Here is a 114,548-nt window from a genome sequence, read left to right as displayed (position 1 = left end):
GGCTCGCAGGCGGCGATCTTCCTGGAGCAGCCCGGCGCCAACACGCGCGTGCGCAGCTGGTGCCCGACGCCCGGCGAGCAATACGGTTTCCTGGTGACGCACAACGAGTCGATCTCGATCGCCGATTTCTTCACCGTGCGCGGCAAGAAGGGCAAGGTGAACTACCGCCCGACCTGTCACTATGCCTACCATCCCTGCAATGACGCCGTGCTGTCGCTGCACGAGATGTTCGGCGCCGCCGGCAAGGCGCAGCCCGTCCACCATGTGCTCGACGAGAACGAGCTGGTCGACGGCGTCGACGAGCTCGGCGTGCTGCTCTACGGCCACGACAAGAATGCCTACTGGTACGGTTCGCAGCTGTCGCTGGCCGAGGCGCGCAAGCTGGCGCCTTACCAGAACGCCACCGGCCTGCAGGTCACCTCGGCGGTGCTCGCCGGCATGGTCTGGGCGCTGGAAAATCCGGCGGCCGGCATCGTCGAGTCCGACGAGATGGATTACCGGCGCTGCCTGGAAGTGCAGTTTCCCTATCTCGGGCCGGTCAGGGGCTATTACACAGACTGGACGCCGCTCGATAACCGCCCGGGCCTTTTCCCGGAGGATCTCGACAAGGACGACCCGTGGCAGTTCCGCAACATCCTGGTGCGATAGCAGCCAGGCCTACCGCCGTCTCCACCTTGCAATCGCCCGGAAATCGGGCGATTGAAGACGGGCGGCCTAGAGCGACACGCGTCCATTCGGATGCACCAAGTCCGCTCTAGCACATTGAATGGACGCGTCGTGCCATCCGAAATCGAAGTCGATTTTCGGGCCGATGCGAGAGGAGAGGGTTTTCAAATGACCATTGCGCGCAAATTGCTTTCGGCAAGCGCCGCGGCAAGCCTTCTGGCCGCTGCCGCCTGCACCACCACCGGCCCTTCCGAGCCGATCGCAGCGGCGCCGAAGGGCGTCGAGGGCAACTGGATCGACGCCAAGGGCACCGGCCTGTCGACCTTCGCGGCAGGCAGCTTCACGACCGTCGCCACCGACACCGGCCAGAAGCTGTCCGAAGGCAGCTACACCATGACCGGCCCGACCTCGGTCGAGATCCACGGCACGTCGCTGATCCGCCAGACGCCGGTCAGCTTCAACTGCCTGATGGTCTCCACCAGCCAGCTCAACTGCACCAGCGCCAGCGGTCAGAACTTCGTGCTGACGCGCCGGGCATAAGCCGTTAGGCATCGACCCTTTTCAGGGACGGCGGCGCAAGCCGCCGTCCTTTTTTGTGCCGGCAAACTTCCTCCCGATTTCCGCTTGCATCGACCAAAACGCGATGTGAACATGACCCGAAGCTGGCTGTTATGTTCCAGTCAAGCGAGGGCGTTAAGCACATCAGGTCAGCTTATCCGGGAGACGAAGATGAAGAAAATTGCCGCCATTCTAGCCCTGTCTGCCTCGACGCTTGGCCTGTCGGCCGGAACCTCTTTTGCCGACTACACGCTGAACATCCTGCATTTCAACGATTGGCATAGCCGCATCGAAGGCAATAACAAATACGAGTCGACATGTTCCGCCGAGGAGGAAACCAAGGGCGAATGCATCGGCGGCGCGGGCCGGCTGGTCACGGCGATCGCGCAGGAGCGCAAGAAGCTGGAAGGCCAGAACGTGTTGCTGCTCAACGCGGGCGACAGCTTCCAGGGATCGCTGTTCTACATCACCTACAAGGGCGCCGCCGAGGAGGAGTTTCTCAATCAGATGAAACCCGACGCGGTGACGCTCGGCAACCACGAATTCGACGACGGTGAGAGCGCGCTGGTGCCTTTTGTCGATAAGGCGAAGTTCCCGGTCGTCAGCGCCAACGTCATGCCCAACGACAAATCCGGCGCCGCGGGCAAGATCAAGCCGTCGATCGTGGTCGAAGTCGGCGGGCAGAAAATAGGCATCGTCGGCGCCGTCACCAACGACACGCCGGAACTCGCCTCGCCCGGTCCCAACATCGCCATCGCGGACGACGTCAAGTCGATCACCGCCGAGGTCGAGAAGCTGAAGGGAGAAGGCATCAACAAGATCATCGCCGTAACGCACATCGGCTACAACCGCGAGCGCGATGTCATTGCGAAAATCCCGAGTATCGACGTGGTGGTCGGCGGGCACAGCCACACGCTCCTGTCCAACACCGACCCCAAGGCGGCAGGCCCCTACCCGACGATGGTCGACAACCCCGACGGCTACAAGGTGCCGGTCGTGCAGGCGGCGTCCTATTCGAAATATCTCGGCGAGTTCAAGGTCGTGTTCGACGACAACGGCGTCGTCAAGGAAGCGAACGGCGACCCGATCTTTCTCGACAAGTCGATTACACCGGATCCCGCCGTGCTCGCCCGCATCAAGGAACTCGGCGCGCCGATCGAGGCGCTGAAGAACAAGGAGGTCGCCGAGACCACCAAGCCGATCGACGGCAGCCGCGAGAATTGCCGGGCGCGGGAATGCGAGATGGGCAACCTCGTCTCCGACGCCGTCCTCGACCGGGTGAAAGGCCAGGGCGTCGAGATCGTCATCTCGAACGGCGGCGGCCTGCGCGCCTCGATCGACCAGGGCACCGTGACCATGGGCGAGGTGCTGACGGTCCTGCCGTTCCAGAACACGCTGGCGACGTTCAAGATCTCCGGCAAGGATCTGGTCGCCGGGCTGGAAAGCGGGCTCAGCCAGATCGAGGACGGCGCGGGACGCTTCCCGCAGGTCGCCGGGCTGAAATATTCCTTCGACAAGTCGGTGGCGCCCAATGCCGGCCGCGTCAAATCCGTCGAGGTGATGGAGAACGGCGCCTGGGCGCCGATCAATCCCGACAAGCAGTATCTTGTCGCCACCAACAATTACGTGCGCCAGGGCGGCGACGGCTACAAGGTCTTCGCCGAGAAGGCCACCGACGCTTACGACTACGGCCCTGGCCTGGAGCAGGTGGTGGCCGACTATCTCGGCGCGCACCGGCCTTATACGCCGAAGCTCGACGGCCGCATCACCGAGGTCGGCGCGACGGTAGCCGCGGCTGAACCGGCAAAGCCCGCCGAGGCAGCTCCGGCCACGACGGCACAGGCCACCGAGCCTGCCAAACCGGCCGAGACTGCGCCCGCGATGCCGGCTTTGCCGTCCAATTCCGGCGACATCGCCGGCACACCGCCGACCGTTCCGGCTGAAACCGCGCCTGCGGCGCCCGCCGCCGAACCGGCGAAGCCTGCCGAGCCGGCACCGGCCGGGGCCAAGCCGGCTGAGACTGGCCCAGAGACCAGTCATGTCATCGCCGCCGGTGACACTTATTGGGACCTGGCCAAGAAGAACTATGGCGACGGCGCCAAATGGAAGCTGATCTCCGAGGCCAACAAGGACTACAGGCCGCGCCGGCTGCCGCTCGGCGCGACGCTCACCATTCCACCGGCCGCGAAGTAATCTCTCGCCGGAAAATTCAGGGGCACCCGTCCGGCAACCGGGCGGGTGTTCCGTTTTCATGCGGGAGCGGGATAAGGTGCGGCCAGACGCTACATTGAAAAGCAGCAGGGCGTCGCTAGTTTCACGGCGCCCGTCCGGAGACCGTTGATGACGCTTGCCAACCCTGCCGATGCGAAAGCCGCCGAGACCGCCGGTCCGGCGCTGGCAGGCGCCGCACCGATAAAGGCCGGCAAGATCGGCATCATGCTGATCAATCTCGGCACGCCCGACGGCACCGATTTCAAGCCGATGTGGCGCTATCTCAGGGAATTCCTTTCCGATCCGCGGGTCATCGAGCTCAACAAGGCGATCTGGTATCCGATCCTTTACGGGCTGGTTCTCACGACGCGGCCCAAAAAGTCCGGCGCCAACTACGCCAGGATCTGGAACCGGGAGAGGAACGAGTCGCCGCTGCGCACCTTCACCCGCTCTCAGGCCGGGAAGCTGGCCGGTGCCCTCGCTGACTTGCCGAATGTCGTGGTCGACTGGGCGATGCGCTACGGCAATCCCTCGACGGAGAGCGTCGCCCTCCGACTGGTCGAACAGGGTTGCGAGCGCATCCTTTCCTTCCCAATCTACCCGCAATATTCGGCGACGACGACGGCGACCGCCAACGACCAGCTATTCCGCGCGCTGATGAGGATCAGGCATGCGCCGGCGATCCGCAGCGTGCCGCCCTATTACGACGAGCCGGTCTATATCGAGGCGCTCGCCCGTTCGATCGAGCGAAATCTGGCGACGCTCGATTTCGTGCCGGAGGTGGTGATCGCCTCCTATCACGGCATTCCGAAGCCTTATTCCGACAAGGGCGATCCTTATGAGGCACATTGCCTCGAGACGACGCGGCTGCTGCGGGCAAGGCTCGGCTGGGATGACAAAAAGCTCATCATCACCTTCCAGTCGCGCTTCGGCGCGCAGGAATGGCTGCAGCCCTATACCGACGTCACCGTCGAGAAGCTGGCGAAGGAGGGCGTGAAGTCGATCGCCATCGTCAATCCGGGTTTCTCCGTCGACTGCATCGAAACGCTGGACGAGATCGGCCGTGAAGCGGCCGAGACGTTCCATCACGCCGGCGGCAGGAACTTCGCCCATATTCCTTGCCTCAACGACAGCGCCGAGGGCATGGCGGTGATCGAGGCGCTGGTGCGGCGCGAGTTGTCCGGCTGGGTGTGACGGGCTTCATCGACAGACCCTGAAACCGGTGCGCAAAAGCGTCCGCTAACCAATATTAGCGATCACATGATTGTAACGCTGCGGAAACACACTTAAGTGATTCCGTGAGGTCGCCGCCTTTGAGGGAGAAACGAAATGGGCTTCAGCGGTTTCGATATTGCCATCATTGTTCTTGTCTTTCTCGTCGTCATCCTTCTTTTCAAAGGCATCAAGACGGTGCCGCAAGGTTACAATTACACGGTGGAGCGCTTCGGGCGGTACACCAAGACGCTGACGCCTGGCCTCAACATCATCAACCCGATCTTCGAGCGTATCGGCGCCAAGATGAATATGATGGAGCAGGTGCTGGATGTTCCGAGCCAGGAAATCATCACCCGCGACAACGCCATCGTCGGCGTCGACGGGATCGCCTTCTTCCAGATTCTCAATGCGGCGCAGGCCGCTTACCAGGTCTCCGGTCTGCAGAACGCCATCCTCAACCTCACCATGACCAACATCCGCACCGTCATGGGCTCGATGGATCTCGACGAACTGCTCTCCAACCGCGACGCCATCAACGAGCGCCTGCTGCGTGTCGTCGACGAGGCGGCGCATCCCTGGGGCATCAAGATCACCCGCGTCGAGATCAAGGATATCAACCCGCCGGCCAATCTGGTGGAATCGATGGGCCGCCAGATGATGGCCGAACGCGACAAGCGCGCTCAGATCCTCGCCGCCGAAGGCCTGAAGCAGTCGCAGATTCTCGAGGCCGAGGGCCGCCGGGAGGCCGCCTTCCGCGACGCCGAGGCGCGCGAGCGCTCGGCGGAAGCCGAGGCCAAGGCGACGCAGGTGGTGTCGGAAGCCATCGCCAAGGGCGACGTGCAGGCGATCAACTATTTCGTCGCGCAGAAATACACCGAGGCGCTGGCCAAGATCGGCTCGTCCAGCAACAACAAGATCGTGCTGATGCCGTTCGAAGCCTCGTCGCTGATCGGTTCGCTGGGCGGTATCGGCGAGATCGCCCGCGAAGTCTTCAAGGGCGACGGCCCTTCCGGCACGCCGCGGCAGGGCTCGCGGCCGCCGGTGGTGCGGCGGAGCGACAACTGATCTATGCCGTCTGGGTGGGAGAAACGTCAATGATCGACCGCATCGTTTCGGAACTCGGGCCATGGAACTGGATGGTTCTCGGCTTCGTGCTTCTGGTGATGGAAATCGTGGCGCCCGGCGTGTTCATGCTGTGGATCGGCATCGCGGCCCTTATCATCGGCGCGATCTCGCTGCTCATCGGCTATGCCGCCATCTTGCCTTGGCAGGCCGAGTTGAATGGCGCCATCTGGACCTGGCAGGTCCAGGTTATCGCCTTCCTTGTCCTGTCCGTGATCTCGGCCTTCGTCGGCAAGAGGCTGACGGCCGCGCGTGCCGGCGAGATCGACCAGCCGCTGCTCAACCGCCGCGGCGCGCAGATGGTCGGCCGCACGGCGACGCTCTCCGAGCCGATCCAGAACGGCCGCGGCCGCATCAGGTTGGGGGATACGCTGTGGCGTGTCTCCGGCCCGGATCTTCCTGCGGGCGCGCAAGTGCGTGTCACGGGTGCCGCCGATACCGATCTGGAGCTGACAGTCGAAGCCGTCTGACCAAGCCAACTTCCAGGATGCGTCGAGATTTCAGGCCAGGCCCAACAGGCCGGCCTCACCGGACATCAACGCATCCTATGCCGCGCCAATGCGAAGCAGATCGTGCAGATGGACAAGGCCAACCGGGCGGCCGCCCTCGACCACCATCAGGCTGGTGATGGCGGACGTGTTGATCGTCTGCAACGCCGTCGCCACCAGCGTGTCGGGAGCCGCCGTCTTCGGCTTCTTCGTCATCACCTGATCGACACTCATTGACAGAAGATCATTGGCGATGTGGCGGCGGATGTCGCCGTCGGTGATGATGCCGATCAGCGCGCCGTCGCCGCCGGTGATCGCAACACAGCCGAAGCCCTTGCGCGACAGTTCGACGATCGCTTCGCGCATCCCGGTGCCCGACGGCACCAGCGGCAGCCGCTCGCCGACATGCATGATCTCGCGCAACTGCGTCAGGTTGGCGCCAAGCTGGCCGCCGGGATGGAAGGTGCGGAAGTGATCCGGCGTGAAGCCGCGCGCCTCGAGCAGCGCGATCGCCAGCGCATCACCCATGACCAGTTGCAGCAGCGCCGATGTCGTCGGCGCCAGCCCGTGCGGGCAGGCCTCCGGCACCGCCGGCAGGAGAAGCACCACGTCGGCGGCGCGCGCCAGCGCAGAAGTCTCGCCCGAGGTGATGGCGATGAGCGGGATCGAGAAGCGCCTGGAATAGGCGACGATGCCCATCAGCTCCTTGCTTTCGCCCGACCAGGACATGGCGATGATGGCGTCGTCCCTGGCGATCATGCCGAGATCGCCGTGATTGGCCTCGGCCGGGTGGACGAAGAAGGCGGGCGTGCCGGTCGAAGCGAGCGTCGCCGCGATCTTGGAGCCGATATGGCCGCTTTTGCCGACGCCGGTGACGATCACGCGGCCCTCGATCCGCGAGATGACCTCCACCGCGGCTGCGAATGGTTCGGACAAACCGTTATCGAGAGCGGTGGCAAGTGTCGCCACGCCGGCCTGTTCCGTCGCCACCGTTCTCAGCGCCGATTCGATCGCAGCCTGCCTGTCCGGCTGCTTTCTTTCTTCCGGCTGGTTACTTTCTTGGGACCCCGCATGCATGGCAGATGCCATTAGCGCCATGTCGCCCGCCTGTCCAACGGAATTGCCGTTTCACGCTTCCCGGGGGTTGCGAAAACGGCCCGCCTCAACCGTCCGTTAACCATCCGCCTTTACGGTTCGGTAAGTATGGCGCGACTGCGCCGCGCAAGCAGTGGTGACGATGTCCGGGGCCCAGCCTGAAACGAAAAGCGGTCGAAAGGGCATAGCCGTCAGCACACTGCTGGTGGCGGCGAGCGTTCTTGCCTTGCTGCGCCCGGCGCCGGTCCTCGCGCAGGAAACCGAGCTGCGCGGCGAGGTCTCCGAATCGGCAATTCTGACCGACCAGCAGCGCAAGGCCAGGCAATTGCGCGCGCAAGGATCGCAGGATCAGGCAGCTCCGGCGGCTGACAACCAGACACAAGCAAACCCCTACCAGCCGGAGAGCCCGGGGGCCGTTCCGGACGACGACCAGACAGCGGGCGCGACCGCGAGCATCTTCGACCAGCCGCAAGCAACCGACGACCCGTTCGCCGACGATCAGACCACGGCCCAGCCGCGCCGGCCTTCGACCGCCAGGCAGCGCGCAGCCGATGCCGACACAAAAAACGGTGCCAAGGCGACCGACAAGAAAAAGGCCAAGAAGAAGCCCGGGGAGACCACCGGCAGCACGGCCAAGACCGCCGCCGTCGGCGACAAGGCCGATACGGCGGCCATCGATGAAGAAAGCGCCAACCGCCGCGCCGTCACGATTGACAGCGTCGATCGGCAAAAGCTCGATCCCGGGGCCGAGCGCACCGGGTCGATCGAGGGCCAGAAGGTCAAGCCAGAGGACGATCCCTTCGCCGCGCCCGGCATCAAGGTCGGCACCTTTGTCTTCCGGCCAACGCTCGAGCAGGGCTTCACCGCGACGTCGAACGCCGATGCCAGCAGCGGCGGCAGCTCGGCGGTGCTGTCCGAAACGGCGCTGCGTTTTTCCGCCACCTCGGACTGGCGCGAAAATTCGGCCGTCATCGACGGCTACGGCATCTTCCGCAACACGCTTTCGGGCCAGAAGATCAACGATGCGCGGGGCCGCATCGAGGGCCAGCTCAATGTCGACCTCGATCATGATCTGCGCGCCATCGCCAAGCTCGGCTACGAGGCCGTGCCGGAATCGGCGTCCTCGCCGGATGCGATCGCCGGCGTCACCTCGCAACCGTTGCGGCAGACGGTGGACGGCAGCCTCGGCGTCGAGAAAGATGTCGGCAAGATGCGCTACACGCTGACCGGCGCGGTCACGCACGACTTCTACGGCGACGCCAAGCTCTCGGACGGCACCGTCTTGTCGCAGAAGGATCGCGACTCCACGCTCTACTCCGCGACCTTGCGCGCCGGCTACCAGGTCTCGCCGGCCATCACGCCCTTCGCCGAGGTGGAAGCCGGCCGGCGGGTCTACGATCTGCGCCTCGACAGCAACGGCTACGAGCGCTCCTCGACGCGGCTCGGTGCGCGCGCCGGCCTCGAGCTCGACATGGACGACAAGCTCTCCGGCGAATTCTCTGTCGGCTGGCTGCGCGAAGCGATCGATGACGACCGCCTGCCGGCCAATGCTGGGCCATACGTCAACGCCGATCTTAAATGGTCGCCCGAGCGCGGCACCATCATCGGGCTCACCGGAAGGACCACCATCGAGAGCACGACCGCGGCCGGCGAGAGCGGCGATGTCCTTTACTCGGGCCGGCTCACCGGCGAGCGGCAGATCCGCGCCAGCCTGACGGCGAATTCGGCGCTTGGCCTCGATTGGCGCGACTATACCGGCTCCGACGGCCACGATCTGATCTTGAGCGCCGAGGCCGGGCTGACCTGGTGGCTGAACCGCTATGCCGGCCTCACCACGCGGGTGAGGACGGAGAAGCTCACCAGCAACCTGACGGGACGCGACTACGTCGCCAACAGCGTCTATCTCGGCCTGAAGGTGCAACGGTAGCCGATGGCCGAGGTTTGGAACCTCGGCCAGGTCGGAATTGCCAGAATGATCGGCAGATCTAGGACGCCGCTCCGCGCCGCTCTGCCGGCCGCACTTCATCCAGCAGGGTGCGGATGACGCCGGCCATGCTCTCGTTCATGTCGTTGCGCCAGAGCGCGAAGGCGACATTGGCCTCGACGAAGCCTTCGGGCGAGCCGCAGTCGAAGGTGCGCCCCTTGTAGTGATAGCCGTAGAAGGGCTGCCGCTTTTCCAGCTTCAGCATCGCATCCGTCAGTTGGATCTCGTTGCCTGCGCCGCGCTCCTGGCTTTCGAGGAGGCCGAAAATCTCCGGCTGCAGGATGTAGCGCCCGTTGATGAAGAGATTGGAGGGCGCTGTGCCCGGCTTCGGCTTCTCCACCATCCCGGTGATGCGGAAGCCATTGTGGGTATCCTCGCCGCGGCCGACGATGCCGTATTTATGCGCCTCGGCCGGGTCGCATTCCTGCACGGCGATGATGTTGTTGCCGGTCTCGGCGTAAAGCTCGACCATGCCTTTCATGCAGCTTTTCTCCGACTGCATGATCATGTCGGGCAAAAGCAGCGCGAAAGGCTCGTCGCCCACCAGTTCTCGCGCGCACCAGACGGCATGGCCGAGCCCCATAGGCACCTGCTGGCGCGTGAAGCTGGTCTGCCCCGGCGCCGGCTGCAGCCGCTGCAGGCGGGCGAGCTGATCGTCCTTGCCGCGTTGAGCGAGCGTGTCGTAGAGCTCGAACTGAACGTCGAAATGGTCCTCGATGACCGCCTTGTTGCGCCCGGTCACGAAGATGAAATGCTCGATGCCCGCATCGCGCGCCTCGTCGACGACATATTGAATGACCGGCCGGTCGACGACGGTCAGCATCTCCTTCGGAATGGCCTTGGTGGCCGGAAGAAACCGTGTGCCCAGGCCGGCGACCGGAAAAACTGCCTTGCGAACTGGCTTCATGCTGCCTCACCCATGTTTTGGGTCAATTATCCGCTCGGCGATCCGCTCCGCAATCCCCCCGGACATTTTCACGCCGGAATCATTTTCACGCCGAAATGTTGAACTACGGAACGGCCGAGTTGAGCGTGCAGGGCTAAAAGCCGCGACCCCTCTTTTCGTTCCCGGCGGCACCTATGGTAAACTAAATACTAACCCAGTTCGGCGTTGAATGATCCTTCCTGTTTGACGAAGGAGGAAAAGATGTCCGTTCGCAACACCGCAAGGCGCCTGACGGCAATGGTGACGGCCGCCGGCCTGACCCTCGCCTTGCTGATGCCTGCCGGACCTGCTTTCGCCGATGCCGGGTTCCGCCAGTGGGTGACCGGCTTCCGTGCCACCGCCGTGCAAGGCGGCGTTTCCGGCGCTGTCTACGATCAGGCCATGAGGGGCATCGAGCCCGATCCGGTCGTGCTGGAAAAGGCCCGCACCCAGCCGGAATTCACCGCTCCCGCCTGGGATTATTTCGACAACCGCGTGCATGACCAGTCGGTAGCCAACGGTCAGGCAATGGCGCGCAAATGGAAGCCGTGGCTGGATCGCATCGAGGCGCGGTTCGGAGTCGACCGCAACATCCTTCTCGCCATTTGGTCGATGGAATCGAACTATGGCGAGACGCTCAAGCGCGATGACATCATGCGCAATGTCATCCGTTCGCTGGCAACGCTCGCCTATGGCGACCCGCAGCGGTCGAAATATGCCCGCACCCAGCTGATCGCCGCGTTGAAGATCCTGCAGACCGGCGACATCGACGAAAGCCACCTGATGGGTTCCTGGGCCGGCGCGATGGGCCAGACGCAGTTCATCCCGACCAGCTACCAGCGCTACGCGGTCGACATGGACGGCAACGGCCGGCGCGACATCTGGAACTCGATCCCCGACGCGCTGGCGACCTCAGCCAACCTCTTGAGGAAGAACGGCTGGCAGGCCGGCAAGACCTGGGGTTACGAAGTGACCCTGCCGGCCGGCAAGCTGCCCGCCGGATCGAAGACGCTGGCGCAATGGCAGGCGCTCGGCGTCGTCAGGGCCAATGGCAAGCCGTTCAGGAACCTGACCGACAAAGCGACGCTGAAAGTGCCCGACGGCAGGGGCGGCCCTGCCTTCCTGATGATCCGCAACTTCTCGGTGATCAAAGCCTACAACAACGCCGACAAATACGCTTTGGCCGTCGGCCTGCTCGCTGACGAGATCGCCGGCGGCACCGGGCTTGTGCAGGACTGGCAGCGGCCTTTCACCAAGCTCAGCTTCGAAGAGCGGCAGGAATTGCAGAAGCGGCTTTCCGAGCACGGCTATTATGACGGCAAGTTCGACGGCAAGATCGGCGATGGGTCGAAGGCCGCCATTATGGCCTACCAGGCAAAGGTCGGCTTGACCCAGGATGGCTATCCCAGCCTGGAAGTGCTGAAATGGCTCCGCAAGCAGTAGAGCCGTCCATGGCGTGAATCCTTTCAAATACGGAAAGGATGCTGTAGCGCTTTGGCTTGCGCATGACTTCCCGCGTTCGCAAGGTCATGCGCCAAGGGATGGAGATTTGATTGGTTACGGTTGCGCGCATCTGGCTGATCGTTCGCCGCCTGCCGATCCTCATTCTGGCCGTCGCAGTGCTTGCCGTCGCCGCCTCCGGCGCCTTCCATGCGCCTGCCTTCGCGCAAGAGGAGGAAAGCCGCGGCTGGTCGTTGCGCGACCTCCTGTTTCCGCGCCGCAGCGAGCGCATCGAGCCGCCGGCCGACATCCAGCAGGCAAGGCCGAAACCAAGGAAGAAACCCAAGCCGCGCCCGCCGGCCGAACCGGAAACGCCGATCGTCGAGAAGACGCCGGATGCCCGCGTCGTGCTGGTGGTCGGCGACTTCCTGGCAGGCGGGCTGGCCGAGGGCCTGGACGCCGCCTTTGCCGACAATCCGGCCGTCAGGATCGTTTCACGCAGTAACGGTTCATCCGGCTTCGTGCGTGAGGATTTCTATAACTGGCCGGTCGAGATCAAGTCGCTGATCGAGACGGAGAAGCCTTCCGTCGTGGTGGTCATGCTTGGCTCCAACGATCGCCAGCAGATGCGTGTCGGCGACGTGCGCGAGCAGCCGCGCTCCGAGAACTGGACCAAGGAATACGAACGCCGCACCGAAGCGCTGGGCAAGGCCATACAGGAGGCCAAGGTGCCTTTCCTGTGGGTCGGCATGCCGGCGTTCCGCGTGGCGAAGATGACCTCGGACATGCTGGCCTTCAACGACATCTATCATTCGGCTGCCCAGGATCATGGCGGCGAGTTCGTCGATGTCTGGGACGGTTTCGTCGACGAGAACGGCGCCTTCGTCACCTCCGGTCCCGACATCAACGGCCAGGCGGTGCGGCTGCGCTCCGACGACGGCATCAACGTGACCAAGGCCGGCAAGCGCAAGCTGGCCTTCTATACGGAAAAGCCGCTGGCCAAGATCCTTGGACTGGCGGCGCCCGGCAGCGTCACGACGGTCTCGGCGCCAGCGGGCGCGCCGGTCGAGGCGTCGAAGCCTGCAGCGGCACCTGTCATAGTCGACCGCACTGCGCCGATGCTGCTCAGCGATCCCGCGCTCGACGGTGGCACGGAACTGCTGGGCGCCGCGCCGCCCGCCAAGGCCGATCCCAACTTGCCCGGCGAGAAGCTGACCGTCGAGGGCAAGGCGCCGGTTGCCTCGCCCGGCCGCGCCGACGATTTTTCCTGGCCGTCGAAACCGGCAGCCGCAGCCGCCGCTTCTGACACGACGACGGCGATTAATCCTTAACGCGGCAGCACCGTAGATCCCATCAGCGCCTCGTCGATCGAGCGCGCCGCCTGGCGGCCCTCGCGGATCGCCCACACCACCAGCGACTGGCCGCGGCGCACGTCGCCCGCCGCGTAGAGCCTGTCGACGCTGGTCCTGTAGTCGCGGTCGTTGGCCTCGACGTTCTTCGAGCGGCGGCTGTCTGTGACGACCTTTATCTCGCCGTCGAGTTCCTTCATCACGCTGTCGCCCGCCGGGCCGGCAAAGCCGATGGCGATGAAGGCGAGATCGGCGCGGATGACGAATTCGGTGCCGGCGATCGGCTTGCGCTTCTCGTCGACCTCGCAGCAGCGGACGCCGGTCAACTGACCGTCCTCGCCGATGAATTCGAGCGTCGCCACCTGGAACTCGCGTTCCGCGCCTTCCGCCTGCGAGGAAGACGTGCGCATCTTCGTCGCCCAATAGGGCCAGACGGCGAGCTTGTCTTCCTTCTCCGGCGGCTGCGGACGGATGTCGAGCTGCGTCACGCGCACCGCGCCTTGCCGGAAGGCCGTGCCAATACAGTCGGACGCGGTGTCGCCGCCGCCGACAACCACGACATGCTGGCCGCTGGCGATGATCGGGTGCGAGGGCCAGGCCACCGACTGGATCGGCTCGCCGCCGACACGCCGGTTCTGCTGCACGAGATAGGGCATGGCGTCATAGACGCCGCTGAGATCATCGCCCGGAATGTTGGCCGGGCGCGGCGTTTCAGAGCCGCCGCAATAGAGCACGGCATCGTGCTCGGCGAGCAGTTCCGAAACCTTCTTGTCGACGCCGACATTGACGCCGCAATGGAAGCTCACGCCCTCGCCCTGCATCTGCTCGATGCGCCGGTCGATATAGTGCTTCTCGATCTTGAAGTCGGGAATGCCGTAGCGCATCAGCCCGCCTGGCCGGCTCTCGCGCTCATAGACATGGACGTCATGACCGGCGCGGCCGAGCTGCTGGGCGGCGGCCATGCCGGCCGGCCCTGAGCCGATGATGGCGACCCGCTTGCCGGTCTTCTTCTCCGGCGGATAGGGCCGGATGTGGCCGGTCTCATAGGCCTTGTCGGCGATCGCCTGTTCGACCGTCTTGATGGCGACCGGAATGTCCTCGAGGTTCAGCGTGCAGGCTTCCTCGCACGGCGCCGGGCAGATGCGGCCGGTGAACTCCGGGAAATTGTTCGTCGAGTGCAGGTTGCGGATCGCGCCGTCCCAGTCGCCATTGTAGACGAGGTCGTTCCAGTCCGGGATCTGGTTGTGGATCGGGCAGCCGGTCGGCCCGTGGCAGTACGGGATGCCGCAATCCATGCAGCGCGCGGCCTGTTTCTCGACCTCCTTGTCCGACATCGGCAGCGTGAATTCGCGGAAATGCCGGATGCGGTCGGAAGCTGGCTGGTACTTGTGCACCTGCCGGTCGATCTCAAGAAACCCTGTCACCTTGCCCATAGTCCAGTCCCTGCTGTCCGAAGGCACGCTCGAAAGCCTAGCTTGTCGGCGCACCCGTTAACCTCATAAGGCCGCCATGGCAACCTTGGTTCCGAGGTCAGGATTGTTGGTGAGGATGCCGGCCGGGAAATCCCTTCCCGGCCATGCCCGAAGCCTATTCCGCTGCCACGCTCATGCGCATGCGTTCCATCTCGATCAGCGCGCGGCGATACTCGACCGGCATGATTTTCCGGAATTTCGGCCGGAAGTTCTGCCAGTTGTCGAGGATCTCGCGGCCGCGCGCCGAGCCCGTGTAATGGACGTGGTTCGAGATCAGCTGATAGAGCCGCTCCTCATCGTGGCTGGTCATGTCGCCCGAGACGTCGACGCGTCCCTTGTGGTCGAGGTCGCCGCCGTGATGGAGCAGCTTCTCCATCAGGTCGTCCTCTTCCGGAACGGGCTCCAGCTCGACCATCGCCATGTTGCAGCGTTCGGCGAAATCGCCCTTCTCGTCGAGCACATAGGCGACGCCGCCCGACATGCCGGCGGCGAAGTTGCGCCCCGTCTTGCCGATGACGACGACGATGCCGCCGGTCATGTACTCACAGCCATGGTCGCCGACGCCTTCGACGACTGCCGCCACGCCGGAATTGCGCACCGCGAAGCGCTCGCCGGCGACACCGGCGAAATAGGCCTCGCCCTCGGTCGCGCCATAGAGCACCGTGTTGCCGACGATGATCGATTCAGCGGCTATGATCTTGGCCTCTTCCGGCGGCCGGATGACGATGCGGCCGCCAGACAGGCCCTTGCCGACATAATCGTTGCCGGCGCCGACCAGATCGAAGGAGACGCCGCGCGCCAGGAACGCGCCGAACGACTGGCCGGCCGTCCCGGTGAGCTTGACGGTGATCGTGTCCTCGCGCAGCCCCTTGTGCTTGAAGCGCCTGGCGACTTCGCCAGACAGCATCGCGCCGGCCGAGCGGTCGACATTGCGGATCGGCAGCTCGATGGTGACGGCCTGCTTGGCTTCCAGCGCCGGCTTCGCCAGCTCGATCAGCTTGCGGTCGAGCACGTCGTCGATCGGATGCTTCTGCCGCTCGGTCCAGTGCAGTGCCTCGTGCGGCGCGTCGGGCTTGAAGAACATCTTCGAGAAGTCGAGCCCGCGCGCCTTCCAGTGCTGGATGACGTCGCGCTTCTCCAGAAGGTCGGTGTCGCCGATGATCTGGTCGAGATGGGTAAAACCCATTTCGGCGAGCAGCGCGCGCACCTCCTCCGCCACGTAGAAGAAGAAGTTGATGACGTGCTCGGGCGTGCCCTTGAAGCGCTTGCGCAGCACCGGGTCCTGCGTCGCCACGCCGACCGGGCAGGTGTTCAAGTGGCACTTGCGCATCATGATGCAGCCGGCCGCGATCAGCGGCGCGGTCGAGAAGCCGAACTCGTCGGCGCCGAGCAGCGCGCCGATGATGACGTCGCGGCCGGTACGCAGGCCGCCATCGACCTGCAGCGCGACGCGTGAGCGCAGGCCGTTGAGCACCAGCGTCTGGTGCGTTTCGGCAAGCCCCATCTCCCACGGGCTGCCGGCATGCTTGAGCGAGGTCAGCGGCGAGGCGCCGGTGCCGCCGTCATAGCCGGAGATGGTGATGTGGTCGGCGCGCGCCTTGGCGACGCCCGCCGCGACCGTGCCGACGCCGACCTCTGACACCAGCTTGACCGACACGTCGGCCGCCGGGTTGACGTTCTTCAGATCGTAGATCAGTTGCGCCAGATCCTCGATCGAATAGATGTCGTGATGCGGCGGCGGCGAGATCAGGCCGACGCCTGGCGTCGAATGCCTGACCTTGGCGATGGTCGCGTCGACCTTGTGTCCGGGCAGTTGGCCGCCCTCGCCGGGCTTGGCGCCCTGCGCCACCTTGATCTGCATGACGTCGGAATTGACCAGATACTCCGCCGTCACGCCGAACCGTCCGGACGCGACCTGCTTGATTGCCGAGCGTTCCGGGTTCTTGCCGCCGCCCGGCAGCGGCAGATAGCGGTCGGCCTCTTCGCCGCCCTCGCCGGTGTTCGACTTGCCGCCGATGGTGTTCATTGCGCGCGCCAGCGTGGTGTGCGCCTCCCTGGAGATCGAGCCGAACGACATCGCCCCGGTCGAGAAGCGCTTGACGATCTCGGCCGCCGGCATGACCTCGTCGATCGCGACCTTCCTGCGGCCGGTCTCTTCCGCCAGCTTGATCTTGAACAGGCCGCGGATGGTCTGCGCCCGCGCGCTCGCGCTGTCGATCTGCGTGGAATACTCCTTGAACGTATCCCAGGAGCCCTGGCGCACGGCATGCTGCAAGGTGGCAACCGCGTCCGGCGACCACATATGCGCCTCGCCGCGCATGCGGAACATATATTCGCCGCCGACCTCCAGGCTGTTGCGCAGCACCGGGTCGTTGCCGAAGGCGTCGGTGTGGCGGCTGAGCGTCTCGGTCGCGATCTCCTCCAGCCCGACGCCTTCGATCAGCGTCGCGGTGCCGGTGAAGTACTTTTCGACGAAATCCGACCTGAGCCCGATGGCGTCGAAGATCTGCGCGCCGCAATAGGACTGATAGGTCGAGATGCCCATCTTGGACATCACCTTGAGGATGCCCTTGCCGATCGACTTGATGTAGCGCGAGACGACCTCGTATGCGTCGACCTCTTCCGGCAGTTCGCCGCGCTGGTGCATGTCGAGCAGCGTGTCGAAGGCGAGATAGGGGTTGATCGCCTCCGCGCCGTACCCGGCGAGGCAGCAGAAATGATGCACCTCGCGCGGCTCGCCGGATTCCACGACCAGCCCGACCGCGGTGCGCAGCCCCTTGCGGATCAGGTGGTGGTGCACCGCCGCGGTGGCCAGAAGCACCGGAATGGCGATGCGGTCCGGCCCGACCTGACGGTCGGACAGGATGATGATGTTGTAGCCGCCGGCAACCGCCGCCTCGGCCCGCTCGCAGAGCCGGTCGATGGCGCCCTGCATGCCCGCCGCGCCCTCGTTCGAGCCATAGGTGATGTCGATCGTCTTGGTGTCGAAGCGGTCCTCGGTATGGCCGATCGAGCGTATCTTCTCCAGATCGCCATTGGTCAGGATCGGCTGGCGCACCTCGAGCCGCTTGCGGCGCGACGTGCCGACCAGGTCGAAGATGTTCGGCCGCGGACCGATGAAGGACACCAGGCTCATCACCAATTCCTCGCGAATCGGGTCGATCGGCGGATTGGTGACCTGGGCGAAGTTCTGCTTGAAGTAGGTGTAGAGCAGCTTCGACTTGTCCGACATCGCCGAGATCGGCGTGTCGGTGCCCATCGAGCCGACCGCTTCCTGACCGGTGGTGGCCATCGGCGCCATCAACAGCTTGGTGTCTTCCTGCGTATAGCCGAAGCTTTGCTGGCGATCGAGCAGACTGACGTCCTTGCGCAGCGCGCGCGGCTCGACCGGCTTCAGGTCTTCGAGGATGAGCTGCGTGTTTGCGAGCCACGTCTTGTAGGGATGCTTGCTCGCGATCTCCGACTTGATTTCCTCGTCGGAGATGATGCGGCCCTTGGCGAGATCGATCAAAAGCATGCGGCCGGGCTGCAGCCGCCACTTCTGCACGATCTTCTCTTCCGGCACCGGCAGCACGCCGGCTTCCGAGGCCATGATGACGCGGTCATCGTCGGTGACGATGTAGCGCGCCGGGCGCAGGCCGTTGCGGTCGAGCGTGGCGCCGATCTGGCGTCCGTCGGTGAAGACCACCGCCGCCGGCCCGTCCCACGGCTCCATCAGCGCGGCATGGTACTCGTAGAACGCCTTGCGGTCCTGATCCATGAGCTTGTTGCCGGCCCAGGCTTCCGGGATCAGCATCATCATGGCGTGGCTCAAGCTGTAACCGCCCTGGAACAGGAATTCGAGCGCGTTGTCGAAGCACGCCGTGTCCGACTGGCCGTCATAGGAGATCGGCCAGAGCTTCGAGATGTTGTTGCCGAACAGCTCGGAGTCGACCGAGGCCTGGCGCGCCGCCATCCAGTTGTTGTTGCCGCGCACCGTGTTGATCTCGCCGTTATGCGCGACCATGCGGTAGGGATGCGCCAACTTCCATGACGGGAAGGTGTTGGTCGAAAAGCGCTGGTGGACGAGGATCAGCGCGGTCTGGAAGCGCGGATCGGTGAGGTCCTTGTAGTAGGCGCCGACCTGGTAGGCGAGGAACATGCCCTTGTAGACGATGGTGCGCGCCGACAGCGACACGCAATAGGCGCCGATGTCCTTGTTGTCGTTCTCGGCGTAGATGCGGCCGGAGATCACCTTGCGCAGCAGATAGAGCCTGGCCTCGTATTCCTCGTCATCCGGAATATCGGCCGTACGGCCGATGAAAACCTGCCGATGGAACGGCTCGGACGCCACGATGTCCGGCGCCTTCGACAGCGACGAATTGTCGACCGGCACGTCGCGGAAGCCGATGAGCGGCAAGCCCTCGGAATGGGCCGATTCGGCGATGATGTCCTCGATATGGGCGCGAAGCTCAGCATTCTGCGGCATGAACCAGTGGCCGACGCCGTACTGGCCGGCCGGCGGCAGTTCGATGCCCTGTGCAGCCATCTCCTCGCGGTAGAACTGGTCCGGAATCTGCACCAGCACGCCGGCGCCGTCGCCGACCAGCGGATCGGCGCCGACGGCGCCGCGGTGGGTGAGATTCTCAAGCATCGCCAGGCCGTCCTCGACGACCTGATGCGACTTCACGCCCTTCATGTTGACGATGAAGCCCACGCCGCAAGCGTCGTGCTCGTTGCGCGGATCGTAGAGACCCTGCGCGGTCAAGCCGTTGGTGGCGCGAGTCGGATTTTTGACGGCTGCCGCTTTCGTCTGCGCGGCCTGGCCGTTGATCGCAGATGGCGTCAGTTCCGTCATCGTCCTGTCCTCCGTTCCGCACCCCTGTCGCTGGTTTGCCTCGGGGCGCTGGTTTGCCTTGGGAAGCACAACGCTTCCCTTGATCTTTGCTGCACGTCTCGCGAAATTCTTGCCGAACCATGCGGCTATACGCCCCGGTTCGCATCCCGGTATCGTACAGGCCAGAGCGGAGCCGTCTACCCGCCGCTCGCAACAATGGCCGGAATGGCATGAATGATACGCCAGTCCAGCCTGTTTTGTGCGACAAAATAAGACAGCACTACTGTCCTAAATTTTTTATGGCAGAAATCGGGACCCTGCACAAGACCGATTCACAAAAAACTTGGGCGTGCCGCGACACAAAATTTCGCGACAAGGTCAAGAACCGCAACCTTTGATCGCAGTCATATGGGACGCCGGCTGGCTTCACCGCTTTGCCAAGGACTGGCCCTTGCGCTTCCGGCGCCAAAGCAGTCAAGTCGCGCCCGTTTTGCCAATCACCATACGGACCTCTCGATGTTCTTTGCATCCGACAACTGGGCGGGCGTCCATCCCGACATTTCGGCCAACCTTTCACGGCACGCTGCCGGCATTGCGACAGCCTATGGCGACGGCGATCTCGATCGCGCGGTCTACCGCCGCTTCAGCGATATCTTCGAACGGGACGTTCAGGTGTTCTTCGTAGCGACCGGCACGGCAGCCAACGCGCTTTCGATGGCGGCGTTGAACCGTATCAGCGGCATCGCGCTTTGCCACTCCGAAGCGCATATGAATGTCGATGAATTCGGCGCGATGGGTTTCTACACCGGCGGCGCGCGCATGGCGCCGGTTCCGGGGCCGTTGGGGCGCATGAACCCCCAGGCTCTGGACAAGGCCATAAAACGCTATTCGCAGGATCTCGCTCCCGCCGGCCAGCCGATGTCTGTGACGATCACCCAGGCGACCGAAGTGGGCACGGTCTACACCGTCGACGACGTCAAGGCGATCGCCGAGGTCAGCCGCCACCATAAACTGCCGCTGCACATGGACGGAGCGCGCTTCGCCAACGCGATTGCCGCGACCGACGTCACGCCGGCGCAGATGACCTGGAAGAGCGGCGTCGACCTCATCTCCTTCGGCGGCACCAAGAACGGCTGCTGGATGGCCGATGCGGTGGTGATCTTCAACCCGGAAGTCGGCCGCGATCTGCGCCTTCTTCGCCAGCGCGCCGGGCAGACCTTTTCCAAGGCGCGCTTCATCTCGGCTCAGTTCGAAGCCTATTTCACCGACGATTTGTGGCTGAGGATGGCGCGCCATGCCAATGCGATGGCCGCTCACTTGGCAGAAACGATCGAGGATGCGCCAACAGGCAGGCTCGCCTGGCTGCCGCAAGCCAACGAAGTGTTCGCGATCCTCGACCGCGCGGTTGCCGAGAAGCTGCAGGCCGCCGGCGCCAAGTTCTATGAATGGGGCGTGCCGCAGGGGTTTGACGGCCATCTCGGCGACAACGAAGCGATCTATCGCTTCGTCGCGAGCTTCGCGACCACGGCGGAAGAGATCGACCGGCTGGGTCACTTGCTGGTTGAATAGCCGACAAAAAAGCGGCGCCCTTCGGCGCCGCTTCCGTCTCGGGAGGGAGACGTATCTTACGGATGGAGCGCGCGCCTTACGCGGCGGCCTTGGCCTCGATCTGCTTGGCCTTGTCCGAAGACGAGGAGATCGCGATCTTGCGCGGCTTGAGCTCCTCGGGGATGTTGCGCTTGAGGTCGACGAAGAGCAGGCCGTTCTTCAGCGTGGCGCCCTCGACCTCGACGTGGTCGGCGAGCTGGAAGCGGCGCTCGAAGGCCCGCGAGGCAATGCCGCGATAGAGCAGCTCGGAACCCTCGCCATTGCCCTCTTCCTTGCGCTCGCCCTTGACGGTCAGCACGTTGCGGTGCGCCTCGATCGAAATCTCGTCTTCCGAGAAGCCGGCAACCGCCATCGAGATGCGGTAAGCGTTCTCGCCGGTGCGCTCGATGTTATAGGGCGGATAGGTCTGCGCGCTCTCGGGCTGGCCGAGCGAGTCGAGCATGGTGAACAGCCGGTCGAAGCCGACGGTCGAACGATAAAGCGGGGAAAAATCAACGTGACGCATGATGTGTTCTCCTGTTGAGCAACATGGTTTGCGTATGGCCCGGTGCGAAACCCTCGAAAGGCGGTCCGGGTGAGCCAGCGACCCCGACATTGGCGGCCGCAACCTCAATTTGGGAACCGCAAAAGGCCATTTCAAGAACTTCGCGCGATCAAGTTTCCGTTCGATTTTTCCGCCCGATGAACGCCAGATGAACCGCAGCTTCGGCATCCGTTCAGCCACGCGACGCTAAGCTTTGGCCAAGATGACGGACAAGCGGCCCCTCCCCGAGAGCGCGCCGCGACGAGGCCGAACCGGGTGCAACGTCCCTTCCTCCCGGATCGACAGAGGCCGGAAGTGCGCCGCAGGCACTTCCGGCCTTCCCGTTTCGGTTCACGGCAGGTAGCGCAGATCCCCGCAACGCCTTTGCTTTTGGCCCATGGCCGTCTATCACCATGGCAACGCCTGGCCCGTTCGGGCAAAGAACAATCAACGTAGCGCCGAATGACGGACCTTTTCCACCAGACCGAGGGCAATCCGCAGCCCGAAAATGCCGGCGGCGGCTTTTTCACCACCCGCGACGGCAAGAAGATCCGCTATGGCGTCTTCGGCGCGGTCGCCCGCCCGCTGCAGGGCACGGTGGTGCTGCTTACCGGCCGCAACGAGTGCATCGAAAAATATTTCGAGACCATCCGCAACCTCGCCGACCGCGGCTTCGGCGTCGCCGTCCTTGACTGGCGCGGCCAGGGCGATTCCAGCCGCCTGCTGCGCGACCGGCAGCGTGGCTATGTCCGCAGCTTCCGCGACTACACAAGCGATCTCGAGCAATTTTTCGAGGAAATCGTGCTGCCGGATTGCCGCGGTCCCTACTACATCCTGGCCCACTCGACCGGGGCGGTGATTGCACTGCTTGCTTCGCCCTCAATGGTCAACCGGGTACGGCGCATGGTGCTGATCGCACCCTTCCTGGCTGTACCCGACTCGCCGGTTTCGATCTCCACGGTCCGACGCGTCTGCGCTGTGTTTTGCGCGCTGGGCCTCGGCAGGCTTTATGCCGCCTGGGGACCGCGCCCGAAATTGCCGACGCCCTTCGAAACCAACAAGGTGACCTCGGACCCCGAGCGCTATCGGCGCAACACCGACATCTACAAGGCTTGGCCCCAGCTCGCGCTCGGCGGGCCGACCATCCGCTGGCTGAAGGCCGCCGCCGAGGCCTCCGAGGCGGTCAGCGATCCGGATTTCATGGCCAGGATCCAGGTGCCGATGCTGATCGTCGCCGCCGGCGCCGACCAGGTCGTCTCGACCAAGGCTGTGGAAGCCTATGCCAGGCGGTTGCGCGTCGGGTCGCTGTTGATGATCGACGGCGCGCATCACGAGATCCTGCAGGAAAAGGATCTTTTCCGCGAGCAGTTGCTTGCGGCCTTCGACGCTTTCGTTCCGGGAACCGGCGACGCTGTTTGACCGCTTTGCCGGCACGCTGGTAATGAGCGCCGGCCCCCGACTGGCGCGAACGTCACGATCCGGCTGGCCCGGCTCCCCCCACCATGTCCGGGCGCAGTTCGACCCCTTATTCCCGTTCAGGCGTCGAACGCTAATTGCTGCCCTAAGAGCTCACAGGGCCAGTCAGAGATCGGGAGAAACGGCCATGAACGCATCGAACACGCTGTCGCGTCAGGGGCATCACCTGCTGCAGATCGGTGTCGCCCTGCTGCTGTTTTCGTCATTCGAAGGCTTCGCAATACCGTATCTCGCCGCACCGCGGCTCGGACTGTCCGCGCACACGCTAAGCGGCCTGCAGGGCGTTCTCCTTTTGGCGCTGGGGCTGGCATGGCCAAGGCTCAATCTCGGCGCGGCGATGTCGCGGGTTGCGTTCTGGCTGCTGATCTATTCGGCCTTGGCGATCCTGGCGGCCTACATAATCGCCAGCGCCTGGGGAGCCGGCAACGAGACAATGCCGTTGGCGGCCGGAACTTTCCACGGGAGCGCCCTTCAGGAAGCCGTGATCAAGATCGTGGCGTATTCGTCCGCGCCGACCGGCCTGATCTCTTTCGCTCTCATCCTGTGGGGCCTGCGTCTCACAGGCGCCCAGGCCGCCGACGGCTGAGAGCAGCTCAGCCGCGCAGCGCCGCCATCGCTGCCGCGTGCAGTTCGGGCGTCGCTGCCGCCAGTATGTCGCCGCCCTTCTCCGCCGGTCCGCCCTCGAAGGTGGTGACGACGCCGCCTGCCTTCTCGATGATCGGAATCAACGCCACGATGTCATAAGGCTTCAGGCCTGGATCGGCGACGATGTCGACGTTTCCCGCGGCCACCATGGCAAAGGCATAGCAGTCGGTGCCGTAGCGGGCCAGTTGCACCTGCTTCTCGAACCGATCGTAGCGATTGCGCGCCTCGCCCTTGTAGAGTGCCGGCGTGGTGGTGAACAGCGTCGCCTTGGCGAGCTCCGTCGTCTTGCGGGTCGCAAGCTTGCGCGGGCCGCCCGGACCTTCGTAATGCGAGCCGGACGCGTTGGCATAGAACAGCTCACCGGTGAAGGGTTGCGACATGAGGCCCGCGACGGCGTTGCCGTCGACGGTCAGCCCGACCAGCGTTCCCCACACCGGCAGCCCGGAGATGAAGGCGCGTGTGCCGTCGATCGGGTCGATGACCCAGACATGCCGGCTCGACATATTCTCGCTGCCATGCTCCTCGCCGAGAATGCCGTGATCGGGGTATTCCGCCGATATCAGCGCCCTGATCGCCCGCTCGGCCTCGCGGTCGGCCTCCGTCACCGGGTCGAAGCTTTCCGCCTGCTTGTTGGCCACCGCGCCCTGGCTGCGGAAGCGCGGCAGGGTCTCGGCGGCGGCCGCACGTGCGATGCGCCGCATGAAATCGATGCTGATATCCAACTCACTCTCCCCATGACGGCAGCTGTCGGCAGCCGCTGTTTTCTGCTCGGACCAGAGACGCAAAGCCGGTCAGGCGTCGCGCATTTGTTGCCCGAATGTCACACCTTGGCCGTCGAAATGGAATTTGCACATCATATTGAATTAAAAAAGCCCGAAGTCGATTGACATTTGTGCATCGCACAATAGTTTTGTTCTCGGACAGCTTATCCTGTCCATGCCCTCCTTGGGCGTTTCCTCCCTAGACTTCGACCGTGTCGTGAAAGCGATGCGGTCTTTTTTTGAGCCGCGAACCGCAAACGCGGCTGTCATTCCGCGGCAAGCGGCAGATCGACGAAATGATGGTCGGGCATCGCCACCAGTTCGGCCGAAAAGCGCGTCAGGTCGTCGGCTAAAGCGTCGAAGCCGGCCGATTTCTGGAACGTCCGCTCGTTCATGTAAAGCCCGCGATTGACCTCGATCTGCAGCGCATGCAGATGACGTGCCGGCCGCCCGTAATGCTCGGTGATGAAACCGCCGGCATAGGGCTTGTTGTGCGCGACCGCGTAGCCCATGCCGGTGAGCAGGCCGATCGCCCTTTCGGTGAGGGACGCGGCTGCCGAAATGCCGAAACGGTCGCCGATGATGAAGTCGGGCCGCACGCCATTGTCGCCGACGCGGATGCTGGCCGGCATCGAATGGCAGTCGATGAGCACGGCATAGGCGAACCTCGCATGGGTTCTGGTCAGCAGCCGCTTCAGCGTCTCGTGATACGGCTTGTAGACGGCCTCTATGCGTCCGACGGCCTCGGCCAGCGGCAGGCGCCCGGGATAGATGTCCAGCCCCTCCCCCACCAGCTTCGGCACCGTGCCCAGCCCGCCCGCCACGCGAGCCGAGCGGATATTGCAGAAGGACGGCACCGGCTCCGCGAACATGCGCGGATCGAGCTCCCACGGCTCGCGGTTGACGTCGAGATAGGCGCGCGGGAAATTCGCCGCCAGCATCGGCGCGCCGAGCGCGACGGCGCCGCCGAAAAGCTCGTCGACATAGCAATCCTCCGACCGCCGGATGGCGTTGCGGTCAAGCCGCGCCATGGCGAGGAAGCGCTCCGGATAGTAGCGGCCGCTATGCGGCGAATTGAACAGGAAAGGGACGCGTTGCTCGGCGCCCGATCGGATTTCGAAGGGTGGTACGACCGAAAAATCCTCGGCTGCCGTCTTCAATTTGAACGAACCAGGATGAAGCACTGCGTCATGATTCAAAACTGCCATCTTGCGCCCGGCATGTCCAGCATTTCAGCCCCACGAAACGGCCGGCTGAAACAGCGCGGACAGGGCCAACGTTCACTTGATGTTTACCGTCTCCTCCTCATATACAGGATGGTTAACGGGCTTGCGCGGCGGCAGGCTTGGGGCGGGTGATTCGGACGGGACAAAATGGCACGCATTCTACTGGCGGAAGACGACGACGATATGCGCCGGTTCCTCGTCAAGGCACTGGAAAGAGCCGGTTACCAAGTAAGCGATTTCGACAATGGCGCCAGCGCCTATGAGCGGCTGCGCGAGGAGCCTTTCTCGCTGCTGCTAACCGATATCGTCATGCCCGAGATGGACGGCATCGAGCTCGCCCGCCGCGCCACCGAGATCGATCCGGACCTCAAGGTCATGTTCATCACCGGCTTTGCCGCGGTCGCGCTCAATCCGGATTCCAAGGCGCCCAAGGACGCCAAGGTGCTATCGAAACCTTTCCATCTGCGCGACCTCGTCAACGAGGTCGAAAAGATGCTGCAGGCAGCCTGAGAGGGTTTTCCGGCGGGCTTCCGCCGGTGCGGCAAAGCGAAGCTTTCTTTTCTTGTTCCCGCTATTGACGCGCCGGACCAAAAATGGTGTATGCGCGGCTTCGGATGGGCGTGTAGCTCAGCGGGAGAGCACTGCATTGACATTGCAGGGGTCACAAGTTCAATCCTTGTCACGCCCACCATCCTTTCAAATCTAAGTCTCTAAGGGACCAGAGCAGTTAGGCTGTAGGGCTTTGCCGCTGCGTTCTCCTCGGTGAACTTGGTTGCTTACGCAGCGCTTGGTCGCACTTGTTCTCGGATGGGTTCAAGGAGGAAAGAATCTTTTGTCCGCAGGGCTGTTCGGCGGAGCCGGCAGGTGCGTCTGGCTCAGACACCCGCGACCGCGCAAAGGCCCTTCATTCTGGCGATGGCGAGTCCGGGGTCGGCCAGCAATCCGGCCCGATCGGCGAGGCGAAAGACGTCGGCGTAGTGGCATATGCCGCGCGCCGACTGCATGCCGCCGACCATGGCGAAATGGTCCTGGTGCCCGTTCAGCCAGGCCATGAAAACGATGCCCGCTTTGTAATATTCTGTCGGCGCCTCGAAGATCTTGCGCGCCAGCGGCACGGTCGGCGCCATCAGCGCGTCATAGCCGGCCCGATCGCCCCCGCCGAGCTTCACCAGCGCGGCGTTGGCAACCGGCGCGATGGCGTCGAAGATGCCGAGCAGCGCATGCGAGTGCCTCTTGCCGTCGCCGGCGATCAATTCCGGGTAGTTGAAATCGTCGCCCGTGAACATCACCACGCCCTCGGGCAGCCGGTCGCGCAGCGACACCTCCTTGCCGGCATCGAGCAGCGATATCTTTATGCCTTCGACCTTGCCGGCATGCCGATCGATGATGGCAACGACCGTATCGAGCGCGGCGTCGAATTCATTGCTTCCCCAATACCCTTTCAATGCCGGATCGAACATGTCGCCCAGCCAATGCAGGATGACCTTGCCGGAGGCCTGTGAGAGGATGCGGTCGTAGACGCGCGCATAGTCGTCCGGCCCCTTGGCCACCGCCGCCAGCGCGCGGCTCGCCATCATGATCGCCTTGCCGTCCTCGCCCTCGATGAAGGCGAACTGCTCCTCATAGGCATGGATCACGTCGTCCAGCGTCCTTGCTGCCGCGGGCGCCAGGTGGTCGGTGCCGGCGCCGGAAGCGAGATCGGCGCCCTTCACCGTGCGCGCCTCGGCGATCGAGCGGCGGATCAGCTCCCTGGCGCTCGGCCAGTCGAAACCCATGCCGCGCTGTGAGGTGTCCATCGCCTCTGCGATGCGGAAGCCGAGCCGCCACAGATGATGGCGGAAGGCCATCGTCCTGTCCCAGTCGACCGCCGGCCGCGACCAGGGATCGGTCATGGCGAAAGGGTCGGCGACGACATGGGCCGCGGCATAGGCGATGCGCGGGAATTCCGCGCCGGGGATCGGCTCCGCCGGTTGGCCGACCAGCCGGTAGCTGGCTCGATCGCCATTCTCCGCAGGCAGGATGATGTCCATGGAAGTCTCCCTTTGCGGCAGCCTATAAATGGAACGTTCCAATAAATCAAGAACCTTTGTGACTCCTGTTCGACGCCGAGGCTGTGCTGCGTCGCAACAGAAAAAAGCTCGCATTTGCAGCGATTTCCGCCAGCATCGATCAATTTTTGGAATTCCAGACGATTCCCGATTGACTCTTCGTTTGACCTGATGTTTAGAACGTTCCAATAAATTAATGCCGAATGCGGAGGAAAGAGCGGAGATGGCCAGCCGGGCCAAGGCGACGATCCTGGACATCGCCCGCGAGGCCGGCGTGTCCAAATCGACGGTATCGCTCGTGCTGCAAGGCAGCGGGCTGATCCGGCCTGAGACCGCGGTCAAGGTGCGCAAGGCGATCGAGGATGTCGGCTATGTATACAACCGCGGCGCCGCCAATCTGCGCAAGGCTCACTCCAACGTCATCGGCATGGTGATCAACGACCTCACCAATCCCTTCTTCGCCGAACTGGCGGTCGGCATGGAGCGCGTCTTCCAGGCGGCCGGCATCGTGCCTTTCATCGCCAACACCGCCGAAAACCCCGTGCGTCAGGAAGAAGTGCTGAAGTCGCTGATGGAGCAGGGTGTCGCCGGCCTGATCGTCTCGCCGGCGCGCGGCACCACTCCCGGCGCCTTCCGCCGCATCGAGACCGCCGGCGTGCCGATCGTCTTCACCATGCGCCGGCTGCCCGAGAGCCGCATTCCGGTGATCGCGCCGGACAACCATCGCGGCGCCTTCATCGCCACAGAGCATTTGATCCTCAAGGGCCACCGCCGCCTGGCCTTCTTCGGCGGTTCGTCCGACCTCGTGGTTTATCAGCAGAGGCTGGGCGGCTTCTTGGAGGCTTGTGAAGCGCTGGGCATTCCCGTCGCCAACAGAACGATCGTCGAGGGCGAGACCAGCCGCAAGGGCGGCATGGCCTGCCTGGAGACCGCGCTTGCGGCGCCCGAGCCGCCGTCGGCCGCTCTTTGCTTCAACGACGCCGTCGCTTTCGGCGTCATGCTGGCGCTGCGCAAGCGCGGGCTGGAGGCCGGCACGGACTTCGCCGTGGTCGGTTTCGACGACGTGGCCGAGGCCGAGCACTACATGCCGGCGCTGACCAGCGTCGCCGTCGATACCGCCGGCCTCGGCGAGCGCGCCGCCCATGTTATGCTGAAAATGATCCAGTCGCGCACAACGCGCGCCGAGGACCATATCGGCGCAGTCAGCCTCGTCGTCAGGGAAAGCTGCGGCCCGAGCCGCAACGCGCGCGGCGCTGGAATGGGAGACGCGGCATGAGCGTGAGATGGGGTCTGATCGGTGCGAGCACGATCGCCAGACAGTTCATGATCAACGCCATCCGCGCGCAGGCCGACGGCGAGGTTGCCGCCGTGATGAGCTCCAGCCCCGAGCGCGCCGAAGCCTATGCCAGGGAAAACGGCATCCCGGCCGCCGTTTCGACGCTCGATGCGCTGCTCAGCACGGACATCGACGCCGTCTACATCTCGACCACCAACGAACTGCATCTCGAACAGGGGCTTGCGGCCATCAAGGCCGGCAAGCACGTGCTCTGCGAAAAGCCGCTGGCGCTGACCAGCGCCGATGCGCGCAAGCTGGTCGCGGCCGCCAGGAAGGCCGGCATCGTGTTCGGCACCAATCATCATCTGCGCAATGCCGGCGGGCACCGGGCGATGCGCGAGGCGATCGCCGCCGGCCGCATCGGCAAGCCAGTCGCCGCGCGCGTCTTCCATTCCGTCTACCTGCCGGAAAACCTGCAGGGCTGGCGCATAACCAAGCCCGAGGCCGGTGGCGGCGTGGTGCTCGACATCACCGTCCACGATGCCGACACGCTGCGCTTCGTGCTCGGCGACGACCCGGTCGAGATCTCGGCATTCACGCAGTCGGCCGGCATGGCCGGCGGCGGACTGGAGGACGGCGCCATGTGCATCTGGCGCTTCAAATCCGGCGTCATCGCGCAATCGCATGAGGGCTTCACGACCAAATTCGCCGGCACTGGTTTCGAGGTGCATGGATCGGAAGGCTCGCTGATCGCCACCAATATCATGACGCAGAAGCCGGTGGGCTCCGTGCTGCTGCGCACCGCGAGCGGTGAGGAAGAGCTGAATTTCGACCGCGAGGACCTCTACACCCGCTCGCTGCGCCAGTTCCATGCCGCGATCCGCGGCGAAGGCCAGCCGTCCGCCACCGGCGAGGATGGCATCTGGTCGCTGGCATCAGCCGAAGCGGCGTTGCAATCCGCCAAGACCGGCAGGGCCGTCGTGATCGATCCGCAACTCGGGAGCCTCGCGTGAGCAAGCTCGTCTCGGCGGCCTATGCCGCCAGCCTGATCAAGGATGGCGCGGTCGTCTCCGTGTCGTCGTCGAGCGGCCTCGGCTGCCCGGACGCCGTGCTCGCCGCGATCGGCGAGCGCTTCGACGCGGAAGGCCATCCGAAGGCGATCACCACGCTGCACCCGATCGCCGCCGGCGACATGTACGGCATCAAGGGTATCGACCATCTCGCCAAGCCGGGCCTTTTGAAGCGCACGCTCTGCGGCTCCTACCCGTCCGGCCCCTCCTCGGCTGAGCCGCCGCGGATCTGGCAGATGATCGGCGACAATTCCGTCGCCGCCTACAACGTGCCCTCCGGCATCCTGTTCGACATGCATCGCGAGGCGGCCGCCAAGCGGCCTGGCGTGCTGACCAAGGTCGGTCTCGACACTTTTGCCGATCCGCGCCATCAGGGCTGCGCCATGAATGCGGCGGCCAGCGAGCCGATCGTTTCGGTCGAGCAGTTCGACGGCGAGGAATGGCTCTATTTCCGCGCCATCGTCCCCGACATCTCGATCATCCGCGCCACCTCCTCCGACGAGCGCGGCAACCTCACCTACGAGCATGAAGGCGCCTATCTCGGCGGGCTGGAGCAGGCGTTAGCTGCCCGCAACAATGGCGGCATCGTCATCGCCCAGGTCAAGCGCGTCGTCGAGAACGGCACGCTGAAGCCGCATGACGTCCGTGTGCCCGGCGTGCTGGTCGACCATATCGTCGTCGCGCCCGATCAGTTGCAGACGACGCAGACGCCTTACGACCCGGCGATCTCGGGCGAGATCTTCCGGCCGCTGTCGACCTTTCGCACGCCCGAGATGAACGTCCAGAAGGTGATCGCGCGCCGCGTCGCCATGGAGTTGCGCGACGGCATGGCCGTCAACATTGGCTTCGGCATCTCCGCCAACGTGCCGCGCATCCTCTTGGAGGAAGGCCAGCATGGCAAGGTCACCTGGGTGATCGAGCAGGGCGCGGTCGGCGGCGTGCCGCTGCTCGACTTCAAGTTCGGCTGCGCCTCGAACGCCGAGGCGATCATGCCCTCGCCGCACCAATTCATCTATTTTCAGGCCGGCGGCTTCGACGCTTCGCTCTTGTCCTTCCTGCAGATCGACCGCCATGGCTCCGTCAACGTCTCGAAGCTTTCGGCAAGGCCGCACGTGACGGCCGGCGCCGGCGGCTTCGTCGACATAACCGCGCGAGCGAAGAAGATCGTCTTCTCCGGCTTCTTCAACGCCGGCGCCAAGCTTTCGCTGGCCGATGGCGCCATCCGCATCGACCAGGAAGGCAAGGTCAAGAAGATCGTCGAGGAGGTCGAGCACATCTCCTTCTCGGGAAAACGCGCGGTCGCTCAGGGGCAGGACATCACCTATGTCACCGAGCGCTGCGTGATGAAGCTGACGCCGGATGGGCTGATGGTGACGGAACTCGCGCCCGGTATCGATCTCGAACGCGACGTGCTGGCGCAGGCCGACATCCCGCTCGCTATCGCCAACGACCTCAAGGTGACGCCTGCCTCGCTCTACCAGGACCGGCCGATCGGCCTGTCGCTCAATGGCGGCGCTTCGCTCGGAGGCGCGCATGGCTGAGCGCCTCGTCACCTTCGAGCAGGACGGCGCCATCGGCGTCGTCATGCTGCGGCGGCCGGAAAAGTTCAACGCGCTCGACATTCCCATGTTGCGGGCACTCGAAACCGCACTCGACGAGGCGGAACTGGCCGGGGGCGTCCGCGTCGTGCTCATCCGCGGCGAAGGCAAAGGCTTCTGCGCCGGCGGCGACGTCGAGGCCTGGGCACAGTTGAGCGCCGCCGACTTCCAGGTGCAATGGGTCCGCTATGGCCATCGCGTCTTCGACCGGCTGGCGCGTCTCCGCCAGCCGACCGTCGCCGTACTGTCCGGCCATGCGCTCGGCGGTGGGCTCGAACTGGCCGCCGCCTGCGATTTCCGCGTCGCCGAAACCCAGATCAAGCTCGGCTTCCCCGAAACCTCGATCGGCGTCGTGCCCGGCTGGTCCGGCACGCAGCGCGCCGTGCGCCGCTTCGGCGCGCAGACGGTGCGGCGCATGGCTGTAGGGGGCGAAGTTCTGCTGGCGGGCGAGGCGCTCGCGCTCGGCGTTGTCGACCGCGTCGTCGAAACCGGCAAGGCCTTCGAGGAAGCCAGGGCCTGGGCTGAAAAGATCGCCGAACGCGGTCCGCTGGCGACCGAAGCCGCCAAGCTGATGATCGGCATTGCCGAGGGCGAGGAGAATGCCGCGGCGGCCGAAGCGCTGGCCAGCGGCTTCATTGCGCTCACCGGCGACCTCAAGGCCGGCGTCGGCGCCTTCAAGGCCAAGCAGAAGCCGGCCTTTTCGAGATCCTAGAGAAAATACGATGAACGCACCGCTCAAGATTTCCATGCCGGCCGAAGCGTCCCAAGCGCCGAAAAACTACAAGCTTTTGATCGACGGCAAGCACGTCGACGCCCGCGATGGCCGCGCCATCGAGCGCAACAGCCCCGGCCACGGCTTCGCCGTGTCGCGCTACACTCAGGCCGGCGCCGCGGAAGTGGAAGCCGCAGTGCAGGCAGCGCACAGGGCCTTCGAGAACGGCCCATGGCCGCGCATGAAGGCCTCCGAGCGCGCCGCCGTGCTGCTCAAGGCGGCCGACCTGATCGAGACCCGGCTGGAAGAGATCGCCCGGCTCGACGCGCTGGAATCCGGCAAGCCGATCGCCCAGGCGCGCGGCGAGATCGGCGGCGCCGTCGACATCTGGCGCTATGCCGCCTCGCTTGCCCGCACGCTCCACGGCGAGAGCTACGCCAATCTCGGGGACACCATGCTGGGCGTGGTGCTGCGCGAGCCGATCGGCGTCGTTTCGATCATCACGCCGTGGAATTTCCCGTTCCTGATCGTCAGCCAGAAACTGCCCTTCGCGCTCGCTGCCGGCTGCACGGCAGTGGTGAAGCCGAGCGAAATGACGTCGGCCTCGACCTTCGTGCTCGGCGACATCCTGCTCGAGGCCGGCCTGCCGGCCGGCGTCGTCAACATCCTCGCCGGCTTCGGCGCCGATGTCGGCGCGCCGATGGTCAGCCATCCGCTGGTCGAGATGGTGTCCTTCACCGGCTCGACTCGCGTCGGCAAGATGACCATGGCCGCCGCCTCGAATTCCTTGAAGAAGGTTTCGATGGAGCTTGGCGGCAAGAACGGCCAGATCGTCTTCCCCGATGCCGACCTCGAAGCGGCGGCGGACGCGGCGGTGTTCGGCGGCTTCTTCAACGCCGGCGAATGCTGCAATGCCGGCAGCCGGCTGATCGTGCATGAAGCGATCGCCGACGACTTCCTCGGCGCGGTGAAGGCGCTGGCGGAAAAGGTCAGAGTTGGCGACCCGCTCGACGACCGCACCAAGGTCGGCGCCATGATCTCTGCCGACCACATGACAAAAGTAGCCGGCTATGTGACGGCGGCGAAAACCGATGGCGGCAGCGTCTACAGCGGCGGCGGACAGCTCGCCTCCAATGCCGGCCAGTATCTCGACCCGACCATCGTCCGCAACGTCACCGAGGATATGGCCATCGCCCGCGAGGAAGTGTTCGGGCCGGTGCTGTCCGTGCTCACTTTTGAAACGATTGAAAAGGCATTGCACATCGCCAACAACACGCCCTATGGTTTGTCTGCGGGTGTGTGGAGCGCCAGCATCGACACATGCATGTCGGTGGCGCGCGGAGTGCGTTCGGGGACGGTTTGGGTGAACACGTTCATGGAAGGTTATCCCGAACTGCCCTTCGGCGGCTACAAGCAGTCCGGTCTCGGACGCGAACTCGGCAAACGCGCCGTTGAGGACTATACCGAGGAAAAGACCATTCAGTTTCATCGCGGCCAGCGCACCGGGTGGTGGGTCGGCTGAGTTGGGAGACCCCGGCGGCCATCCGCCGGTCATATGAATGCAACAAGGGAGGAAGTGTAATGTTGCGCAAACTGCTTATCGGAACGGCTCTCGCGACGAGCTTTGCGTTCTCGGCGCATGCCGCGGACGTCAAGGAAGTGCAGATGCTGCATTGGTGGACGTCGGGCGGTGAAGCGGCCGCTCTGAACGTGCTGAAGCAGGATCTGGCCAAGGAAGGCTATGCCTGGAAGGACGTACCGGTAGCCGGCGGCGGCGGCGACGCCGCCATGACCGCGTTGAAGGCGATGGTTGCGGCAGGCAACTATCCGACCGCCTCGCAGATGCTGGGTTACACCGTGCTCGACTACGCCGCCGCCGGCGTGATGGGCGACTTGACCGAGACCGCCAAGAAGGAAGGCTGGGACAAGTCGGTTCCGGCCGCCCTGCAGAAGTTCTCCGTCTATGACGGCAAGTGGGTCGCGGCTCCGGTCAACGTCCACTCCGTCAACTGGCTGTGGATCAACAAGGCGGTGATGGACAAGATCGGCGGCACCGAGCCGAAGACCTTCGACGACTTCATCGCGCTGCTCGACAAGGCGAAGGCGGCCGGCGTCATCCCGCTCGCGCTCGGCGGCCAGAACTGGCAGGAAGCCACCATGTTCGACTCCGTTGTGATGTCGACCGGCGGACCGGAGTTCTACAAGAAAGCGATGAACGACCTCGATGACGAGTCGCTCAAGTCTGACACGATGAAGAAGTCGTTCGACAACCTCGCCAAGCTCATCAAATATGTCGACCCGAACTTCTCGGGCCGCGACTGGAACCTTGCCACCGCCATGGTCATCAAGGGTGATGCGCTGGTTCAGGTCATGGGCGACTGGGCCAAGGGCGAGTTCCATGCCGCCAACAAGACCCCGGGCACCGATTTCCTGTGCTACCGCTTCCCGGGCACTGACGGCACCGTGATCTACAACTCCGATATGTTTGGCATGTTCAATGTCCCGGACGACCGTAAGGCCGCCCAGGTGGCTTTGGCCACCGCCACTCTGTCGAAGAGCTTCCAGTCGGCCTTCAACGTCGTGAAGGGTTCGGTCCCGGCCCGCACCGACGTGCCTGACACCGACTTCGACGCTTGCGGCAAGAAGGGCATCGCCGACCTGAAGAAAGCCAACGACGGCGGCACGCTGTTCGGCTCGCTGGCCCAGGGCTATGGCGCGCCTCCGGCGGTTGCCAACGCCTACAAGGACGTCATCTCGAAGTTCGTCCACGGTCAGATCAAGACCTCGGACGAGGCCGTGACCGAGCTGGTCAAGGCAATCGACGACGCCAAGTAAGCCGTTTTGCCGTAAACTCGAGTCTCCCCCGCGTTGGCGGGGGAGGTCTCCTGTCGAGACGATATCCGGGACTGTTGCCTGGCGTGCCCGCGCGCCAAGCCGATTCCCGCTAACCGGTACTGGATGAGCCGATGAGCACAGTTGCCGAAACCACCATATCGCTGACGCCGGAGCATAACGGCCGTCCGAGCACCACGGTGCGCTCGCGGTTGCAGGATCTGCTGCCGAAGATCGTTCTGGCGCCGAGCTTCGCGGCGACGATCGTCTTCGTCTATGGCTTCATCCTGTGGACGATCTATCTGTCGTTCACCAACTCCAAGACCTTCCCGTCCTATGACATCACAGGCGCCCGCGCCTATCAGCGGCTGTGGCGCTGGACCTTCGAGAGCGACCCGCCGTCGAGCTGGTACACCTCGATCACCAACATGGGCATTTTCGGCTTCCTCTACATCCTGATCTGCCTGGCGCTCGGCCTGTTCCTGGCCATCCTGCTCGACCAGAAGATCCGTGGCGAAGGCATGTTGAGGCCGATCTACCTCTACCCGATGGCGCTCTCGTTCATCGTCACCGGCGTTGCCTGGAAGTGGTTCCTCGACCCCGGCCTCGGCCTCGAGCAGACGCTGCATCAATGGGGCTGGACGAGCTTCCATTTCGACTGGATCAAGAACAAGGATTTCGTCATCTACACGGTGGTCATCGCCGGCGTCTGGCAGGCTTCCGGCTTCATCATGGCGATGTTCCTGGCCGGCCTGCGCGGCATCGACGGCGAGATCATGAAGGCGGCGCAGATCGACGGCGCCTCCACCTTCCAGCTCTACCGCCGCATCGTCATTCCGCTGCTCAGGCCCGTGTTTCTCTCGGCCTTCATCGTGCTCGCCCATCTCGCCATCAAGTCGTATGACCTGGTCGTGGCGCTGACCAGCGGTGGTCCCGGCGGCTCGGCCTGGCTGCCGTCCAACTTCATGTATGAGTTCACCTTCAAGCGCAACGAGATGGCGGTCGGCTCGGCGAGCGCGGTGATCATGCTGATGACGCTGACCGCGATCATCGTGCCTTACCTCTATTCCGAGCTCAGGGAGAAGCCGCGATGAGCACTGTTGCCTCACCTGCCCGCCAGGCCTCGAGCGGCGTCAGCGCCAGGACGATCAACCGCATCGTCATTTACGGACTGCTGGCGCTGTTTGCTCTGTTCTATCTGATGCCGCTCTTCGTCATGCTGGTCACCTCGTTCAAGACCATGGACGAGATCCAGAACGGCAACATGCTGGCGCTGCCACAATCGCCCACCATCGAGCCATGGTTCAAGGCCTGGGGCGAGGCCTGCGTCGGTCTGACTTGTGCGGGGATCAAGGGCTATTTCTGGAACTCCATCAAGATGGTGGTGCCGGCGGTGCTGATCTCGACGTTGCTCGGCGCGCTCAACGGCTATGTCCTGACCAAATGGCGTTTCCGCGGCCATACGCTGGTCTTCGCGATGATGCTGTTCGCCTGCTTCATCCCGTTCCAGTCGGTGCTCTTGCCGATGGCGACAATCCTCGGCAGCATCGGCCGCTTCGGCGCCAGCCTGCGGAACGCGACCGGCTTCAACTTCGGCCTCGGCAATTCGACGGTCAACCTCGTTTTCGTCCACGTGGTCTACGGCCTGGGCTTCACCACGCTGTTCTTCCGCAACTACTACGAGGCCTTCCCGACCGAACTGATCAAGGCGGCGCAGGTCGACGGCGCGTCCTTCTTCCAGATTTTCCGCCGCATCATGCTCCCGAACTCGATGCCGATCTTCGTCGTCACCGTCATCTACCAGTTCACCAACATCTGGAACGACTTCCTGTTCGCTTCTGCCTATGCCGGCACCGGCGACGTGATGCCGATGACGGTGGCGCTGAACAATGTCGTCAACACCTCGACCGGCGTCGTTGAATACAACGTCAACATGGCGGCTGCGATGATCGCCGCGCTCCCCACCCTTCTCGTCTACGTCGTCGCCGGCCGCTATTTCGTGCGCGGGCTGATGGCTGGCGCGGTCAAGGGCTGACCCTATTTTCTGAAGGAACGACCATGGCTTTTCTGGAAATTGATGGGCTGAAGAAGCGCTTCGGGAATGTCGAGATCCTGAAGGGCATCAATGTCGAGCTCGAAAAGGGCGGCTTCCTCGTGCTGGTCGGTCCGTCCGGCTGCGGCAAGTCCACGCTGCTCAATACCATCGCCGGGCTGGAGAACATCACCGAGGGTGAGATCCGCGTCGAAGGCCGGGCGATCAACGATCTGCATCCCTCGAAGCGCGACATCGCCATGGTCTTCCAGAGCTACGCGCTCTATCCGAACATGACGGTCGCCGGAAACATCGCCTTCGGCATGGAGATGCGCGGCGTGCCGGCGGCGGAGCGGCAGGCTGCCATCGACAAGGTGGCGAAGATCCTGCAGATCGGTCACCTGCTCAACCGCAAGCCCAGCCAGCTTTCCGGTGGCCAGCGCCAGCGCGTCGCCATGGGCCGCGCGCTGGTGCGCGATCCGAAACTCTTCCTGTTCGACGAGCCGCTCTCCAACCTCGACGCTAAACTGCGCGTCGACATGCGCGTCGAAATCAAACGCCTGCATCAGAGCACAGGCACGACGATCGTCTATGTCACGCACGACCAGATCGAGGCGATGACGCTGGCGACCAAGATCGCCGTGATGCGCGACGGCGAGGTGCAGCAGTTCGGCACGCCGGCCGAAGTCTACAACAACCCCACCAACGTGTTCGTCGCCGACTTCATGGGCTCGCCGGCGATGAACCTGATCCCCGCCAAGATCGGCGCCAATGGCAGCGGGCTCGCCGTTGTGCTCGACCGCGAGGCGCGCCAGCCGATCACGCTGTCGCTGCCCGGAGCGCCGGCCGGCCTTGCAGCGTTCAAGGATAAGCCGGTCATCTTCGGCGTCCGCCCGGAAGCGCTGACCGATCCCGAAGGCGCCGAGCGCAACGGATCCGAGATCGCCACCGCCGACTGCCACATCGAGGTGGTCGAGCCGGCGGGATCGGATACGTTCGCCGTCACCAATCTCGGCGGCAAGGGGGTGGTGGCGCGGCTGCGCGCCGATGCCAGGATCCAGCCCGGCACCAGCACGCCGCTGGCCTTCAACCTCAGCAAGGCGGTGTTCTTCGATCCGGCGACCGAGAAGCGCATCCTCTGATGCATGTCGCCGAAAAGTGGCTCCGGTTTTGGGGCAACGACATGCATCGAAACAAAGACCCTTAGGCTATGGCAAATCCGGATATCGTCATCATCGGCTCCGGCATCGGCGGCGCCACGATCGCCTCCGGCTTGGCCGGCAGCGGCGCCTCGATCCTGATTTTGGAGCGAGGCGACCATCTCCCTGCGACGCCGCATGCGCGCTCGACGCGATCCATCTTCGTCGAGGAGCATTACCGGCCGAAGGAGATGTGGCGCGAGGCCGGCGGCCCGGCCTTCAACCCCGGCAACTATTATTACGTCGGTGGGAATTCGAAATTCTTCGGCGCGGTGCTGATCCGCTATCGCGAGGAGGATTTCTCCGCCATGGAGCATTTCGGCGGCGTCTCTCCCGCCTGGCCGTTTTCCTATGATGAGTTCGAACCCTGGTACTCGAAGGCCGAGCAGCTTTTTCGCGTGCGCGGCTCGCTCGGCGAGGACCCGACCGAGCCGTTCCACTCGATCCCCTACGCTTTCGAGCCGGTGCCAGACGAGCCTTCGATCGCGCGCGCCCGCGCCGAACTGAAGAGCCTTGGCCTGCATCCGGCATCGCTGCCGCTCGGCGTCGATATCGAAGCCTGGCTGAAGGAGGGCAAGACGGGCTGGGATGCTTTCCCGAACACCGGCCAGGGCAAGATCGATGCCCAGACCGGACCGCTGGCAGCAGCGCTCAGTGATGCGAACATCAAGCTCGAAACCGGCGCCCATGTCGACTGGCTCGAAGCCTCACCGGACGGCAAATCGATCGCCGCCATCCAGTACACGCAGGGCGGTGCGCAGAAGAAACTCTCGCCGAAGCTCGTCATCCTCTCGGCAGGGGCGGTTAATTCCGCCGTCATCCTGCTGCGCTCGCCTTCCGCCAGCAACGGTAAGGCAGGCGGCAAGGGCCTCGCCAACAGCTCCGATCAGGTCGGCCGCAATTTCATGAACCACAATTCGAGCGCGATGCTCGCGATCGATCCGCGCTGCCGCAACGATGCCGTCTACCAGAAGACGCTGATGCTCAACGACTATTATCTGTCGGACGGCAAGGGCGGCAAGCCGCTGGGCAATGTCCAGTTGCTCGGCAAGATCGACGGCAACATGCTGAAGGCCAATGTGAAGCTGGCGCCGAAATTCGCGCTCGATTTCATGGCCGGCCATGCCGTCGACTGGTACCTGATGTGCGAGGACCTGCCCGATCCCGAAAGCCGCATCATGGTCGACGGCAAGGAGATCGTCATGCAGTGGCGGCGTTCCAACATGCAGTCGCTCGAGGGCCTGACCAAGGTGATGCGCGAGAATTTCCGCGCCTGCGGCTATCCGATCGTGCTGTCGCGGCCCTTCGACAAGCGCACGCCCTCGCATCAGTGCGGCACCGTGCGCATGGGCAACGATCCGGCGGCAGCACCGCTCGATCCGTTCTGTCGCGCCTACGACCACCGCAATCTGTTCGTCGTCGACGCCGGCTTCCTGCCGACTTCGGCCGCGGTCAACCCGGCGCTGTCGATCGCCGCCCAGGCGCTGCGCGTCGCCGACCACATCCGCAGGAGCGAGCTTTGATCCGTCGGCGCCGCCCCTCACCCTTACCCTCTCCCCGTGAAGAACGGGGAGAGGGAGGCGCCGGCGTTGCGGCCATTCCCCTTCTCCCCGTCACTATACGGGGAGAAGGTGCCAGCAGGCGGATGAGGGGCGGCGCCGACATTGGAAAGGATATGTTCAAATGACCCGCCCGGCGGCTATCGTCACCGGCGGCGCGCGCGGCATCGGGCTTGCCTGCGCCGAGGCGCTGGCCGATGCCGGCTTCGAGATCCTCGTCGCCGACCTTGCCGAGAAGCCGGCTGACGGACTTGCCAAGAACATTGCAGCACGCGGCGCGAAGTTCGCCTACGTCCGTTGCGACATCGCCGACCTCGCCGGCCATGCCGCTCTCGTCGGGGCCGCGATGGACGCCTTCGGGCGCATCGATTGCCTGGTCAACAATGCCGGCGTCGGCGCCGTCGTGCGCGGCGACCTTCTGGACCTGAAGCCGGAGAACTTCGACCGTGCGCTTGCCATCAACTTGCGCGGCACGGTTTTCCTCAGCCAGGCCGTTGCCAAAGCGATGCTTGCGGCGCCAGCCAGCTCGGCGAGATCGATCATCACCATCACCTCGGTCAGCGCCACGATGGCCTCGCCGGAGCGCGCCGATTACTGCATCTCCAAAGCCGGCCTTTCGATGTGGGTGAAGAACCTGGCGCTGCGGCTCGCGGCGGAAAACATCGGCGTGTTCGAGGTGCGGCCCGGCATCATCCGCACCGACATGACGTCAGGCGTATCCGCCAAATACGACGCGCTCATCGATGGCGGTCTGGTGCCGGCAAAGCGCTGGGGCGAGGCCGCCGATATCGGCGCGGTGGTGGCCGCTTTGGCCTCCGGCAAGTTCGGCTTTTCGACCGGATCGGTAATCGATGTCGACGGCGCGCTTTCCGTGCCTCGTCTGTGAATGAGTGGAACCATGGCTGACTACATCATCGTTGGCGCCGGTCCGGCCGGCTGCGTCCTGGCCAACCGGCTGAGCGAGGATCCAGGGAATTCCGTCCTTTTGCTGGAAGCCGGCGGCAAGGACTGGCATCCGCTGATCCACATGCCGGCGGGCTTCGCCAAGATGACCAAGGGCATCGCTTCCTGGGGCTGGTCGACCGTGCCGCAGAAGAACATGAAGGACCGCGTCTTCTGGTACACGCAGGCCAAGGTCGTCGGCGGCGGCTCGTCGATCAACGCCCAGATCTACACGCGCGGCAATGCCCGCGACTATGACGCCTGGGAGAAGGAAGAAGGCCTCGCCGGCTGGGGCTATCGCGACGTGCTGCCCTATTTCAAGCGCGCCGAAAACAACCAGCGCTTCGCCAACGACTATCATGGCGACCAAGGGCCGCTCGGCGTCTCCAACCCGATCTCGCCGCTCCCGATTTGCGAGGCCTATTTCCGCGCCGGGCAGGAGATGGGCATCCCCTTCAATCCGGATTTCAATGGCGCGAGCCAGGAAGGCATCGGCTACTACCAGCTCACCCAGAAGGATGCGCGCCGCTCGTCTGCATCCGTCGCCTACCTGAAGCCGATCCGTACGCGGAAAAATTTGACGGTCAGGACCGACGTGCTCGTCACCCGCGTCGTCGTCGAGAAGGGCCGCGCCGTCGGCGTCGAGATCGTCGACAAGCCGGGCGGGCAGAAGACCATCCTGCGCGCCGCGCGCGAGGTGATCATCTCCTCGGGATCCATCGGCTCGCCGAAGCTCCTGATGCAATCGGGCATCGGCCCGGCCGACCATCTGAAATCGGTCGGCGTGACACCTGTCCACGACCTTCCCGGCGTCGGCTCCAACATGCAGGACCATCTCGACCTGTTCGTGATCGCCGAATGCACCGGCGACCACACCTATGACAATTACGCCAAGCTGCACCGCACGCTATGGGCCGGCCTGCAATATCTCCTGCTCAAGAAGGGGCCTGTCGCCTCCAGCCTGTTCGAGACCGGCGGCTTCTGGTACGCCGACCCGACGTCCGCCTCGCCCGATATCCAGTTCCATCTCGGCCTCGGCTCCGGCATCGAGGCCGGTGTCGAGAAGCTGAACAACCCGGGCGTGACGCTCAACTCCGCCTTCCTGCGCCCGCGCTCGCGCGGCACGGTGCGGCTGAAAAGCGCCGACCCTGCCGACCATCCGCTGATCGATCCGAACTATTGGTCCGATCCCTACGATCGCGACATGTCGATCAAGGGCCTGCGGCTGGCGCGAGAGATCATGCGGCAGAAGGCGCTCCAGCCCTATGTGCTGCGCGAGGTGCTGCCCGGCCCTGCCCTGCAAAGCGACGCCGACCTCTTCGACTATGCCTGCCGCACCTCCAAGACCGACCACCATCCGGTCGGCACCTGCCGCATGGGCCATGACGAGATGAGCGTAGTGACGCCTGACCTCAGGCTGCGCGGCATCGAAGGCCTGCGCGTCTGCGATGCCTCCGTGATGCCGCGCGTCCCCTCCTCCAACACCAACGCGCCGACGATCATGGTCGGCGAAAAGGGCGCCGATCTGATCCTCGGCCGCGAGCCGCTGCCGCCGGCCGTGTTCAAGGGCAACAAGGCGGCTTGAGGGAAGAACGATGATCCGGCACTGCGTCTTCGTCCGCTTCCGCGACGATGTCTCCTCCTCCGAGCGCGCGGCGATCCACGCCGATCTGGAGGCGCTGCGCTCATTGATCGACGGCATGGGCAAGGTCCATTTCAGCGCCAATGTCAGCCCCGAGCCTTTTGCGCGCGGCTTCACCCATGGCTTCACCGTCGACTTCCGCGATGCCGCTGCCCGCGACGCCTATCTGGTGCACGAAGCGCATCAGCGCGCCGGCGCCCGGCTGGTTGCCGCGCTCGAGGGCGGCACCGACGGGCTGATGGTGTTCGATTTGGAAATTCCCGGCTGAAGGGGGACGGCACGTTGCGGATTCATCCCAACCGCAGCGCGACGACGCCCGCGACGATGCCGAGCGCGGCGGCCCCGCGCCAAGGCGTCATCTTCTCGCCCAGTGCGAAGACCGAGATCAGCATGGCAAACAGGATCGATGTCTCGCGCAATGACGCGACCGAGGCGATCGGCGCTTTGGTCATCGCCCACATGACGATCCAGTAAGCGGCGCCGCTGAGCACGCCGGTGAAGAGGCCGGCCTTCCAGTCGCGCGCCAGCACGGGAAGCGATTGCGGCCCGCGAAAGGCGACGCACAGCACCAGCGCCCACGCCGCATCGCAGACGAACAGCCAGGCGGCATAGTTCGTCGCGGTCGCCGCCAACCGCGCGCCGCTGCCGTCGGAAAGCGTATAGCTGGCGATGAAGATCGAGGTGCCGAGCGCGAAGCTGACCGCGCGAAGGTTGAACCGCTCCAGATGTACGCCGCCGCGAAACGACATCACCAGCGTGCCCGCCGACAACAGGAGAATGCCGAGTATGGCGAGTGGCGCAGGCACCTCCCCTACCACGATGATGCCGCCAAGCGCGGCAAGCAGAGGCGCGGTGCCGCGCGCCAGCGGATAGGTCTGGGCGAAATCGCCGGCCTTGTAGGCGCCGATCAGGAATGTCCGGTAGCCCATGTGGAAGAAGACCGAGGCGAGAATGAAAGGCCAGACCTCGGCCTTCGGCACCTCGACGAAGGGCAGTGCCACGAGAGCGGCGGCACCCATGCCGAGCGTCATCAGCGTGATCGACAGGAAGCGGTCGAGATGCACCTTGACCAGCGCGTTCCAGATCGCATGCATGGCAGCCGCCGAGAGCACCGCGAGGAAGACGAACAGCGTCACGTCCGTCTCACCCGCCCGCAAAGCCCGAGGCGATGCCCGGCGTTTCCAGATCGATATCGACCCTGAGCGGAAAATGGTCGGAAGCCACCTCGCCGATGTCGGCGCTGACCGAACGCACGCGCCCAGCCAACATACCGCCGACGAAGCAATGATCGAGGCGACGCTTCGCCAGGCTGCCGTCGATGATCTTTTCGTGCGTGTGGAAGTCCGGCACGCGCTCGCTGGCGACGGCGGCCGCATCGACGAAACCGTCGATATAGGCGGCGCCGCGATGGTAGGGCGTGCTGCCGACGATGCGCCGGTATTCGGCGCTGCCCGGCTCCATATTGAAATCGCCGAGCCAGATCGCCGCCAGCGGGCTTTCCGGCTCCGGCTGGCCGTCACTCCAGTTGCGCTGCGGCTCGTCGTCGGCGCCGCTCCACGGGCCTCCGTCGGCTGGCGCGCGACAGTGCTCGGCAAGCAGGTAGTCGATCTGTTCCAGCCGCTCCTCAACCGCGATATGGGCAAGATGCAGCGAGAATATCCGCACCGGTCCCGCCGGCGTGCGGATCATGCATTCGAGCGCGGCGTTGCGGGTATTGAGCGGCCTGAGCGCGCGGCGCAGCGGCAGCGCGTGCAGCCGCGACCAGACGATCGGCAGCTTCGACAGCACCATCGTGCCGAACTGCCGCCGGCGGTTCACGATACGGCCGTCGCGTTTTTCGCTGGCATCCATGTCGAAGGCCGGACCGTAAACCCAGTGATAGTCCGGCAGCAGCCTGGACAGGATTTCCGGCTGGTCGTCGCCATTGCTGCGCTGCCAGTGCCGCTCGACTTCTTGCAGGGCGATGATGCCGGCGCCGTCGACGATGCGCGCGGCGCGCGCCAGATCGTAGCGGCCGTCGCTGCCGAACCCGTACTGGATGTTGTAGCTGATCAGCTTCATTGATTAACCGGCTGACTATATGGCGATGGCAGTAGCGCCTTGGGCACAGCGTTGCAATGGACCGCGGCGCCACGCGGAATAGTCCAGCTAGTGACCGCCGGGCCGAGCCTAGGTCGTAAGCGGTTGAAACCGGCCGGCCGGCGACGCCGCCAGTTCCGACCAGTCGATTTCTTCCTCGAGGCGGTGATAGGCCTCGTCGCCGATCGTTCCGTTGCGGCGCAGTTCCTCCAGCGTGTCGCGTTGCCGTTTGATGGCATAAAGGCGCAGCCGGTCGTATTCGGTCGCAGCCTGCGCATCCTCAGGATTCTCGGCGACCAGGCGCTGGGCTTCGTATTGCTCGCGCACGACGGCCGCCGCGGCGGATGTCTTGCGGCTCAGCACATCGAGCGCGGCCTGCATGATGGCGACGCGCGCCTGCGCCACTTCACGGTCTATCGTCGTATCCCGCTCGAAATTCAGCCGGCGCAGCAGAGGCTTCAAGCTCATCCCTTGCAGCACCAGCGTGCCGAGAACGACCGCAAAGGCGGCGAGCACGATCGGGTCGCGACCAGGAAAGCCTGCCGGCAAGGCGAAGGCCGCCACCAGCGTCACCAGCCCGCGCATGCCGCACCAGCCGACGAGCACGGCGCCGCGGAACGTCGGCGCATCCCGCCTTTTGTCTTCGCTGTCGAAGCGGGCGAACCATCGCATGACCGCGACGTAACCCAGCACCCAGACGAGGCGTGCCGCGACGACGACGGCCAGCACCGTTGCGGCGAACAGAAATGCATCGCCTTGCCCTTCGCCGGAGAGCCGGCCGACGATCGACCGTGCCTGCAGGCCCATCAGCACGAAAGCCAGCACGTTGAGCACGAACACCGCCGACTCCCAGACCGAATAGGTGCTGACGCGGCGCCTCGCCGACATGTGGCGCGGTGCGGTGCGCGCGATGGTGATGGCGTAGACGACGATGGTGATGATGGCCGAAAGACCGATCTTGTCGGCGATGATCCAGACGGCGAAGGTGCCGGCGAACTGCACCACCGTGCTGCTCGCCGCATCCTCTATCCGCGTGAGCGCGATGAGCGAGATGCGGCCGAACAGATAGCCTGCGGCGACACTGCCGACCGTCGACAGCAGGATGACCGGGACTGCGTCTTTCAGCATGACAGCGCCGATCGTCGCCGAAACCGATATCCGGTAGATCAACAGCGCGGTGGCGTCGTTGAGCAGGCTCTCGCCTTGCAGGATGGCGGTGATGCGGTGCGGCACCTTGAACTGCCCGAGCACGGCGCTCGCCGCCACCGCGTCCGGCGGGGCGACGATGGCGCCGAGCGCGATTGCCGCCGCGATCGGCAGGCCGGCCATCTTCCAGCCGACGACGGCGACCGCCACGGTGGTGAAGACGACTGCGCCGAGCGCCAGGAGCGCCAGCGACAGGCGGTAGCGCTTCAGGTCGCGCAGCGAGGTGTCGTAGGCGGCATCGAGAAGCACCGGCGCAATGAACAGCGCCAGCGCAAGTTCCGGATCGATCTCAATGGTCGGTGCGCCGGGCAGGAAGGCAAGCCCCGCCCCTGCCAAAGCCAGCAGGGACGGATAGGGAACCTCCATCCACCGCGAAACCGCCGTCAGCGCGACGGCGATGAGAAGCAGGATAAGGGTGAGCTCGAACAGCGCCATGGCTCATCGTAACGGCGAAGCGCGAAAGTTGGCAGTACCCTCGAGTCAAGATGCTGTTGATTGTCCAGCGCGTCGATATCGCCTGGCCACTATGGACATCGCACCGGCTTGAAGAGCTTCAGTCCAGTTGGCTCAGGCTGTATAGCCTAGTGCAGCACCAGCATGTCGCCCGACGAGAAGGAGATATCCGCCTTCTCGCCGACGACGGGCGGCGGCGTCGCGGAGTTGTTGAAGGTGTCGAGCGACACCGTGTTGCCGCCGATGCCGACGCGCACGCGGATGACCGAGCCGAGGAAATGCACTTCGGCGATCTCGCCCGAAAGGCTGGTGTCGTGGCCCGGCTGGCGTCCGAGTGAAATCGCTTCCGGCCGCAACGCCAGCGACAGCGTGTCGCCGGACTTCGAGCCGTTGAGCTTGCCCTTCAGCGAGACTTCCTGCGCGTTGACCTGCACTTTGCCCGAGGCGGCGTCGGTGACCTTGCCTTCCAGCACGTTGAGCGTGCCGACGAAATTGGCGACGAACTTCGTCGCCGGCCGATTGTAGATCTCGAATGGCGTGCCGACCTGTTCGGCCTTGCCGCCATACATGACGGCGATGCGGTCGGAGATCGACAGCGCCTCTTCCTGGTCGTGCGTGACGAAGATGGTGGTGATGCCGAGCTTCTTCTGGATCGAACGGATTTCCTCGCGCAGCGACACGCGCACCTTGGCGTCGAGCGCCGACAGCGGCTCGTCGAGCAGCAAAAGCTTCGGCTTCGGCGCGATCGCGCGAGCCAGCGCGATACGCTGCTGCTGGCCGCCGGAGAGCTGGTAGGGATAGCGATCGGCCATCTGCGGAAGCTTGATGATGTCGAGCATCTCCGCAACGCGGGCGTCGATCGCCGCCTTCGGCATGCCGGCCACTTTCAGCCCGAAGCCGATGTTCTGCGCCACGGTCAGGTTGGGGAACAGCGCGTAGGCCTGAAACACCATGCCGACATTGCGCTGGTTCGGCTTCAGCCTGGTGATGTCCTTGCCGCCAGCCACGATCTTGCCGGCGCTCGGCTCCTCGAAGCCTGCCACCATGCGCAGCACCGTCGTCTTGCCGCATCCGGACGGCCCGAGGAAGGAGACGAATTCACCCGGCTCGACGTCGAGGTTGAAATCCTCGACCACCGTTGTGGCGCCGAAGGACTTTCGCACATGCTGGATGGAGAGGAACGGCTCGGCCATGGCTTTGACTTTCAGTTCGGTCGATTTGCCGATTTCGGCGCGAAGCGAGACAGGATCTGGATCAGCGACATGCAGCCCCAGGTAATGGCGAAGGCGATAATGGCAAGCGCCGCGGGCTCGTAGGCGCGGTTGGCGCCGATGTTCTGCAGGTACGGTCCGAAGGCCGGACGGTTGAGCAGGCTGGCCATGGTGAACTCGCCGATGACGATGGCGAAGGTCAAGAATGCGCCAGACAATACCGCGATCAGCACATTTGGGAGGATTACCCGACTGATGATCGTGCCCCAACCGGCACCGAGGATCTGCGCAGCCTCTGTCAGCGTTCTGACGTCTATGGTGCGCAACCCGGTGTCGACGGCGCGGTACATGTAGGGCAGCGCCAGGGTCGCATAGCCGATGACCAGCAGGGCATTGGTGGCCGCGTCGTTCCCCAGGAACGGCAGCCACGAGTTCGAGCCGTACATCCTGATATAGCCGAAGACGATGACGATGGCCGGGATGACCAGAGGCAGCAGCGTGATGAACTCGACGATCGGCCTGAGTTGCGGCAGCCTGAGCCGGATCCAGTAAGCGGCTGGCACCACCACCAGCACGCCGAGAATAATGGTGAAGATGGCGGCCACCACCGAATACATGAAGGTCGCCTGGAAGCGCGCATCGCCCAGCACGATCTGGTAGGCGTCGAACGAATAGGCGCCGCGACGCATGCGCATGGAGAATTCCACCGTCGCTATCAGCGGGATGAAGAAATAGGCCGCGCCAAGAATGAAAACGACCCAGGCCCAGAAGCGTCCGGTCTTCATTTCAGCCACCTCTCCGACCGTGTCCGGAACCAGATGTAGAAGACATTGGCGAGGCCGGTGATGACGATCATGCCGAAGGCGATCGCATAGCCGAGATGCGCATTGTGCAGCACGTCGCCACGGATCTGCGCATAGAGCAGGATCGGCACGATGTTGAGCGACGAACCGGTCAGCGCATAAGCCGTAGCTATGGCGCCGAAGGCATTGGCGAAGAGCAGGATGACGGTGCCGAGGAAGCTCGGCCAGATCACCGGGATGACCACTATGCGCCAGTACTGGGCCGTGGTCGCGCCGAGCGTCGCGGCGGCCTCCCCCCATTCCCTCTTCAGCCCGTCGATCGCCGGCACGATGATCACCACCATCAGCGGAATCTGGAAATAGACATAGGTCAGCGTCAGGCCCCAGAAGGACAGGATGTTGAAGCCGTGCGCATAGATGTTGAGACCTAAAAGCGTGTTCAGCAGCACAGTCGCAAGGCCGAGCCGGCCAAGGGTGGCGAGGAAGGCGAAGGCCAGCGGAATACCGGCGAAATTGGAAGCGACGCCGGAAAACGTGAGCGTCGCCGAACGTATCCAGTCCGGCAGGCCGCCGCGCACGATGGCGATGGCTATTGCCAAGCCGGCAAAAGCTCCGATCAGCGCCGAAGCCAGGCTGACCTTGATAGAGATCCAGTAGGCGGCAACGATGTTTGGCTCCGACAGGGCGACGAGATTTTCCAGCGTGAACTCACCCGCCTCGTTCTGGAAAGCGCCCAGCATCAGGTAGAGCGTGGGCAGGATCAGGAACATGACGGCGAAGATGAAGAAGGGCGCGACGCCGATCCATTGCGTCGGCAGCCGCAACGCGCGCGCCTCGCTGGGTGGCGCGGTCTTCCCTGCAATGGCTTGGTTTGAAAGCGAGAGATCGGTCATGCGCCGGCTACCGTCTTCGAGAGGCTCCGGGCGGCCTCGAAGCCGCCCGGACATTTCTGCAACTTACTTGACGTTGGCGCCGACAACGGCGTCCCAGTTCTTGGTGATCGCTTCCTTCGCCTTGCCCTGCTCGTCGAGCGTCGGGAACACCGCCGCGGCGTAGGAATCGGCCGGCGGCATCTTCGCCATCACGTCGGCCGGCAGCTTGCCGTTCTTGGAGAGGTCGTTGAAGCGGATCGGGTGGCAATAGCCCTTCAGCCAACCAATCTGGCCTTCGTCGGAATAGAGATATTCCAGCCAGAGCTTGGCAGCATTCGGATGCGGCGCATAGGCGCTGATCGCTTGCACATAGACGCCAGCGACGACACCGGTCTTCGGCACGACGACGTCGACCGGCGGATTGCCCTTAAGCGTGTCGCGGCCGGAGAGCGCGTTGTAGTCCCAGGTGACCAGGATCGGAGTTTGGCCCTGGGCCAGCGTCGCGGCCTTGCCGATGACAGGCACGAAATTGCCGGCGGCATTGAGCTTCTTGAAGAAGTCGAGGCCGGCGGTGCCCGCGGCTTCGCCAGCGGCCGCACCCGTCGACAGGCCTGCGGCATAGACGCCCTGGATCGCTTGGTTCGAGGCACGTGGATCACCGGCAAGCGCCACGGTGTTGGCGTAGTCGGACTTCAGCAGGTCAGCCCAATCGGCCGGCGCTTCCTTGACCAGATCCTTGTTCACTTCGAAGGCAAGCACACCATAGTAGTCGCCGGTCCAGTAGCCTTCGGCATCCTTGGCGCTATCCGGAATGGAATCCCAGGTCGACACCTTGTAGGGCTGGATCAGGCCGTCCTTCTTGGCGGACGGGCCGAACGACAGGCCGACGTCGATCACGTCGGGCGCCTGCGGGCCCTTGTTGTCCTTGTTTGCCTTGATCGCCTCGACCTCGTCGCCCGAGCCGGCGTCAGGGTTGAGCTCGTTGATCTTGATATCCGGATACTTCGCTTTGAAGCTATCGATTACTGCGCCATAGCCGCACCAGTCATGCGGCAGCGCGATGACCGTGAGTTCGCCCTCCGCCTTCGCCGCCTTGGCGAGATCGTCCAGCGAATCCGCCGACGAAATCACCGTCGACGCAAACAGCGCCGCGGCCGAAAGGGAAAGCACCTTCCCCGTGAATTTGAACATGTGTTCTCTCCATTGAACTGACGCCATTGGACGCCTGCGTTGCGGTATCGTTTTCCTGTGACAGCCAGATGAAAGCTTTGTGAAACCGGCGCCCCGCAGTGTGAAAAAGTAAACTCTTTTTAACCGCTTGTAGCAATCGTCTCGCGATTCTTTTTCCGGCTAACTATTTTCGGCTTTTACCCTTCGCCCCTTGCCCTTCCTTTCCCTTGTTTTCGACTTCAATTTTCAGCCGGAATCTCTTCTTCAGACAGCACCGGCGATGGCGTTTTCGAGCAGCGTCAGCGCCGCCTTCTTGGTGAGCTTGACCGGATTGCCACTTGCGGTCGGATCGACCACCGCCATGTCGGCGATGAGCGCCTTGCGCTTCTTGTCCATGTCGAGGCCCTTGATCAGGCCGGGCAGCGCATGCGGCACCTTGAGCTCCTTGCGCAGCTTGATGACCGCCTTGGCGAAACCGTCGAAGCCGCCCTTGATGCCGCAATAGGCGGCGAGCCGGGCAATGCGATCCTCGATCGCCTCGCGGTTGAAGGCGAGCACATAAGGCATGAACACCGCATTGGTCATGCCGTGATGGGTGTCGTAGAGCGCGCCGATCGGATGCGACAGCGAGTGAATGGCCCCCAATCCCTTCTGGAAGGCGGCGGCCCCCATGGCGGCGGCGCTCATCATATGGGCGCGGGCCACCAGATCCTTGCCGTTGGCGAAGGCCTTGGGCAGGTTCTCGAACACCAGGCGGATGCCTTCCACGGCGATGCCGTCGGCCATCGGATGATAGCCCGGCGCGCAATAGGCTTCGAGGCAGTGGGCAAGCGCGTCCATGCCGGTGCCGGCAGTGATGAAGGGCGGCATGCCGACCGACAGCTCCGGATCGGCAATGACGATCGCCGGCAGAAGTTTTGGGTGGAAGATGACCTTCTTGGTATGGCTCGCCTCATTGGTGATGACCCCGGCGCGGCCTACCTCGGACCCGGTGCCTGCCGTCGTCGGCACCGCGATGATCGGCGCGATCGCATCCGAGTTGGCGCGCGTCCACCAGTCGCCGATGTCCTCGAAATCCCACACTGGGCGCGTCTGCCCCGCCTGGAAGGCGATCAGTTTGCCGAGATCGAGCGCCGAGCCGCCGCCGAAGGCGATGACGCCGTCATGCTTGCCCTTCTTGAACACCGCGATGCCGGCGGTGAGGTTGGACTCGACCGGGTTCGGCTTCACCTCGGAAAACACGCCATAGGGGATCTTGGCATCGTCGAGGATCTTCAGCGTAGAGGCGACAACCGGCAGCTTTGCGAGGGCCGGATCAGTGACGAAGAGTGGCCGCTTGATACCAGCCGCGGCCAGCACGTCCGGCAGTTCCTTGATGCGTCCGGCGCCGAAACGGACGGTGGTGGGGTAGTTCCATTTGGAGATGAGCTTGGACATCGCTTGTCTTTCGAAAAATCAGATGGCTTCACGCAGGTGGTAGGATTTCGGCCGAGTCAAATTGTCGTAGCCGATGGCCGAGAGCGCCGCGCCCTTGCCGGTGTCCTTGACGCCCGTCCAGACCAGCGCCGGGTCGAGATAGTCGCAGCGGTTCATGAACACGGTGCCGGTCTCGACGCGGTCGCCAATCGCCACCGCGCGCTCGGTATCGCGCGTCCAGATCGAGGCCGTCAGCCCGTAGGGACTGTCGTTCATCAGCGCGATCGCTTCCTCGTCGTCGCGCACCTTCATGATGCCGACGATCGGCCCAAAGCTTTCCTCGCGCATGACGCTCATCTGGTGGTCGACCGCCGTCAGCACTTCCGGCGCCAGATAGGGCGAGCCCGGCCTGTCGTTCTCGACCTTCATGTTGATATGCGCCCTGGCGCCCTTGCGCAGCGCCTCGGCCTTCTGCTCGCGGATCAGGTCGGCGAAACGCGCCTGCGCCATCGGCCCCATGGTCGTCGCCTGCTCCAGCGGATTGCCGACGACATAGTTCCTGGTCTCGGCGACAAAACCTTCGACGAATTCGTCATAGACCTTCTCATGCACATAGACGCGCTCGATGCCGCAGCAGCACTGGCCGGAATTGTAGAAGGCACCGTCGACCAGGTTGGCGACCGCATGATCCATCTTGGCGTCGGGCAGCACGTAGGCGGGGTCCTTGCCGCCGAGTTCGAGGCCAAGCGTCATGAAGGTTCCGGCCGCCGCCTTCTCGATGGCGCGGCCGCCGGCGACCGAGCCGGTGAAATTGATATGGTCGATCTTACCGGACCCCAGCAGCCCCTCGGTCTGGACGTGGTTCATGACCAGGTTCTGGAACAGTCCCTTTGGCAGACCCGCCTTGTCGAAGGCCTGCTGAAAACGCTCGCCGACCAGCAGCGTCTGCGCCGCATGCTTCAAGATAACCGCGCTGCCGGCCATCAGCGCCGGCACGATGGTGTTGACGGCAGTGAGGTAGGGATAATTCCACGGCGCGATCACTAGCACCACGCCGAGCGGCACCTTCTTCACATAGCGGCGAAAACCATCCTTGGGATTCGAGGCCATCACAGGTTTGAGTGCCTGCTCGGCGATCTCGACCATGTAGCTGGCGCGTTCCTTGACGCCGCCGAACTCGCCGCCGTAGCGCACCGGCCGCCCCATCTGCCAGGCGATCTCGGGCACGATCTCATCGGTCATGCCGACGAGGGCCTCCAGCATCGCCAGCATGTACTTGCCGCGCTCGACGATAGGCGTCTCGGCCCATTTCTCCTGCGCCGCCTTGGCGCGTTCGACGGCGGCATTGATCGCCTGGTCCGTCGCGACCGGCCGCTCGGCATAGATCGAGCCATCGATGGGGGATTTGAGTTTGACCGTTTCGGTCATTTCTTCCTCGCAGTTTTACAAAAATCGAAATCATGTGGCTTGGCGTTGCCCCTCATCCGCCTACCGGCACCTTCTCCCCGTGTGGTGACGGGGGAAGCTCCTGCGCCGACGACCCCTCTCCCCGTTCTTCAGGGGGGAGGGTAAGGGTGAGGGGCAGCGCCGACGCTATCCCCGCTCTCTAGTACCGCTCGAACCCGCGATGCAGCTCCCAATCCGTGATGCGGCGGTCGTATTCGAACTGCTCCCAGCGGGCGGTGTGCACATAGTGCTCGACCACATCCTCGCCGAAGGCCTGCTTCAGCATCGTGGAGTGCACCAGCGTCTCGGTGGCATCGCGCAGCGTCTTCGGGATTTCCGGCAGTTGCGACGCCTGATAGGCATCGCCGACGAACGGCTTCTGCAGCTCAAGCTTCTCGTCGATGCCGGCGAGGCCCGACGCGATCAGCGCAGCGAAGGCGAGATAGGGGTTGAGGTCGGCGCCGCCGATGCGGCACTCCATGCGGATGCCCTTGGTCCCCTCGCCGCAGAGCCGGAAGCCGGCGGTGCGGTTGTCCTCGCTCCACATGATCTTGGTCGGCGCGAAGGTGCCGGCCTGGAAGCGCTTGTAGGAGTTGATATAGGGCGCCAGGAACCAGGTGAACTCCTTGGCATATTTGAGCTGGCCGGCCGCCCATTGCTGGCCGAGGGCGGACAGCGTCCACTCTGCATTCTTGTCGAAGAACAACGGTGTCTTGCCGTCGGCGCTCCACAGCGAATTGTGGATGTGGCTGGAATTGCCGGCGAGCCCGTAATTGTATTTGGCCATGAAGGAGATGGCCTTGCCTTCGGAGTGGGCTATCTCCTTGGCGCCGTTCTTCAGGATGACATGGCGGTCGGCCATCTCGAGCGCCTCGGCATAGCGCACATTGATCTCTTCCTGGCCGGGACCCCACTCGCCCTTGGAATTCTCGATCGGGATGCCGGCGGCCTCCATCTCGTTGCGAAGCCGGCGCATCACGCCTTCTTCCTTGGTGGTGACGCCGATCTGGTAGTCGCCGATATAGGGCGAAGCGCTGTCTAAGCCCTGCCAGTGCTTCTTGCGGGCCGAATCGTAGGTCTCGCTGAACAGGTAGAATTCGAGTTCGGAGGCGAAGTAGCCGATATAGCCGCGCTCCTGCAGACGTTTGACCTGCTTCTTCAGGATGGCGCGCGGCGAGTGCGCAAGGTCCTCATGGTCGTGATGGTCGAGCACATCGCAGATGACCAGCGCCGTCTTTTCCAGCCAAGGGATACGCCGCAGCGTCGAAAGGTCGGGCTTCATGACGAAGTCGCCATAGCCCTTCGACCAGCTCGCTGCCTTGTATCCGGGCACCGGCTCCATATCGATGTCGCAGGCCAGCAGATAGTTGCAGCCATGCGTCTCGCCATGCGCGGAATCGACGAAATATTGGGCCAGGAAGCGCTTTCCCGCGAGCCGGCCCTGCATGTCGACGATGCAGGCAAGCACCGTGTCGATCTCGCCGTTCGAGACCGCTTGCTTCAACTGATCGAACGAGAAATTCCCGGCCATTCCTTTGGCACTCCAATGCTTGTCGATTGAAAGGGACAAACCATGGCCGGCGCAATGCCGGCCATGGCCATGATGACTTATGTCAGTTGCCGGTTTCGCCGACCGCCTGCTCCGCCACCTTGATCGCCGCCTGACGCTTGGCGATCTCGTCGCCGATCGGCGGGCCCTGGAAGCGGCGGTTCTCGAAGCCGAACCAAAGCACGGCGGTCAGCAGGAGGAAGCCGATGGTGATGTAGAGCACCTTGTCGTTCGGCGGCTGGATGGCGATGTAGAAGATGATCGCCATGCCGATGATCGACAGAATACAGAACAGCTTGAACACCCCGCCGCCGAGATTCCACGGGCCCGGGTTCGGCCATTTCGAGGTTCCGAAAGCCATCATGCCGAGCACGATCGGGATGATGAAGGAGAGGAACAGGAAGACCAGCGTCGAGTTGACGACGATCGTGTAGATGTTGGTGCCGCCGATCGAGATGAACTGGGCGAGGAAGACATAGATGATCTCGAGAGCAGCAGCCGTCCAGATCGCGTGAACGGGCGTGCGCCAGGTCGGGCTGACCTTGGCAAGCGAGGTCGATCCGACGGGCATGCCGCCATCGCGCGAGAAGGCGAAAAGCATCCGCGACGCCGAGGTCACGGTGGCAAGGCCGCAGAGGAACTGCGAGATCAGGATGGCAAGGTAGAGCAGCTCCTTGAGCCAAACCGGCAGGATAGCATCCATGGTCGAGAAGAAGACGCTCCAGCCCTGCTTGGCGCCGGCCGCCAGGTCGGGGATCGCCAGCGTGATCGCGCAGACCATCGCCCAACCGATAAGCGACGACCAGAGCACCGACGAAATGATTGCTCTCGGAACGGAATGCGCGGCCTTCAGCGTTTCTTCCGAAGTATGCGCCGACGCGTCATATCCGGTGATCGTGTAGACCGGCAGCAGCAGGCTGAGCAGGAACAGGTAGGATATGGAATCCGACTGCGGGAAGACCCCGCCGCCAGCGTCGCCCGAATAGTTGGTGAATGTCCAAAGCCTGGTGACGTCGATTGCCGGGGCAAACACCAGGCAAGCGACGATCAGCACTGCCGTCGCGCCGAGGATCAGGAAGCCGGATGCATCGGTCAGCATGGCGGTAAGCTTGATGCCGAAATGATTGCAGAGCGCCTGGATCACTGTGATGGCGGCAACAAAGCCGACGATCTCGCCCGCGGTGCCGGTCATGCCGAACCAACTCCCGAACGTTCCGACGAAGAAGAAGGCGGTGCCGATGTTGATGGCGCCCAGCACGGTGATCAGGCCGAGCAGGTTGAGCCAGGCGGTGAGCCAGCCGGTGAACCGGTTGCCGAGGATCGACGCCCAGTGATAAAGGCCGCCCGCCGTCGGGAACGCCGATGCGATCTGCGCCATGGCGAGGGCAAAGAATCCGGATACGGCGCAGCCGACGATCCAGCCGACGCCGGCGCCGGCACCGCCGATCGAGGATGTCGCCTGGGCGAAGGAATTGATACCGCCCGATAGGATGCAGATGATCGAGAAGGAGATCGCGAAGTTCGAGAAGCGGCTCATGCTTCGCGACAATTCCTGGGCATAGCCCATTCCATGGAGAACCTTTAGGTCCTCGTGCTTGTCGTGTTCCGTATAGTCTTGCGCTGACATTTTAGTCCCCTGTTGGTTCTTAGCTGGCCGACTGTACTGACTTTCCCATTGCGCGTTGTCGGGAGCCCCTGGCCTCCTCGGGCTCCAGATTCGAAAATATGCCTGTGAGCAGATCCGCCCATTTCCGCTGCCCGGTTTCGCCGGAGATTTCGTCGTTGCGGATTTCGATCATCGCGCAGGCAAGACCGCGCGGGCGCGCATGCCGTTCCAGCGTGAAATAGACGCGGTCGGCCGGCGAATAGGGTTCGTTGACGCCGACGGTGACGCCGGCAAGCCGCCGCAGCGCCGATATCAGCGGCGCCGCCAGTCGGCGGTCATCGTCATGGATGATGCCGATATGCCAGGGCCGGCTCCTGCCCTTGTAGATCGGCGTGAAGGAGTGGACCGACACCAGCCGCGTTTCCTGGCCGTGTGCCAGCCGCCGGTCGATAATCTCAGCGATCGCGTCGTGGAACGGACGCCACGCCAGGTCGACGCGCGCCGTGCGCTGTTTGTCGGAAAGACCGGTGTTGCCTGGGATGGCTGTCGTTTCGCTGAGCGGTGGCACAAGGTCCGGCGCGTCGAGCGGCCGGTTGCAGTCGATGACAAGGCGCGAGACGCGGGTCTCGATCAGCGTGGCGTCGAGCTGGTCGGCCATGCGCCTGGCGACGGGAAGCGCGCCCGGATCCCACGCGATGTGGCGCGAAAGGTCCTCGACAGGCAGGCCGAGCGTTCCGAATTCGGCGGGCAGGTAGTTCGAGGCGTGGTCGCAGGTGAAGACGAAGGGGCTCGAGCCGCCGGGGTTGGTCACCCTTACGGTCTCCGACGGTGCAAGGCTGGTGAGCCGTGCTTTCTCCATACTGCCGTCCCCTGGAGAGCGCTGTATCGTATGTTACGTATTTTGCCTCATTGCGCCTCTGTGAATGATTTCATACACTTTGTCCGGCTTTGTCAAACGCGGAATTCCGAAAACGGCGTCAGCCGGGCCAAAGGGGTGGGGAAAACGATGATCTCCAGCATTGCCGAACTGATCTCGGACCGCATCGGCACCATGCCCGCGGGCGAGCGCCGAGCCGCGCAGACGCTGATTGCCAACTATCCGCTGACCGGACTGAAGACGGTCGCCGAGTTCTCGGCCGCGGCCGGCGTCTCCTCGCCGACTATCCTGCGTTTCGTCGCGAGATTGGGTTTCCAGAACTATCCCGAGTTCCAGTCGGCGCTGCAGGATGAACTGGCGGCGCAGTTGCAGTCCCCGGCATCGCGCACGCTCGACCCGGCATCGCCCGCCGGCGGCGCCGTTTCGCCGATGCTGGAGGCGACGCTCGACAACCTGCGTGAGACGTTCCGGCATCTGTCCGACAGGCAACTGGCCGACATCGCCAAGACACTCGCCGAGCGGCGCGGCAAGACCTTCCTGATCGGCGGCCGCTTCACCGACCCGCTGGCGCGCTACATGGCCGCGCACCTCACCATCATCCAGCCCGACGTCTACCACCTCGCCGGCCAGGAGAGCATCTGGCGCGACCGGCTGATCGACATGGGCAAGCGCGACGTGCTGGTGATCTTTGACATCAGGCGCTACCAGGAGAGCCTGATCCGCTTTGCCGAAAAGGCACACCAGCGCGGCGTGCAGATCGTGCTCTTCACCGACCAATGGCTCTCGCCGATCGCCCGCTTCGCCCGCCATGTGATCGCCGGGCGCACCGCCGTGCCTTCGGCATGGGATTCGTCCGCCGCGCTCTTCGTAGTCGCCGAAACGTTGATCGGCGCGATCACCAGGCAGCTCGAAACTGCCGGCGCCAAGCGCATCCGCGACCTGGAAAGCCTGCGCTGAGGCGTCGCCAATCTGACTGGTTGCTACGGCTTGATGAACACCTTGCCGTTCGGCTTGGCCAATTCCGCCGGCAGGCGCGCCATGGCTTCGTCCAACGGCACCACCGCTGTCACATCCGTCGACCAGCGTCCGTCGGAAAAGCGCTTCTGCGCCTCCAGCACGGCCGGGCCTAGCCGGTCGCGGAACTGCCGCATCCATTCGGCCAGCCAGAAGCCTTCGATATGCTTGTGCTGGAAGATCAACTGGCCGGGCTCGCGGATGATCGTCGGCTCGGCATCGAGCCTTCCATAGACGATCCAGCGCGAACGCTTCGGCATGGCGTTGAAGATGGCCGAGGCCAATGGTCCGGTCACCGCGTCGAGGAAGATGCGCGGCTGCTCGGCCTTCACCACCTCGCGCAGCGCCGTCTCGAAATCCGCCGCCTTCTCATTGAGCACATGGGCGGCACCAAGTTCCTTGAGCAAAGGAATCTGCTCGTCGCGGCGCACGGTGACGATCGGCCGAAAACCCTCCTCCTTCGCGAGCCCGATGATCAGCTTGCAGAGCTGGCTGGCGCCGGCGGTCATGATGAAGGCCTTGTCACCCTCCTGCTTGACGATGTCGAACATGGCAAGCGCGGTCAGCGGATTGACGATCATCGCCGCAGCATCCTCGTCGCGCACCGTGTCGAGCAGCGGAATGCAGGATGCCGCCTCGGCAACCGCATAGTCTGCCCACGAACCCCAGTTCGACACGCCGGTGGCGAAGGCGACGCGCTTTCCCTCCAGGCTTTTTGCATAGGGGTCACTGCCAGTAGCGACGACGATTCCGACGCCTTCGAAACCCGCCGGTCGGCCCTTTACCCGCGGTTGGCCGTATTGCCCTTTGATGAAGGCGATATCGGAGGGGTTTATCGAGGCGAGGTTAACCTTGATCAGCGCCTGCGTCGGGCCAGGCGCGGGCACGGCGATATTGCCGGGCCGCAGATAAGGCTCCGTCGCCTCCAGCGCGCCGGCTGAAGGTGTCCTGGTGTAGCCGTCGCCGACGAGCAGCAAGGCCTTCATTTCCGACGGAAGCGCCATGATAGTCAGACCTTTTCCTGCGTATATTTCTTGAGTTCCGTGCGAGCCACCTGCCGCCTGTGGACGGCGTCCGGTCCGTCGGCCAGGCGCAGGGTCCGAAGATGCGTCCACGAGCGAGCGAGCGGCGTATCCTGGCTGATGCCCTGCGCGCCGAACATCTGCACCGCCTCGTCGGTGACTTTTAGCGCGACGCGGGGTGCTACCACCTTGATCTGGCTGATCCAGGGCGCCGCGGCGCGCGCGTCGCCCTGGTCGATCATCCAGGCCGCCTTGAGGCAGAGCAGCCTGGCCATCTCGATCTCCATGCGGCATTCGGCAATGATGTCGAAATTGGCGCCGAGCTTGGCCAGCGACTGGCCAAAGGCCTCGCGCCGCACCGAGCGTTGACAGAGCATCTCCAACGCCATCTCGGCCTGGCCGATGGCGCGCATGCAGTGATGGATGCGGCCTGGCCCCAACCGCCCCTGCGCGATCTCGAACCCGCTGCCCTCGCCGAGGATCAGGTTCGCCGCCGGCACCCGCACATCCTCGAACCTCAGATGCATATGGCCGTGCGGCGCGTCGTCCTCGCCATAGACCTGCATGGCCCGGAGCTTGGTCACGCCTTTGCTGCCCGCTGGCACCAGGATCATCGAATGCCGGCGATGCTGCGGCTCTTCGTCCGAACCCGTCCTGACCATCACGATGTAGATGGCGCAGCGCGGATCGCCGGCGCCGGACGCCCACCATTTCTCGCCGTTGAGCACATAGTCGTCGCCGCGCCGCTCGCAGCGCATCGAAATGTTGGTGGCGTCCGATGAGGCGACATCCGGCTCGGTCATCAGGTAGGCGGAGCGGATCCTGCCGTCGAGCAGCGGCTCCAGCCATTGTCGCTTATGCTCTTCCGAGCCGTAGCGTTCCAGCACCTCCATGTTGCCGGTGTCGGGGGCCGAGCAGTTGAAGGTCTCGGCGCCGAGATGCGCCTTGCCCATCTCCTCCGCCAGATAGGCGTATTCGACAGTCGACAGGCCGTAGCCGCGCTTGGAATCGGTGAGCCAGAAATTCCATAGGCCCCGCTCCCGCGCCGTCTTCTTCAAGCCTTCAAGGATCTCGGTCTGTCTGGCCGTGTAGGTCCAGCGGTCGCCGTTCCTGCCGACTTCGGCGAGAAACGCCTCGCTGAGCGGCGCAATCTCGTCGCGCACCATCGCGGCGACGCGCTGATGGATCGGCTTCAGCCGCTCGCTCATGCCGAGATTCATGTCCGCCATCGGTTCCGGCCCTTTCGCTTCTTTACCCGTGGCAAGGATGACCGTACTTCGGCTAGCCTTGTCAACGCGAGTCCTTCGGTTCCGGCCGAGACGCACGTGGGAGGAATGCGATGAGCTATCTCGACAAGCTGTTCTCGGTCGCCGGCAAGACAGCGCTGGTGACCGGTGCCGCGACGGGCATCGGCCGCATGGTCGCGACCGGACTGGTGCGGGCCGGCGCCACCGTGATGATCGCCTCGCGCAAGGGCGAGGACTGTGTGAAGGTCGCCAACGAATTGAATGCGCTTGGCGGCTCCGGCCGGGCCGAGGGTTTTGCCGGCGACGTTTCCAGCGAAGCGGGCATCGCCGCGTTGGTCGCCGAGGTGAAAGTGCGCACGGACCGTCTGCACATCCTGGTCAACAATGCCGGCATTTCCTGGGGCGCGCCGCTGGAGGAGTTTCCCTATCACGCCTGGGCCAAGGTGTTCGGCGTCAACGTCACCGCCGTCTTCCACCTGACGCGGGAGCTTTTGCCGCTGCTCGACGCCGCCGCAAGCGACGAGGACCCGGCCCGCGTGATCAATCTGGGCTCGGTGATGGGCACTCAGCCGCTTGCCGACGACGCCTATTCCTACACCGCCTCAAAGGCCGCGGTGCATCACCTGACACGCACGCTGGCGCTCGAGTTCGCCGCCCGCCGCATCACCGTCAATGCCTTTGCGCCCGGCCCCTTCCAGAGCCGCATGACGGCTTTTGCCACCGCCACCGAGGAACAGGCGAAACATGTCGGTAACCATGTTCCGCTCGGCCGCATCGGTGTGGCGGATGACATTGCCGGCGCAACGCTCTATTTGTGCAGCCGTGCCGGCAGCTATGTCACCGGCGCCATCCTGCCGATCGACGGCGGCCAGTCGGTGCAGCACGGGATGACGTTGTTCAAGGAATGAAGGCGCCCGGTTCAGGCAATCGCGATCCGGGCGGGGTGCGGAGGACATCAGCGTGGAACCGATCAGTCTCGATACGCTTCTGGCCAGCGTCGGCAAGGAAGTCGGCGTGTCGCCCTGGCGCACGGTGACGCAGCGCATGATCGACCAGTTCGCCGACGCCACCGACGATCATCAGTTCATTCATTGCGATCCGGAGCGCGCCGCGCGCGAGACGCCGTTCGGCGGCACCATCGCACACGGTTTCCTTTCGCTGTCGCTTCTGTCGGCGATGACCTTCGAGACCATGCCGCCGATCGAGAACACCAAAATGGGCGTCAACCACGGCTTCGACACGCTGCGCTTCCTGACGCCAGTGAAGACCGGCTCGCGCATCCGCACCCGCTTCGTGCTGGCCGATGTCAAGGTCAGGCCCTCGGGCTGGGTGCAGACGGCGCATGACGTGACCATCGAGATCGAGGGGTCGAAGAAGCCGGCGCTCACCGCGCGCTGGCTGACGCTGACGCTGATCGAACGCCAGCCAGAGACCGCATGAGCGGCGACGCCAACGCGCTGGATAAATCGGCGCTTGCGCTCGACAAGTTGGCGCTCGCGCTCGACAAGTCGGCGCTCGCGCTCGACAGGGCGGCGCTTGCGCCTTACCTTGAAGCGCATGTCCCCGGTTTTGCCGGACTTTCCGCGATCGAGAAATTCAAGTCCGGACAGTCGAACCCGACCTATCTCCTGACAGCCGCAAGCGGCCGGTACGTGCTGCGCGCCAAGCCGCCGGGTCAGCTTTTGAAATCGGCGCACCAGGTCGACCGCGAGTTCCGGGTGATGCGAGCGCTTGCCGGCACTGCCGTGCCGGTGCCGCGCATGCTGCATCTCTCCAGGGAAGAATCGCCGATCGGCCGCATGTTCTATGTCATGGAGTTCCTCGACGGGCGCATCTTCTGGGATCCGTCCTTGCCGGAGGCACCCGGCAATGACGAGCGCGCCGCGATCTACGACGCCATGAATGCGACGCTCGCCGCCCTGCACGACGTCGATGTCGAGGCCGTAGGACTTGGCGATTTCGGCAAGCCCGGCAGCTATTTCGAACGCCAGTTCGCCCGCTGGACCAGCCAGTACCGCGCCTCGGAAACCGAAACAATTGCCGACATGGACCGGCTGATCGCCTGGCTCGAGACGCACATGCCGGCCGATGACGGCCGGGTCTCGCTGGTGCATGGCGACTACCGGCTGGACAACATGATCTTCGCCAAGGATGAGCCGAAGGTCATCGCCGTGCTCGACTGGGAACTGTCGACGCTCGGCCATCCCTTTGCCGACCTCGCCTATCAATGCATGCAATGGCGGCTGCCGCACGCGTCCGGCTTTCGTGGCCTTGGCGGCGTCGACCGCGCCACGCTCGGCCTGCCCTCCGAGGAAGCCTATGTCGCCGCCTATTGCCGCCGGCGCGACATCGAGGGCATCGGCAAATGGACCTTCTTCCTTGCCTTCTCCTTCTTCCGGCTGGCGGCGATCTGCCAGGGTGTCTACCGCCGCGCGCTGGACGGCAACGCCTCCAACCCGGAAAAGGCAAAGACCTACGGCGAAGCGGTGAAGCTGCTCGCCGCGCTGGCGGTGGACCTGATCGACAAGAAGACTTGAAAACGCGGAGAGCTGAGCGATGGGCCGTTTCGATGGAGCGACCGTGCTGATAACCGGTGCGACCGGCGGCCTCGGCAGCGGCGCCGCCAAAGCCTTCGCCGCTGAAGGCGCGCGGCTTGTCCTTTCCGACCTCGACGAAACGGCGCTCGGCGATTTCGCGGCGACGCTCGGCGCCGAAACCGCGTTCCTTGCCGGCAACATTGCCGACGAGAGGCTCTCGGAGGATCTTGTGAAGCTGGCCGTCGAAAAGTTCGGCCGGCTGGACATTGCCGTCAACAATGCCGGGATCGTGCACGCCTTCGTGCGCCTGCCGCAGGTGACCTCGGAGGAAGCGCGCCGGGTGCTGGAGGTCGATCTGCTCGGCGTCTTCTACGCCATGAAGCATCAGATCCCGCAAATGGAGCGCCAGTTCAGGGAGAGCGGCAAGGGCGGCGCCATCGTCAACGTCGCCTCGGTCGCCGGTCTCTCCGGCGCGCCGAAGCTGTCCGTCTATGCCGCCGCCAAGCATGGCGTCGTCGGGCTGACGCGCTCCGCAGCGGTCGAATATGCCAGCAAGGGGATCCGCATCAACGCGGTCTGCCCGGCTCACACCAGGACGGCGATGGTCGACGGCTTCGTGCGCTCCACCGGCGCGCCGGAAGCCGAAGCCATCGCCGAACTCACACGCGGCGTGCCGATGAAACGGGTCGGCGAAGTCGACGAGATCGTAACCGGCATCCTTTATCTCGCCGATCCCGCCAACTCCTTCATGACCGGCCACGCTCTCGCACTCGATGGCGGCATCGGGGCCATCTGAGCAATTCCAGGAAAAGTGTTTTACGGTTTTCCGTCCGGAATTGCGTCTGACAAAGCGCAATTCCAGGAAAAGTGTTTTGCGGTTTTCCGTCCGGAACTGCGGTAGATAGAAAGCGGACGTTGGGGAACCGTCCACTCCCTTGCCCGTTGCCGTACAGCGTATATAATTTCGTAAGGCAACCAATCACAAAAGGCAGACGGACATTGGCGCTGAGCGTTCAGAAACGCCGCGAAAAACAAAAAGCCGAACTTCGCTCCGAACTGGTCGACGCGGCCCACAAGCTCGTCCAGGAAGAGGGCTATGAAGGGCTTACCATCCGCAAGCTGGCCAAGCGTGTCGGATACGCGCCGATGTCGGTCTATTCCTATTTCGCCGATAAGCAGGACATCCTGTTCGCGTTGGCTGAGGACGCATTCGAGACGCTCGCACGGCGCATCGAGGAGCATCCCTCCGACGATCCGATCGAGGCGCTGCGGGCGGTGATGACAGAGTATGCCGCCTTCGGGCTCGGCAATCCCAATGAATACCGAACCGTTTTTATGACCGAGAAGACCCGGCTGCCGGAAGGCCGCAGCTACGAGGACATGGAAGAGGGCAACCCGGCGATGCAGGTGCTGATAAGCAGGGTCGAGGCCTGCGTGGCCGCCGGCAAGCTCAAGGGCGACCCGCGCGCCATCGCGACCATGCTGTGGACCGTCGGCCACGGCACCATCTCGCTGCTGATCACCTTCCCCTTCTACCCCTTTGGCGACCCCCAGGCCTATGTGAAGCGCATGTGCGACTTCATGCTGGCCTCCTTGTCGGCGCAGGACATTCCTCCGCTCACCGAAACGCCCGTCAACTGCTGACCGGCATCGCGGTCTAGCTCACGTCGATCGCTTGATTCACGGGGGCGAATTCCTACGTTCAAGAAAAGTTGTCGTACACGTACAAACTCCCCCTTGAATTCAGCTTCCGTTAACCGTATATGTACGGCGTATCGTACATGTACGAAAAGATTACCGGAGACGGAAGATGAAAAAGACGATTCTCGCGCTTGCGACTGTGCTGGCTTTCTCGGGCGCCGCTTTTGCCGGCGCGGACCAGCCGGCCAAGCACGGCCCGGCGGCCTGCGCTCAGACTAAGGCCAATGTGACGCTCGACTGCACGGCGACCGGCTCGGTTGAAAAGCCGGACGCCAGCAACACCCAGGCAACCAAGGGCCCGCGACTCGGTATCGACGTGGATCCGTGGTTCGTGCCCGGCCTCTGAACACCGCAAGCGGAAACGAAAACGGGCGGCACTTGGCCGCCCGTTTTCGTTTATACCGGCGCTCTCGAAGCGAACGTTTTATCTCTTGCGCTGTTTCTGTCGCGACACTGTCTTGGCTTTGGCCGGCTTCGCAGGCGCACCCGTAATCGAAGTGCTGGTGATCGAAACCGGATCGCTGGCCGGGAATGTGTCCTCGAGGCCTTCCTCAAGTTCCTCATCCTCGATGTCGTGATGCTGCTCCCGCTCCAGTGAACGGACCGCCGCGGTCTTCTTGGGCGACTTCGGCGCTGATTTGGATAGCATCGGCCTTCTCCCTCGCTAGTCGCAAACAACGGGGACGGATCGGCGATGGTTCCTGCGACGCCGCCTCTGGTTAACGGCGGTCAGGAAAATCAGTTCGCCGCGTCGCTTGCCGCTTCCGACAGCAAAGTAAAGACATAGTCCGAGAAGGAACGCCAGCATTCCACCCGGAAGGCATCGGCCGCCATGCGCGACAGCACGATCTCGGACTTGCCGAGAATGGTGCGCGACGCCGCACCCACCGGGAACGCCTCGAGCGACAGGTCCTGCGGGCAGCCGGAATTGACCGTCACCGCGGCCGCCGGCCCGGCGACCGAGATGGCGACATTGCGATGCGAGATGCCGACCGCCGAATGCAGCGCCGGCGCCTTGGCGCAGTCGGCCAGCGGATCGTTTCCGGCCTCATCGATGATCAGCCACTCGTCAGGCCCAAGCCACAAGGCAGTGCGCCCGCTTTTTGCCGCCGAAGTCTTCGGCTTGGTCGGCAAGGTCACGCCGAGCGCCTTGGAAAGGGCGGCGAGCGAAGCCTCCGGCGCGCGCAGAGAGATGCGTTCGGCCGGCGGCAGGATCTCGACCTTGACACCTGGCGCCGACGTCACGCGGCCAGCAAGCGCTGGACGCCGCTCGACGGAAGGTGAAGCAGCGGCTTTTGTCTTGACGGCAGCCTTAGCCATTGAGGCGTCCTCCCTTCTCGTCGACGAACACCGTGCCGGTGACCTCCACCTCGATCGTGCCGTTCGGCATCGGCACGTAGAGCGTCTGACCCATGCGGTCGCGGCCGCCGGCGACCAGCGCCAGCGCGATCGAGTGCCCGCAATTCTCCGACCAGTAGCTGGAGGTGACGTGACCGATCATCTTCATCGGGATCGCCTGTTTCGGATCCGCGACGATTTGCGCGCCTTCCTCCAGCACCACCTTCGGATCCTTGGTCTTCAGGCCGACCAACTGCTTGCGGCCCTTGGCGACCAGGTCGGACCGCATCATGCCGCGGATGCCGACGAAGTCAGTCTTCTTCTTGCCGACCGCCCAGTCGAGCCCGGCATCGTTCGGCGTCACCGTGCCGTCCGTGTCCTGGCCGACGATGATGTAGCCCTTCTCGGCGCGCAGCACGTGCATCGTTTCGGTGCCGTAGGCGGTCGCGCCATGCTTCCGGCCTTCGGCCCACAGCGCTTCCCAGACCGCCTCGCCATAGTCGGCCGGCACGTTGACCTCGAAGCCGCGCTCGCCGGTGAAGGACATGCGGAACAGCCTCGTCGGCACGCCGCAGATCTTGCCCTCGCGCACCGACATATGCGGCATCGCTTCGTCGGACATGTCGATGCCCTCGACCAGCGGCGCGATGATCTCACGCGACTTCGGACCCTGCACCGCGATGACCGCCCACTGCTCGGTGATCGAGGTCAGCCAGACGTTCAGATGCGGGAACTCGGTCTGGAGGTAATCCTCCATGTGGTGCATGACGCGCGGCGCGCCGCCGGTGGTCGTCGTCACATGGAAGCGGTCAGGCGCCAGCCTGCCGACGACGCCGTCGTCATAGATGAAGCCGTCCTCGCGCAACATGATGCCGTAGCGGCAGCGGCCGGGCTCCAGCTTCTCCCACGGGTTGGTGTAGAGCAGCTCCATGAACTTCGCCGCGTCCGGCCCGACCACCTCGATCTTGCCGAGCGTCGAGGCGTCGAACAGGCCGGCCGTCTTGCGCACCGTCACGCATTCGCGGTTGACGGCGGCATGCATGTCCTCGCCGGCCTTGGGGAAATACCAGGCGCGCTTCCACTGGCCGACATCCTCGAACACAGCGCCTTGGGCCGCCGCCCAGCCATGGGTCGCCGTCCTGCGGGTGGGATCGAAGAGCGCTCCACGCGCGTGTCCGACGATCGAGCCGAAGGTCACCGGCGTGTAGGGCGGGCGGAAGGTGGTGAGACCGACTTGCGGGATCGGCTTGCCCAGTGTCTCGGCGGCGATCGCCAGGCCGTGCATGTTCGAGGTCTTGCCCTGGTCGGTCGCCATGCCGTTGGTGGTGAAGCGCTTGACGTGCTCGATCGAATGCATGCCTTCATGCACCGCCTGGCGGATGTCCTTGGCGGTGACGTCGTTCTGGAAATCGATGAAAGCCTTGACGGTGGTGCCCGGTCCGGCGCCGGGGGCAGCGCCCAGCATGCCGCGCGACCAGCTTTCGCTGGCATCGACCTTCGGCTTGGCGCCCTTGCCCGTCTTGACGCTGGAATCCTTGCCGCCGGCCTCCTTCGCCGCCTTGACGCCCGCCGCATAGGCCTCGTCGATGGCCGCATCCAGCCCGTCGGTGCCGTTGCAGGCGCCGACCGACACGCAGTCCTGCGCGTAGGTTCCCGGCACGAAACGCCGCGTCTCCTCGTTGAAGGCGACCTTGCCGCGCGACTGCGAGAAGAGATGCACCGACGGCGTCCAGCCGGCCGACATCAGGATCGCATCGACAGGGATGGTGCGCTCGCCGCCGCCATTCTTCGGCTGCACGGTCATCGATGAGACGCGCAGCTTGCCGCCGGCGCGGATAACGGCGCGGCCGAAATTGATCTCGATGCCGAGGCCCCTCGCCTCGTCGATCATCGGTCCGGTGGGATTGTCGCGCAGGTCGACGATAGCGGCGATATTGACACCCGCCTTCTTCAAGTCGATCGCAGCCGCGTAGGCCGAGTCGTTCGCGGTATAGACGCCGACATTCCTGCCGACCGCGACACCATAGTGATTGAGATAGATGCGCGCGGCCGACGCCAGCATGATGCCCGGACGGTCGTTGTTGGCGAACACCATGTGGCGCTCGATGGCGCCGGTCGCCAGCACGACTCGGCTGGCGCGGACCTGCCACAGGCGCTCGCGCGCCAGCTCCCGGCCGGGGCTCTTGAGATGGTCGCTGACCCGCTCGACAAGGCCGACGAAGTTCTGCGCGTAATACCCAAAAGCAGTCGTGCGCGAAAGCACGCGGACATTGTCCATGGCCTTGAGCTTCGCGATCGCGGCTTGCGCCCAGGCATAGCCATTCTCGCCGTCGATTTTGGCGCCGCTCTCGAAGCGCAGGCTGCCGCCGAATTCGGCCTGCTCGTCGGCGAAGATCACCCGCGCGCCGGTTTCGGCAGCGGCAAGCGCGGCCGCAATGCCGGCGGCGCCGCCGCCCAGCACCAGAACGTCGCAATGCGCGTAGCGCGCCGCGTAGTGGTCAGGGTCCGGGCGGTCCGGAGAAACGCCAAGGCCCGCGGCCGAGCGGATCTGCGGCTCGTAAAGGCTCTTCCAGGCCGACTTCGGCCACATGAAGGTCTTGTAGTAGAAGCCGGCCGAGAACATCGGCGAGGCAAGGTCGTTGACCGCGCTGACGTCGAAGGCAAGCGAGGGCCAGCGGTTCTGCGAATTGGCGGTGAGCCCGTCATAGAGCTCCTGCACGGTCGCCCGCACATTCGGCGTCTTGCGTGTGTCGTCGCGCACGATCTGCACCAGCGCATTGGGCTCTTCCGCGCCGGCGGAAAGGAAGCCGCGCGGACGATGGTACTTGAACGAACGGCCGACCAGATGCACGCCGTTGGCGAGCAGCGCCGAGGCGAGCGTGTCGCCCTCGATGCCGACATAGGACTTGCCGTCGAAGCTGAAAGACGCGGTCTTCGCCTGGCTGAGGTGCCCGGCGCCGGGAATGCGGAACGCGGCGTTCATTTCGAGGCTCCAGGCAGCTTCGCGGGCTTCGGCTCGCCGGCCTTGTAGGTCATGACGAACTTGTCGGTGACGGTGTCGCGCACGGCGTTGAAGAAGCGCGCGCAGCCATGGATATGCCGCCAGCGCTCATAGATGACGCCTTTCGGGTTCGAGCGGATGAAGAAAAATTTCTCGAAATCGTCGTCGCTCTCGCCGGCAATGTTGGTCGAGCGCACGACATGCGCCTCGCCGGCATTGCGGAACTCGAGTTCCGGGCGCTCTTCCTCGCAATAGGGGCAGCGGATGAGAAGCATTTTCGGTCGATCCTACAATTCGCCATGGCCGACGCGAGCGCCGGCCGGTTGATCGCAAAGCCTCAGCAGAAATGTCGGCATCAGTGCGCCACCGCCGCCGCTGCCGCCTCGTCGATGAGACGGCCGGTGCGGAACCGCTCGAGCGTGAAGGGGGCGTTGATCGGGTGCGGGTCGTCCCTGGCGATGGTGTGGGCAAAGACATTGCCCGAACCAGGTGTCGCCTTGAAGCCGCCCGTGCCCCAGCCGCAATTGACATAGAGTCCCTTGACCGGCGTCTTCGCCAGGATCGGCGACCGATCGGGCGTCACGTCGACGATGCCGCCCCAGGAGCGCAGCATCTTCATGCGCGTGAAGATCGGGAACATCTCGCAAATGGCGTCGAGCGTGTGCTGCAGGATGCGCAGGCCGCCGGTCTGCGAATAGGAGATATACTGGTCGGTGCCGGCGCCGATCACCAGCTCGCCCTTGTCCGACTGCGAGATATAGGCGTGCACCGTGTTCGACATCACCACGCAGGGCACCACCGGCTTGACCGGCTCCGAGACCAGCGCCTGCAGCGGATAGCTCTCCAACGGCATGCGCACGCCGGCCATGTCCATGATCACCGATGAATGACCGGCTGCGACGACGCCGACCTTCTTGGCGCCTATGAAGCCGCGCGTCGTCTCGACGCCGGTGACCGCGCCATTGGCCGCACGCTTGATGCCGGTGACCTCGCAGTTCTGGATGATGTGCACGCCGCGCGCCGAGGCGCCGCGCGCATAGCCCCAGGCGACCGCATCGTGGCGCGCCGTGCCGCCGCGCCGCTGCAGTGCGGCGCCCATCACCGGATAGCGCGCCTCTTTGGCGATGTTGAGCGGCGGACAGAATTCCTTCGCCTGCTCCGGCGTCAGCCATTCATTGTCGATGCCGTTGAGCCGGTTGGCATGGATGTGGCGCTTGAACACCTGGACGTCATGAACGTTGTGGGCGAGCATCATGACGCCGCGCGCCGAATACATGACGTTGTAGTTGAGCTCTTGGCTCAATCCGTCCCACAGCTTCAGCGCATGGTCGTAGATGCCGGCGCTCTCGTCATAGAGGTAGTTGGAGCGGATGATGGTGGTGTTGCGGCCGGTGTTGCCGCCGCCGAGCCAGCCTTTTTCCAGCACCGCGACGTTGGTGATGCCGTGCTCGCTCGCCAGATAGTAGGCAGTCGCCAGGCCGTGGCCGCCGGCGCCGACGATGATGACATCGTATTCCTTCTTCGGCTCGGGCGAGGTCCATTGCTCTTCCCAACCCTTGTGGCCGCGCATGGCCTCGCGGGCAATGGCGAATACCGAATATTTCTTCACGTTGCAGGCCTCGCGCCAATATCTTTCGCGGATTTGCGGCCGGGCATCCCCGCCTCGGCGTGCGAGGAGTATCACTATCGAAACCGCGCTGCCATCCTTGCGCTGTTTGCGACGGCGCTTGCCGTTTTGCGCCGTGGTCAAAGCGAGAGGTTCGATCTGGCTTCCATGGCTGTCTTCAGCGACACTCCTGTTGCACGACGTTTGAGGATGATGATGGGTAACGCCTGGTGGAATCTGACCTTGCGCTTTCTGCTGGAACTAGCGGCGCTGCTTGGGCTCGGCATGGCCGGCTGGAGCCTGTCCGAAGGGTGGTGGCGCTGGCTCCTCGCCTTGGCCTTGCCGCTTATTGCAGCAGCGCTGTGGGGAACCTTCGCGGTTCCTGACGACCCAAGCCGGTCCGGCCGCGCGCCGGTTCCTGTGCCGGGCGCGGTGCGGCTGATGTTGGAACTTGTCATGCTGTTCGGCGGCGCCGCGGGATTCTATCTAACCGGCCACACGGCCGCCGGCATCATCATGGCTCTGCTGATCGCCCTCAGCTACGCCTTCTCACTGGACCGGCTGGGTTGGCTGTTGCGGCAGTAGGGCAATAGCGGCCTTTGCCGGTTTCGGGTGGCTCCGGCCTGTGCCATTTGCGACCAAGCATCCAACCGCCGGCAAGCTCGGCACAAAAGGAAGGATGCAGAGACATGTTCACCCTGACAAACAAAGTTGCCATCGTCACCGGCGCCAGCTCCGGCATCGGCCGCGCCACAGCCAGGCTGTTCGCCGAGCAGGGCGCCAGCCTGGTCGTCGCGGCGCGCCGCAAGGCCGAGCTCGACGCGCTCGTTGGCGAAATCGAGGAGGCTGGCGGCACAGCGATCGCACTTGCCGGCGACGTCCGGGACGAAGCCTACGCGAAGGCCCTGGTCGAACTCGCCGCAGAGAGGTTCGGCGGCCTCGACATCGCCTTCAACAACGTCGGAGCGGTCGGTCAGATGGGGTCGATTTCCGACCTTTCGCTGGAGGGATGGCGCGAGACGCTCGACACCAATCTCACCAGCGCGTTTCTTGGCGCGAAATACCAGGTGCCGGCGATGATCGAACGGGGTGGCGGTTCGCTGATCTTCACCTCCACCTTTGTCGGCCACACCGTCGGCATGCCCGGCATGACCGGCTATGCAGCGAGCAAGGCTGGCCTGATCGGATTGACGCAGGTGCTTGCCGCCGAATACGGCCCGAAAGCCATTCGCGTCAACGCGCTGCTGCCGGGCGGCACCGATACACCCGCGGCGACGTTCAAGACGCCGGAATCGCGGACATTCGTCGAAAACCTGCATGCCTTGAAGCGTGTGGCCCAGCCGGAAGAGATCGCCCGTTCGGCGCTCTATCTTGCCTCCGACGCCTCGAGCTTCACCACCGGCACCGCGCTGTTTGCCGATGGCGGCGTGTCGATCAACCGGACGTGATCGGTTGGGCAAGACAACAAACATGCTCATCCGCTGAAATCTGGTACCACGGCCTTGCATTCCGGTCTGATTTGACGATTTGGTTTCCCGTCGAAAATCGGACCGGATCGATGCTGCTGATCAGAACCTATGTCGCCCAGAGCGCCATCGAAGGCGTCGGTGTTTTCGCCGCCGAGCCGATCAGGAAAGGCGCCTCGATCTGGCGGCTCGACCCGGATTTCGACCGGCTGATCCCAATGGAGAAATACGAGGCGGCGCCGCCGCATCTCAAGGAACTGCTCGACCGCTACGCCTATCCGAGCCCGGACAAGCCGGGTTTCATGGTTTATGAGGTCGACAATGGCCGCTTCATGAACCATGCCGAACGGCCGAACACCGATTTCTCGCAATATGGCGGCGCCACCGCCATCCGCGACATCGCCGTCGGCGAGGAAATCACCTGCGATTATGGCGAGTTCTTCGAGGATTTCGCCCGACTTCACCTGGCAATGGCCTGAGCACTGTGCCTGCAAGGCGCAGCCGCTCCGGCTTTTGATCGCGGTCCTGCAATCAACGGTGGACAGCGCGGCCTGATTCTGCTATCAGCCGCCACAATTCGCGGTGCAACCCACTGCGGAGGCATAGTGGCTATGGCTGCTTGCCTGTTGATTTCAAACCCGAAGACAGGATTGCACGTGCAGGTACTCGTCCGCGACAACAACGTTGATCAGGCGCTTCGCGCGCTGAAGAAGAAGATGCAGCGCGAAGGTATTTTCCGCGAAATGAAGATGCGCGGTCACTACGAGAAGCCGTCCGAGAAGCGTGCCCGCGAGAAGGCTGAAGCCGTGCGCCGCGCCCGCAAGCTGGCCCGCAAGCGCGCGCAGCGCGAAGGCCTGCTGCCGATGACTCCGCGCCCGGCCCCGGCCGGTGCTGCCGGCGCATCGCGCTCGCCGCGCTCATAACGCCAATTTTTCGTCCTTTTCGAAGGATACCGAGGGTGGCGCGATGCGGAATCGCCGCCACCTTTTTATTTATGCATTCGAGCCGGTTCGGAGAGGGAACGGACTGACGGCGCTGCGGCAGTGAGGACAAAGATGAACGCAATTTCCGTGGAGCGCAGAACCGCTTTTCGCGGCTTCGCCCTGACGGCGGCCCTGCTTTCGGGCCTGACGCTTGCAGCATGCCAGACGACGCCGACGGGCGAGTTCAACAACATCGACAAGGCGCAAGGGTCGACCGAGAACATCTCCTCGCTGTCGGCCGTGATCCAGCGCAACCCGCAGGATCCCGAGGGCTACAATGTGCGCGGCTCGGCCTATGGCCGCGGCGGCCAATACCAGGCTGCGCTCAAGGACTTCAACCAAGCCATCCAGCTCAATCCGAATTTCTACCAGGCCTATTCGAACCGGGCGCTCATCCAGCGCTTCCTCGGCAACCAGGAAGCAGCGCTTGCCGACTACAACCGCTCGATCCAGATCAATGCCAACTACGACGCCGCCTATATCGGCCGTGGCAATCTTTATCGAAAGGCGGGCCGCACCCAGGATGCCTTCAACGACTTCCAGAAAGCGATCCAGCTCGACACGACCGACGCCCGCGCCTACCACAATCGCGGCCTGATCTATCAGAGCCAGGGCCAGCACAAGTTTGCCATCGAGGATTTCTCGACCGCGATCTCGCTGGCGCCGGATGCCGCCGAGCCCTACAACGGCCGCGGCCTCTCCTATCTGGCGACGGGCGACGAGGACAACGCCTTCGCCGACTTCAACATGGCCATCAAGCTCGACGGCAAGAATGCCGAGGCCTGGGCCAACCAGGCGCTGATCTACGAGCGCCGCGGCGACAAGGTAAGGGCCGCCAAGTCGTATCGCGAGGCGATCCACCTCAATCCGAACTACCAACCGGCCAAGGACGGCCTGTCGCGCACCTCCGGCGCCGCCAGCTGATTCGAAGCGGCACCGACCGCTGCGCCACATGACGCCGAGCCGTCGCCGGGAGCGTATCCGTTGGACTGTACTCCGCTCCCAATCCCCGATAGCGATCCGTTAACTGCCGGCGGCAATGCGTTAACTCTTGCCATGTTCGCGCCAAGTTTTGGGCGGAACGCTCCGCGCACCTCGATCGTTAAATCGGGGCTAGTTTTCGAATTTTGCGAAAGGGACTTCCCCGATGATCAAGAAGCTTGTTTGTGCCGCGGCACTGGCCACCACGGTCCTCGCCTCCCCCGTCAGCGCCGGCGTGCTCCGGCTCGGCACGCTCGATTGCACCATCGACGGCGGCGTCGGCTATGTCATCACATCAAACAAGGGCGTGTCCTGCACCTTCCGCCCCTATCATCACGGGCCGTCCGAGCAGTACACCGGGATGATCTCCAAGCTCGGCGTCGATGTCGGCCAGACGCATCAGGGGCAGCTTGTCTGGGCGGTGCTTGCCGCCACGCGCAGCCATGATGCGGGCGATCTCGCCGGCAGCTACTACGGCGTCAACGCCGAGGCGAGCGTCGTGACGGGCGGCGGCGCCAACCTCCTGGTTGGCGGGCTGAACGGCGCCTTCATGCTGGAGCCGCTCAGCGTCCAGGCGCAGACCGGCGTCAACCTGGCCGTCGCGGTAGCCTCGCTGGACCTCGTCCACGCTTACAAGTGAAGCATTTTCATTCAGTCGCTCAATCAGCACGGATGCGGCTCGGGACACACGTTCCGGGCCGCATTCTCTTTTCGCCCGCTGACCATTTGCGCGTGAATTCGTGGCTCTGCCCGCAGCCGCGATATTGCTGAAAAATGCCTCTTGAGCTCAACCGCGCTTGAGGTTCTACAAGCCCTGCCGAACTGGATCTGGCGCTTCGTTCGAAAAGCGAATGAGGCTGCGAATGGCCTCAAGGAGATCGACGTGACGGCAGCAGGCGGCAACAAGGTTGGCGTAAACAAGGTGGACTGGCGGGCGCTGTGGGCAAGCGGCGACCTGGCGCGCTTCTGCTTCATCAGCCTGGGCATCCTGCTGCATGCCACCAACGAGACGATGGTGGCGACGGTGATGCCGGCCATGGTCGGCGAGTTGGCGGGCGTGCAGCTGGTCGGCTGGTCGCTGGCGATCTACGAGCTCGGCGCCATTGTCGCGGGTGCCGCGGCCGGGCGGCTGGTGAGCTATGTCGCGCTGCGCTCCAACATGATGGTCGCGGCCCTGCTCTACGCGGCCGGCGCGCTGATCTGCGCCACGGCACCGTCGATGTGGCTGTTCCTCGCCGGACGCCTCGTCGAGGGACTAGGCGGCGGCGCGCTCGTGTCGCTGGCCTTCGTCTCGGTCGAAAGGCTGTTCCCACGCAACATCTGGCCGCAGCTCTTCGGCATCATATCGGCGATCTGGGGCGTTGCCGCCTTCAGCGGACCGATGCTCGGGGCGATCATGACCGAGTTCCTGTCGTGGCGCTGGGCCTTCGGCATCTTCACCTTCGGCGGCGCGGCAATGGCCCTGGCGAGCTTCATCGTGCTCGACACGCCTGAGGCGACGAAGCCGCAGGCTGGTGCCGGCACGGTACCGGCCTTTCCCTATCCGGCGCTCGCCTGCCTCGCCGTCAGCGTGGTGCTGATCGCCGCCGCCGCCATCGACATTGCCCTGTTGCGCTCGTCGCTGCTGCTCCTCCTCGGCCTGATTGGCCTGGCGCTGTTCTTCCGCATCGATGCCCTCAGGCCCCGCTCGCGCCTCTTCCCCTCGCCTTTGTTCTCATGGCGCTCGCCACTCGGCAGCGGCATGACCATGGTCGCGGCATTTTCCGTGGCCACCTGCACCTTCGCCATTTACGGACCGCTGCTTCTGACCACGCTGCACGGCATTCCGTTGCTGACCACCGGCTACATCATCGCCGCCGAATCGATCGCCTGGTCGATCCTGTCGATCTTCGTCGCCAACGCGCCGCTCGAGCGTGAACGGGTGATCATCGTCATCGGCGCGCTGATGATCGCCTCCGGCCTCGCCGGCTTCGCCTACACCATTCCGGCCGGCTCGATCCCGCTGATCCTGCTCTGTGCCCTGCTGCAGGGCGGCGGCTTCGGCGTTTGCTGGCCGTTCCTGACGCGCGTCATCGTCGCTTCGGCCCGCGACGGCGAGCAGACGATCGCCTCGGCCGCCGTGCCGACCATGCAGCGCATCGGCTATGCGGTGGGCGCGGCACTTGCCGGCATCGTCGCCAACGCCAGCGGGTTTTCGGAAGGCCTGAACCGCGAAGCCGCCGCAGGCGTCGCCGGCTGGCTGTTCCTCGCCTTCGTGCCGCTTGGCATTCTGGGTTGTGTTGCCGCACTGAGGATCTCGTCGACGGCGAACCGGCCTCAACTGGCGGCGGGTTGACGTGCGGGCAAACGACGGCCGCGAGAGCAATTCCAGGAAAAGTGCGTGACGGTTTCCGTCCGGAATTGCGTCAAAACATAGAGATGGGGCGGGTCGCCGTTTGCGTGAAACGGTGATCCGCCCTGGCGGTCTCAAAGTGACGGAAGAACGCTGCGGATATGATTGGCGAACGCCTCGACCGCGGGCGATCGTTCGGAATCGGCAAAGGCGATCAGAATGCCAAGGCTGGGCAACGGCGGAAGGGGTGTGCCCAGAACGTGCAGGTCGGGCGGCACTGCCTCCTCGGTCATCACGCTGATCGCCAGCCCGGACCGCGCAACGGCAATCAGTCCGGCAAGGCTGTTGCTGGCGTAGGCAATCCTGTAGCGCAACCCGGCGCGGGCCATGGCCTCGCAGGCTGCCTTGTGGTCGATGGCATTCGACGCGGCCAATGCCAGCGGCACGGTGTCATCGAAATCGTAGAGGTCCAGGGCCGGCCTGCTGCCAACCCAGACCAGCCGTTCTGTGCGCACGACGCCCTGTGCATCGTCCGTATTCGGGCTGGAGACAACCGCCAGGTCAATCTGGCGTGAATTGAGAAGCGTCCGCAGTTCGACCGTCGGCGCCGAAACGACCTTGATCTCGACATCGGGATAGACGGTTCCAAAACTCTGCAGCAGCGCCGGAAAGAACGCACTCAAATAATCTTCGGGACTGCCGAAGATGATCGAGCCATGCAGCCCCTTCTCCGAGAACGCCGAAATCGCCTCGTCATGGATTTTGAGAATGCGATCGGCATAGGCCAGGAAGCGTTCGCCGCTGCCTGTCAGCCGGACGCCGCTGCCGCTGCGATGAAACAGGGCCTGGCCGAGGGCTTCCTCGAGCCGCTGTATCTGCATGGTGACCGCGGACTGCGTGCGGCCGACCTGTATGGCCGTCGCACTGAGGGTTCCCGAATGGGCCGCGCGCACGAATGTCGCGAGCAGTCGGAGGTCGAGTGGAGTCTGCATATCAATTCCATTGATATCCGCATCCAACCACTATCAATTTTACTGCATCAGCGCCAGCCGCTAACTTTTCCCCACCAACGCTTGCTGGAGCTGGAAGATGTCAAAAAACTTGGATCGCAGGTTCTGGGCCTCTGCGCAAAACCACCTCATACGCTATGGCGGCGCCTTCGAACCCGCCATCATCGAGCGGGCGGCGGGCTCGTTCGTCTACGACGCGGATGACAAGCCCATCCTCGACTTCACCTCCGGGCAGATGAGCGCGCTGCTCGGTCATGCTCATCCCAGGATCGTTTCGACGGTCAGCCGGCAGGTCGAGAAGGCCGCGCACCTTTTCAGCGGCATGCTGTCCCGTCCGGTGGTCGAGCTCGCGGAGCGCCTCGCGGCGCTGGCCCCGGGGCTCGACCGGGTGCTGCTGCTTTCGACGGGGGCCGAGTCGAACGAAGCGGCCATCCGGATGGCGAAGCTGGTGACCGGCAAGCACGAGATCGTCGCCTTCTCGAAAAGCTGGCACGGCATGACCGGAGCCGCGGCGTCGGCGACCTACAGCGCCGGCCGCAAGGGCTATGGGCCCGCGACGGTCGGTTCGCTCGCGATCCCCGCGCCCAACAGCTTCCGGCCTCGCTTCAAGAACGCCGACGGCTCCCTGGACTGGCTCACGGAACTCAACGATGGCTTCGATCTGATCGACAGCCAGTCGACAGGCAACCTTGCGGCCTTCGTCGCCGAGCCGATCCTGTCCAGCGGCGGCATATTGGAGCTGCCGCAGGGCTATCTGGCGGCACTCCAGCAGAAGTGCCGCGAGCGTGGCATGCTGCTGATCCTCGATGAGGCGCAGACCGGCATCGGCCGGACAGGAACCATGTTCGCCTTCCAAAGGGACGGCGTCACGCCTGACATACTGACGCTGTCCAAGACCATCGGCGCGGGCCTGCCGCTATCGGCCGTCATGACAACGGCTGACATCGAAGAGGCGGCGCACGACAAGGGTTTCCTGTTCTACACCACGCATGTCTCCGATCCTCTGCCGGCGGCCGTGGGCCTCGCGGTGCTCGACGTGGTTGAGGAAGAAAAGCTCGTCGAGCGGGCACAGTATTTGGGCGCGAGGTTGTTTGACGGACTGTCACGGCTGAAACAGCGATACGAATGTGTCGGCGACGTGCGCGGCCGCGGCCTCCTGCTCGGGGTCGAGATCGTCAAGGATCGCAAGGACAGGGTTCCTGACCATCAGCTTGGCGCCGCTATCGCGGCTGAGGCGTTCCGGCGCGGTCTCAGCATGAACATCGTCAAGCTTCCGGGAATGGGCGGCGTCTTTCGCATAGCCCCGCCACTGACCATCTCCGAGGAAGAACTGGATCTCGGCTTGAGGATCATTGCCGAGTCGATCGAAGCCGGGCTTGCCGCAAGCACGAGCCGTCCCGGTATCGCCGCGGAGTGAGCTTATCGAGGTTGGCCTGCCGGCGCGCTCAGCGCGCCGGGTCTCCGACGGACGAAAGCATTCAAACAACGATCGTCCGCAGCCGCTCGGCGATCAAGGCGGCGAGCCGCGCCGCCACCTCGTCCTTGCCCATCTCCGGCCACTCCTCGACGCCGGTGCGGGAGACGATGCGCACCTTGTTGCGGTCGCCGCCCATGACGCCCGACGGGCCAATGCCGCTCTCATGCGAGACGTCGTTGGCGACGATGAAATCGGCGCCCTTCTTCCTGAGCTTGGCCTCGGCATTGGCGATCAGGTCCTGCGTCTCGGCGGCAAAGCCGACGACAAGACCCGGCCGCTGGCTGTGGTGGCCAACGCCGGCCAGGATGTCGGGATTCTCGACCATTTGCAGCGCAGGCGGTCCCTCTCCGGCCACCTTCTTGATCTTCTCGCCGGCGGCATTCGCCGTGCGCCAGTCGGCGACCGCCGCGACGAACACCGCCGCGTCCGCCGGCAAAAGGTTTTCGACCGCATCCTTCATCTCGGCCGCGGTTTCGACATGCGTGGTCGTGACCCCGGCCGGGTCGGCGATGGTGACCGGACCGGAAACCAGCCGGACATCGGCGCCGAGCTTTGCCAGCGCCGCGGCGATCGCATGCCCCTGCTTGCCGGACGAGCGATTGGCGATGTAGCGCACCGGATCGATCGGCTCATGCGTCGGCCCCGAGGTGACGATGATCCTGCGGCCCGAAAGCGGCTTCGGCTTCTCATCGAGCATGGCCTCAATGGCCGCGACGATCTCCAGCGGCTCGGCCATGCGGCCCTCGCCGGCCTCGTTGCTTTCCGCCATCTCGCCCCTGGCGGGGCCGACAAAGGCGATGCCGTCCTTCTGCAAGGTCACCCGGTTGCGGCGCGTCGCCGGATGCGACCACATTTTCGGATTCATCGCCGGCGCCATCAGCACCTTCTTGTCGGTGGCCAAAAGCACCGTCGAGGCGAGGTCGTTGGCATGGCCGTTGGCGAGCTTCGCCATCAGATCGGCGGTGGCTGGCGCCACCACAAGCAGGTCGGCCTCGCGCGACAGTCTGATATGGCCGACATCGTGCTCGTCATTACGGTCGAACAGCTCGGTGAAGACGTGATCGGCCGAAAGCGCGCCGACCGAGAGCGCGGTGATGAATTCCTGCGCCGCGGCCGTCATGACAACCCGGACGGAAGCACCCCGCTCGCGCAAGCGCCTGATCAGGTCGAGCGCCTTGTAGGCGGCGATGCCGCCGCCGATGATGAGCAGGATGCGTCTGCCGTAGAGCGTTCCCCGAACCGATGGTTTGCCGGATCCGGCAGAGGCGGGCGTCGCTTGTTGGCCGGGTCCGGTCAGCGCGCGCAGCGTCTTCTCGATCTGGTCGATGCGGTCGGCCTGCCCTGCCCGGCCTTCAACCGCCGCGCGGATCATCGCCCGCGCCTGCTCCTCCATCGAGCAGCCATTTTCGGCCGCCAGTTGCCGCAGCAGGTCCTTGACCTCGTCGTCAAGGTTGCGGATCGTGATGCTGGCCATGTGATTGCATCCGCTTCAAACTGGTGTCAGCAATGATAGCAATGCAATCAAATCACGGCAAGGCGGGCGGCGTTCAGAAGATCCGCCAAGCGATATAGATCAGCGTCAGCGCGATCACCCACAGCGCCACGCGGCCGGAGCGGGTATGGCGGGCTTCGGCCTTGCCGATGGCGCGCGCGGTCGCCTCGTCGAATCGCAGTCCATGTTCGGCCATCAGGTCGATTTCGCGCGACAGCCGCTCGGTACGGGCGGCAATATCCGGCGCTTGCCTTGCCAGCGCCACCAGCGCCTTGCCGGCGTCGCGAGCGTCGGTCAGCATTCCGCGCGGACCGAGATTGCCGGCGATCCAGTCGCTGACCACCGACTCCGACGTCTTCCACATGTTGAAGGCCGGATCGAGCGTGCGGGCGACGCCTTCGACGACGACCATGGTCTTTTGCAGCAGGATCAGTTCCGGTCGCGTCGCCATGTCGAAAAGTTCGGTGACCTCGAACAGAAGGGTCAAGAGCTTGGCCATCGAAATGGTGTCTGCCGATTGGCCATGGATCGGCTCGCCGATGGCGCGGATCGCCTGCGCGAAAGCCTCGACATTGTGCTGGCGCGGCACATAGCCGGCCTCGAAATGCACCTCGGCGACGCGCTGATAATCGCGAACGATGAAGCCGTAGAGGATCTCGGCTAGGAAACGCCGCTCCTTCTTGCCGAGCCTGCCGGCGATGCCGAGATCGACGGCGACGATGGTGCCGTCCGCCTCGACGAACAGATTGCCCGGATGCATGTCGGCATGGAAGAAGCCGTCGCGCAGCGTGTGCCTGAGGAACGACTGGATGAGATTGGCGGCGATCGCCTTGAGATCGTGACCTGCGGCGGCAAGGCCGACCAGATCGTTCATCTTGATGCCGTCGATCCACTCCATGGTGATCACGTCGCGGCCGGTCCGCTCCCAATCGACCGCGGGCACGCGGAAGCCCGGATCGTCTTTCGTGTTTTCACCGAGCTCTGAAAACGCGGCCGCCTCGAGCCGCATGTCCATTTCGACCTTGGTGGTCTGCGCCAGCGTTTGGGTCACCTCGATTGGCCGCAGTCGGCGCGACGAGGGAATGTATTTCTCCTGCAGGCGAGCGGCGAGGAAGTAGCTCTCGAGATCCTGGAAGAAGCGATGGCGCACGCCGGGCCGGATGACCTTCACCGCCACCCGTGAAGCCTTCCCGTCGCGAACGACTTCGGCGCCGTGCACCTGGGCGATCGAAGCAGCCGCAACCGGCTCTCCGAGGCTGGCATAGAGATCGTCGATCTTGCGCCCGAGCGAGGCCTCGATCGCCGCGATCGCCTCCGCTTTTGGGAAGGTGTGCATCTTGTCCTGCAGCAGGGCGAGGTCGACCGCCATGTCGTTGCCGACGACGTCCGGCCGCGTCGCCAGGAACTGCCCGAGCTTGACGTAGGATGGACCCAGTCGCACCACCGCCTGCGCCAGCCGGTCGCCGCGCTGGTGGGCGAGCGCGCGGCGGCGGGCGAGCACACGTGCGAGCCGCCAGCCGAGCTTCGGCATGCCGGAAAGCTCTTCTCCGGGCAGCGCCGCGACGACGCCTTCGCGGACCAGCACCCAGCCGGCCCTTGCGAGCCTGAAACCAGCCCCGACGGTAGTCATCGCTGCGCTTGCCTCAAAGCTTCCAGCCCGAATGAAGCGCGGCGATGCCGCCGGAATAGTTGCGGAAAGTGACGCGGTCGAAGCCCGCGCGGGTGATCATGGAAGCAAAATTCGCCTGGTTGGGGAACTTGCGGATCGATTCGACCAGGTAGGAATAGGGTTCACCATCGCCTGTCACCGCCTTGCCGATTTTCGGGATCGCGTTGAAGGACCAGGCCTCGTAGACCTTGTCGAGCAGCGGCATGTCGACCTCGGAAAACTCCAGGCAAAGCAAGCGCCCGCCGCGCTTCAGCACGCGGAAGGCTTCGCTCAGCGCCACATCGATGCGCGGCACGTTGCGGATGCCGAACGCGATCGTATAGGCGTCGAACGTTTCGTCCTCGAAGGGCAGCGCCTCGGCATTGGCCTCGACGAAAACGGTATTTTCCGAGAGGCCTTTCTTATCGGCCCTGTCGCGGCCGACTTCGAGCATCGAGCCGTTGATGTCGAGCACCGTGGCGTGCGCCTGGCGCTGGCTTGCCTCGATGATGCGGAAGGCGATGTCGCCCGTGCCGCCGGCGACGTCGAGCACCTTCCAGCCCGGACGCTTGGGCGGATTGAGCCACGCGACCATCGCGTCCTTCCACAGCCGGTGCAACCCGCCCGACATGAGATCGTTCATGAGGTCGTATCGATTGGCCACCTTATGGAAGACATCGTTGACGAGGGACTGCTTGTCGCCTGCGCCCACCTTCCTGAAACCATAGGAAGTTTCCATGCCACCCGCGGCCGTGGTTCTCTCAACTGACATTATTTTGATCCGCCATAAAACCGGCGGGACCATAGCCGATCGATGGGGCCGGCGCTATTGTCCGAGGCGCGGTTTTCGGCCGCGCCTTCAAAACGGGTTCGGGCAGGATTTCGCATGATTTTCCGCTCGGAATCGGCGCGAGGACAGAATACCGGACGGGATGGCCGCATGATTTTGAAAGCCGAATTGCACTGCCACATCGAAGGGGCAGCGGCGCCCGACATTGTCGTCGGCCAGGCCCGCAAATACGGCAAGGACCCCTCGCCCTATATCCAGAACGGCTCCTTCGTCTGGCATGATTTCACCTCCTTCCTCGCGGCCTACGACTTTGCCTCCGACCTGTTTCGCACGGAGGAGGACTATGCCCGTCTGACCGACCACTACCTCACCAGTCTCGCCCGCGACGGCGCGATCTATTCGGAGATCTTCACCTCGCCGGACCATGCCAGGAAGGCCGGTCTCTCGCCCAAGGCCTATACGGACGCGCTCGGCGAAGGCATGGCCCGCGCCAAGGCCAGGACGGGCATCGAGGGGCGCATGATCGTCACCGGCGTGCGCCATGCCGGCGTCGAGGCGATCGAGCAGGCGGCGCGCTTCGCGGCCCGCTGCGGCCATCCCCTGGTGACCGGTTTTGGCGTTGCCGGCGATGAGCGGATCGGCGATTTCGAGGATTATGTGCGGGCATTCGAGATCGCGCGCGAGGCAGGCCTCGGCGTCACCATCCACGCCGGAGAGTTGATGGGATGGGAAAGTGTCAAGGCAGCGCTGGACCACATCCGCCCATCGCGCATCGGCCATGGCGTGCGCGCCATCGAGAATCCGGACCTCGTCCGCCGTATCGCCGATCAGGGCGTGGTGCTGGAATGCTGCCCCGGCTCCAACATCGCGCTCAAGGTTTTCGCAAGCTTCGCCGAGCATCCCTTCCCGGCGCTGCGCGCCGCCGGCTGCAAGGTGACGCTCAACTCCGACGACCCGCCCTATTTCTGGACCTCCCTGAAGCGCGAATACGATATCGCCGCCGAGCATTTCGCGATGGACGACAAGGCGCTCACCGCCGTGACCAGGACGGCCATAGAGGCGGCCTTCGTCGACCGGAAGACCAAAGCGATGCTGCTAGGCCGGTTGGACGTGAAGGTGCGGTGAGAAGGGAATAGTGAGTAGTCAGTAGTGATTGATTTGGCCGTGGGCGCATCGCGCGGTTGAAGGCTGGCGCTTTCCCTCAGTCAGGGACTCGCAAATCGGCTCACTATTCACTACTCACTATTCACTACCCACTGCGAACCAGTCGGAGCACATCATGCAGGGCGTCACCGTCGTCGACCATCCCCTTGTCCAGCACAAGCTGACCATCATGCGCAAGAAGGAGACCTCGACGGCCGGTTTCCGGCGGCTGCTGCGCGAGATCTCGCTGCTTCTGGGCTACGAGGTCACGCGCAACCTTGAGCTCACCACCACCACCATCGAGACCCCGATCGAGGAGATGGAAGCGCCGACGCTGGAGGGCAAGAAGCTGGTCTTCGCCTCCGTGCTGCGTGCCGGCAATGGCCTGCTCGAAGGCCTGCTCGACCTGGTGCCGGCGGCGCGCGTCGCCCATATCGGCCTCTACCGCGACCACGAGACGCTCGAGGCGATCGAATATTTCTTCAAGGCGCCGAGCGACCTCGCCGATCGGCTGGTGATCGTCGTCGATCCGATGCTGGCGACCGCCAATTCCGCGATTGCGGCGATCGACAAGCTGAAGGGGCGCGGCGCCACCAACATCCGCTTCCTCTGCTTGCTGGCCGCGCCGGAGGGCATCGAACGCTTCACCAAGGCGCATCCGGACGTCCCGATCTTCACCGCTTCGATCGACCGCCAATTGAACGACAAGGGCTACATCATGCCGGGCCTCGGCGATGCCGGCGACCGTATGTACGGAACCAAGTGAGCGCCTTTTCTTAACCGCTCGTTTACGCAAAGATCACGGTTCCATCGCGCGTTAAATCTGAAAACACCATGCCGGCTTAAGGATGCGGCCTTCACGAAGGTCGATCCATGCTGCGCAAGCTTGTCATTCTTGGCGTCTTTGCCGGAACCTCGGCATCGATCCCGATCCTCTACCAATCGAACCCGCAGGCGGTCGAAAGCCTGCTGAAATCGGCGGTCGCGCCCAAACCGGCGGCGCCGGAGGCTCAGCCCAGCGTCAATCTCGCCTCGGTTCCAGCCAGGCCGGCGGCGCCGACGCCGCTTGGCCGCCAGGTGCTGGTCAATGCGGATGAACGTGGTCATTTCACCTCCGCCTTCAAGCTCAACGGCCGCCAGATCGACGGCATGATCGACACCGGCGCGACGCTGGTCGCCATCAACACATCGACGGCGCGCAGGATCGGCATTTCGCTCAACCAGTCGGATTTCAATCAACAGGTGAACACGGCAAACGGCGCCATCAAGGCGGCCGTGGTGACCGTCGAGCGCCTGCAGATCGGCAAGATCTCCATCGACAATGTCCAGGCGGTCGTTCTCGACGACCGGGCGCTGCAAACCAACCTGATCGGCATGAGCTTCCTGCAGCGGCTGCAGAAATACGAGGTCCAGAACGGCGCGCTGCTGCTCGTGCAGTAGATCTGGCCTGAAGCAATTCCAGGAAAAATGTGTAACGGTCAGGCTCGGCGCCTTCGCCGTAGCCTTCCGTCCGGAATTGTGTAGACAAATAGTTATAGCGGCAGGATCCGCCTGAGCACCGTCTTTTCGGCGGACGGCTTCGAGGCGCCGATCGTATAGGCGGAGCGCACCGCTGCGGCGGCAGCCTCGGCATCCGCCTCGGTCCGCGCATGAACCAGTGCCAGCGCCTCGCCCGCCCGCACTTCCCCGCCCACCGGCAGCAGCCTGGTGAGGCCGACGGCGTGATCGATCCTGTCGTCCGGACGGGTACGCCCGCCGCCCAGCGCGACGACGGCGAGCCCGATGTCGCGCGTCGCGATGCCGGTGACGAAGCCGTCCTCCACCGCTTCAACCGCCAATTCCACCGCCGCTTCGGGGAGATATTTTTCCGGGTTCTCGACGAAGTCGGCGGGACCGCCGAGCGTCGTCACCATACGCGCGAAGACCGCCGCCGCGCGGCCGCCGGCAAGCGTCTCGGCGGCGCGCCTGATCCCGTCCTGGTTCGACGACACAATCCCCGCCGACTGCAGCATTTCGGCGGCCAGCGCCAGCGTCACGTCCTCCAGCCGGCGGTCGCGGACCCGGCCGGTGAGGAAATCGACCGCGTTCTTCACCTCGACCGCATTGCCGGCGGCCGAGGCCAGCGGCTCGTTCATGCCGGTCACCAGCGCCGAGGCCTTCAGGCCCGCGCCATTGGCGACTTCGACCAGGCTGTTCGCCAACGCGACCGCATCGCGCGATTTCTCCATGAAGGCGCCGTTGCCGACCTTGACGTCGAGCACCAGCGAGCCGAGCCCGGCGGCGAGCTTTTTCGACAGGATCGAGGCGGTGATCAACGGCACCGACTCCACCGTGCCGGTCACGTCGCGGATCGCGTAGAGCCGGCGGTCGGCCGGCGCGAGATCGGCGGTCTGGCCGATAATGGCGCAGCCGGTTTCCAGCACCGTTTTGCGGAAGCGCGCCACATCCGGCTGGCTGGTATAGCCGGGAATGGCGTCCATCTTGTCGAGCGTGCCGCCGGTATGGCCAAGGCCGCGGCCGGAGATCATCGGCACATAGGCGCCGCAGGCGGCGACGATCGGCGCCAGCATCAGCGAGACATTGTCGCCGACGCCGCCGGTCGAATGCTTGTCGGTGACCGGGCCCGGCAGGTCGGACCAGTCGAGCACGTCGCCGGAATCGCGCATGGCAATCGTCAGCGCCACCGCCTCCTCACGGCTCATGCCTTTGAGGAACACGGCCATGGCAAAGGCGCCGATCTGTCCCTCCGAGAGGGTGCCGGCCGTTATCCCCTCGATGAAGGTCGCGATCTCGGACGCCGAGAGCCTGTGGCCGTCGCGCTTGCGGCGGATGATTTCCTGGGGGAGCATCAGCTTTCCGGCAAACCTTCCTGGAAGACACGCCGCAGGATCGTCGCCAGCCGCGCGCCGCCGATCGGCGCCATGTCCTTGGTTTCCTGGTGCGAGAGCTCGGCTCCGGTCATGCCGGCCGCCAGGTTGGTGATGACCGAGCAGGCGGCGACCTTGAGGCCGAGGAAGCGGGCGAGGATGACTTCCGGCACGGTCGACATGCCGACGGCGTTGGCGCCCATGATGCGCGCCATGCGGATCTCGGCCGGCGTCTCGAAACATGGTCCCGAGAACCACATGTAGACGCCCTGGTGCAGCGCGGTGCCGGTTGCCTTGGCCGCCTTCTCGATCGCCTTGCGCAGACCGGCATCATAGGCCTCGGTGAGGCCGACGAAGCGGCGGTCGCTCGGCTCACCGATCAGCGGATTGGAACCGGAAAAATTGATGTGGTCGGTGATCAGCATCACTGAACCCGGCCCCATGTCGGGCTCGACGGAGCCGGCGGCGTTGGTGAGAATGAGATGCGAGATGCCGATGCCGGCAAGCGCCTCCAGCGCCGGGCGCATCGCGGCGGCGTTGCCGTGCTCGTAGTAGTGGGCGCGGCCGGACAGCATCAGCACGGGCGTGCCGGCGAAATACCCGGCCACCACCTCGCCGGCATGGCCGGAGACACCGCTTCGCGGGAAGCCGGGCAGCTCGGCATAAGAGATACGCCGCGCATCCTCGACCTGGTCGACCAGTCCACCCAGGCCGGAACCCAAGACAAGGGCCGCGGTCGGCGCCAGCCCGTCGAGCTTCTCGACCAGATGATCCAGTGCTTCCTTCATTTCAAGCCGCTCTTCATTTCAAAATGTCGCCCCTGAAGCCGTAAGGCAGCATATCGCCCATGGTGACTGTTTCGACCACGCCGGTATTGTCGCAGAGATAGAGCTTGGTCTCCGGCCGGCAGAACTCCGCCAGCCGCTGCCGGCAGCCGCCGCAGGGCGTGCATCTGGCCATGCGCTCGGCAATCACCGCGATCTCGGTGATCTTGCCGCCGCCACCCATGATGTAGTGGCCGAGCGCCGTGGTCTCGGCGCACCAGCCTTCGGGATAGGACGCCACCTCGATGTTGGCGCCGGCAAAGATGCGCCCGTCCTCGGTGCGCAGCGCCGCGCCCACCGGAAACTTGGAATAGGGCGCATAGGCCTTCGCCATCGCGGCCTTCGCCGCCTCGAACAGATCATGCGACATTCAGGTCTTCTCTCCCACGATCTTGTCCAAAAGCCGATTGCCACCGAGGCGGGGCCGTTCGTGTCGTCGCGATCTCAGCGTTCCTTGACGTAGGGCACGCCGCCGGCGCGCGGCGGGATCGCCTTGCCGATGAAGCCGGCGAGCAGGATGACGGTGAGCACATAGGGCAATGCCTGCATGAACTGCACCGGTACCTTGCCGATGACCGGCAGCGCCGTGCCTTGCAGGCGGATCGACAGCGCGTCGAGGAAGCCGAACAGCAGGCAGGCGAACATGGCGTTGACCGGCTTCCATTTGGCGAAGATCAGCGCGGCGAGCGCAATGTAGCCCTTGCCCGCCGTCATGTCCTTCACGAAGCCGCCATTCTGCACCATCGACAGATAGGCGCCGGCGACGCCGGTAAGCACGCCGGTGCAGATCAGCGCCCGGTAGCGCAGCCAGGCGACCGAGATGCCGGCGGTGTCGACGGCGGCCGGGTTCTCGCCGACCGCGCGCATCCTGAGGCCGAAACGGGTGCGGAACAGCACCCACCAGGTGAACGGCACCATCGCGAAGGCGAAGTAGACCAGGATCGAATGACCCGAGATCAGCTCGGCATAGATCGGCCCGAGGATCGGCACGTCACGGACGGCTTCGGCGCCGGGCCAAACGATCGCCTCGAACCGCTCGCCCGGCTGCAGCGCCGGCGTGCGTCCGCCCTGCTGGAACCAGGCCTGGCCGAGGATGATGGTCGAGCCGGCGGCAACGAAATTGATGGCGACGCCGGAGACGATCTGGTTGCCGCGATGCGTGATCGAGGCGAAGCCGTGCACCATGGCGAAGGCGACCGAGATCAGGATGGCCATGCCGAGGCCGATCAAGGCGGAATGGAAGACCGAGGCCGCGGCTGCGCCGGCGAAGGCGCCGACCAGCATCTTGCCTTCGAGGCCGATGTCGAAGATGCCGGCGCGCTCGGAATAAAGGCCGGCGAGGCAGGCAAGCAGCAGCGGCACCGACAGTCGGATGGTCGAGTCCAGCACCTGGACGATGGCGGCGAAACTGTCCATCTCAGGCCCCCTTCCCCTTGACCGCTTCGATGCCGACAGCTTTCGGGCTGAACGAGGCGAACAGCGTCTGGATATACGGCCTGAACATATGCTCCAGCGCCCCGGCAAAGAGGATGACCAGGCCCTGGATGATGACGATCATGTCGCGGCTGATCGCCGGCATCTCGAAGGCAAGTTCGGCACCGCCCTGGTAAAGCATGCCGAACAGGATCGCCGCCAGCACGATGCCGACCGGATGCAGCCTGCCCATCAGCGCCACGGCGATGCCGACATAGCCGGCGCCCGAGACGAAATCGATGGCGACATTGTGCTGGTCGCCCATCACCGGGTTGAGCGCCATCATGCCGGCCAGCGCGCCCGAGATCATCATCGCGGTGAGGATGATGCGGGTTTCCGAAATACCGGCATAGCGCGCAGCCTTCGGGCTATGGCCATAGGTGCGCATCTCGTAACCGAGCTTGGTGCGCCAGATCAGCAGCCAGACCAGGAACGCCATCACCAGCGCCAGCAGGAAGCAGATGTTGAGCGGCGCCGAGCGGATCTTGGCGCCGAACAATTCGATGATCCAGTTGAGCTTCGGCAATTCCGCGCCGGCGAGGAAATTGCGTGTCTGCGGCGCCTGCGATCCGGCCGGCTTCAGCGGACCGACCAGCAGATAGACCATCACCGAGGCGGCGATGAAGTTGAACATGATGGTGGTGATGACGATGTGCGAGCCGCGCTTGGCCTGCAGATAGGCGGGGATGAAGCCCCAGAGCGCGCCGAACACCGCCGCGGCGACGATCGCTATCGGAAAGATCACCCACCAGGGCAGCACGCTGTCGAAGCTGAGGCAGACGAGCGCGATGCCGAGGCCGCCGATATAGGCCTGGCCCTCGGTGCCGATGTTGAACAGGCTGCAATGCGCCGCCACCGCCACCGACAGCCCGGTGAAGATGAAGGTGGTGGCGTAGAACAAGGTGAAGGCGATGCCCGTGCCCTTGCCGAAAGCGCCCTCGACCAGGATGACGGCGGCGCGGAACGGATTTTCGCCGACCAGCATGACGACGAAGCCGGCGACGATGAAGGCCACCGAGAGATTGATCAGCGGGATCAGCCCATAGTCGGCCCAGGCCGGCAGCTTGGCGTAGGGCGTGCTCATTCGGCGGCCTCCTGGTGTTCGACGCCGGCCATCAGGAGACCAAGCTCGCCTTCGGTCGCCTCCGGCCCGCGCTCGCCGACGATGCGGCCGGCGAACATCACCAGGATGCGGTCCGACAGCGAGCGGATCTCGTCGAGCTCGACCGACACCACCAGCACCGCCTTGCCCTGGTCGCGCATGGCGATCAGCCGCTTATGGATGAATTCGATGGCGCCGACATCGACGCCGCGCGTCGGCTGGCCGACGATCAGCACGCCGGGGTCTTGCTCCATCTCCCGCGCCAGCACGATCTTCTGCTGGTTGCCGCCCGAGAAATTGGCCGTCCTCAGCCGCGGATTGCCAGGACGGATGTCGTATTTCTCGATCTTGTCCTTCGCGTCGGCCATGATGGCATCGACGTTGAGAAACGGTCCCTTCAAATAACGCTCGTCGTCGTGATAGCCGAGGATCGAATTCTCGTTCTCCTCGAAGGCGAGCACCAGCCCGACATGGTGGCGATCCTCCGGCACATGCGCGAGACCGCGGTCGCGCAATTCGCCGGGATCGGCCTTGCCGGTGAGGTCGACCGGCTTGCCTTCGAGCATGACCTCGCCCGAGACGGCATGCCGGATACCGGAGATCGCCTCGAGCAGTTCCGACTGGCCGTTGCCGGCCACGCCGGCGATGCCGACGATCTCGCCGCCGCGCACGTCGAAGGAGACGTCGTCGACCATGGTGACGCCGCGCGAATCCTTGACCGTCAGGTTCTTGACCGAGAGCTTTATCGCGCCGGCCTCCGACTGGCCCTTCTCGACCCGCAAGAGCACGCGCCGGCCGACCATCAGCTCGGCCAGCTCGCCGACCGTGGTTTCCTTCGTCACCCTGGTGGCCACCATGGTTCCCTGGCGCATGACCGACACCGTGTCGGTGATGGCCATGATCTCACGCAGCTTATGGGTGATCAGCACCACCGTTTTTCCCTGCTCCTTCAATTGCTTGAGGATGCGGAAAAGGTGGTCGGCCTCGGCCGGCGTCAGAACCCCGGTCGGCTCGTCGAGGATCAGGATCTCGGCGCCGCGATAGAGCGCCTTGAGGATTTCGACGCGCTGCTGGAGACCGACCGGCAGTTCCTCGATGACGGCATCGGGATCGACCTCGAGGCCGTATTCGCGCTCGAGCCGCTCGAGCTCCGAGCGCGCCTTGGCGATGCTGCTCTTCAAGAGCGCGTCATTCTCGGCGCCGAGGATGACGTTCTCCAGCACCGTGAAATTGTCGACCAGCATGAAATGCTGGTGCACCATGCCGATGCCGAGCGCGATGGCGTCGTTGGAGGTGCTGATCGACACCGGCTTGCCGCCGACGTGGATTTCGCCGCTGTCGGCCTGGTAGAAGCCATAGAGGATCGACATCAGCGTCGACTTGCCGGCGCCGTTCTCGCCGACGATGCCGTGGATGGTGCCGCGCACGACTTCCAGGTTGATGTCGCGGTTGGCGCGCACCGCGCCAAAACTCTTGTTGATGCCTATGAGTTCGATTGCGGCTTGCGCCATGCAGCCTGTCCCACTCTTATTTTTTTATCGCTTGGTCAAAATGCCTAGCATGATGCCCCGCCCGTGCCAATTGGCCGGAACACCATTCACTCTCGACAAATCCCCGCGCGCTTGTCAATTTCGAACGTGGCCGAGAGCTTCACATTCACAGAACCCGAGTTTTGAATGACCAAACCTGACGACCGGCTGACGACGCTGGAAATCCGTGCCGCCGAGCAGGAAAAGACGATCGAGGAACTGTCCGGCCAGATAGCCGAGCAGTGGAAGGTGATCGAACGCATGGAACGCAAGCTCGCCGCCCTTGCCGATCGGTTCCTGGCCCTGGAGGAGCAGGCCGCTCCCGACGTGCCGGTGACCAAGCCGCCGCACTATTGAGCGGGCATTGGGGGGTGAGCGGGCATTTTTGGGGGAGAACGGTCATGGCCAGTGAAGGAGACCGCATCGCAAGGGCCGGCGACTATGTTTTCGGCCTGATGGACGAAAGGGAACGCGCCCGCGCCGAGCGCGACCTCGAGATCGATCCCGCCTTTCGCGACGCGGTGCTGCGGCTCGCCGAGCGCATGCGTGCCCTGGAAACGACCGCGCCATCCAACGCGGCCTCCGACGAGCGCTGGAATCTTGTCCAGCAGCGGCTGGCCGGGTTGCCGCAGATGCGGCTTGCCGGGCTGAGCAACGGCGAATCGCAGCCGCAACCGATCATGATCCATCGACTCGAGCGCAAGCCCTACGGCGTCGGCGTACATTCCCTGGGCGGCCGGCTCGGACTTGTCATCGCGCTCGCCCTGCTGGCGGCCTTCGCGCTGGGCTATCTGGCGGGCACGCTATAGTTCACGCGACATCAGACGCATCGGCTGGCCGTCCTGGTCGAAAGTATCGACCGCAGTCCAGCCGAGCGCTTCGTAAAAAAGACGGGCCTCCCAGGTGTAGAGATAAAGCCTGTCCACGCCCGCCGATGCAGCATGGGCCTCGACGGCTCTTAGCAGCGCTGCGCCAACGCCCTGGCTTCGATGCGCTTCGTCAACGACAAGCCCGGCAAGCCATGGTGTCACATCATGCGCCGGATCGATCTCATTGCGAACGAGCAGGCAGCTTCCGATCGGCGCGCCGCCGACGCGGGCGACGAAGGCCGCCTCCAACCCGTCGCCACCGAGCAATGCGATAAGCCCGGCAATATCTTCTTCGAGCGTCCGGCCCGTACCCTCGAAGAAAGCCGCAAGGCGTAGTTTCGCTATGGCCTCGACGTCGCGCTCGGTCATGGCGTCGATTGTCGGTTGCATGATGCTTATCCAAAAAGAAACCGCCGGGCGAAGGCCCGGCGGTCAAACAAACCTTGACTCGATCTGCCGATCAATACGGGCAATTGTTGTCCGCGGTATAGTCGTGCACCTGGACCTTGCCGGCGATGATGTCGGCCTTGGCCTTTTCAACGGCCGCCTTCATCTCGTCGGTCACCAGCGCCTTGTTGTTGTCGTCCATGGCGTAGTCCACGCCGCCCTCCTTGAGGCCGAGATTCTGGACGCCGCCCTTGAAGGTGCCGTTCTTGCCGTCCATGAAGGCGTTGTAGACGGCGACGTCGACGCGCTTCATCATCGAGGTCAGCACCTTGCCGGGCTGCAGGCCGTTCTGGTTGGAATCGACGCCGATGCCGAGCTTGCCGGCATCAGCGGCCGCCTGCAGCACGCCGACGCCGGTGCCGCCCGCGGCGGCATAGACGACGTCCGCGCCCTGGTCGATCTGCGTCTTGGCGATCTCGCCGCCCTTGGCCGGGTCGTTCCAGGCGGCCGGCGTGTCGCCGGTCATGTTCTGGATGACGTCGGTGGCGCCGGCCGACTTGGCGCCGCCGACATAACCGCACTCGAACTTGCGGATCAGCGGAATGTCCATGCCGCCGACGAAGCCGACCTTCTTCGACTTCGACGCCATCGCCGCCAGGATGCCGACGAGGTACGAGCCCTCATTTTCCTTGAATACCAGCGAGCGGACATTGGGCAGGTCGACGGCATCGTCGATGATGGCGAAGTTGAGGTCGGTATATTCGGCCGCGACCTTCTTCAGCGCATCCTCCCAGGCGAAGCCGGCCATGACGATCGGGTTGCGGCCGTCCTCGGCGAAGCGGCGCAGCGCCTGCTCGCGCTGCGAGGCGTTGGAAACCTCGAATTCGACGTAAGCGACGCCGGTTTCGGCCTTGAACTTCTCGGCGCCGTGAAAGGCGGCCTCGTTGAAGGATTTGTCGAACTTTCCGCCGAGATCGTAGAGGATGGCCGGCTGGACATCCGCGGCGAAAGCCGGAAGAACCATTGCAGTTGCGGCCAGAAGGCCGAGAACGATACGTTTCATGTGATCCACACCCTGTCGGTTATTTTCCGTTTGCACCGCATCCCTGCCCGGTTCTCCGGCAGGCATGCGACGTCAGGCAGGAAGTGTTTTCCCCTCCCGCTCGCGGCCAATCTGGCACGGCCCGAAACAAAATTCACGTGGAATTTTGACCTCTTGGAAAAAGCGGTCGGGCCGACCGTTTCATGCGGAACGAAACCTCCGCGTCAGTTGGTCGGAGCGAATTCGTGGCGCCGCCGCCGGTAGCCGATGGCGTAGAGCAGGAACGCCAACACCGCGAACACCGCGAAACCGGGCTGGCCGAGCACCCAGGCGATGGCGCCGTCCCAGACCAGCGGACTGGCGTTGGCGCGTACATAGGTCTCGAAGGCCGCTCGGGTGTCGGGCGATACCGCCAGCCAGCTTGCGTTGAGCGGCGTCATGACGAGCGCCGATGCCGCCACCGAGCGCGTGGTGTCGATCACCGCCATGATGACGGAAATAGACAATGCAACCATAGCCGCCAGCCGAAAGATGAAACGCAACATCCAACGCTCTCCCCGGGAAAAGCTCCCGTCTGCCCCGCAACCGACATAGAGCGTGCGCAACCGCCACGCAATCGCGACACACGATTTTGAGCGGCTCTATCTATTTGTTTTGACGCAATTCCGGACGGCAAACCGCTACGCATTTTTCCCGGAATTGCTTTGCGCCGATGGCGCCTGCTTTCGCCGGTTGACCCGCCAGATGGCGAAGATTCCGCCGGCGACCGCGCCGACGATCAGGCCCGCGAGGCCGACGAAGGCGGCGAAAAACCCGCAGGCGCCCTCGAAGCAGCTCATATGGGTGGCGTCCGCGATCAGCGACCCGGCAAGAAATCCGGCTCCGGCGCCGATGGCGCCGCCAAGGATGATCCCGAGCAGCGCCGCAACGAGCGAGACCAGGAGCGGCGGGCGTTCGGTCTCCGGATTGGCGTAGACCGCCTCGGCGCCGGCGCCTCGCCGCAGGAGATAGATGCAGAGCAGGCCGATGGCGATCTCGGCTATGGTGAGGCCCAGCGCTTCGGCGGAGAAGACGAAGTCGGGCACCAGAAGCGTATAGGCCTGGCGCACGACGAGCCACAGGATGATGGCCACCTGCCAGATGGTGTAGTGGCGGGGGAAACGCGCCGACCGGTTGAAGGCGAGGCCGAGCAGGTAAAGCCCCCACAGGATCGTGACGAGGCCGCCGGCGAGGCCGCCATAGATCAGGAACAACACACTTTCCGGCAGGTTGAAGTCGCCGATCAGCCGCCAGCTCGAGATCAGGCCATAGGCCGACAGCCCCATGACGATCATCAGCCACGCCACCGGGATGAAGGAGAGCCCGCTGTCCGGCCGGCCCGCGGGTTGCTGGTCGATCGATGCCATGTCAGGACAATGCCCCTCGCAAAGCCCAATGCAATTCCAGGAGCAGCCGCTCCCATGCGAATTTGCAGGAAACCAACAGTTGGAGCGATCCAGCGATTCTACCGAACACCGAAGCGCTCCATGGGAGTCGACAGGCAACCAGGGCCGAAGTCAAGCGCGGACGGGCCCTGCGGAGCACCGACGACATCACGGCTGTCGCCTTAGCTCCTCCATCGCCTTCAACCGGACGACCGATACCGAGCAAAGGGCGCGCGCCACGACTTTGGTCGAGACACTGCCGAGATGCCGGCGAAGCGCCGAAGACGAGCGGGCGCCGACAACGATATGCCCAACGTCATTGTGCTCGGCGTAGTGGAGGATGGCGTCGGCCGGGCTGACGGCCTCGAGCACATGATAGCTTATGCGGTCCTCCGGCAGATGCAGAGGATGCGCCCAGTCTTTGAGCGCCACCAGCCGCTTCAGGTAGGTCAGTTGTCCTGATTCATCGGCGGCCGGCGTGTCGCCGATGATCTCGGTCTTCAGCACCGTCACACAGGCCAGCCAGGAATCCTCCCGCGCGGCAAGCACGCGCGCGGTTTCGTGGAGAACCTCGGCAGCCAGCGCATCGCTTCCGTTGGCGAGGTCGACCGCGGCCAGAACGATCGGCGGTCCGGCCTGTACCCTCGAGCTAGCCGGCTTCCCCACCAGCGCCTTCTCATCTGTTCTGCGGAAGAGATTCCTGATGCCGTCCCAGCTTCTTGCGTTCGATGGCGCGCGCGGCCTGGCAACCACGACCTGGTCGGGGTTTCTGAGGTCTGAAAGCACATGCGCCGCCTCGGCATAGCGCTTGGACCTGTCGACTTCCATGCATCGCAGGATGACGGCTTCCAACCACCTCGGAATGGCCTTGTCGATATCTCGCGGCGGCTTGGGCGCATGATAGAGCCTGCGCTTCATTCCGGCGAGCGTGGCCGGACGTCCGAACGGCTCCTCGCCGGTGACGAGCTGATAGAGGATGCAGCCCAGCGCAAACAGGTCGCTTGCGGGATCGGACCTCTCGCCCAGAACCTGTTCCGGCGAAATATAGGCTGCGGTGCCCATCGGCACGGAACTCTCCTCGCCGAGAAGGTCCGGAAGCTCGGCGTGGCGGGCGAGGCCGAAGTCCAGAAGCACGGCGCCGCGCTCGGCCAGGATGATGTTCTCGGGCTTGAGATCGAGATGAACGACCTTCTGGCGGTGCAAGGCGGCGAGCGCCTTCGCGATTTCGGCGCCGATCCTTGCCACCTCGTCCGGCGGCAACGGCGTGCGGCCGGCCGCTTCCGCCAGGCCGACCCCGGCAACGAACTCCATTGCGATATAGGGGACCTTTGCCAGGCCGCCGGATGCGGCGTAGCGCGGCACATGCGGACCCGACAGGCGTTTGAGGATCAGTTCCTCGGCTTCGAAGCCAAGAATGACGGAGACGTCCCCGCCTGGGTCGAGAAAAGGGATCTTCAGCAGAAGCGGAAAATCGAACTTCGAATTTTTCGCGCGCCACAGCGCCGCCATGCCGCCGGACTGAAGCCTTTCGACGAGTTCGAAACCGTCGATGCTTGCCCCTGCCTCCAACCTGTCCATCGATCGTCTCCGGGAAACTAGAGCAATTCCAGGAAAAGTGTGAGCGGTTTTCCGCCCGGAATTGCGTCAAAACAAGGAGCTATAGCGGGTCGCCGTTTCCGTGAAACGGCGAACCGCTCTAGCGGCCAATTTTCAAGCGCATGCCAAGCCACGCGGGCAGGCCGGACGCCTCGATCTTGCGGGCGGTCGCCTCATGATCGTAAGGAACGCGAACCATTGTCACCTCATGCCGTTCGGTGTCGAGAAGCGCAAAGCAGGCGGCCGGATTGCCGTCGCGCGGCTGGCCGACCGCGCCAACGACGATCAGATGCCGCCGCAGTCCGGACAAGGGCGCCGCCACATTGTTCCGCGGCGAAAAATGGATGGGCCGCGCGCCGGGCAAGGCGTAGTAGATGGCCGGAATGTGGGTGTGGCCACAGAAGATGAAGCGGGCATCGCTCGAGGACAAGCAGCGTCCCGCCGCGTCGACTTCGCGTATATAGACCCATTTTTCCGGCCGATCCGCGCTGGCGTGGACATAGAGCCGGTCCTCGGACCGCAGCGAAAGCGGCAGCCGCGCCAGGAAATCGAGATGCTCCCGGCCGAGCTGCTTGCGGGTCCACTCGATGGAGACCCGCGCGTTCTCGGTCATGTCGTTCCGGCCAAGCGCCGCCGCCTCGTCATGGTTGCCCATGATGCAGAAGGCGCCGCTCCTTGCCAGATCGGCCGCCTCCTCGACCACGTAGACAGGATCGGGCCCATAGCCGACCAGGTCGCCAAGCAGGACCAACTGGTCCGGCGCCAGATTCTGAACGGCCTCCAGGACTGCGTCGAACGCCTCGCGGTTGGCATGGATGTCAGACAGGATCGCGATGCGCATTCAACCTTGTCCCGAAACCGGCGCAAGATAGCAAGCCGGCGGCCGCAAGGGATTTGATCCGGCTCAATGGCCATGCACGAACCGCGGCAAGGCCTTCCGTCCCAGCGGCGGCCGGAGCTGTCTCGGCGCCAGACGGCAAATGCCGTTTGCAATGCCATTATGGCTTGGCATTCGCTTTAGGATCGACTAGATGAGCCCCGCGCCTGTTTGCCTAGACGGTTAGAGGTGCTGGGAAGGGGTTGCCCGCCGGTTGAAGGCTCCCCAGATTGTCCGATGAGGCCTTCCCGAGGGAGATGCATCTCCCCAATCCGCACGGCGAAACCGGCCGGCGCGAGAATGCAAGGACGGAGAGGTGGCCGAGTGGTTGAAGGCGCACGCCTGGAAAGTGTGTTTACGGGAAACCGTAACGCGGGTTCGAATCCCGCTCTCTCCGCCATAAGTTTTCCTAATGAATCAATGATTTCAAATACTTAGCCAGTTCATGGCGCACTTAAAAGTCGAAGCGTCCTTAATCTATGTGACAAACTGTCGGGAATCCACTTGGTCCGCCATGGCGTCGCTCAACCTCGAGGTGATCAGCGTCGTGTTTGGGGCCGTGAGCGGACAGTCAGCTTTCGGGTCTTGGCGATTGGATAACTGCCGTGCGCGGCGGGCACTTCCGAATGGCAGGAAGCGCCCAATTGGAGACGTTTAGGCAGTCAATCCATGGTCCCGAAAGCAGCCAAAGCGCGCTCCCGACACCGTCGCGATAAAGGCTCGCAGGTCGGCCAGCATCAGTTCCGGCTCTTCCAGCGCGGCGAAATGCCCGCCTCGCGGCATGTCGGTCCAATGCACGATGTTGTAGGTTTTCTCCGCGAACGAGCGCGGCGGCGGCAAGAACACCGGATCAGGAAAGGCCGCAACGCCGGTCGGCACCTGGATGCGGGTGCCGGCCGGAAGCATCAGCGACCCCTCAATCCGGCTGCCGTAGTAGATCCAGGTTGCAGTCACGAACGATGCCGGCGCGATGTAGAGCATGATGTTGGTGAGGAGTTCCTCCTCGGAAAACTTGCTCCATATGTCCGGGGCGCCATCGGCGGTTGTCGGAAGATCGGCCCACTTGCCGAACTTTTCGAGTATCCAGCCCGCCGCTCCGACCGGGCTGTCGGCCATCGCGACGCCAAGCGTCTGCGGACGTGTTTCCTGCTCGTGAAAGTAGGCCCTCTCCCAATCGGCAATCGCGGCCCGCTTGGCGGCGAAGGACTTCTCCTCGTCGGTCGTCGGAGCGGCATCCTCCGCACGCACGGTCATCATGTTAATATGGATGCCGAGCAGAGCGTCCGGTCGATCATGCGCTGCCCAGGCCGCGATGCCGTGGCCCCAATCGCCCCCTTGAACGAAATACCGCGCGTCGCCGAACAGTTGTATCATCAGCCCATGCACGAGCGCAGCAGCCCGCCGCGGGCCGATCGGGCGCGTGATCGGGTTGGAGAACGCGAAGCCAGGAAGTGAGGGGACGACAACATCGTGCCCGTCCGCTGCGAGCGGCTGCAACAGCCGCTCGAACTCGAGATACGAGCCCGGCCAGCCGTGGAGAAGCAGTACGGGCGGCTTGGAGCCGTCACCCTTCACATGAACGAAGTGGAGGTGCTCGCCTTCCACGTCGGCCGTGAAGTTGGGCAGCGCGTTAAGGCGCCGTTCGACCGCACGCCAGTCGTAGCTGTCCCGCCAATAACCGGCGAGTCGCTTGAGGTCATCAACCCCGACCCCCGCCGACCAGCCTCCCGCATCCGGCAGCTGGCTCCAGTCATAAGCCTCGACCTTGGCTCTGATCGTGGCGAGCCGTTCGTCAGGAATGTTTATTATGTAGGGTGAAATCATGATGTTCTCCGCTTAAACGGCTGACGACGTTGACCGCCGAAGGGTAATACCGACTGAACTGAAAGCTGCGCACAACGTTTCCTGAAACGCCATCCTTTTTGCGAACGGCGCCACGGCAAAACGTCTGCTATGCAGGTCGGCGTTGCCGTAGGCGCAATGTCCGCTTTCCACCCTTTCCGGACTTCCCCCAAGGCCAGAACAAACGTCCGCTTTTAAGATCTCCAACGGCGCATTCGAATGACCGATTTGAGGCGCAAAGCCGACATTCCTTTCGCGCGCGACTCTCGAATACCCCTCAAAATGAGTGGACGGACTCGGAGCAGCGAGCTTATAGAAACCGTGACCTGTCGCCCCGGCCGTGTAACAAGCTGCGTAACAAAGAAAATAAAAAGTTGAATATTTTCAACGTTATAGGCCTAAGATCGAAAGACGCTCTCTCCGCCATCCTGCTTCGCGCTGGGCGCCTCGCAGGATGAATCCGGCGAATTCTTCTCAGCGCGAAGCAGGATGCCCTCCGAAGCCTTGGCGAAGGAGGGCCAAACGGATCTGACACGCCACAGCGCCTGTCGCGATTGTCCCGGTGTCAGGCAGATTGCTTCAACCGACCACGCCAAAACCGATCGCCGGTTCGCTCGGATCTCCCAGTGGCTGTCGCAACTGAGGCCGTCCGGCCGGGGACTGCGGCGATCCGCCGGCCGCGTCTTTCCGTGCCGCCCTTCAACGAGCCATGAGGATCGGTAGGCCCGGGTCCTCGATCATCGACTTGGTCACGCCTCCAAAGATGCGCTCGCGCAGCCTGGAATGACCGTAGGCTCCCATGACAATGAGTTCGGCGCCGGTGTCGACCGCATGCTGGCGAAGGACATCGGCGATCGAATGGTCTGCACTCGGCAGGCGCTCGACCGTAACCTTCACGCCATGGCGGGCGAGATAGGCGGCCAGGTCCGCGCCGGGTTCATCTCCATGGTGCCGTTCGTCCTCGACCGGGTCGATCATGACGACGCGCACCTCATCGGCGCCTGACAGCATGTCGAGCGACTCCCGCACGGCGCGCGTGGCTTCCAGGCCGGCGTCCCACGCGACAAGGACGCGTTTCGGTTTCAACGTCGGGCGCGCGCCCTGGGGGACCAGCAGGATGGGCTTTCCGGACGAGAAAAGTCCGCCTGCAATGACCTTCTCCTTGAGCAGGTGGCTTGCGAGCATTTCCGGCCCGACAATGGCCAGATCGGCGTAACGGGCGCGCCGGCCGATGACTTCATCCGCCCATGACTGCTCTGGGTAGTCGGTGGCGAGGTCAGCCGATACGCGGCTTTCCGACAGCAACTTGGAAACGGCCGAGGTGCGTCTCTTCAGCATTTCCATTTCGGCTTCGCGCTCCGCGAGCCAGGCTGGCGAGACGACCGCTGCATATTCTCCGCCCGAAGGGGGCGCGGCCATGAGCAGGACAAGCACGGAGAGATGCGCGTTGAGTTCTTCGCACAGACCAGTGGCGAGCCTCAGATCATCGTCTGCGTGATCCGGTCCTGTGACCGTGAGCAATGTCTTGAATGCCATGGCGGCGGCTCCTTCTCCGAAAGAGGTTCACTAAGGACGTAGACGTAGCGAGCCGGCCGCAATCCTTCCTTGCGCTGAATCAAACCGATCCCCTCGCAAGATTGATCCCGGTCAACGTGCGCGCGCGCCGCAAGCATTAGCCTGACACCGATAACAGGAGGCGAAGCAATGAGATTCTGGATTACGGCGGGTTTCGCGGCGCTGACCCTGAGCGCCTCGTCCGCACAGCAGATGAGTAATGGAGAGCAGGAGTATCTGAACTCCTGCGCGGTCTGCCACGGTGTGGACGGCAAGGGCGACGGACCCTTGGCCGACGCGTTGCGGAAGCGTCCCGCGGATCTGACGACGCTGACGAGCCGCAATGGCGGGGAATTTCCATACTGGCGGGTCTACGCGACGATCGACGGCCGCGGCATGATACCGGAGCACGGCGAGCGCGAGATGCCGGTCTGGGGCGACCAGTTCCTGCCGGACGACGTGAAACGCTACGGTCCCTACGGTGGGGAGGCCGTCACCACGGAACGCATCCATAACCTGACCGGTTATGTCCAGACGCTCCAACGCCAGTAAAACCCATGGGTTTCAGCCGGCAGGATCGAACGATGTTGCAAACCAGGGCCGGGAACGCGCGCCATGATCGTTGAGAACCAGGATGCCGTGGTCGAAATGCTGAAGGATCCCGCCGCCTATGGCGAGGCAGGAGCCGTTGAGGCGATCGAAACCCACATCTCTCGGATTTTCCTTGTCGGGCGACGCGCCTTCAAACTGAAGCGGGCGGTGAAGCTGCCCTATGTCGATTTTTCGACACCGGAGCTTCGGCTCAGCGCGTGCGAAAAGGAGGTGGAGCTCAACTCCAGGACGGCGCCCGGCCTTTACCTTCAGGTGCGGCGCATAATGCGGGACGGAGACCGGCTCGCCATGGACGGACCGGGAGAGCTGGTCGATGCCGTCATCGAGATGGTCCGTTTCGATCAGTCGCAACTTCTCGACCGAATGGCGACCGCGGGCGAATTGACACCTGCGCTGATGACGGAAGCCGCGCGCATGATCGCGCAATATCATCGTGGCACGCAGGAAATGCACACCGGCACCGGATCGGCGAACATCGGCGGGGTGCTCGAGATCAATTCGGCCGGATTTGCGACAAGCCACGTGTTCGATCGGGAGGAGACCGAAACGCTCGACGCGGCGTTTCGCGCCGCCCTCGCCCGCCATGCCGGCCTGCTTGACCGGCGCGAGGCTTCAGGCCGTGTCCGCCGCTGCCACGGCGATCTCCACCTGCGCAACATCTGCCTCTTCGACGGCGAGCCTCGCCTGTTCGACTGCATCGAATTCAACGACCGGATCGCCACCGTCGACGTGCTCTACGACCTCGCATTTCTGTTGATGGATCTGTGGCATCGCGGTTTTCCTCAATTCGCCAATCTGGTGATGAACCGATATCTCGACGACGCCGACGACGAAGACGGCTTTATCCTGCTGCCGTTCTTCATGGCGGTGCGGGCGGCGGTGCGCGCGCATGTCACGGCAACGCAGGTCGAGGAAGGCAGCTCCAACGCCACGGAGCTGATCGCCGAAGCGCGATCCTATTTCGAGCTCGCCCGAGCCTTGCTGACCGAAACGCCGCCGCGGCTCATTGCGATCGGCGGACTGAGCGGCTCAGGCAAGACGACGGTCGCCGAGGCGCTCGCCCCCCACATCGGCGCGGCCCCAGGCGCCCGGGTCGTCGAGAGCGATCGCATCCGCAAGGCCATGCACGGGGTGGCCGCGGAGACAAGGCTGCCGGACAAGGCCTACCGGCCTGGCGTGTCGGAACGCGTCTATCGCCAGATCGCGTGGCGCGCGGAGCTGATCCTCGCCGAAGGCGGCTCAGTCGTCGCCGACGCCGTTTTCGACAACCCGGACGATCGCGACAGGATCGAGCGCGCCGCAAGGGAGATAAAGGTTCCGTTTGCGGGATTTTGGCTGTCGGCCAATCCGTCGGTCCTGTGGCGTCGGGTCAGCGAGCGCAAGGGTGGCCCTTCCGATGCCACGATCGACATCCTGTCGCGGCAATTGCAGCGCGATCCCGGATCGTTGGGTTGGCGCAGGATCGAAGCCGATCGCAATATCGCTGAAATCGTCGCGGAGATGCGGGTTCTCGTCGAGAGCGCAACCGCGGCCGCGGCGGCATAAGGAAGCCGCCGCTCACCCGATCTCCAGCGTCGCCACCGACAGGCCGGGCTCGCTGGGGTGATGCGCAACCGAGAAGCCAAACTCCCCGCACATTGTGAGCATCTTGCGATTTTCGTTGAGGATTATGCCCTCGATCCGGCCGATGCGTTCGGCCCTCGCATAGTCGATGATCTGCTTCAGCAGGTTCCATCCCAGCCCATGCCCCTGCAGGTCCGATCGTACGAGCAGGGCATATTCGCCGGTCCTGTGATCCGGGTCGCAGGAGAGCCTGCCGATACCGGCGAGCGCTCCCGTGTCCTTTTCGAGCGCGACGAAGGCGATGTCGCGGTCGTAGTCGAGCTGCGTGAGCCGTTTCAGCATCTGGTCCGGAAAATTCCTGCGCGGCGAGAGGAAACGCAGCCGCAGGTCGTCGGGGGAAATCCTGGCCAGGAACGCGGGATAAAGCGCTACGTCCGCCGGCAAGATCGGCCGGATGTGCAAGGACATGCCGTCCGACAGAAGATTCCGGCTCCATCCCGACGGATAGGGTCTTATGGCCAGAGCCGGGTTCGGCGCCGGTTCATCCACCCGTCGCGGGTCGATTTCGATGCGGGCGTCCAGGGCAATCACGCCCGCGGCATCGCCCAACAGGGGATTGATGTCCAGGGAGGTCAGGCAAGGGAAGTCGATGGTCATCCGCGACAAGCCGTTCAGAGCGGCAACGATCGCGGCACGATCTGCCGGCTTGCGGTCGCGATAGCCGGCGAGCAGGCGGCCTATTCGCGTCGCGTCGATCAGATCTCCGGCCAGCACGTCGTCGAGCGGCGGCAGCGCAATGGCGGTATCGTTCAGAACCTCGACCGCCGTGCCGCCGGCGCCAAAAAGCAGGACCGGGCCGAACATCGGGTCCAGGTTCATGCCCAAAATGAGCTCCTGCGCGTGCTTGCGCACGACCATGGTTTGCACGGTGTATCCGTCCGCCTTTGTCCCCGGCGCCTGTGCGCGCAGGCGTGTTTCGATCGACTTCGCGGCCTCTCCGGCCTCCGCGGCGGTCGCAATGTCGAGCACCACGCCGCCGACGTCCGACTTGTGCGAGACCGCCTTCGACAGCAGTTTGACGACCACCCGCTCGGCGCTTTCGAGAAGCTGGCCGGCTGCCTCCGCCACCTCGGGGGTCGAGTTGGCAACAACGGTTCGGGGCACCGGAATGCCATAGGCGGCGATCGCGGCCTTTGCTTCCGGTTCGGTCAGCATGCGCCGCCCTTCGCTTGCCACTTGCCGGAAGATGGCATGCACCGTCGCCTTGCCGTCGGCGGCGCCTCCGTCCTGGCTCGAGGGAGTCCGCAAGAGCGCCCGCTGGGCCCGTGACCATTCGCCGAGATAGGACGCCGCGATCGCCGCATCCTCCGGTGTTTCGAAGCTCGCAATGCCGGCTTCCGTCAGGATGCGCCGGCCTTCGCGCGCGGTATGCTCGCCGAGCCAGCAGCCGAGGAGCGGCTTTCCTCCGATCTCGCCCTCATCGCCAAGCTCGGCCACCTTCCTGGCCGCGTCGGGCGAGGAACCGAGCCCGGTCGGACAGTTCATGACCAGGATGACGTCCGTTCCCGGATCCGCCGACAAGGCTTCGAGCGCCGCTTGATAGCGTTCCGGTGCCGCATCGCCCACGATGTCGACGGGGTTTGCATGCGACCAGGTCGGCGGCAGAACCCCGTTCAGCCGCTCGATCGTCAGCGGTGAAAGCGCGGCCAATTCGCCTCCGCGGTCGATCAGCTTGTCGATCGCAAGGACCCCGGCGCCGCCGCCGTTGGTGACGATGCCGACGCGGGTCCGCTCAAGCGGCGAATAGCGCGCGATCGTCTCGGCGGCATCGAGCAGTTCGGCGAGATCTCTCACCCGCAGCACCCCTGCCCTTCGCAGAGCCGCTTCCACGACCCTGTCCGCGCCCGAAAGCGCTCCGGTGTGCGTCGCCGCCGCCTTGGCCGCCTGTTCGTGTCGGCCGGGTTTGATGGCAATGACCGGCTTGAGCCGCGCCGCCGCCCTCGCGGCCGACATGAACTTGCGCGGATTGGGTATGGTTTCGAGATACATCACGATCGCTCGCGTGTGAAAATCGCCCGCCAGCATGTCGAGGCAGTCGCCGACATCGACGTCGGCCATGTCTCCGAGCGAGATGATCCGGGAAAAGCCGACATCGTTTTCGGCCGCCCAGTCGATCAGTGACGTGGCGATCGCCCCGGATTGCGAGACCAGGGCGATGTTGCCGGGCCTCGCCGGCATGTGAGCGAAACTGGCGTTGAGTTTTGCCGGCGGGACCATCAGCCCGACTGTGTTCGGCCCGATGATCCGCATGAGCGAGGGTTTGGCTGCATCGAGCATCGCCTGGCGCAGACCGTTGTCGCGCGTCAGCCCCGCGGTGATGACGACCGCTGCGCGCGTGCCTTTCTCGGCCAGGTCGCGCACGATGCCGGGAACGGTGTCGGGCGGGGTCACGATCACGGCCAGATCGGGAATGCCCGGAAGATCGGCAAGCGTTGCATAACAGCGGTGACCGGCGACCTCTGAGTATTTCGGGTTGACTGGCCAGGTCTCGCCTTCGAAGCCATCGCTGACGATGTTGTCAAAGACGACGCGGCCGACCGAGCCGACGCGCGTGGACGCGCCGATGACGGCGACGGATCTCGGTGAGACGGCGTATTCAAGATTTCGTATCGTCATTCCGGAAGCTCCTTGCCGCCACATTCACCAAAGGCGCCAAGCATTCATTGCGCTGGATCAAAGCGCCATCCAGCCTCTTGCGGCTAGCTGGCGCCAAACGCCTCACAATCCGAGGAGAACCCGATGAGCTATTATTTCAGCAAAACCCTCGACATGCCGTTCGCGGCGGGGATCGAACACGTGACCAGGAAGCTCGCGGGCAAGGGCTTCGGCATCCTGACGAGGATCGATGTCCAGCACACGATGAAGGTCAAGCTGGGCGTGGACTTCAAGCCATACATGATCCTGGGCGCCTGCAATCCGCATTTCGCGTGGCGCGCGCTGCAGGCCGAGGACAAGATTGGCGCCATGCTGCCCTGCAATGTGATCGTGACCGAGATCGCGCCCGGCAAGATCGAGGTCGCGGCCATCGATCCCATGGCCGCGATGGGTGCGATCGACAACCCGAAGCTTGCCGCGACGGCAAAGGACGTTCGGCTGTTGCTGCAGGAGACGATCGGCGAACTTTGATGGCTGCCGCCGTGAACGAGTCCGTGCTGCGGCGCGCGCTGCTGGCCGTCGCCGTTGTGGGCCTGGCGCTTGGGCTGGGTGTCTGGCGAAGCGGCATCGGCCCCATCTCTCCCATCGGCCCCGTCTCTCCCATCGGCCCCATCTCTCCCATGGGCCCCATCTCTCCCAACGCAATCTGGGCGGCGGCGACCCTGCCCGTCGTTGTGATGCTTGCCATTTCCATCCTGCGGGATTTCTGGATCGGACGGGTCGGCGTCGATGCGATCGCGCTGGTTTCGATGTCGGCGGCGCTGCTGCTTGGGCAGGCCTTGGCGGCGGTGGTTGTCGCCATCATGTATGCCGGCGGCACAGTTCTCGAAGACGTTGCGCGCGGGCGGGCGGAGCGGAACCTCAGGGCCTTGACCGATCGGGCGCCGCGGTTTGCGCATCGAAAGTCCTGCGAGGGGACGGAGACCGTTCCAGTCGAGCAGGTGGCGGTCGGCGACGAGCTGTTGGTGCGGGCCGGCGAGTTGCTGCCCGTCGACGGCATCCTGATCGATACGTCGGCGCTCCTCGATGAATCAACTGTCAGCGGAGAGCCGTTGCCGGAGCGGCGCAGCGCCGGCGACGCGTTGCGCAGCGGCACCGTCAACGCCGGCGAGGCTTTTGTCATGCGGGCATCGGCTATCGCCGACAAGAGCACCTATGCCGCGATCGTGCGCATGGTCGCTGCCGCGCAGACCGCCAAGGCGCCATTCATACGCATTGCCGATCGCTTCGCGCTGCTGCTCCTTCCGCTCACGCTTCTGATCGCCGGCATCGCCTGGTACGTTTCCGATGATCCGGTCCGTGCGCTCGCCGTTCTGGTGGTCGCAACCCCTTGTCCACTGATCCTCGCGGCACCCGTCGCATTCATCGGCGGCGTATCACGTGCTGCCCGCGCCGGCATCCTGATGAAGGGCAGCACGGCGGTGGAGGCGCTCGCTCAGATACGCACCGCGATCTTCGACAAGACCGGCACCTTGACGATCGGCGGCGCCGAGCTCATCGAGATCGACGTCGCTCCGGACCGGGAAGCCAATGAATTGCTGCGACTGCTGGCTTCGCTGGAACAGGCTTCGCACCATGTCCTCGCGGATTCGATTGTCCGTATCGCTCGCCATGGGAACCTGGCGCTTTCCCAGCCTCATGACGTTCACGAACATCGCGGAGAAGGCCTGAAGGGTCGGATCGATCGAACATGGGTCGCGGCAGGGTCGAGGTCGCTCGTCCTTGGGGACGGGCCACTGCCTCAGTGGGCGACGGCCGGCGAGGAACGGTATCGCAACGCTCAGGTGCTCAGGGTGTTTCTGGCTCTCGATGGCCGGCTTGCCGGTATTTTCACATTCGGAGACGCCCTGCGCCAGGATGCCCGCGACGCCGTCGACGCTTTGCGTTCGGTTGGGGTCACCCGAATAGTCATGCTCACCGGTGACGACGGCGTGGCGGCGGAAAGGGTTTCCGCTTCGCTCGATCTCGATGCCGTCTTTGCCGATGCCACGCCGGCGGACAAGGTCGCAACTGTCGAGGCCGAGAAGGCGACGGCGCCGGCGATGATGGTGGGCGACGGCATCAACGACGCCCCTGCCCTTGCCGCCGCGACGGTGGGCATTGCCATGGGGGCTCGCGGCGGAACGGCTTCGTCGGAAGCAGCGGATGTCGTCGTGCTGACCGACAGGCTGCAGCCTGTTTCGGAAGCATTACGGATCGCCAGGCGTACGCGCCGGATCGCCCTGCAGAGTATCGTTGTCGGGTTGGCGCTCTCGGGCGCAGCGATGATCTCAGCCGCCATGGGGCAGATAACGCCGGTGGTGGGAGCCCTGCTTCAGGAGGGCATAGACGTCGCCGTCATCCTCAATGCATTGCGTGCGCTTGGCGACGGGCATTTCGAACACGACCGAGCTAGGAAAGCTGAAAGGCCATGACACAGGAGAACCTGGTGGTTTGCACCAAATGTGGTGCGATCAATCGCCTGCCGCTCACCCGAAAAGGCAGCGACGCGAAATGCGGAAAGTGTGGCACAAGGCTTTTTTCGGGGCACCCGGAAGACATTGACGCGGTGAACTTCGACCGTCAGATCGGTCGCGGCAGTTTGCCTGTTCTTGTCGACGTCTGGGCCCCATGGTGCGGTCCATGCAAGATGATGGCGCCAGCCTATGAAGCTGCCGCCAGGGCGCTCGAGCCTGACATCCGCCTGATCAAGCTGAATTCGGACGCGGAGCAGTCGGCCGCGGTCAGGCTCGGCATTCGCGGTATCCCGACCATGATCCTTTTTCGCCATCAGCGGGAGATCGCGCGCATATCGGGGGCGATGAGCACCGGCCAGATCGTCAACTGGGTTCGCAGTCACCTGCCGACAGCCACCAGCTCAGCCTGAACAAAACTGACCGATTTCGGAATCGGTTAGTTTGCTTAGAACCGAAAATCCTTCCGCCTTTCTCGCACTGGTAGTCGCGAGATATGGTTGCCGCACGTGCTCCAGTTCGTGAGTTGCGTGTCGGTCGGGTGAAATCCACCCCGGCCAATAAAATTGGGTACATTGGTGACCCACCCGATCCATTTACACACGAAAAGGCGTTTCCGCAGTGGACATCCCCCGGATCTTCAACGTCACCGAAAGCGCTCACCGCATCCACAACCCATTCACGCCCGAAAAGCTCGCCACTCTCGGCGCGGCGTTGCGCCTTGAACCAGAGACCCGTGTGCTGGACCTCGGCAGCGGTTCAGGCGAGATGCTGTGCAGTTGGGCACGCGATTACGGGATTAGCGGCACCGGTATCGACAAGAGCCGATTGTTCACCGAGCAAGCGAAGCTGCGCGCCGAAGAACTCGGGGTCGCCGATCGAGTCGAGTTCATCCACGGCGACGCTTCCGGCTATGTGGCCGACGAAAAGGTCGGTGTAGCAGCCTGTCTCGGTGCCACGTGGATCGGCGGAGGAGTCGTCGGCACCATCGAGCTTCTGGCTGAGAGCCTCTACACCGGAGGGATCATCCTCATCGGCGAGCCGTACTGGCTGCAGTCGCCGCCCACGGAAGACGTTGCCAAGGGATGCCTTGCCGGTTCGATCTCCGACTTTCTCATGCTTCCAGGACTTCTCGCGTCTTTCGGCAACCTCGACTACGACGTTGTGGAAATGGTTCTGGCGGACCAGGACGGCTGGGACAGGTACGAGGCGGCCAAGTGGCTCACCATGCGCCGGTGGCTCGACACGAATCCCGACGACGATTTCGCAAAAGATGTTCGAGCCCAACTGACCTCTGAACCCGGACGTTACGCCGCGTACACGCGCGAATACCTGGGCTGGGGCGTGTTCGCGCTGATGGCACGGTGATGTAAAGCGGTTGGTATCCGGCGGATTGTCAACTGTCGTGCAGCGCAACAGATGGTGCGGTGCTCGGGGGAGGCGCAGCCCCTCGAGCACCGCCTGTCCCGTGTCGGTCAAATTGACCCCGATCAAGGTCACACGCGGTCGCTGCGATAGGAATGGCTTTGAAGGAGTTCGCCCATGACCACTTTGCACGACCTCACCCCGAAATTCAGGAACATCCGACTGCTTCTTGCGCGCGAGAAGGGCCATCCGGAAGGAGACCACGAAGAAGGCTACGACATGCTGGCGCCTCTCACCAGCGAGGGGCGGCTCGACGCCGAGGAGTGGAAGACACACCGGGCCTTCTGTCGTGTCCGCCGCTTCCGCACCGGCGAAGACGACCTTGTCGGCCGGTTGCGCCGCAAGCCGGGCGGACAATGGTTCTTCGACTACGCCGAGGGCGACCGTGACGACGAGGTAGGGTTTCATCTCGGCGAGGAGCGCTTCGTGACCGGCGAATATGTCTCGATAAATCGCAATGGGGCCATGCACACCTATCAGGTCGCTCGCGTCGAACAGCCGTAAAGCGGGTCGGACTCAGGCGATGTCACGCCGCATACTCATTGTCATCGGCCATCCCGACCCGTCTCCCGAGCGGCTCTGCCGCGCGTTGGCAGCGGCATATGCCGAAGGCGCGCAACGGGCTGGCCATGTCGTGCGCAAGATCGACCTCGCCGCGCTGGAGTTCCCGCTGCTTCGAACAACGCAGGAATTCGAGCACGGAGTGGTCCCCGACAGCCTCAAGGAAGCTGCCGAGGCAGTCATTTGGGCACAGCACATCGTCTTTGTCTTCCCGCTTTGGCTCGGAACCATGCCGGCCATGCTCAAGGCATTTCTCGAGCAGGTAATGCGGCCGGGGGTCGCGTTCGCCTATCCGGACAAGGGCATCGGACTCCCCAAAACCTTGCTGCGCGGCCGCTCCGCGCGCCTGGTGGTGACGATGGGAATGCCCGCGGCAGTCTATAGGCTTTGGTTCCTCGGCCACGGCTTGGCCGGCATGCGGCGAAGCATCCTCAACTTCGCCGGCATCAAGCCGGTGCGCGAGACTTTGTTCGGCATGATCGCGAACGCCAGCGATGCGAAGCGGGCGGGCTGGATGAAGCAAATGCAGAGCCTGGGTGAGCGCGCCGTGTAGTCGCTGATGAGACTACGGCTGCAGGACCGCGGCCCCGCTCAATCTGCCCATCCGCAAATCGTCCAGCGCCTGGTTGGCCTGCTCGAGCGGATATGTCTTCGTATGCGTGCGCACCCGCGCGCGCCGCGCAATCGGGAAGAACTCCTCCGCGTCACGGCGGGTAAGGTTCGCGACCGACACCAGTTCTCTCTCTTCCCAGAGAAGCTTATAAGGCATTGCTGGAATGTCGCTCATGTGGATGCCGCCGCAGACCACGCGACCGCCCTTGCGCACGGCCCGCAACGCGGCCGGCACCAGTTCGCCGACAGGCGCGAAGATGATCGCGGCGTCAAGCTCGACGGGTGGCAGCTCATCGGACGCCCCTGCCCAGACAACGCCTAGCGAGCGCGCGAATTCCTGGGCCTGGATGTCGCCAGGCCGCGTGAAGGCAAGGACTTCACGTCCCTGCCAGATCGCGACCTGGGTGATGATGTGAGCGGCGGCGCCGAAGCCATAGATGCCGAGCCGCCTGCCGTCGCCCGCCTTCCTGAGGCAGCGCCAGCCGATCAGGCCCGCGCACAGCAACGGCGCCAACGCGACCGGATCGGCAGCGGCGTCGAGTTCGAACGCGAAACGCTCGTCGGCAACGACATGGCTTGCGAAGCCGCCATCCCGCGTATAGCCGGTGAAGAGAGGCTCGTCGCAGAGATTTTCGGCGCCGGAGGTGCAATAGGGACAGTGCCCGCATGTATGCCCGAGCCAGGGAACACCCACCCTCTGCCCAAGCCGGGACCGCGATACGCCTTCACCGACAAGATCGACGATACCGACGATTTCGTGACCCGGCACAAGCGGCAGCTTTGGTCTCGGCAAGTCACCGTCCACGACATGCAGATCGGTTCGACAGACCGCGCATGCCTCCACCTTGAGCCTGATCTCGCCCGGTCCCGGCGTGGGATCGGGGCGATCGAAAAGCTTCAAAGGCGTGCCGCGCTTCTCCAGCACCATTGCCTTCATGGCAATCCCGGCTTCTCCAAAAAATGCAACAGGAACAGACTAGCTGACTGCCCGGCAACAAGAAACGCCAATTGGCATGCCGACTGTCCTAGAAGTATTTGTTTTTGCGCAATTCCGGACGGAAAACCGCTACGCACTTTTCCTGGAATTGCTCTAGCGCGAGTGCCTGACCTTCACCGGCTGAAGCCGATGCCGACCGAAGCCATAGCTTGCCGAAGCCCGCCTGCGCTTCGCGCTGGAAGCTATTTCGAAATAGAGTCCCGCGCCGGCAAGATAAGCAAGGCCGAGTATCCCAGCCCAGATGGCGATGATGTCGGAAGTCATGGTCGGATCCCCTTGGTTGGACGTCGGTTCCGACCAAATAGTTGCCGAGCCAATTCATGCTGGCCTTGATCACGGTCAATCGCACAAACAAACGGCTCACTCGGTGAGGCATGGCTCGATCAAGCCGGCTGACAGCCAGTTGTCAGCTAGCTCGTGAGATATTGCCCCAGCACGCATGCAACGGCTCGGCCGCTGCACGCCTCAACCTGGGATGCATTGCCTATGAAAAAGACCGCCTTGTCGCTCTTCGTGATCGCGTCGTCAGGAGCCTATGTCTGGAGCCAGGCGGGCAAGCTCCCCGCTGACGACCTGATCGATATGGGCGTCCCCGCCAATGCCGCGGAGCAAAGCATGTTGCCGCCGGTCGGCCTGCCGACGCCAGCCGATCCGGTTGCATCGGCAACGCGCCTGCCCAGGGTTCCCCAGAACCTGCGGCGGGAGCCAGCCCCAGAGACGCCCGTCGATGCCGGAACGGACACAGCGGCGACGATATCGGCTGCAGCTCCGAAGCCGGCAGTTGCCGCCAGCCCGCCGCAGGTCCCAAAGCTGCCGCCTTCGCCGCCGAAGCGAAACCCCGCGCCAGCAGCCGCAAGTGTCGCTCAACCGGAAGCACGGTCGTTCTCTGTGACGCCTGCCGTCTATATTCCAATTCCGCAGCCGCGACCGGCAGATCCGCAAGCGCCGGCATACGTGATCCGTACAGGCATGAAGCTCGCCGCCCACGGCTATGCCGACGGGGTCTACACCGGTCCCGCGGCCGACGCATATTACGGCATCATCCAGCTTCAGGCGCTTGTTCAGGGAGGCCGCCTGACGGCGCTCAAGATATTGAGATACCCGAACGACCGCCGCACCTCCGTCAACATCAATCGGCAGGCGTTGCCGATGCTGCGCGACGAGGCGATCAGCGCGCAAAGTGCGGATGTCGACATCATTTCGGGCGCCACGCTGACCAGCAGGGCCTTCATCCAATCGCTTGGCGGCGCGCTCAAGAAGGCGTCGTCGTAAATTTCATGCGCGAAACGAGAATATTGATGGGCATGCCCATCACCATCGACATCGGCGGCTCGGCCGACGACCTTGTCGAGAGGGTTTTCGACTATTTCGACGACGTCGACCGGCGTTTCAGCACCTATCGGACGGATAGCGAGATCTCAGCCATCAATCGGGGCGACATTCCGGTCCGCGACTGGAGCGGCCAAATGCTGGACGTGATGAAGATCGCGGAGCAAACCAGAAGGCAGACGGACGGCTATTTCGACATCCATAGACCCGACGGCGCGCTCGACCCCTCCGGCATCGTCAAGGGCTGGGCCATCCGCAATGCGGCCGAAATCGTCCGCCAGGCCGGCGTGAGCGACTTCTTCATCGAGGCGGGCGGCGACATCCAGTCCTGCGGCAGGAATGCTTCCGGTCGGGACTGGAGCGTCGGCATCCGCAATCCGTTCCATACGGATGAGATCATCAAGGTGATCTATCCGCGAGGACGCGGTGTCGCTACCTCCGGCACCTATGCGCGGGGCCAGCATATCTACAATCCACGGGCGGGCCGTGATCCGATCACGGATATCGTCAGCGTTACGGTCATCGGCCTGGATGTGCTCGAGGCCGACCGCTTCGCCACCGCCGCTTTCGCCATGGGCCGGAATGGCATCCTCTTTCTCGAGCAGGCCGAGGGCCTCGAGGGATATCTTGTCGACAGCAACCGGCGTGCCACGCCGACAAGCGGCTTTGGAGCATTCTGCCAACCATGATCAAGACCGTGGATCGACTTCTGGACCACCTGACCATGTATCGGCTGGTTCTCTACTACCTGATGACGCTGCTGGGCGCCGCCTTGGTGTTGAGCGCCGCAGGGCTGGTGCCGCATGATCCGGTCGAACTCGCCTTTACGACCGGTTTGGTGCTGGCCGCCGGCTGGATCGCCAACAGGGTTTTTGCACGCATCTTCGAAGTTCCCGCCAACAGCGAGTCTGTCTACATCACCGCGATGA

General features: G+C 64.1%; 105 protein-coding genes and 2 tRNA genes (2 of these 107 cut by a window edge). 59 read left to right on the top strand and 48 right to left on the bottom strand.

Annotated elements, in window-relative coordinates:
* The 6 genes from EJ070_RS15440 to EJ070_RS15415 form a co-directional block, all read left to right on the top strand.
* Positions 1-648 carry the final stretch of a homospermidine synthase gene (locus EJ070_RS15440; protein WP_126092140.1) on the top strand. Its footprint begins 798 nt before the window's first position, so the window shows 648 of its 1,446 coding nt (coding positions 799-1,446); its start codon lies off the left edge, out of view; it ends in the stop codon at positions 646-648.
* A gap of 186 nt (positions 649-834) precedes the next feature.
* Positions 835-1,206, top strand: coding sequence for a hypothetical protein (locus EJ070_RS15435; RefSeq protein WP_126092139.1), 372 nt, complete (start codon positions 835-837; stop codon positions 1,204-1,206).
* 189 nt (positions 1,207-1,395) lie between these two features.
* Positions 1,396-3,417: a bifunctional UDP-sugar hydrolase/5'-nucleotidase gene (locus EJ070_RS15430; RefSeq protein ID WP_126092138.1), complete on the top strand. Its 2,022-nt coding sequence runs from the start codon at positions 1,396-1,398 to the stop codon at positions 3,415-3,417.
* 147 nt (positions 3,418-3,564) lie between these two features.
* Positions 3,565-4,629, top strand: coding sequence for a ferrochelatase (hemH, locus tag EJ070_RS15425; RefSeq protein WP_126092137.1), 1,065 nt, complete (start codon positions 3,565-3,567; stop codon positions 4,627-4,629).
* Positions 4,630-4,764: 135 nt separating this feature from the next.
* Positions 4,765-5,715 (top strand): SPFH domain-containing protein, encoded by a 951-nt coding sequence (locus EJ070_RS15420; protein WP_126092136.1) that lies wholly within the window; start codon positions 4,765-4,767, stop codon positions 5,713-5,715.
* Positions 5,716-5,744: 29 nt separating this feature from the next.
* Entirely contained in the window at positions 5,745-6,242 is a 498-nt protein-coding gene (locus EJ070_RS15415) for an NfeD family protein (RefSeq protein ID WP_126092135.1), read from the top strand.
* A gap of 75 nt (positions 6,243-6,317) precedes the next feature.
* Here the strand turns inward: EJ070_RS15415 and EJ070_RS15410 are convergent, their stop codons facing one another.
* Positions 6,318-7,337: a KpsF/GutQ family sugar-phosphate isomerase gene (locus tag EJ070_RS15410; RefSeq protein ID WP_126095767.1), complete on the bottom strand. Its 1,020-nt coding sequence runs from the start codon at positions 7,335-7,337 to the stop codon at positions 6,318-6,320.
* Between the two features lie 160 nt (positions 7,338-7,497).
* On the opposite strand from EJ070_RS15410, the gene EJ070_RS15405 reads away from it, so the two are divergent.
* Positions 7,498-9,282 (top strand): outer membrane beta-barrel protein, encoded by a 1,785-nt coding sequence (locus tag EJ070_RS15405; RefSeq protein WP_126092134.1) that lies wholly within the window; start codon positions 7,498-7,500, stop codon positions 9,280-9,282.
* Between the two features lie 58 nt (positions 9,283-9,340).
* Here EJ070_RS15405 and galU read toward each other — a convergent pair whose 3' ends face one another.
* Positions 9,341-10,246 carry a UTP--glucose-1-phosphate uridylyltransferase GalU gene (galU, locus tag EJ070_RS15400; RefSeq protein ID WP_126092133.1) on the bottom strand — a complete coding sequence of 302 codons (906 nt, stop codon included), beginning with the start codon at positions 10,244-10,246 and terminating at the stop codon, positions 9,341-9,343.
* A gap of 240 nt (positions 10,247-10,486) precedes the next feature.
* On the opposite strand from galU, the gene EJ070_RS15395 reads away from it, so the two are divergent.
* Positions 10,487-11,707: a lytic murein transglycosylase gene (locus tag EJ070_RS15395; RefSeq protein WP_126092132.1), complete on the top strand. Its 1,221-nt coding sequence runs from the start codon at positions 10,487-10,489 to the stop codon at positions 11,705-11,707.
* A 110-nt stretch (positions 11,708-11,817) separates the two neighbouring features.
* Positions 11,818-13,035, top strand: coding sequence for a DUF459 domain-containing protein (locus tag EJ070_RS15390; RefSeq protein WP_126092131.1), 1,218 nt, complete (start codon positions 11,818-11,820; stop codon positions 13,033-13,035).
* Here the strand turns inward: EJ070_RS15390 and EJ070_RS15385 are convergent.
* Together EJ070_RS15385 and gltB are read right to left on the bottom strand one after the other, a co-directional pair.
* Positions 13,032-14,486, bottom strand: coding sequence for a glutamate synthase subunit beta (locus EJ070_RS15385; protein WP_126092130.1), 1,455 nt, complete (start codon positions 14,484-14,486; stop codon positions 13,032-13,034). The genes EJ070_RS15390 and EJ070_RS15385 overlap by 4 nt on opposite strands.
* Positions 14,487-14,640: 154 nt before the next feature.
* Complete coding sequence (gene gltB, locus EJ070_RS15380) at positions 14,641-19,362, bottom strand: glutamate synthase large subunit (protein WP_126092129.1); 4,722 nt, start codon at positions 19,360-19,362, stop codon at positions 14,641-14,643.
* A gap of 495 nt (positions 19,363-19,857) precedes the next feature.
* Between gltB and EJ070_RS15375 the strand changes: the two genes are divergently transcribed.
* Positions 19,858-20,910, top strand: a complete 1,053-nt coding sequence (locus tag EJ070_RS15375) for a low specificity L-threonine aldolase (protein WP_126092128.1) — start codon at positions 19,858-19,860, stop codon at positions 20,908-20,910.
* 76 nt (positions 20,911-20,986) lie between these two features.
* On the opposite strand, the gene EJ070_RS15370 is transcribed toward EJ070_RS15375, so the two are convergent.
* On the bottom strand, positions 20,987-21,454 hold the full coding sequence (locus EJ070_RS15370) for an Hsp20 family protein (RefSeq protein ID WP_126092127.1): 468 nt from the start codon (positions 21,452-21,454) through the stop codon (positions 20,987-20,989).
* Positions 21,455-21,934: 480 nt separating this feature from the next.
* On the opposite strand from EJ070_RS15370, the gene EJ070_RS15365 reads away from it, so the two are divergent.
* Together EJ070_RS15365 and EJ070_RS15360 are read left to right on the top strand one after the other, a co-directional pair.
* Positions 21,935-22,891 (top strand): alpha/beta hydrolase, encoded by a 957-nt coding sequence (locus EJ070_RS15365; protein ID WP_126092126.1) that lies wholly within the window; start codon positions 21,935-21,937, stop codon positions 22,889-22,891.
* Between the two features lie 184 nt (positions 22,892-23,075).
* A complete protein-coding gene (locus tag EJ070_RS15360) occupies positions 23,076-23,534 on the top strand; it encodes a hypothetical protein (protein WP_126092125.1) in 459 nt (152 codons plus the stop codon).
* Positions 23,535-23,541: 7 nt separating this feature from the next.
* On the opposite strand, the gene hisN is transcribed toward EJ070_RS15360, so the two are convergent.
* Positions 23,542-24,315: a histidinol-phosphatase gene (gene hisN, locus EJ070_RS15355; RefSeq protein ID WP_126092124.1), complete on the bottom strand. Its 774-nt coding sequence runs from the start codon at positions 24,313-24,315 to the stop codon at positions 23,542-23,544.
* A 305-nt stretch (positions 24,316-24,620) separates the two neighbouring features.
* Positions 24,621-25,562: an N-formylglutamate amidohydrolase gene (locus EJ070_RS15350; protein ID WP_126092123.1), complete on the bottom strand. Its 942-nt coding sequence runs from the start codon at positions 25,560-25,562 to the stop codon at positions 24,621-24,623.
* A gap of 165 nt (positions 25,563-25,727) precedes the next feature.
* On the opposite strand from EJ070_RS15350, the gene EJ070_RS15345 reads away from it, so the two are divergent.
* Both EJ070_RS15345 and EJ070_RS15340 read left to right on the top strand, forming a co-directional pair.
* Positions 25,728-26,090 carry a response regulator gene (locus tag EJ070_RS15345; protein ID WP_006199474.1) on the top strand — a complete coding sequence of 121 codons (363 nt, stop codon included), beginning with the start codon at positions 25,728-25,730 and terminating at the stop codon, positions 26,088-26,090.
* 106 nt (positions 26,091-26,196) lie between these two features.
* Positions 26,197-26,271, top strand: a tRNA-Val gene (locus tag EJ070_RS15340).
* Between the two features lie 184 nt (positions 26,272-26,455).
* Here EJ070_RS15340 and EJ070_RS15335 read toward each other — a convergent pair.
* Positions 26,456-27,610: a dihydrodipicolinate synthase family protein gene (locus EJ070_RS15335; RefSeq protein ID WP_126092122.1), complete on the bottom strand. Its 1,155-nt coding sequence runs from the start codon at positions 27,608-27,610 to the stop codon at positions 26,456-26,458.
* Positions 27,611-27,851: 241 nt separating this feature from the next.
* Here EJ070_RS15335 and EJ070_RS15330 point away from each other — a divergent pair, with 241 nt between their 5' ends.
* The 13 genes from EJ070_RS15330 to EJ070_RS15270 all read left to right on the top strand — a co-directional run bounded on the left by EJ070_RS15330 (position 27,852) and on the right by EJ070_RS15270 (position 42,758).
* Entirely contained in the window at positions 27,852-28,904 is a 1,053-nt protein-coding gene (locus tag EJ070_RS15330) for a LacI family DNA-binding transcriptional regulator (protein WP_126092121.1), read from the top strand.
* A complete protein-coding gene (locus tag EJ070_RS15325) occupies positions 28,901-29,917 on the top strand; it encodes a Gfo/Idh/MocA family oxidoreductase (protein ID WP_126092120.1) in 1,017 nt (338 codons plus the stop codon). Before EJ070_RS15330 ends, EJ070_RS15325 begins: the two co-directional genes overlap by 4 nt.
* Complete coding sequence (locus tag EJ070_RS15320; RefSeq protein ID WP_126092119.1) at positions 29,914-31,515, top strand: acyl CoA:acetate/3-ketoacid CoA transferase; 1,602 nt, start codon at positions 29,914-29,916, stop codon at positions 31,513-31,515. The genes EJ070_RS15325 and EJ070_RS15320 overlap by 4 nt, the downstream gene beginning before the upstream one ends.
* Positions 31,508-32,284, top strand: coding sequence for an enoyl-CoA hydratase/isomerase family protein (locus EJ070_RS15315; RefSeq protein WP_126092118.1), 777 nt, complete (start codon positions 31,508-31,510; stop codon positions 32,282-32,284). The genes EJ070_RS15320 and EJ070_RS15315 overlap by 8 nt, the downstream gene beginning before the upstream one ends.
* Positions 32,285-32,294: 10 nt before the next feature.
* Positions 32,295-33,806, top strand: a complete 1,512-nt coding sequence (locus EJ070_RS15310) for an aldehyde dehydrogenase family protein (protein ID WP_126092117.1) — start codon at positions 32,295-32,297, stop codon at positions 33,804-33,806.
* Positions 33,807-33,865: 59 nt separating this feature from the next.
* On the top strand, positions 33,866-35,119 hold the full coding sequence (locus EJ070_RS15305) for an ABC transporter substrate-binding protein (RefSeq protein WP_126092116.1): 1,254 nt from the start codon (positions 33,866-33,868) through the stop codon (positions 35,117-35,119).
* A 131-nt stretch (positions 35,120-35,250) separates the two neighbouring features.
* Positions 35,251-36,210, top strand: coding sequence for a sugar ABC transporter permease (locus tag EJ070_RS15300; protein ID WP_126092115.1), 960 nt, complete (start codon positions 35,251-35,253; stop codon positions 36,208-36,210).
* Positions 36,207-37,151 carry a carbohydrate ABC transporter permease gene (locus EJ070_RS15295; protein WP_126092114.1) on the top strand — a complete coding sequence of 315 codons (945 nt, stop codon included), beginning with the start codon at positions 36,207-36,209 and terminating at the stop codon, positions 37,149-37,151. The genes EJ070_RS15300 and EJ070_RS15295 overlap by 4 nt, the downstream gene beginning before the upstream one ends.
* Positions 37,152-37,174: 23 nt before the next feature.
* Positions 37,175-38,290 (top strand): ABC transporter ATP-binding protein, encoded by a 1,116-nt coding sequence (locus EJ070_RS15290; RefSeq protein ID WP_126092113.1) that lies wholly within the window; start codon positions 37,175-37,177, stop codon positions 38,288-38,290.
* 68 nt (positions 38,291-38,358) lie between these two features.
* The gene (locus tag EJ070_RS15285) at positions 38,359-39,870 is read left to right on the top strand and encodes a GMC family oxidoreductase (RefSeq protein WP_126092112.1); all 1,512 of its coding nucleotides are present in this window, start codon (positions 38,359-38,361) and stop codon (positions 39,868-39,870) included.
* Positions 39,871-40,030: 160 nt separating this feature from the next.
* Positions 40,031-40,792, top strand: coding sequence for a 3-ketoacyl-ACP reductase (locus tag EJ070_RS15280; RefSeq protein ID WP_126092111.1), 762 nt, complete (start codon positions 40,031-40,033; stop codon positions 40,790-40,792).
* A gap of 12 nt (positions 40,793-40,804) precedes the next feature.
* Positions 40,805-42,433 carry a choline dehydrogenase gene (locus tag EJ070_RS15275; protein ID WP_126092110.1) on the top strand — a complete coding sequence of 543 codons (1,629 nt, stop codon included), beginning with the start codon at positions 40,805-40,807 and terminating at the stop codon, positions 42,431-42,433.
* A gap of 10 nt (positions 42,434-42,443) precedes the next feature.
* Positions 42,444-42,758 carry a Dabb family protein gene (locus tag EJ070_RS15270; protein ID WP_126092109.1) on the top strand — a complete coding sequence of 105 codons (315 nt, stop codon included), beginning with the start codon at positions 42,444-42,446 and terminating at the stop codon, positions 42,756-42,758.
* Positions 42,759-42,780: 22 nt separating this feature from the next.
* On the opposite strand, the gene EJ070_RS15265 is transcribed toward EJ070_RS15270, so the two are convergent.
* The 12 genes from EJ070_RS15265 to EJ070_RS15210 all read right to left on the bottom strand — a co-directional run bounded on the left by EJ070_RS15265 (position 42,781) and on the right by EJ070_RS15210 (position 57,160).
* Positions 42,781-43,626 carry an EamA family transporter gene (locus EJ070_RS15265; RefSeq protein WP_126092108.1) on the bottom strand — a complete coding sequence of 282 codons (846 nt, stop codon included), beginning with the start codon at positions 43,624-43,626 and terminating at the stop codon, positions 42,781-42,783.
* Between the two features lie 7 nt (positions 43,627-43,633).
* Positions 43,634-44,551, bottom strand: coding sequence for an endonuclease/exonuclease/phosphatase family protein (locus EJ070_RS15260; protein WP_126092107.1), 918 nt, complete (start codon positions 44,549-44,551; stop codon positions 43,634-43,636).
* A gap of 108 nt (positions 44,552-44,659) precedes the next feature.
* Positions 44,660-46,210 (bottom strand): sodium:proton antiporter, encoded by a 1,551-nt coding sequence (locus tag EJ070_RS15255; protein WP_126092106.1) that lies wholly within the window; start codon positions 46,208-46,210, stop codon positions 44,660-44,662.
* A gap of 146 nt (positions 46,211-46,356) precedes the next feature.
* Complete coding sequence (locus tag EJ070_RS15250) at positions 46,357-47,421, bottom strand: ABC transporter ATP-binding protein (RefSeq protein ID WP_126092105.1); 1,065 nt, start codon at positions 47,419-47,421, stop codon at positions 46,357-46,359.
* Positions 47,422-47,432: 11 nt separating this feature from the next.
* Positions 47,433-48,224, bottom strand: a complete 792-nt coding sequence (locus EJ070_RS15245) for an ABC transporter permease (protein ID WP_126092104.1) — start codon at positions 48,222-48,224, stop codon at positions 47,433-47,435.
* The gene (locus tag EJ070_RS15240; protein ID WP_126092103.1) at positions 48,221-49,135 is read right to left on the bottom strand and encodes an ABC transporter permease subunit; all 915 of its coding nucleotides are present in this window, start codon (positions 49,133-49,135) and stop codon (positions 48,221-48,223) included. The genes EJ070_RS15245 and EJ070_RS15240 overlap by 4 nt, the downstream gene beginning before the upstream one ends.
* 63 nt (positions 49,136-49,198) lie before the next feature.
* The gene (locus EJ070_RS15235; protein WP_126092102.1) at positions 49,199-50,305 is read right to left on the bottom strand and encodes an ABC transporter substrate-binding protein; all 1,107 of its coding nucleotides are present in this window, start codon (positions 50,303-50,305) and stop codon (positions 49,199-49,201) included.
* 243 nt (positions 50,306-50,548) lie between these two features.
* Positions 50,549-51,721 carry an iron-containing alcohol dehydrogenase gene (locus tag EJ070_RS15230; protein ID WP_126092101.1) on the bottom strand — a complete coding sequence of 391 codons (1,173 nt, stop codon included), beginning with the start codon at positions 51,719-51,721 and terminating at the stop codon, positions 50,549-50,551.
* A gap of 18 nt (positions 51,722-51,739) precedes the next feature.
* On the bottom strand, positions 51,740-53,128 hold the full coding sequence (locus EJ070_RS15225) for an aldehyde dehydrogenase family protein (protein WP_126092100.1): 1,389 nt from the start codon (positions 53,126-53,128) through the stop codon (positions 51,740-51,742).
* A gap of 178 nt (positions 53,129-53,306) precedes the next feature.
* Positions 53,307-54,677, bottom strand: a complete 1,371-nt coding sequence (locus EJ070_RS15220; RefSeq protein WP_126092099.1) for a glutamine synthetase family protein — start codon at positions 54,675-54,677, stop codon at positions 53,307-53,309.
* 82 nt (positions 54,678-54,759) lie between these two features.
* Complete coding sequence (locus EJ070_RS15215) at positions 54,760-56,322, bottom strand: amino acid permease (RefSeq protein WP_126092098.1); 1,563 nt, start codon at positions 56,320-56,322, stop codon at positions 54,760-54,762.
* A gap of 19 nt (positions 56,323-56,341) precedes the next feature.
* On the bottom strand, positions 56,342-57,160 hold the full coding sequence (locus EJ070_RS15210) for an N-formylglutamate amidohydrolase (RefSeq protein WP_126092097.1): 819 nt from the start codon (positions 57,158-57,160) through the stop codon (positions 56,342-56,344).
* A gap of 147 nt (positions 57,161-57,307) precedes the next feature.
* Between EJ070_RS15210 and EJ070_RS15205 the strand changes: the two genes are divergently transcribed.
* Positions 57,308-58,135, top strand: a complete 828-nt coding sequence (locus EJ070_RS15205) for a MurR/RpiR family transcriptional regulator (RefSeq protein WP_126092096.1) — start codon at positions 57,308-57,310, stop codon at positions 58,133-58,135.
* Between the two features lie 23 nt (positions 58,136-58,158).
* Here the strand turns inward: EJ070_RS15205 and EJ070_RS15200 are convergent, their stop codons facing one another.
* Positions 58,159-59,196, bottom strand: a complete 1,038-nt coding sequence (locus EJ070_RS15200; RefSeq protein WP_126092095.1) for a zinc-binding dehydrogenase — start codon at positions 59,194-59,196, stop codon at positions 58,159-58,161.
* Between the two features lie 5 nt (positions 59,197-59,201).
* Positions 59,202-60,443, bottom strand: coding sequence for an acyl-CoA dehydrogenase family protein (locus tag EJ070_RS15195; protein ID WP_126092094.1), 1,242 nt, complete (start codon positions 60,441-60,443; stop codon positions 59,202-59,204).
* A gap of 110 nt (positions 60,444-60,553) precedes the next feature.
* Here EJ070_RS15195 and EJ070_RS15190 point away from each other — a divergent pair, with 110 nt between their 5' ends.
* From EJ070_RS15190 to EJ070_RS15165, 6 genes are all read left to right on the top strand, one after another.
* Positions 60,554-61,369 (top strand): SDR family oxidoreductase, encoded by an 816-nt coding sequence (locus EJ070_RS15190; RefSeq protein ID WP_126092093.1) that lies wholly within the window; start codon positions 60,554-60,556, stop codon positions 61,367-61,369.
* Between the two features lie 46 nt (positions 61,370-61,415).
* Positions 61,416-61,901: a MaoC family dehydratase gene (locus EJ070_RS15185; RefSeq protein WP_281059664.1), complete on the top strand. Its 486-nt coding sequence runs from the start codon at positions 61,416-61,418 to the stop codon at positions 61,899-61,901.
* Complete coding sequence (locus tag EJ070_RS15180) at positions 61,898-62,998, top strand: phosphotransferase family protein (RefSeq protein ID WP_245464889.1); 1,101 nt, start codon at positions 61,898-61,900, stop codon at positions 62,996-62,998. Before EJ070_RS15185 ends, EJ070_RS15180 begins: the two co-directional genes overlap by 4 nt.
* Before the next feature lie 19 nt (positions 62,999-63,017).
* On the top strand, positions 63,018-63,794 hold the full coding sequence (locus EJ070_RS15175; protein ID WP_126092091.1) for an SDR family oxidoreductase: 777 nt from the start codon (positions 63,018-63,020) through the stop codon (positions 63,792-63,794).
* Between the two features lie 203 nt (positions 63,795-63,997).
* Entirely contained in the window at positions 63,998-64,642 is a 645-nt protein-coding gene (locus tag EJ070_RS15170; RefSeq protein WP_126092090.1) for a TetR/AcrR family transcriptional regulator, read from the top strand.
* Between the two features lie 166 nt (positions 64,643-64,808).
* Positions 64,809-65,045, top strand: coding sequence for a DUF680 domain-containing protein (locus tag EJ070_RS15165; protein WP_126092089.1), 237 nt, complete (start codon positions 64,809-64,811; stop codon positions 65,043-65,045).
* A gap of 78 nt (positions 65,046-65,123) precedes the next feature.
* On the opposite strand, the gene EJ070_RS15160 is transcribed toward EJ070_RS15165, so the two are convergent.
* From EJ070_RS15160 to EJ070_RS15140, 5 genes are all read right to left on the bottom strand, one after another.
* Positions 65,124-65,348, bottom strand: a complete 225-nt coding sequence (locus tag EJ070_RS15160; protein WP_126092088.1) for a hypothetical protein — start codon at positions 65,346-65,348, stop codon at positions 65,124-65,126.
* An 89-nt stretch (positions 65,349-65,437) separates the two neighbouring features.
* Positions 65,438-66,019 (bottom strand): sarcosine oxidase subunit gamma, encoded by a 582-nt coding sequence (locus EJ070_RS15155; RefSeq protein ID WP_126092087.1) that lies wholly within the window; start codon positions 66,017-66,019, stop codon positions 65,438-65,440.
* Positions 66,012-69,020, bottom strand: a complete 3,009-nt coding sequence (locus tag EJ070_RS15150; RefSeq protein ID WP_126092086.1) for a sarcosine oxidase subunit alpha — start codon at positions 69,018-69,020, stop codon at positions 66,012-66,014. The genes EJ070_RS15155 and EJ070_RS15150 overlap by 8 nt, the downstream gene beginning before the upstream one ends.
* Complete coding sequence (locus tag EJ070_RS15145) at positions 69,017-69,313, bottom strand: sarcosine oxidase subunit delta (protein WP_059184503.1); 297 nt, start codon at positions 69,311-69,313, stop codon at positions 69,017-69,019. Before EJ070_RS15145 ends, EJ070_RS15150 begins: the two co-directional genes overlap by 4 nt.
* 80 nt (positions 69,314-69,393) lie before the next feature.
* Positions 69,394-70,647: a sarcosine oxidase subunit beta gene (locus EJ070_RS15140; RefSeq protein ID WP_126092085.1), complete on the bottom strand. Its 1,254-nt coding sequence runs from the start codon at positions 70,645-70,647 to the stop codon at positions 69,394-69,396.
* Between the two features lie 165 nt (positions 70,648-70,812).
* Between EJ070_RS15140 and EJ070_RS15135 the strand changes: the two genes are divergently transcribed.
* The 7 genes from EJ070_RS15135 (at position 70,813) to EJ070_RS15105 (ending at position 76,409) form a co-directional block, all read left to right on the top strand.
* On the top strand, positions 70,813-71,229 hold the full coding sequence (locus tag EJ070_RS15135) for a YrdB family protein (protein WP_245464888.1): 417 nt from the start codon (positions 70,813-70,815) through the stop codon (positions 71,227-71,229).
* A gap of 104 nt (positions 71,230-71,333) precedes the next feature.
* Positions 71,334-72,092, top strand: a complete 759-nt coding sequence (locus EJ070_RS15130) for an SDR family oxidoreductase (RefSeq protein WP_126092084.1) — start codon at positions 71,334-71,336, stop codon at positions 72,090-72,092.
* Positions 72,093-72,202: 110 nt separating this feature from the next.
* Positions 72,203-72,589, top strand: a complete 387-nt coding sequence (locus EJ070_RS15125) for an SET domain-containing protein-lysine N-methyltransferase (protein WP_126092083.1) — start codon at positions 72,203-72,205, stop codon at positions 72,587-72,589.
* 177 nt (positions 72,590-72,766) lie between these two features.
* Positions 72,767-73,033 carry a 30S ribosomal protein S21 gene (rpsU, locus tag EJ070_RS15120; protein WP_027165252.1) on the top strand — a complete coding sequence of 89 codons (267 nt, stop codon included), beginning with the start codon at positions 72,767-72,769 and terminating at the stop codon, positions 73,031-73,033.
* Positions 73,034-73,165: 132 nt separating this feature from the next.
* Entirely contained in the window at positions 73,166-74,017 is an 852-nt protein-coding gene (locus EJ070_RS15115; protein ID WP_126092082.1) for a tetratricopeptide repeat protein, read from the top strand.
* Positions 74,018-74,240: 223 nt separating this feature from the next.
* Positions 74,241-74,714, top strand: coding sequence for a DUF992 domain-containing protein (locus EJ070_RS15110; RefSeq protein WP_126092081.1), 474 nt, complete (start codon positions 74,241-74,243; stop codon positions 74,712-74,714).
* 243 nt (positions 74,715-74,957) lie between these two features.
* Entirely contained in the window at positions 74,958-76,409 is a 1,452-nt protein-coding gene (locus EJ070_RS15105; RefSeq protein WP_126092080.1) for an MFS transporter, read from the top strand.
* Between the two features lie 131 nt (positions 76,410-76,540).
* Here the strand turns inward: EJ070_RS15105 and EJ070_RS15100 are convergent, their stop codons facing one another.
* Positions 76,541-77,398, bottom strand: a complete 858-nt coding sequence (locus EJ070_RS15100) for a LysR family transcriptional regulator (protein WP_126095764.1) — start codon at positions 77,396-77,398, stop codon at positions 76,541-76,543.
* Positions 77,399-77,495: 97 nt separating this feature from the next.
* Here EJ070_RS15100 and EJ070_RS15095 point away from each other — a divergent pair, with 97 nt between their 5' ends.
* A complete protein-coding gene (locus EJ070_RS15095; RefSeq protein ID WP_126092079.1) occupies positions 77,496-78,833 on the top strand; it encodes an aspartate aminotransferase family protein in 1,338 nt (445 codons plus the stop codon).
* 61 nt (positions 78,834-78,894) lie between these two features.
* Here the strand turns inward: EJ070_RS15095 and coaBC are convergent, their stop codons facing one another.
* The 3 genes from coaBC to ubiE form a co-directional block, all read right to left on the bottom strand.
* The gene (gene coaBC / locus EJ070_RS15090; protein WP_210211979.1) at positions 78,895-80,367 is read right to left on the bottom strand and encodes a bifunctional phosphopantothenoylcysteine decarboxylase/phosphopantothenate--cysteine ligase CoaBC; all 1,473 of its coding nucleotides are present in this window, start codon (positions 80,365-80,367) and stop codon (positions 78,895-78,897) included.
* A 73-nt stretch (positions 80,368-80,440) separates the two neighbouring features.
* Positions 80,441-82,015 carry a 2-polyprenylphenol 6-hydroxylase gene (gene ubiB, locus EJ070_RS15085; protein ID WP_126092078.1) on the bottom strand — a complete coding sequence of 525 codons (1,575 nt, stop codon included), beginning with the start codon at positions 82,013-82,015 and terminating at the stop codon, positions 80,441-80,443.
* A gap of 13 nt (positions 82,016-82,028) precedes the next feature.
* Entirely contained in the window at positions 82,029-82,805 is a 777-nt protein-coding gene (gene ubiE / locus EJ070_RS15080) for a bifunctional demethylmenaquinone methyltransferase/2-methoxy-6-polyprenyl-1,4-benzoquinol methylase UbiE (protein ID WP_126092077.1), read from the bottom strand.
* 168 nt (positions 82,806-82,973) lie between these two features.
* Between ubiE and EJ070_RS15075 the strand changes: the two genes are divergently transcribed.
* The 3 genes from EJ070_RS15075 (at position 82,974) to EJ070_RS15065 (ending at position 85,406) form a co-directional block, all read left to right on the top strand.
* On the top strand, positions 82,974-83,948 hold the full coding sequence (locus EJ070_RS15075) for an adenosine deaminase (RefSeq protein ID WP_126092076.1): 975 nt from the start codon (positions 82,974-82,976) through the stop codon (positions 83,946-83,948).
* 154 nt (positions 83,949-84,102) lie between these two features.
* Positions 84,103-84,732 carry a uracil phosphoribosyltransferase gene (gene upp / locus EJ070_RS15070; RefSeq protein WP_067002624.1) on the top strand — a complete coding sequence of 210 codons (630 nt, stop codon included), beginning with the start codon at positions 84,103-84,105 and terminating at the stop codon, positions 84,730-84,732.
* A 107-nt stretch (positions 84,733-84,839) separates the two neighbouring features.
* Positions 84,840-85,406, top strand: a complete 567-nt coding sequence (locus EJ070_RS15065; protein ID WP_126092075.1) for a TIGR02281 family clan AA aspartic protease — start codon at positions 84,840-84,842, stop codon at positions 85,404-85,406.
* A 92-nt stretch (positions 85,407-85,498) separates the two neighbouring features.
* Here EJ070_RS15065 and deoA read toward each other — a convergent pair whose 3' ends face one another.
* From deoA to EJ070_RS15035, 6 genes are all read right to left on the bottom strand, one after another.
* Positions 85,499-86,815, bottom strand: coding sequence for a thymidine phosphorylase (gene deoA / locus EJ070_RS15060; protein ID WP_126092074.1), 1,317 nt, complete (start codon positions 86,813-86,815; stop codon positions 85,499-85,501).
* Entirely contained in the window at positions 86,815-87,621 is an 807-nt protein-coding gene (locus EJ070_RS15055; protein ID WP_126092073.1) for a purine-nucleoside phosphorylase, read from the bottom strand. Before EJ070_RS15055 ends, deoA begins: the two co-directional genes overlap by 1 nt.
* A 13-nt stretch (positions 87,622-87,634) precedes the next feature.
* Positions 87,635-88,027 (bottom strand): cytidine deaminase, encoded by a 393-nt coding sequence (gene cdd / locus EJ070_RS15050; protein ID WP_126092072.1) that lies wholly within the window; start codon positions 88,025-88,027, stop codon positions 87,635-87,637.
* A gap of 74 nt (positions 88,028-88,101) precedes the next feature.
* A complete protein-coding gene (locus EJ070_RS15045; RefSeq protein WP_126092071.1) occupies positions 88,102-89,073 on the bottom strand; it encodes an ABC transporter permease in 972 nt (323 codons plus the stop codon).
* Position 89,074: 1 nt separating this feature from the next.
* Complete coding sequence (locus tag EJ070_RS15040) at positions 89,075-90,214, bottom strand: ABC transporter permease (RefSeq protein WP_126092070.1); 1,140 nt, start codon at positions 90,212-90,214, stop codon at positions 89,075-89,077.
* Entirely contained in the window at positions 90,211-91,743 is a 1,533-nt protein-coding gene (locus EJ070_RS15035) for an ABC transporter ATP-binding protein (protein ID WP_126092069.1), read from the bottom strand. Before EJ070_RS15035 ends, EJ070_RS15040 begins: the two co-directional genes overlap by 4 nt.
* 165 nt (positions 91,744-91,908) lie before the next feature.
* On the opposite strand from EJ070_RS15035, the gene EJ070_RS15030 reads away from it, so the two are divergent.
* Positions 91,909-92,118: a SlyX family protein gene (locus EJ070_RS15030; RefSeq protein ID WP_126092068.1), complete on the top strand. Its 210-nt coding sequence runs from the start codon at positions 91,909-91,911 to the stop codon at positions 92,116-92,118.
* Between the two features lie 44 nt (positions 92,119-92,162).
* Positions 92,163-92,570, top strand: a complete 408-nt coding sequence (locus EJ070_RS15025) for a hypothetical protein (RefSeq protein WP_126092067.1) — start codon at positions 92,163-92,165, stop codon at positions 92,568-92,570.
* Here the strand turns inward: EJ070_RS15025 and EJ070_RS15020 are convergent.
* From EJ070_RS15020 to EJ070_RS14995, 6 genes are all read right to left on the bottom strand, one after another.
* Entirely contained in the window at positions 92,565-92,999 is a 435-nt protein-coding gene (locus EJ070_RS15020) for a GNAT family N-acetyltransferase (RefSeq protein WP_245464887.1), read from the bottom strand. The two genes, EJ070_RS15025 and EJ070_RS15020, sit on opposite strands and share 6 nt — an antisense overlap.
* 91 nt (positions 93,000-93,090) lie before the next feature.
* Positions 93,091-94,080: a BMP family ABC transporter substrate-binding protein gene (locus EJ070_RS15015; protein WP_126092065.1), complete on the bottom strand. Its 990-nt coding sequence runs from the start codon at positions 94,078-94,080 to the stop codon at positions 93,091-93,093.
* Positions 94,081-94,283: 203 nt separating this feature from the next.
* A complete protein-coding gene (locus tag EJ070_RS15010) occupies positions 94,284-94,604 on the bottom strand; it encodes a hypothetical protein (RefSeq protein WP_126092064.1) in 321 nt (106 codons plus the stop codon).
* Positions 94,605-94,739: 135 nt separating this feature from the next.
* Positions 94,740-95,465, bottom strand: coding sequence for a hypothetical protein (locus EJ070_RS15005; RefSeq protein ID WP_126092063.1), 726 nt, complete (start codon positions 95,463-95,465; stop codon positions 94,740-94,742).
* Positions 95,466-95,651: 186 nt separating this feature from the next.
* On the bottom strand, positions 95,652-97,061 hold the full coding sequence (locus EJ070_RS15000) for a bifunctional serine/threonine-protein kinase/universal stress protein (RefSeq protein WP_126092062.1): 1,410 nt from the start codon (positions 97,059-97,061) through the stop codon (positions 95,652-95,654).
* A 118-nt stretch (positions 97,062-97,179) separates the two neighbouring features.
* Positions 97,180-97,920: a metallophosphoesterase family protein gene (locus EJ070_RS14995; protein WP_126092061.1), complete on the bottom strand. Its 741-nt coding sequence runs from the start codon at positions 97,918-97,920 to the stop codon at positions 97,180-97,182.
* A 346-nt stretch (positions 97,921-98,266) separates the two neighbouring features.
* Between EJ070_RS14995 and EJ070_RS14990 the strand changes: the two genes are divergently transcribed.
* Positions 98,267-98,356, top strand: a tRNA-Ser gene (locus EJ070_RS14990).
* A gap of 254 nt (positions 98,357-98,610) precedes the next feature.
* On the opposite strand, the gene EJ070_RS14985 is transcribed toward EJ070_RS14990, so the two are convergent.
* Positions 98,611-99,780 carry an epoxide hydrolase family protein gene (locus EJ070_RS14985; protein ID WP_126043244.1) on the bottom strand — a complete coding sequence of 390 codons (1,170 nt, stop codon included), beginning with the start codon at positions 99,778-99,780 and terminating at the stop codon, positions 98,611-98,613.
* A 717-nt stretch (positions 99,781-100,497) separates the two neighbouring features.
* Complete coding sequence (locus EJ070_RS14980; RefSeq protein ID WP_126092060.1) at positions 100,498-101,334, bottom strand: universal stress protein; 837 nt, start codon at positions 101,332-101,334, stop codon at positions 100,498-100,500.
* 168 nt (positions 101,335-101,502) lie between these two features.
* Between EJ070_RS14980 and EJ070_RS14975 the strand changes: the two genes are divergently transcribed.
* On the top strand, positions 101,503-101,904 hold the full coding sequence (locus EJ070_RS14975; RefSeq protein WP_126092059.1) for a cytochrome c: 402 nt from the start codon (positions 101,503-101,505) through the stop codon (positions 101,902-101,904).
* Between the two features lie 63 nt (positions 101,905-101,967).
* Positions 101,968-103,509, top strand: a complete 1,542-nt coding sequence (locus tag EJ070_RS14970) for a bifunctional aminoglycoside phosphotransferase/ATP-binding protein (protein ID WP_126092058.1) — start codon at positions 101,968-101,970, stop codon at positions 103,507-103,509.
* 12 nt (positions 103,510-103,521) lie between these two features.
* Here the strand turns inward: EJ070_RS14970 and EJ070_RS14965 are convergent, their stop codons facing one another.
* Complete coding sequence (locus EJ070_RS14965) at positions 103,522-106,203, bottom strand: bifunctional acetate--CoA ligase family protein/GNAT family N-acetyltransferase (protein ID WP_126092057.1); 2,682 nt, start codon at positions 106,201-106,203, stop codon at positions 103,522-103,524.
* Between the two features lie 123 nt (positions 106,204-106,326).
* Between EJ070_RS14965 and EJ070_RS14960 the strand changes: the two genes are divergently transcribed.
* The 6 genes from EJ070_RS14960 (at position 106,327) to EJ070_RS14935 (ending at position 111,234) form a co-directional block, all read left to right on the top strand.
* Complete coding sequence (locus EJ070_RS14960) at positions 106,327-106,713, top strand: DUF302 domain-containing protein (RefSeq protein WP_126092056.1); 387 nt, start codon at positions 106,327-106,329, stop codon at positions 106,711-106,713.
* Positions 106,713-108,656 carry a heavy metal translocating P-type ATPase gene (locus tag EJ070_RS14955; RefSeq protein ID WP_126092055.1) on the top strand — a complete coding sequence of 648 codons (1,944 nt, stop codon included), beginning with the start codon at positions 106,713-106,715 and terminating at the stop codon, positions 108,654-108,656. Before EJ070_RS14960 ends, EJ070_RS14955 begins: the two co-directional genes overlap by 1 nt.
* Entirely contained in the window at positions 108,653-109,108 is a 456-nt protein-coding gene (gene trxC, locus EJ070_RS14950; RefSeq protein ID WP_126092054.1) for a thioredoxin TrxC, read from the top strand. The genes EJ070_RS14955 and trxC overlap by 4 nt, the downstream gene beginning before the upstream one ends.
* 208 nt (positions 109,109-109,316) lie before the next feature.
* Positions 109,317-110,063, top strand: a complete 747-nt coding sequence (locus tag EJ070_RS14945; protein ID WP_126092053.1) for a class I SAM-dependent methyltransferase — start codon at positions 109,317-109,319, stop codon at positions 110,061-110,063.
* Between the two features lie 174 nt (positions 110,064-110,237).
* Positions 110,238-110,624 carry a hypothetical protein gene (locus EJ070_RS14940; RefSeq protein WP_126092052.1) on the top strand — a complete coding sequence of 129 codons (387 nt, stop codon included), beginning with the start codon at positions 110,238-110,240 and terminating at the stop codon, positions 110,622-110,624.
* A 19-nt stretch (positions 110,625-110,643) separates the two neighbouring features.
* Positions 110,644-111,234, top strand: coding sequence for an NAD(P)H-dependent oxidoreductase (locus EJ070_RS14935; protein WP_126092051.1), 591 nt, complete (start codon positions 110,644-110,646; stop codon positions 111,232-111,234).
* A gap of 12 nt (positions 111,235-111,246) precedes the next feature.
* Here EJ070_RS14935 and EJ070_RS14930 read toward each other — a convergent pair whose 3' ends face one another.
* Positions 111,247-112,230 carry a zinc-dependent alcohol dehydrogenase family protein gene (locus EJ070_RS14930; RefSeq protein WP_126092050.1) on the bottom strand — a complete coding sequence of 328 codons (984 nt, stop codon included), beginning with the start codon at positions 112,228-112,230 and terminating at the stop codon, positions 111,247-111,249.
* Positions 112,231-112,383: 153 nt separating this feature from the next.
* Complete coding sequence (locus EJ070_RS36275; RefSeq protein ID WP_189350539.1) at positions 112,384-112,554, bottom strand: hypothetical protein; 171 nt, start codon at positions 112,552-112,554, stop codon at positions 112,384-112,386.
* Between the two features lie 222 nt (positions 112,555-112,776).
* On the opposite strand from EJ070_RS36275, the gene EJ070_RS14925 reads away from it, so the two are divergent.
* The 3 genes in view from EJ070_RS14925 to EJ070_RS14915 are tightly spaced (at most 26 nt apart) and all read left to right on the top strand, a layout consistent with a single transcriptional unit that may run on beyond the window.
* A complete protein-coding gene (locus EJ070_RS14925; RefSeq protein WP_126092049.1) occupies positions 112,777-113,562 on the top strand; it encodes an FMN-binding protein in 786 nt (261 codons plus the stop codon).
* Positions 113,563-113,588: 26 nt separating this feature from the next.
* On the top strand, positions 113,589-114,308 hold the full coding sequence (locus tag EJ070_RS14920; RefSeq protein ID WP_245464886.1) for an FAD:protein FMN transferase: 720 nt from the start codon (positions 113,589-113,591) through the stop codon (positions 114,306-114,308).
* On the top strand, positions 114,305-114,548 hold the start of the coding sequence (locus EJ070_RS14915; protein WP_126092047.1) for an RnfABCDGE type electron transport complex subunit D. 1,268 nt of this gene lie beyond the right edge of the window; 244 of the gene's 1,512 nt are visible here — the first part of the coding sequence; it begins with the start codon at positions 114,305-114,307; its stop codon lies off the right edge, out of view. Before EJ070_RS14920 ends, EJ070_RS14915 begins: the two co-directional genes overlap by 4 nt.

Source organism: Mesorhizobium sp. M1E.F.Ca.ET.045.02.1.1, assembly GCF_003952485.1.
GTDB lineage: Bacteria > Pseudomonadota > Alphaproteobacteria > Rhizobiales > Rhizobiaceae > Mesorhizobium.
Note: the sequence above shows the minus strand (reverse complement) of the source record. Positions and strands in the feature narration are given on the sequence as shown.

Coding starts and splice junctions, on each gene's coding strand:
- EJ070_RS15435 (WP_126092139.1), top strand. CDS start 835: ATGACCATTGCGCGCAAATTGCTTTCGGCAAGCGCCGCGGCAAGCCTT.
- EJ070_RS15430 (WP_126092138.1), top strand. CDS start 1,396: ATGAAGAAAATTGCCGCCATTCTAGCCCTGTCTGCCTCGACGCTTGGC.
- hemH (WP_126092137.1), top strand. CDS start 3,565: ATGACGCTTGCCAACCCTGCCGATGCGAAAGCCGCCGAGACCGCCGGT.
- EJ070_RS15420 (WP_126092136.1), top strand. CDS start 4,765: ATGGGCTTCAGCGGTTTCGATATTGCCATCATTGTTCTTGTCTTTCTC.
- EJ070_RS15415 (WP_126092135.1), top strand. CDS start 5,745: ATGATCGACCGCATCGTTTCGGAACTCGGGCCATGGAACTGGATGGTT.
- EJ070_RS15410 (WP_126095767.1), bottom strand. CDS start 7,337: ATGCATGCGGGGTCCCAAGAAAGTAACCAGCCGGAAGAAAGAAAGCAG.
- EJ070_RS15405 (WP_126092134.1), top strand. CDS start 7,498: ATGTCCGGGGCCCAGCCTGAAACGAAAAGCGGTCGAAAGGGCATAGCC.
- galU (WP_126092133.1), bottom strand. CDS start 10,246: ATGAAGCCAGTTCGCAAGGCAGTTTTTCCGGTCGCCGGCCTGGGCACA.
- EJ070_RS15395 (WP_126092132.1), top strand. CDS start 10,487: ATGTCCGTTCGCAACACCGCAAGGCGCCTGACGGCAATGGTGACGGCC.
- EJ070_RS15385 (WP_126092130.1), bottom strand. CDS start 14,486: ATGGGCAAGGTGACAGGGTTTCTTGAGATCGACCGGCAGGTGCACAAG.
- gltB (WP_126092129.1), bottom strand. CDS start 19,362: ATGACGGAACTGACGCCATCTGCGATCAACGGCCAGGCCGCGCAGACG.
- EJ070_RS15375 (WP_126092128.1), top strand. CDS start 19,858: ATGTTCTTTGCATCCGACAACTGGGCGGGCGTCCATCCCGACATTTCG.
- EJ070_RS15370 (WP_126092127.1), bottom strand. CDS start 21,454: ATGCGTCACGTTGATTTTTCCCCGCTTTATCGTTCGACCGTCGGCTTC.
- EJ070_RS15365 (WP_126092126.1), top strand. CDS start 21,935: ATGACGGACCTTTTCCACCAGACCGAGGGCAATCCGCAGCCCGAAAAT.
- EJ070_RS15360 (WP_126092125.1), top strand. CDS start 23,076: ATGAACGCATCGAACACGCTGTCGCGTCAGGGGCATCACCTGCTGCAG.
- EJ070_RS15350 (WP_126092123.1), bottom strand. CDS start 25,562: ATGGCAGTTTTGAATCATGACGCAGTGCTTCATCCTGGTTCGTTCAAA.
- EJ070_RS15345 (WP_006199474.1), top strand. CDS start 25,728: ATGGCACGCATTCTACTGGCGGAAGACGACGACGATATGCGCCGGTTC.
- EJ070_RS15335 (WP_126092122.1), bottom strand. CDS start 27,610: ATGGACATCATCCTGCCTGCGGAGAATGGCGATCGAGCCAGCTACCGG.
- EJ070_RS15330 (WP_126092121.1), top strand. CDS start 27,852: ATGGCCAGCCGGGCCAAGGCGACGATCCTGGACATCGCCCGCGAGGCC.
- EJ070_RS15325 (WP_126092120.1), top strand. CDS start 28,901: ATGAGCGTGAGATGGGGTCTGATCGGTGCGAGCACGATCGCCAGACAG.
- EJ070_RS15315 (WP_126092118.1), top strand. CDS start 31,508: ATGGCTGAGCGCCTCGTCACCTTCGAGCAGGACGGCGCCATCGGCGTC.
- EJ070_RS15310 (WP_126092117.1), top strand. CDS start 32,295: ATGAACGCACCGCTCAAGATTTCCATGCCGGCCGAAGCGTCCCAAGCG.
- EJ070_RS15305 (WP_126092116.1), top strand. CDS start 33,866: ATGTTGCGCAAACTGCTTATCGGAACGGCTCTCGCGACGAGCTTTGCG.
- EJ070_RS15300 (WP_126092115.1), top strand. CDS start 35,251: ATGAGCACAGTTGCCGAAACCACCATATCGCTGACGCCGGAGCATAAC.
- EJ070_RS15295 (WP_126092114.1), top strand. CDS start 36,207: ATGAGCACTGTTGCCTCACCTGCCCGCCAGGCCTCGAGCGGCGTCAGC.
- EJ070_RS15290 (WP_126092113.1), top strand. CDS start 37,175: ATGGCTTTTCTGGAAATTGATGGGCTGAAGAAGCGCTTCGGGAATGTC.
- EJ070_RS15285 (WP_126092112.1), top strand. CDS start 38,359: ATGGCAAATCCGGATATCGTCATCATCGGCTCCGGCATCGGCGGCGCC.
- EJ070_RS15280 (WP_126092111.1), top strand. CDS start 40,031: ATGACCCGCCCGGCGGCTATCGTCACCGGCGGCGCGCGCGGCATCGGG.
- EJ070_RS15275 (WP_126092110.1), top strand. CDS start 40,805: ATGGCTGACTACATCATCGTTGGCGCCGGTCCGGCCGGCTGCGTCCTG.
- EJ070_RS15270 (WP_126092109.1), top strand. CDS start 42,444: ATGATCCGGCACTGCGTCTTCGTCCGCTTCCGCGACGATGTCTCCTCC.
- EJ070_RS15260 (WP_126092107.1), bottom strand. CDS start 44,551: ATGAAGCTGATCAGCTACAACATCCAGTACGGGTTCGGCAGCGACGGC.
- EJ070_RS15255 (WP_126092106.1), bottom strand. CDS start 46,210: ATGGCGCTGTTCGAGCTCACCCTTATCCTGCTTCTCATCGCCGTCGCG.
- EJ070_RS15250 (WP_126092105.1), bottom strand. CDS start 47,421: ATGGCCGAGCCGTTCCTCTCCATCCAGCATGTGCGAAAGTCCTTCGGC.
- EJ070_RS15245 (WP_126092104.1), bottom strand. CDS start 48,224: ATGAAGACCGGACGCTTCTGGGCCTGGGTCGTTTTCATTCTTGGCGCG.
- EJ070_RS15240 (WP_126092103.1), bottom strand. CDS start 49,135: ATGACCGATCTCTCGCTTTCAAACCAAGCCATTGCAGGGAAGACCGCG.
- EJ070_RS15235 (WP_126092102.1), bottom strand. CDS start 50,305: ATGTTCAAATTCACGGGGAAGGTGCTTTCCCTTTCGGCCGCGGCGCTG.
- EJ070_RS15230 (WP_126092101.1), bottom strand. CDS start 51,721: ATGTCCAAGCTCATCTCCAAATGGAACTACCCCACCACCGTCCGTTTC.
- EJ070_RS15225 (WP_126092100.1), bottom strand. CDS start 53,128: ATGACCGAAACGGTCAAACTCAAATCCCCCATCGATGGCTCGATCTAT.
- EJ070_RS15220 (WP_126092099.1), bottom strand. CDS start 54,677: ATGGCCGGGAATTTCTCGTTCGATCAGTTGAAGCAAGCGGTCTCGAAC.
- EJ070_RS15215 (WP_126092098.1), bottom strand. CDS start 56,322: ATGTCAGCGCAAGACTATACGGAACACGACAAGCACGAGGACCTAAAG.
- EJ070_RS15210 (WP_126092097.1), bottom strand. CDS start 57,160: ATGGAGAAAGCACGGCTCACCAGCCTTGCACCGTCGGAGACCGTAAGG.
- EJ070_RS15205 (WP_126092096.1), top strand. CDS start 57,308: ATGATCTCCAGCATTGCCGAACTGATCTCGGACCGCATCGGCACCATG.
- EJ070_RS15200 (WP_126092095.1), bottom strand. CDS start 59,196: ATGGCGCTTCCGTCGGAAATGAAGGCCTTGCTGCTCGTCGGCGACGGC.
- EJ070_RS15195 (WP_126092094.1), bottom strand. CDS start 60,443: ATGGCGGACATGAATCTCGGCATGAGCGAGCGGCTGAAGCCGATCCAT.
- EJ070_RS15190 (WP_126092093.1), top strand. CDS start 60,554: ATGAGCTATCTCGACAAGCTGTTCTCGGTCGCCGGCAAGACAGCGCTG.
- EJ070_RS15180 (WP_245464889.1), top strand. CDS start 61,898: ATGAGCGGCGACGCCAACGCGCTGGATAAATCGGCGCTTGCGCTCGAC.
- EJ070_RS15175 (WP_126092091.1), top strand. CDS start 63,018: ATGGGCCGTTTCGATGGAGCGACCGTGCTGATAACCGGTGCGACCGGC.
- EJ070_RS15165 (WP_126092089.1), top strand. CDS start 64,809: ATGAAAAAGACGATTCTCGCGCTTGCGACTGTGCTGGCTTTCTCGGGC.
- EJ070_RS15160 (WP_126092088.1), bottom strand. CDS start 65,348: ATGCTATCCAAATCAGCGCCGAAGTCGCCCAAGAAGACCGCGGCGGTC.
- EJ070_RS15155 (WP_126092087.1), bottom strand. CDS start 66,019: ATGGCTAAGGCTGCCGTCAAGACAAAAGCCGCTGCTTCACCTTCCGTC.
- EJ070_RS15150 (WP_126092086.1), bottom strand. CDS start 69,020: ATGAACGCCGCGTTCCGCATTCCCGGCGCCGGGCACCTCAGCCAGGCG.
- EJ070_RS15145 (WP_059184503.1), bottom strand. CDS start 69,313: ATGCTTCTCATCCGCTGCCCCTATTGCGAGGAAGAGCGCCCGGAACTC.
- EJ070_RS15135 (WP_245464888.1), top strand. CDS start 70,813: ATGGCTGTCTTCAGCGACACTCCTGTTGCACGACGTTTGAGGATGATG.
- EJ070_RS15130 (WP_126092084.1), top strand. CDS start 71,334: ATGTTCACCCTGACAAACAAAGTTGCCATCGTCACCGGCGCCAGCTCC.
- EJ070_RS15125 (WP_126092083.1), top strand. CDS start 72,203: ATGCTGCTGATCAGAACCTATGTCGCCCAGAGCGCCATCGAAGGCGTC.
- EJ070_RS15115 (WP_126092082.1), top strand. CDS start 73,166: ATGAACGCAATTTCCGTGGAGCGCAGAACCGCTTTTCGCGGCTTCGCC.
- EJ070_RS15110 (WP_126092081.1), top strand. CDS start 74,241: ATGATCAAGAAGCTTGTTTGTGCCGCGGCACTGGCCACCACGGTCCTC.
- EJ070_RS15100 (WP_126095764.1), bottom strand. CDS start 77,398: ATGCAGACTCCACTCGACCTCCGACTGCTCGCGACATTCGTGCGCGCG.
- EJ070_RS15095 (WP_126092079.1), top strand. CDS start 77,496: ATGTCAAAAAACTTGGATCGCAGGTTCTGGGCCTCTGCGCAAAACCAC.
- coaBC (WP_210211979.1), bottom strand. CDS start 80,367: ATGGCCAGCATCACGATCCGCAACCTTGACGACGAGGTCAAGGACCTG.
- ubiB (WP_126092078.1), bottom strand. CDS start 82,015: ATGACTACCGTCGGGGCTGGTTTCAGGCTCGCAAGGGCCGGCTGGGTG.
- ubiE (WP_126092077.1), bottom strand. CDS start 82,805: ATGTCAGTTGAGAGAACCACGGCCGCGGGTGGCATGGAAACTTCCTAT.
- EJ070_RS15075 (WP_126092076.1), top strand. CDS start 82,974: ATGATTTTGAAAGCCGAATTGCACTGCCACATCGAAGGGGCAGCGGCG.
- upp (WP_067002624.1), top strand. CDS start 84,103: ATGCAGGGCGTCACCGTCGTCGACCATCCCCTTGTCCAGCACAAGCTG.
- EJ070_RS15065 (WP_126092075.1), top strand. CDS start 84,840: ATGCTGCGCAAGCTTGTCATTCTTGGCGTCTTTGCCGGAACCTCGGCA.
- deoA (WP_126092074.1), bottom strand. CDS start 86,815: ATGCTCCCCCAGGAAATCATCCGCCGCAAGCGCGACGGCCACAGGCTC.
- EJ070_RS15055 (WP_126092073.1), bottom strand. CDS start 87,621: ATGAAGGAAGCACTGGATCATCTGGTCGAGAAGCTCGACGGGCTGGCG.
- cdd (WP_126092072.1), bottom strand. CDS start 88,027: ATGTCGCATGATCTGTTCGAGGCGGCGAAGGCCGCGATGGCGAAGGCC.
- EJ070_RS15045 (WP_126092071.1), bottom strand. CDS start 89,073: ATGGACAGTTTCGCCGCCATCGTCCAGGTGCTGGACTCGACCATCCGA.
- EJ070_RS15040 (WP_126092070.1), bottom strand. CDS start 90,214: ATGAGCACGCCCTACGCCAAGCTGCCGGCCTGGGCCGACTATGGGCTG.
- EJ070_RS15035 (WP_126092069.1), bottom strand. CDS start 91,743: ATGGCGCAAGCCGCAATCGAACTCATAGGCATCAACAAGAGTTTTGGC.
- EJ070_RS15030 (WP_126092068.1), top strand. CDS start 91,909: ATGACCAAACCTGACGACCGGCTGACGACGCTGGAAATCCGTGCCGCC.
- EJ070_RS15025 (WP_126092067.1), top strand. CDS start 92,163: ATGGCCAGTGAAGGAGACCGCATCGCAAGGGCCGGCGACTATGTTTTC.
- EJ070_RS15020 (WP_245464887.1), bottom strand. CDS start 92,999: ATGACCGAGCGCGACGTCGAGGCCATAGCGAAACTACGCCTTGCGGCT.
- EJ070_RS15015 (WP_126092065.1), bottom strand. CDS start 94,080: ATGAAACGTATCGTTCTCGGCCTTCTGGCCGCAACTGCAATGGTTCTT.
- EJ070_RS15010 (WP_126092064.1), bottom strand. CDS start 94,604: ATGTTGCGTTTCATCTTTCGGCTGGCGGCTATGGTTGCATTGTCTATT.
- EJ070_RS15005 (WP_126092063.1), bottom strand. CDS start 95,465: ATGGCATCGATCGACCAGCAACCCGCGGGCCGGCCGGACAGCGGGCTC.
- EJ070_RS15000 (WP_126092062.1), bottom strand. CDS start 97,061: ATGGACAGGTTGGAGGCAGGGGCAAGCATCGACGGTTTCGAACTCGTC.
- EJ070_RS14995 (WP_126092061.1), bottom strand. CDS start 97,920: ATGCGCATCGCGATCCTGTCTGACATCCATGCCAACCGCGAGGCGTTC.
- EJ070_RS14985 (WP_126043244.1), bottom strand. CDS start 99,780: ATGATTTCACCCTACATAATAAACATTCCTGACGAACGGCTCGCCACG.
- EJ070_RS14980 (WP_126092060.1), bottom strand. CDS start 101,334: ATGGCATTCAAGACATTGCTCACGGTCACAGGACCGGATCACGCAGAC.
- EJ070_RS14975 (WP_126092059.1), top strand. CDS start 101,503: ATGAGATTCTGGATTACGGCGGGTTTCGCGGCGCTGACCCTGAGCGCC.
- EJ070_RS14970 (WP_126092058.1), top strand. CDS start 101,968: ATGATCGTTGAGAACCAGGATGCCGTGGTCGAAATGCTGAAGGATCCC.
- EJ070_RS14965 (WP_126092057.1), bottom strand. CDS start 106,203: ATGACGATACGAAATCTTGAATACGCCGTCTCACCGAGATCCGTCGCC.
- EJ070_RS14960 (WP_126092056.1), top strand. CDS start 106,327: ATGAGCTATTATTTCAGCAAAACCCTCGACATGCCGTTCGCGGCGGGG.
- EJ070_RS14955 (WP_126092055.1), top strand. CDS start 106,713: ATGGCTGCCGCCGTGAACGAGTCCGTGCTGCGGCGCGCGCTGCTGGCC.
- trxC (WP_126092054.1), top strand. CDS start 108,653: ATGACACAGGAGAACCTGGTGGTTTGCACCAAATGTGGTGCGATCAAT.
- EJ070_RS14940 (WP_126092052.1), top strand. CDS start 110,238: ATGACCACTTTGCACGACCTCACCCCGAAATTCAGGAACATCCGACTG.
- EJ070_RS14935 (WP_126092051.1), top strand. CDS start 110,644: ATGTCACGCCGCATACTCATTGTCATCGGCCATCCCGACCCGTCTCCC.
- EJ070_RS14930 (WP_126092050.1), bottom strand. CDS start 112,230: ATGAAGGCAATGGTGCTGGAGAAGCGCGGCACGCCTTTGAAGCTTTTC.
- EJ070_RS36275 (WP_189350539.1), bottom strand. CDS start 112,554: ATGACTTCCGACATCATCGCCATCTGGGCTGGGATACTCGGCCTTGCT.
- EJ070_RS14925 (WP_126092049.1), top strand. CDS start 112,777: ATGAAAAAGACCGCCTTGTCGCTCTTCGTGATCGCGTCGTCAGGAGCC.
- EJ070_RS14920 (WP_245464886.1), top strand. CDS start 113,589: ATGGGCATGCCCATCACCATCGACATCGGCGGCTCGGCCGACGACCTT.